Origin of the sequence: Neoroseomonas terrae, from assembly GCF_018129025.1 — a bacterium.
Taxonomy (GTDB): Bacteria; Pseudomonadota; Alphaproteobacteria; order Acetobacterales; family Acetobacteraceae; genus Neoroseomonas; species Neoroseomonas terrae.
The window spans coordinates 1-111566 of sequence record NZ_JAAEDI010000019.1 but is presented as its reverse complement, the minus strand read 5'-3'; the positions used below and the strand labels follow the sequence as shown (position 1 = coordinate 111566).

The 111566-nt window shown below is 68.8% G+C and carries 109 protein-coding genes, 1 tRNA gene and 1 pseudogene (1 of these 111 running past the window's edge); 50 read left to right on the top strand and 61 right to left on the bottom strand.

The window, feature by feature from the left end; all coding sequences use genetic code 11:
- The 3 genes in view from GXW78_RS18185 to GXW78_RS18175 are tightly spaced (each overlapping or abutting the next) and all read left to right on the top strand, a layout consistent with a single transcriptional unit that may run on beyond the window.
- Window positions 1-148, top strand: partial view of a hypothetical protein gene (locus GXW78_RS18185; protein WP_211870261.1) — the 3' portion only. 449 nt of this gene lie to the left of the window's left edge; only the last 148 of its 597 coding nucleotides appear in the window; its start codon lies beyond the left edge, outside the window; the stop codon is at window positions 146-148.
- Complete coding sequence (locus GXW78_RS18180; RefSeq protein WP_211870260.1) at window positions 141-506, top strand: hypothetical protein; 366 nt, start codon at window positions 141-143, stop codon at window positions 504-506. The genes GXW78_RS18185 and GXW78_RS18180 overlap by 8 nt, the downstream gene beginning before the upstream one ends.
- Window positions 506-904 (top strand): hypothetical protein, encoded by a 399-nt coding sequence (locus GXW78_RS18175; protein ID WP_211870259.1) that lies wholly within the window; start codon window positions 506-508, stop codon window positions 902-904. Before GXW78_RS18180 ends, GXW78_RS18175 begins: the two co-directional genes overlap by 1 nt.
- Window positions 905-957: 53 nt before the next feature.
- Here GXW78_RS18175 and GXW78_RS18170 read toward each other — a convergent pair whose 3' ends face one another.
- From GXW78_RS18170 to GXW78_RS18160, 3 genes are read right to left on the bottom strand one after another with little or no spacing between them, the layout of a single operon-like run.
- On the bottom strand, window positions 958-2022 hold the full coding sequence (locus GXW78_RS18170; protein ID WP_338147780.1) for a serine/threonine-protein kinase: 1065 nt from the start codon (window positions 2020-2022) through the stop codon (window positions 958-960).
- Between the two features lie 5 nt (window positions 2023-2027).
- Window positions 2028-3098, bottom strand: coding sequence for a serine/threonine protein kinase (locus tag GXW78_RS18165; RefSeq protein ID WP_211870257.1), 1071 nt, complete (start codon window positions 3096-3098; stop codon window positions 2028-2030).
- Window positions 3095-4258, bottom strand: coding sequence for a PP2C family protein-serine/threonine phosphatase (locus GXW78_RS18160; protein ID WP_211870256.1), 1164 nt, complete (start codon window positions 4256-4258; stop codon window positions 3095-3097). Before GXW78_RS18160 ends, GXW78_RS18165 begins: the two co-directional genes overlap by 4 nt.
- Window positions 4259-4492: 234 nt before the next feature.
- Between GXW78_RS18160 and GXW78_RS18155 the strand changes: the two genes are divergently transcribed.
- Complete coding sequence (locus GXW78_RS18155) at window positions 4493-4678, top strand: hypothetical protein (RefSeq protein ID WP_211870255.1); 186 nt, start codon at window positions 4493-4495, stop codon at window positions 4676-4678.
- 191 nt (window positions 4679-4869) lie between these two features.
- Window positions 4870-5721, top strand: coding sequence for a GIY-YIG nuclease family protein (locus GXW78_RS18150; protein ID WP_211870254.1), 852 nt, complete (start codon window positions 4870-4872; stop codon window positions 5719-5721).
- Here GXW78_RS18150 and GXW78_RS18145 read toward each other — a convergent pair.
- The 7 genes from GXW78_RS18145 to gatC form a co-directional block, all read right to left on the bottom strand.
- Entirely contained in the window at window positions 5718-5978 is a 261-nt protein-coding gene (locus GXW78_RS18145; protein WP_211870253.1) for a hypothetical protein, read from the bottom strand. The genes GXW78_RS18150 and GXW78_RS18145 overlap by 4 nt on opposite strands.
- A gap of 157 nt (window positions 5979-6135) precedes the next feature.
- Window positions 6136-6228 (bottom strand) — tRNA-Ser (locus tag GXW78_RS18140).
- Window positions 6229-6321: 93 nt separating this feature from the next.
- On the bottom strand, window positions 6322-6966 hold the full coding sequence (locus tag GXW78_RS18135; protein WP_211870252.1) for a glutathione S-transferase family protein: 645 nt from the start codon (window positions 6964-6966) through the stop codon (window positions 6322-6324).
- Between the two features lie 60 nt (window positions 6967-7026).
- Window positions 7027-8139, bottom strand: coding sequence for an AI-2E family transporter (locus tag GXW78_RS18130; RefSeq protein WP_211870251.1), 1113 nt, complete (start codon window positions 8137-8139; stop codon window positions 7027-7029).
- A 63-nt stretch (window positions 8140-8202) separates the two neighbouring features.
- Window positions 8203-9654 (bottom strand): Asp-tRNA(Asn)/Glu-tRNA(Gln) amidotransferase subunit GatB, encoded by a 1452-nt coding sequence (gene gatB, locus GXW78_RS18125; RefSeq protein ID WP_211870250.1) that lies wholly within the window; start codon window positions 9652-9654, stop codon window positions 8203-8205.
- Complete coding sequence (gene gatA, locus GXW78_RS18120; protein ID WP_211870249.1) at window positions 9651-11138, bottom strand: Asp-tRNA(Asn)/Glu-tRNA(Gln) amidotransferase subunit GatA; 1488 nt, start codon at window positions 11136-11138, stop codon at window positions 9651-9653. The genes gatB and gatA overlap by 4 nt, the downstream gene beginning before the upstream one ends.
- Window positions 11138-11434, bottom strand: coding sequence for an Asp-tRNA(Asn)/Glu-tRNA(Gln) amidotransferase subunit GatC (gatC, locus tag GXW78_RS18115; protein WP_211870248.1), 297 nt, complete (start codon window positions 11432-11434; stop codon window positions 11138-11140). The genes gatA and gatC overlap by 1 nt, the downstream gene beginning before the upstream one ends.
- Before the next feature lie 44 nt (window positions 11435-11478).
- Here gatC and ruvX point away from each other — a divergent pair, with 44 nt between their 5' ends.
- Together ruvX and GXW78_RS18105 are read left to right on the top strand one after the other, a co-directional pair.
- Window positions 11479-11961 (top strand): Holliday junction resolvase RuvX, encoded by a 483-nt coding sequence (ruvX, locus tag GXW78_RS18110; protein WP_211870247.1) that lies wholly within the window; start codon window positions 11479-11481, stop codon window positions 11959-11961.
- Window positions 11958-12737, top strand: a complete 780-nt coding sequence (locus GXW78_RS18105) for an FkbM family methyltransferase (protein ID WP_211870246.1) — start codon at window positions 11958-11960, stop codon at window positions 12735-12737. The genes ruvX and GXW78_RS18105 overlap by 4 nt, the downstream gene beginning before the upstream one ends.
- A gap of 9 nt (window positions 12738-12746) precedes the next feature.
- On the opposite strand, the gene GXW78_RS18100 is transcribed toward GXW78_RS18105, so the two are convergent.
- The 4 genes from GXW78_RS18100 to phnF form a co-directional block, all read right to left on the bottom strand.
- Window positions 12747-13904, bottom strand: coding sequence for a glycosyltransferase family 4 protein (locus tag GXW78_RS18100; protein ID WP_211870245.1), 1158 nt, complete (start codon window positions 13902-13904; stop codon window positions 12747-12749).
- Window positions 13904-14761 (bottom strand): polyphosphate kinase 2, encoded by an 858-nt coding sequence (gene ppk2 / locus GXW78_RS18095; protein WP_246522359.1) that lies wholly within the window; start codon window positions 14759-14761, stop codon window positions 13904-13906. The genes GXW78_RS18100 and ppk2 overlap by 1 nt, the downstream gene beginning before the upstream one ends.
- A gap of 126 nt (window positions 14762-14887) precedes the next feature.
- Window positions 14888-16033 (bottom strand): alpha-D-ribose 1-methylphosphonate 5-triphosphate diphosphatase, encoded by a 1146-nt coding sequence (locus GXW78_RS18090; RefSeq protein WP_211870243.1) that lies wholly within the window; start codon window positions 16031-16033, stop codon window positions 14888-14890.
- A gap of 4 nt (window positions 16034-16037) precedes the next feature.
- Window positions 16038-16769 carry a phosphonate metabolism transcriptional regulator PhnF gene (phnF, locus tag GXW78_RS18085; protein WP_211870242.1) on the bottom strand — a complete coding sequence of 244 codons (732 nt, stop codon included), beginning with the start codon at window positions 16767-16769 and terminating at the stop codon, window positions 16038-16040.
- A gap of 101 nt (window positions 16770-16870) precedes the next feature.
- On the opposite strand from phnF, the gene phnG reads away from it, so the two are divergent.
- From phnG to GXW78_RS18045, 8 genes are read left to right on the top strand one after another with little or no spacing between them, the layout of a single operon-like run.
- Window positions 16871-17311, top strand: coding sequence for a phosphonate C-P lyase system protein PhnG (gene phnG, locus GXW78_RS18080; RefSeq protein WP_246522357.1), 441 nt, complete (start codon window positions 16871-16873; stop codon window positions 17309-17311).
- On the top strand, window positions 17308-17880 hold the full coding sequence (gene phnH / locus GXW78_RS18075) for a phosphonate C-P lyase system protein PhnH (protein ID WP_211870241.1): 573 nt from the start codon (window positions 17308-17310) through the stop codon (window positions 17878-17880). The genes phnG and phnH overlap by 4 nt, the downstream gene beginning before the upstream one ends.
- Window positions 17881-17883: 3 nt before the next feature.
- Entirely contained in the window at window positions 17884-18969 is a 1086-nt protein-coding gene (locus tag GXW78_RS18070) for a carbon-phosphorus lyase complex subunit PhnI (protein WP_211870240.1), read from the top strand.
- Entirely contained in the window at window positions 18966-19850 is an 885-nt protein-coding gene (locus GXW78_RS18065) for an alpha-D-ribose 1-methylphosphonate 5-phosphate C-P-lyase PhnJ (RefSeq protein WP_211870239.1), read from the top strand. Before GXW78_RS18070 ends, GXW78_RS18065 begins: the two co-directional genes overlap by 4 nt.
- Window positions 19847-20605 carry a phosphonate C-P lyase system protein PhnK gene (gene phnK / locus GXW78_RS18060; RefSeq protein WP_211870238.1) on the top strand — a complete coding sequence of 253 codons (759 nt, stop codon included), beginning with the start codon at window positions 19847-19849 and terminating at the stop codon, window positions 20603-20605. Before GXW78_RS18065 ends, phnK begins: the two co-directional genes overlap by 4 nt.
- Window positions 20602-21300, top strand: coding sequence for a phosphonate C-P lyase system protein PhnL (phnL, locus tag GXW78_RS18055; RefSeq protein ID WP_211870237.1), 699 nt, complete (start codon window positions 20602-20604; stop codon window positions 21298-21300). The genes phnK and phnL overlap by 4 nt, the downstream gene beginning before the upstream one ends.
- Window positions 21297-22439: an alpha-D-ribose 1-methylphosphonate 5-triphosphate diphosphatase gene (locus tag GXW78_RS18050; RefSeq protein WP_211870236.1), complete on the top strand. Its 1143-nt coding sequence runs from the start codon at window positions 21297-21299 to the stop codon at window positions 22437-22439. The genes phnL and GXW78_RS18050 overlap by 4 nt, the downstream gene beginning before the upstream one ends.
- Window positions 22436-23116 carry a DUF1045 domain-containing protein gene (locus GXW78_RS18045; protein ID WP_211870235.1) on the top strand — a complete coding sequence of 227 codons (681 nt, stop codon included), beginning with the start codon at window positions 22436-22438 and terminating at the stop codon, window positions 23114-23116. The genes GXW78_RS18050 and GXW78_RS18045 overlap by 4 nt, the downstream gene beginning before the upstream one ends.
- On the opposite strand, the gene phnN is transcribed toward GXW78_RS18045, so the two are convergent.
- Window positions 23082-23633: a phosphonate metabolism protein/1,5-bisphosphokinase (PRPP-forming) PhnN gene (gene phnN / locus GXW78_RS18040; protein ID WP_211870289.1), complete on the bottom strand. Its 552-nt coding sequence runs from the start codon at window positions 23631-23633 to the stop codon at window positions 23082-23084. The genes GXW78_RS18045 and phnN overlap by 35 nt on opposite strands.
- 81 nt (window positions 23634-23714) lie before the next feature.
- Between phnN and GXW78_RS18035 the strand changes: the two genes are divergently transcribed.
- Genes GXW78_RS18035 through GXW78_RS18025 form a run of 3 tightly spaced genes read left to right on the top strand, consistent with a single transcriptional unit; the run spans window position 23715 to window position 27270 of the window.
- Window positions 23715-25556 carry a gamma-glutamyltransferase family protein gene (locus GXW78_RS18035; protein ID WP_338147779.1) on the top strand — a complete coding sequence of 614 codons (1842 nt, stop codon included), beginning with the start codon at window positions 23715-23717 and terminating at the stop codon, window positions 25554-25556.
- Window positions 25556-26425, top strand: coding sequence for a hypothetical protein (locus GXW78_RS18030; protein WP_211870234.1), 870 nt, complete (start codon window positions 25556-25558; stop codon window positions 26423-26425). Before GXW78_RS18035 ends, GXW78_RS18030 begins: the two co-directional genes overlap by 1 nt.
- Window positions 26422-27270 (top strand): amidohydrolase family protein, encoded by an 849-nt coding sequence (locus tag GXW78_RS18025; protein WP_211870233.1) that lies wholly within the window; start codon window positions 26422-26424, stop codon window positions 27268-27270. Before GXW78_RS18030 ends, GXW78_RS18025 begins: the two co-directional genes overlap by 4 nt.
- A gap of 184 nt (window positions 27271-27454) precedes the next feature.
- On the opposite strand, the gene GXW78_RS18020 is transcribed toward GXW78_RS18025, so the two are convergent.
- Window positions 27455-27946, bottom strand: a complete 492-nt coding sequence (locus tag GXW78_RS18020; RefSeq protein ID WP_211870232.1) for an NAD(P)H-dependent oxidoreductase — start codon at window positions 27944-27946, stop codon at window positions 27455-27457.
- Between the two features lie 50 nt (window positions 27947-27996).
- On the opposite strand from GXW78_RS18020, the gene GXW78_RS18015 reads away from it, so the two are divergent.
- Window positions 27997-28395 carry a carboxymuconolactone decarboxylase family protein gene (locus tag GXW78_RS18015; RefSeq protein ID WP_211870231.1) on the top strand — a complete coding sequence of 133 codons (399 nt, stop codon included), beginning with the start codon at window positions 27997-27999 and terminating at the stop codon, window positions 28393-28395.
- A 4-nt stretch (window positions 28396-28399) separates the two neighbouring features.
- Here the strand turns inward: GXW78_RS18015 and GXW78_RS18010 are convergent, their stop codons facing one another.
- From GXW78_RS18010 to GXW78_RS18000, 3 genes are all read right to left on the bottom strand, one after another.
- Entirely contained in the window at window positions 28400-30166 is a 1767-nt protein-coding gene (locus tag GXW78_RS18010; protein WP_211870230.1) for a thiamine pyrophosphate-dependent enzyme, read from the bottom strand.
- Window positions 30167-30231: 65 nt separating this feature from the next.
- On the bottom strand, window positions 30232-33375 hold the full coding sequence (locus tag GXW78_RS18005) for an efflux RND transporter permease subunit (protein WP_211870229.1): 3144 nt from the start codon (window positions 33373-33375) through the stop codon (window positions 30232-30234).
- 18 nt (window positions 33376-33393) lie between these two features.
- On the bottom strand, window positions 33394-34515 hold the full coding sequence (locus GXW78_RS18000) for an efflux RND transporter periplasmic adaptor subunit (RefSeq protein ID WP_211870228.1): 1122 nt from the start codon (window positions 34513-34515) through the stop codon (window positions 33394-33396).
- Window positions 34516-35121: 606 nt separating this feature from the next.
- Between GXW78_RS18000 and GXW78_RS17995 the strand changes: the two genes are divergently transcribed.
- The 3 genes from GXW78_RS17995 to GXW78_RS17985 all read left to right on the top strand — a co-directional run bounded on the left by GXW78_RS17995 (window position 35122) and on the right by GXW78_RS17985 (window position 35887).
- Window positions 35122-35376 (top strand): Lrp/AsnC ligand binding domain-containing protein, encoded by a 255-nt coding sequence (locus GXW78_RS17995; protein ID WP_211870227.1) that lies wholly within the window; start codon window positions 35122-35124, stop codon window positions 35374-35376.
- A complete protein-coding gene (locus GXW78_RS17990; RefSeq protein WP_211870226.1) occupies window positions 35373-35528 on the top strand; it encodes a hypothetical protein in 156 nt (51 codons plus the stop codon). Before GXW78_RS17995 ends, GXW78_RS17990 begins: the two co-directional genes overlap by 4 nt.
- A gap of 101 nt (window positions 35529-35629) precedes the next feature.
- Window positions 35630-35887: a hypothetical protein gene (locus tag GXW78_RS17985; RefSeq protein WP_211870225.1), complete on the top strand. Its 258-nt coding sequence runs from the start codon at window positions 35630-35632 to the stop codon at window positions 35885-35887.
- Between the two features lie 7 nt (window positions 35888-35894).
- On the opposite strand, the gene GXW78_RS17980 is transcribed toward GXW78_RS17985, so the two are convergent.
- Window positions 35895-37391, bottom strand: a complete 1497-nt coding sequence (locus tag GXW78_RS17980; RefSeq protein WP_211870224.1) for an amidase — start codon at window positions 37389-37391, stop codon at window positions 35895-35897.
- Between the two features lie 161 nt (window positions 37392-37552).
- Here GXW78_RS17980 and GXW78_RS17975 point away from each other — a divergent pair, with 161 nt between their 5' ends.
- On the top strand, window positions 37553-38011 hold the full coding sequence (locus GXW78_RS17975) for a hypothetical protein (RefSeq protein ID WP_211870223.1): 459 nt from the start codon (window positions 37553-37555) through the stop codon (window positions 38009-38011).
- 58 nt (window positions 38012-38069) lie between these two features.
- On the opposite strand, the gene GXW78_RS17970 is transcribed toward GXW78_RS17975, so the two are convergent.
- Together GXW78_RS17970 and ggt (GXW78_RS17965) are read right to left on the bottom strand one after the other, a co-directional pair.
- The gene (locus GXW78_RS17970) at window positions 38070-38834 is read right to left on the bottom strand and encodes a hypothetical protein (protein ID WP_211870222.1); all 765 of its coding nucleotides are present in this window, start codon (window positions 38832-38834) and stop codon (window positions 38070-38072) included.
- Between the two features lie 32 nt (window positions 38835-38866).
- The gene (gene ggt, locus GXW78_RS17965; protein WP_211870221.1) at window positions 38867-40477 is read right to left on the bottom strand and encodes a gamma-glutamyltransferase; all 1611 of its coding nucleotides are present in this window, start codon (window positions 40475-40477) and stop codon (window positions 38867-38869) included.
- Between the two features lie 140 nt (window positions 40478-40617).
- Here ggt (GXW78_RS17965) and GXW78_RS17960 point away from each other — a divergent pair, with 140 nt between their 5' ends.
- The 3 genes from GXW78_RS17960 to gpt all read left to right on the top strand — a co-directional run bounded on the left by GXW78_RS17960 (window position 40618) and on the right by gpt (window position 42762).
- A complete protein-coding gene (locus tag GXW78_RS17960) occupies window positions 40618-41700 on the top strand; it encodes an alpha/beta hydrolase (protein ID WP_211870220.1) in 1083 nt (360 codons plus the stop codon).
- A 242-nt stretch (window positions 41701-41942) separates the two neighbouring features.
- Window positions 41943-42284: a tRNA-binding protein gene (locus GXW78_RS17955; protein WP_211870219.1), complete on the top strand. Its 342-nt coding sequence runs from the start codon at window positions 41943-41945 to the stop codon at window positions 42282-42284.
- A 1-nt stretch (window position 42285) separates the two neighbouring features.
- On the top strand, window positions 42286-42762 hold the full coding sequence (gene gpt, locus GXW78_RS17950; protein ID WP_211870218.1) for a xanthine phosphoribosyltransferase: 477 nt from the start codon (window positions 42286-42288) through the stop codon (window positions 42760-42762).
- Here the strand turns inward: gpt and GXW78_RS17945 are convergent, their stop codons facing one another.
- On the bottom strand, window positions 42763-44058 hold the full coding sequence (locus GXW78_RS17945; protein WP_211870217.1) for a hemolysin family protein: 1296 nt from the start codon (window positions 44056-44058) through the stop codon (window positions 42763-42765).
- A gap of 339 nt (window positions 44059-44397) precedes the next feature.
- Between GXW78_RS17945 and GXW78_RS17940 the strand changes: the two genes are divergently transcribed.
- The 4 genes from GXW78_RS17940 to GXW78_RS17925 all read left to right on the top strand — a co-directional run bounded on the left by GXW78_RS17940 (window position 44398) and on the right by GXW78_RS17925 (window position 46755).
- Entirely contained in the window at window positions 44398-44697 is a 300-nt protein-coding gene (locus tag GXW78_RS17940) for a hypothetical protein (protein ID WP_211870216.1), read from the top strand.
- A 120-nt stretch (window positions 44698-44817) separates the two neighbouring features.
- Window positions 44818-45444 carry a bifunctional 4-hydroxy-2-oxoglutarate aldolase/2-dehydro-3-deoxy-phosphogluconate aldolase gene (locus GXW78_RS17935; RefSeq protein WP_211870215.1) on the top strand — a complete coding sequence of 209 codons (627 nt, stop codon included), beginning with the start codon at window positions 44818-44820 and terminating at the stop codon, window positions 45442-45444.
- Window position 45445: 1 nt separating this feature from the next.
- Window positions 45446-46369 (top strand): sugar kinase, encoded by a 924-nt coding sequence (locus GXW78_RS17930; RefSeq protein WP_338147777.1) that lies wholly within the window; start codon window positions 45446-45448, stop codon window positions 46367-46369.
- 11 nt (window positions 46370-46380) lie between these two features.
- Complete coding sequence (locus GXW78_RS17925) at window positions 46381-46755, top strand: hypothetical protein (RefSeq protein WP_211870214.1); 375 nt, start codon at window positions 46381-46383, stop codon at window positions 46753-46755.
- Window positions 46756-46765: 10 nt separating this feature from the next.
- Here GXW78_RS17925 and GXW78_RS17920 read toward each other — a convergent pair whose 3' ends face one another.
- The 8 genes from GXW78_RS17920 to GXW78_RS17885 all read right to left on the bottom strand — a co-directional run bounded on the left by GXW78_RS17920 (window position 46766) and on the right by GXW78_RS17885 (window position 58001).
- Window positions 46766-48721: an FG-GAP repeat domain-containing protein gene (locus tag GXW78_RS17920; RefSeq protein WP_211870213.1), complete on the bottom strand. Its 1956-nt coding sequence runs from the start codon at window positions 48719-48721 to the stop codon at window positions 46766-46768.
- A 188-nt stretch (window positions 48722-48909) separates the two neighbouring features.
- Complete coding sequence (locus GXW78_RS17915) at window positions 48910-50412, bottom strand: M81 family metallopeptidase (protein WP_211870212.1); 1503 nt, start codon at window positions 50410-50412, stop codon at window positions 48910-48912.
- A gap of 7 nt (window positions 50413-50419) precedes the next feature.
- The gene (locus GXW78_RS17910; protein WP_211870211.1) at window positions 50420-51673 is read right to left on the bottom strand and encodes a Zn-dependent hydrolase; all 1254 of its coding nucleotides are present in this window, start codon (window positions 51671-51673) and stop codon (window positions 50420-50422) included.
- Window positions 51670-52965, bottom strand: a complete 1296-nt coding sequence (locus GXW78_RS17905) for an ArgE/DapE family deacylase (protein ID WP_246522353.1) — start codon at window positions 52963-52965, stop codon at window positions 51670-51672. The genes GXW78_RS17910 and GXW78_RS17905 overlap by 4 nt, the downstream gene beginning before the upstream one ends.
- A gap of 10 nt (window positions 52966-52975) precedes the next feature.
- Window positions 52976-54583 carry an ABC transporter ATP-binding protein gene (locus tag GXW78_RS17900; RefSeq protein WP_211870210.1) on the bottom strand — a complete coding sequence of 536 codons (1608 nt, stop codon included), beginning with the start codon at window positions 54581-54583 and terminating at the stop codon, window positions 52976-52978.
- The gene (locus GXW78_RS17895; RefSeq protein WP_211870209.1) at window positions 54580-55425 is read right to left on the bottom strand and encodes an ABC transporter permease; all 846 of its coding nucleotides are present in this window, start codon (window positions 55423-55425) and stop codon (window positions 54580-54582) included. The genes GXW78_RS17900 and GXW78_RS17895 overlap by 4 nt, the downstream gene beginning before the upstream one ends.
- Window positions 55422-56408 carry an ABC transporter permease gene (locus GXW78_RS17890; protein WP_211870208.1) on the bottom strand — a complete coding sequence of 329 codons (987 nt, stop codon included), beginning with the start codon at window positions 56406-56408 and terminating at the stop codon, window positions 55422-55424. The genes GXW78_RS17895 and GXW78_RS17890 overlap by 4 nt, the downstream gene beginning before the upstream one ends.
- A 3-nt stretch (window positions 56409-56411) precedes the next feature.
- A complete protein-coding gene (locus GXW78_RS17885; protein ID WP_246522351.1) occupies window positions 56412-58001 on the bottom strand; it encodes an ABC transporter substrate-binding protein in 1590 nt (529 codons plus the stop codon).
- 117 nt (window positions 58002-58118) lie between these two features.
- Here GXW78_RS17885 and GXW78_RS17880 point away from each other — a divergent pair, with 117 nt between their 5' ends.
- The 4 genes from GXW78_RS17880 to GXW78_RS17865 are packed head-to-tail and all read left to right on the top strand — an operon-like array spanning window position 58119 to window position 62699.
- Window positions 58119-59153, top strand: coding sequence for a histone deacetylase family protein (locus GXW78_RS17880; protein ID WP_211870207.1), 1035 nt, complete (start codon window positions 58119-58121; stop codon window positions 59151-59153).
- Window positions 59150-60157: a dipeptidase gene (locus GXW78_RS17875; RefSeq protein WP_211870206.1), complete on the top strand. Its 1008-nt coding sequence runs from the start codon at window positions 59150-59152 to the stop codon at window positions 60155-60157. Before GXW78_RS17880 ends, GXW78_RS17875 begins: the two co-directional genes overlap by 4 nt.
- A gap of 3 nt (window positions 60158-60160) precedes the next feature.
- Window positions 60161-61129 carry an OmpA family protein gene (locus GXW78_RS17870; protein ID WP_211870205.1) on the top strand — a complete coding sequence of 323 codons (969 nt, stop codon included), beginning with the start codon at window positions 60161-60163 and terminating at the stop codon, window positions 61127-61129.
- 52 nt (window positions 61130-61181) lie between these two features.
- Window positions 61182-62699: a YifB family Mg chelatase-like AAA ATPase gene (locus tag GXW78_RS17865; RefSeq protein WP_211870204.1), complete on the top strand. Its 1518-nt coding sequence runs from the start codon at window positions 61182-61184 to the stop codon at window positions 62697-62699.
- 98 nt (window positions 62700-62797) lie between these two features.
- Here GXW78_RS17865 and GXW78_RS17860 read toward each other — a convergent pair whose 3' ends face one another.
- A complete protein-coding gene (locus tag GXW78_RS17860; protein WP_211870203.1) occupies window positions 62798-63190 on the bottom strand; it encodes a YraN family protein in 393 nt (130 codons plus the stop codon).
- 17 nt (window positions 63191-63207) lie between these two features.
- Here GXW78_RS17860 and ggt (GXW78_RS17855) point away from each other — a divergent pair, with 17 nt between their 5' ends.
- The 3 genes from ggt (GXW78_RS17855) to GXW78_RS17845 all read left to right on the top strand — a co-directional run bounded on the left by ggt (GXW78_RS17855) (window position 63208) and on the right by GXW78_RS17845 (window position 66033).
- Window positions 63208-64887, top strand: a complete 1680-nt coding sequence (ggt, locus tag GXW78_RS17855; protein ID WP_211870202.1) for a gamma-glutamyltransferase — start codon at window positions 63208-63210, stop codon at window positions 64885-64887.
- A gap of 43 nt (window positions 64888-64930) precedes the next feature.
- Window positions 64931-65401, top strand: a complete 471-nt coding sequence (locus tag GXW78_RS17850; RefSeq protein WP_211870201.1) for a CreA family protein — start codon at window positions 64931-64933, stop codon at window positions 65399-65401.
- Window positions 65402-65580: 179 nt separating this feature from the next.
- Window positions 65581-66033: an SRPBCC domain-containing protein gene (locus GXW78_RS17845; protein ID WP_211870200.1), complete on the top strand. Its 453-nt coding sequence runs from the start codon at window positions 65581-65583 to the stop codon at window positions 66031-66033.
- Window positions 66034-66065: 32 nt separating this feature from the next.
- On the opposite strand, the gene GXW78_RS17840 is transcribed toward GXW78_RS17845, so the two are convergent.
- The 6 genes from GXW78_RS17840 to GXW78_RS17815 form a co-directional block, all read right to left on the bottom strand.
- On the bottom strand, window positions 66066-67097 hold the full coding sequence (locus tag GXW78_RS17840) for an ABC transporter ATP-binding protein (RefSeq protein ID WP_211870199.1): 1032 nt from the start codon (window positions 67095-67097) through the stop codon (window positions 66066-66068).
- Window positions 67090-68076 carry an ABC transporter ATP-binding protein gene (locus tag GXW78_RS17835; RefSeq protein ID WP_211870198.1) on the bottom strand — a complete coding sequence of 329 codons (987 nt, stop codon included), beginning with the start codon at window positions 68074-68076 and terminating at the stop codon, window positions 67090-67092. Before GXW78_RS17835 ends, GXW78_RS17840 begins: the two co-directional genes overlap by 8 nt.
- Window positions 68076-68978 (bottom strand): ABC transporter permease, encoded by a 903-nt coding sequence (locus tag GXW78_RS17830; protein WP_338147776.1) that lies wholly within the window; start codon window positions 68976-68978, stop codon window positions 68076-68078. The genes GXW78_RS17835 and GXW78_RS17830 overlap by 1 nt, the downstream gene beginning before the upstream one ends.
- Before the next feature lie 13 nt (window positions 68979-68991).
- Complete coding sequence (locus tag GXW78_RS17825; RefSeq protein WP_211870196.1) at window positions 68992-69975, bottom strand: ABC transporter permease; 984 nt, start codon at window positions 69973-69975, stop codon at window positions 68992-68994.
- 50 nt (window positions 69976-70025) lie between these two features.
- Entirely contained in the window at window positions 70026-71612 is a 1587-nt protein-coding gene (locus tag GXW78_RS17820) for an ABC transporter substrate-binding protein (RefSeq protein ID WP_211870195.1), read from the bottom strand.
- A 64-nt stretch (window positions 71613-71676) separates the two neighbouring features.
- Complete coding sequence (locus GXW78_RS17815; protein WP_211870194.1) at window positions 71677-72765, bottom strand: AI-2E family transporter; 1089 nt, start codon at window positions 72763-72765, stop codon at window positions 71677-71679.
- 102 nt (window positions 72766-72867) lie between these two features.
- Here GXW78_RS17815 and otnI point away from each other — a divergent pair, with 102 nt between their 5' ends.
- Window positions 72868-73647 carry a 2-oxo-tetronate isomerase gene (otnI, locus tag GXW78_RS17810; RefSeq protein ID WP_211870193.1) on the top strand — a complete coding sequence of 260 codons (780 nt, stop codon included), beginning with the start codon at window positions 72868-72870 and terminating at the stop codon, window positions 73645-73647.
- 26 nt (window positions 73648-73673) lie between these two features.
- On the opposite strand, the gene GXW78_RS17805 is transcribed toward otnI, so the two are convergent.
- Window positions 73674-74075, bottom strand: coding sequence for a hypothetical protein (locus GXW78_RS17805; protein WP_211870192.1), 402 nt, complete (start codon window positions 74073-74075; stop codon window positions 73674-73676).
- Here GXW78_RS17805 and GXW78_RS17800 point away from each other — a divergent pair.
- The 6 genes from GXW78_RS17800 (at window position 74074) to GXW78_RS17775 (ending at window position 78137) form a co-directional block, all read left to right on the top strand.
- Entirely contained in the window at window positions 74074-75303 is a 1230-nt protein-coding gene (locus GXW78_RS17800) for a 2-hydroxy-3-oxopropionate reductase (RefSeq protein ID WP_338147775.1), read from the top strand. The genes GXW78_RS17805 and GXW78_RS17800 overlap by 2 nt on opposite strands.
- Before the next feature lie 104 nt (window positions 75304-75407).
- Entirely contained in the window at window positions 75408-75632 is a 225-nt protein-coding gene (locus tag GXW78_RS17795; RefSeq protein WP_211870191.1) for a hypothetical protein, read from the top strand.
- A gap of 44 nt (window positions 75633-75676) precedes the next feature.
- On the top strand, window positions 75677-75892 hold the full coding sequence (locus GXW78_RS17790) for a hypothetical protein (RefSeq protein WP_211870190.1): 216 nt from the start codon (window positions 75677-75679) through the stop codon (window positions 75890-75892).
- Between the two features lie 156 nt (window positions 75893-76048).
- Window positions 76049-76399, top strand: a complete 351-nt coding sequence (locus GXW78_RS17785; RefSeq protein WP_211870189.1) for a RidA family protein — start codon at window positions 76049-76051, stop codon at window positions 76397-76399.
- A 275-nt stretch (window positions 76400-76674) separates the two neighbouring features.
- A complete protein-coding gene (locus GXW78_RS17780; protein WP_211870188.1) occupies window positions 76675-77472 on the top strand; it encodes a CHAP domain-containing protein in 798 nt (265 codons plus the stop codon).
- Between the two features lie 161 nt (window positions 77473-77633).
- Window positions 77634-78137, top strand: coding sequence for a cupin domain-containing protein (locus GXW78_RS17775; RefSeq protein WP_211870187.1), 504 nt, complete (start codon window positions 77634-77636; stop codon window positions 78135-78137).
- 32 nt (window positions 78138-78169) lie between these two features.
- On the opposite strand, the gene GXW78_RS17770 is transcribed toward GXW78_RS17775, so the two are convergent.
- The 8 genes from GXW78_RS17770 to GXW78_RS17735 all read right to left on the bottom strand — a co-directional run bounded on the left by GXW78_RS17770 (window position 78170) and on the right by GXW78_RS17735 (window position 83414).
- On the bottom strand, window positions 78170-79240 hold the full coding sequence (locus GXW78_RS17770; protein WP_211870186.1) for an alcohol dehydrogenase: 1071 nt from the start codon (window positions 79238-79240) through the stop codon (window positions 78170-78172).
- 136 nt (window positions 79241-79376) lie between these two features.
- Entirely contained in the window at window positions 79377-79916 is a 540-nt protein-coding gene (locus GXW78_RS17765; RefSeq protein WP_211870185.1) for a hypothetical protein, read from the bottom strand.
- A gap of 55 nt (window positions 79917-79971) precedes the next feature.
- Complete coding sequence (locus tag GXW78_RS17760; RefSeq protein WP_211870184.1) at window positions 79972-80760, bottom strand: alpha/beta hydrolase; 789 nt, start codon at window positions 80758-80760, stop codon at window positions 79972-79974.
- A 16-nt stretch (window positions 80761-80776) separates the two neighbouring features.
- Window positions 80777-81025 carry a YMGG-like glycine zipper-containing protein gene (locus GXW78_RS17755; protein WP_211870293.1) on the bottom strand — a complete coding sequence of 83 codons (249 nt, stop codon included), beginning with the start codon at window positions 81023-81025 and terminating at the stop codon, window positions 80777-80779.
- A gap of 132 nt (window positions 81026-81157) precedes the next feature.
- Window positions 81158-81709, bottom strand: coding sequence for a hypothetical protein (locus tag GXW78_RS17750; protein WP_211870183.1), 552 nt, complete (start codon window positions 81707-81709; stop codon window positions 81158-81160).
- Window positions 81710-81940: 231 nt separating this feature from the next.
- Window positions 81941-82489, bottom strand: coding sequence for a hypothetical protein (locus GXW78_RS17745; RefSeq protein WP_211870182.1), 549 nt, complete (start codon window positions 82487-82489; stop codon window positions 81941-81943).
- A gap of 53 nt (window positions 82490-82542) precedes the next feature.
- Window positions 82543-83259 carry a hypothetical protein gene (locus tag GXW78_RS17740; RefSeq protein ID WP_211870181.1) on the bottom strand — a complete coding sequence of 239 codons (717 nt, stop codon included), beginning with the start codon at window positions 83257-83259 and terminating at the stop codon, window positions 82543-82545.
- On the bottom strand, window positions 83256-83414 hold the full coding sequence (locus GXW78_RS17735) for a hypothetical protein (protein WP_211870180.1): 159 nt from the start codon (window positions 83412-83414) through the stop codon (window positions 83256-83258). The genes GXW78_RS17740 and GXW78_RS17735 overlap by 4 nt, the downstream gene beginning before the upstream one ends.
- 61 nt (window positions 83415-83475) lie before the next feature.
- Here GXW78_RS17735 and GXW78_RS17730 point away from each other — a divergent pair, with 61 nt between their 5' ends.
- Window positions 83476-84405 carry a 3-hydroxyacyl-CoA dehydrogenase gene (locus tag GXW78_RS17730; protein WP_211870179.1) on the top strand — a complete coding sequence of 310 codons (930 nt, stop codon included), beginning with the start codon at window positions 83476-83478 and terminating at the stop codon, window positions 84403-84405.
- Window positions 84406-84541: 136 nt separating this feature from the next.
- On the opposite strand, the gene GXW78_RS17725 is transcribed toward GXW78_RS17730, so the two are convergent.
- From GXW78_RS17725 to GXW78_RS17690, 8 genes are all read right to left on the bottom strand, one after another.
- Window positions 84542-86143 (bottom strand): calcium-binding protein, encoded by a 1602-nt coding sequence (locus tag GXW78_RS17725; protein ID WP_211870178.1) that lies wholly within the window; start codon window positions 86141-86143, stop codon window positions 84542-84544.
- Between the two features lie 111 nt (window positions 86144-86254).
- Complete coding sequence (locus tag GXW78_RS17720) at window positions 86255-86968, bottom strand: metallophosphoesterase (protein ID WP_211870177.1); 714 nt, start codon at window positions 86966-86968, stop codon at window positions 86255-86257.
- A complete protein-coding gene (locus tag GXW78_RS17715; protein ID WP_211870176.1) occupies window positions 86965-87846 on the bottom strand; it encodes an ABC transporter permease in 882 nt (293 codons plus the stop codon). Before GXW78_RS17715 ends, GXW78_RS17720 begins: the two co-directional genes overlap by 4 nt.
- Entirely contained in the window at window positions 87843-88520 is a 678-nt protein-coding gene (locus tag GXW78_RS17710) for a hypothetical protein (RefSeq protein ID WP_211870175.1), read from the bottom strand. The genes GXW78_RS17715 and GXW78_RS17710 overlap by 4 nt, the downstream gene beginning before the upstream one ends.
- The gene (locus GXW78_RS17705; RefSeq protein WP_211870174.1) at window positions 88517-89464 is read right to left on the bottom strand and encodes an ABC transporter permease; all 948 of its coding nucleotides are present in this window, start codon (window positions 89462-89464) and stop codon (window positions 88517-88519) included. Before GXW78_RS17705 ends, GXW78_RS17710 begins: the two co-directional genes overlap by 4 nt.
- Window positions 89465-90973, bottom strand: a complete 1509-nt coding sequence (locus GXW78_RS17700) for an ABC transporter substrate-binding protein (protein WP_211870173.1) — start codon at window positions 90971-90973, stop codon at window positions 89465-89467.
- Window positions 90970-92025 carry an ABC transporter ATP-binding protein gene (locus GXW78_RS17695; RefSeq protein WP_211870172.1) on the bottom strand — a complete coding sequence of 352 codons (1056 nt, stop codon included), beginning with the start codon at window positions 92023-92025 and terminating at the stop codon, window positions 90970-90972. The genes GXW78_RS17700 and GXW78_RS17695 overlap by 4 nt, the downstream gene beginning before the upstream one ends.
- 80 nt (window positions 92026-92105) lie before the next feature.
- A complete protein-coding gene (locus GXW78_RS17690; RefSeq protein WP_338147774.1) occupies window positions 92106-93269 on the bottom strand; it encodes a GTP-binding protein in 1164 nt (387 codons plus the stop codon).
- Window positions 93270-93427: 158 nt separating this feature from the next.
- On the opposite strand from GXW78_RS17690, the gene GXW78_RS17685 reads away from it, so the two are divergent.
- The 4 genes from GXW78_RS17685 to GXW78_RS17670 all read left to right on the top strand — a co-directional run bounded on the left by GXW78_RS17685 (window position 93428) and on the right by GXW78_RS17670 (window position 103064).
- The gene (locus GXW78_RS17685; protein ID WP_211870170.1) at window positions 93428-95569 is read left to right on the top strand and encodes a peptidase domain-containing ABC transporter; all 2142 of its coding nucleotides are present in this window, start codon (window positions 93428-93430) and stop codon (window positions 95567-95569) included.
- A complete protein-coding gene (locus GXW78_RS17680) occupies window positions 95566-96936 on the top strand; it encodes an HlyD family type I secretion periplasmic adaptor subunit (RefSeq protein WP_211870169.1) in 1371 nt (456 codons plus the stop codon). The genes GXW78_RS17685 and GXW78_RS17680 overlap by 4 nt, the downstream gene beginning before the upstream one ends.
- A gap of 22 nt (window positions 96937-96958) precedes the next feature.
- Window positions 96959-102703: a DUF4082 domain-containing protein gene (locus GXW78_RS17675; protein ID WP_211870168.1), complete on the top strand. Its 5745-nt coding sequence runs from the start codon at window positions 96959-96961 to the stop codon at window positions 102701-102703.
- A 76-nt stretch (window positions 102704-102779) separates the two neighbouring features.
- Window positions 102780-103064 carry a hypothetical protein gene (locus GXW78_RS17670; protein ID WP_211870167.1) on the top strand — a complete coding sequence of 95 codons (285 nt, stop codon included), beginning with the start codon at window positions 102780-102782 and terminating at the stop codon, window positions 103062-103064.
- 22 nt (window positions 103065-103086) lie between these two features.
- On the opposite strand, the gene asnB is transcribed toward GXW78_RS17670, so the two are convergent.
- A complete protein-coding gene (gene asnB / locus GXW78_RS17665) occupies window positions 103087-105015 on the bottom strand; it encodes an asparagine synthase (glutamine-hydrolyzing) (RefSeq protein WP_211870166.1) in 1929 nt (642 codons plus the stop codon).
- Between asnB and GXW78_RS17660 the strand changes: the two genes are divergently transcribed.
- The gene (locus tag GXW78_RS17660) at window positions 104926-105366 is read left to right on the top strand and encodes a hypothetical protein (RefSeq protein ID WP_211870292.1); all 441 of its coding nucleotides are present in this window, start codon (window positions 104926-104928) and stop codon (window positions 105364-105366) included. The genes asnB and GXW78_RS17660 overlap by 90 nt on opposite strands.
- On the opposite strand, the gene GXW78_RS17655 is transcribed toward GXW78_RS17660, so the two are convergent.
- The 5 genes and pseudogenes from GXW78_RS17655 to GXW78_RS17635 all read right to left on the bottom strand — a co-directional run.
- The gene (locus GXW78_RS17655; RefSeq protein WP_211870165.1) at window positions 105346-106338 is read right to left on the bottom strand and encodes an NAD-dependent epimerase/dehydratase family protein; all 993 of its coding nucleotides are present in this window, start codon (window positions 106336-106338) and stop codon (window positions 105346-105348) included. The two genes, GXW78_RS17660 and GXW78_RS17655, sit on opposite strands and share 21 nt — an antisense overlap.
- A gap of 75 nt (window positions 106339-106413) precedes the next feature.
- Entirely contained in the window at window positions 106414-107133 is a 720-nt protein-coding gene (locus tag GXW78_RS17650) for a PEP-CTERM sorting domain-containing protein (RefSeq protein WP_211870164.1), read from the bottom strand.
- A gap of 216 nt (window positions 107134-107349) precedes the next feature.
- Complete coding sequence (locus GXW78_RS17645; protein ID WP_211870163.1) at window positions 107350-109446, bottom strand: hypothetical protein; 2097 nt, start codon at window positions 109444-109446, stop codon at window positions 107350-107352.
- Window positions 109443-110654 carry a glycosyltransferase gene (locus GXW78_RS17640; RefSeq protein ID WP_338147773.1) on the bottom strand — a complete coding sequence of 404 codons (1212 nt, stop codon included), beginning with the start codon at window positions 110652-110654 and terminating at the stop codon, window positions 109443-109445. Before GXW78_RS17640 ends, GXW78_RS17645 begins: the two co-directional genes overlap by 4 nt.
- Window positions 110655-110668: 14 nt before the next feature.
- Window positions 110669-111566: pseudogene (locus GXW78_RS17635) on the bottom strand (hypothetical protein); the annotation flags it as partial.

Genomic DNA, 111566 nt, shown 5'->3' with positions numbered 1-111566 from the left:
AGTGGAGCGTGTCTCCGCCCTCTTCCTTCGCGCCGCAACCGACCTCCGCGCGATCGCGGATGCCGTCGCCGTCGCGCGCGGCGTGAAGGATGGCGACCGCCTCCGCGCCCGCGTCCTCTCCACCTACGGGATGACCGACAATGGCTAACCTTGATGACCGCGACGCCGCCATCATCGGTGCCGTCCGCGACTTTTTCGGCGGGGAGATCACCGCGCTGGGGCGGAAACTCGAATCCTCCCTCGCGGTCCACGTCCGCGACATCAGCGCGAACATCGCGAGAGTCGAGCGCGACCTGAGCGCCGGCCTCGCCCGCGTGGAGGCGGAGAACGGCCTGGCCGTCCGCGAGGCCAAGACCGCAATCGGCGAAGTGCAGGGCTTCGCCCGCATCGTGGAGGAAGACCGCGCGGCGCGCATCGCGCGCACGGCGGCCGCCTTCGGCGAAGAGGTCCGGGCCCTGAGTCATTGGCTCGATCTGTGTATTGCGCAGGAAGGGGAGGCGGCGTGATGCCCTACGATCCCGCACCCATCGTCGCGACGATCCTCCGCCAGAAGCGTCTCCGCGAACTCCGGGCCCGCGCCGCGGCCGCCGTCGCCGCCTCGCGCGCCGTCGCGCCGGGGATCAGCTACCCGACCGCAGCAGCGAACGCAGCAGCCGCCCGGCTGCGCGCCGATCTGGCCGAACGGCTGACGCGCCGACTGGCCTGGGGCGCGACCGTCCTCCCGACCGCGTCGCATGACGGCAAGGGCGGCGTGCACGTCGCGATCGTCAAGGCGGAGCCGATCACCGGGAAGGACCCGCGCACGGTCCTCTTGTCCATCGACGCGCGCGGTGATCTTCGCTCCGGCGGTCGCGCGGTAACCCTCAGTATGGCCATCCGCGAGGTCGGGGGGTCGGTGCGGTGAGCGGCGCCACGACCAACAGCTAAACCTTCTGAAAACGCCGTAGCGTCGACCGTCTACACGGCCTTCACGATAGGAAAGGCTCGGCGGGAAGGAGAGCCCGGATATGTCGTCATCCAAATGCGTTCGCCAACGGCCAAGCTAGACGCCGCAAAGACTGATTTCACATGGCAAAAAACAGCGCCACTCGGCGCACCAGCGAAACCCCAGTTACTATTATCGAATCTTCTTATCGTTCCGAATTCGCGCGGAACTGTTGAGTAATATAAGCCCTCGCAGGTTGTGACGAGTTGGTCGGCAGTGGGGCGCGCCGCCGGATTCTTCTGCATGCACGCAGTGATAAGATCGAATACCGCTCTCGCAAACGGAGCGAATTGCGTGTTGCTTGTCAATGGACTAGGCAGCGGAGGTACCTTAGCTGCCTGAATGAGCGGAACGGCTCTGTACCCGAAGCCAAAGGGCCGATTGCCGGTTAGAACTTCAAAGGTTAGCGCGCCGATCGCCCAAACATCCGCCGGCTTGCCTGCATTCTGCATGTCGTCGATCGTCTCAGGCGCCATGTATGGAAGGGCTCCGAGCGCGGTCTGAGAACTGGTTAATCCTTCTTCATCACCGGCCACGGCTTCTCCAATCTCTTCCTGCGCCATCTTTGCGATGCCGAAGTCAGTGATCTTAAAGCCTGTGAAATTTTGACCACCCACAACCATGACGTTTGTCGGCTTCAGATCGCGATGAACAACGTTGACACGGTGGGAAGCGGCTAGCCCCTTAGCCAGATGATGCATCACTCGGCCAGCAGCGAAAGGATCCAGAATACTTACATAGTTCTTTAAAAAATATCCTAGATCGCAACCCTCAATGAGCTCCTCAATCAAGTAAAAGCGATCACCATCCTCAACGTAGTCAAGCGTTTTCGCCACGTTGTCGTGGTTGACGCGAGCGCTTAGGGTAGCACTTCTATTGAATCGCTTCTTCGCCGATGGATTTTTCGGAGACTTTAGGACAGCGTCCCGTTCAAGCAAACGATCGTGAACGCGGTATACTTCCTGCATACCGCCTTGGCCGATATAGGTCGTGACTTCGTAGCGATCGCCGACGATGTCGCCAGCCGTATGTAGCACTCCACTCAAAGTATCACCTCCGGATGCGTTACATCAAAAGTGATGTACTGCCGTTGAAAGCCGAGGCTTGGCGCGCCGAGAGTAATAACGGATGCGCCAGGCAATTTTTGCGGCGGTATGATTCCCATGTTGTTTATATAGACGTCGCCCGTGACGTTAGTCGCAATGAAATCGTAACCGTCATAACTAACATCCACTGATCCTAGCGATCCCGCACTGAGCTTCACGGACTGTCCGATCTTCTCAAGATAATGTATCTTGTCGCCAGCGATCATAGTCGCCTTATGCCGACCATGGAGCAGGTGACGGCCAATAATATTCCGGACTGTTTCCATACTGGGTCGCGTCATCGGCTTTTTTGAAAGGCATTGATTTAAAGTTGCTGCAATCGCGGGCGGAAGAGCAAGCGTTTGCTTGGTAAAGTCTGCATCGGTGGCTGGCAGATTCGGTGGGATCGCGCGGAGATCGCTAGGCAACCTGCCACGAACCAGCTTGAGCGCCGTAGCACCAAATGCAAAAACATCGACGGCCAATGTGAAGCTAACCTTTTGATTCGCCGGAGCACAGAGTTCTGGAGCGATGTAGCCCAGTGTTCCGATGGTCCCTATCGTCTCGCTGTTGACGCCGTCCGTGCGGGATAGCCCGAAATCAAATATTCGGAGACAGCCTTCTGCATCAATCTTCATATTATTAGGCTTTATATCGCGGTGTACAACTCCCACTGCATGAATATCGGCGAGACCGCAGGCAATCGCGTAAATATGACGCAGGAAAGTCGACGTGTCCGTTATCGGTAGTACATCATCTAGATCTTGGCCTGGAAGGAATTCCTCCACGAGTGCCGTGACCGCGCCGGAGCGGTCCTTAAGAACATCATAGATCTGAACAACATGCTTTGAGCGAATTGCGCTGAGTGCTTTGACTTCGTCGAGAATACGCTTCTGGTCGATACCTTCTTGCAGCACCTTCACGAGAACATGGCGGTCAAGATGCTTATCTTTGCATTTGAACGCCGTCGACATTCCCCCACCGGAAAACGGAGAACCGACTGCCTCGTAACGAGCGGGCAATTTCATTGCTGGTCCTCTTCCGATTGGTTGGCCGGAGTAGAAAACTTCACATCGACTTTATTGCCGGGCTCATCAAGCGGCAGGCGTTCGGCTGCGTCCGTCTTAGGGCGCGCTGCACTTCGCCTTGGCCTGCGCGCCTTCGTTGCCGTTCCTTTACTCTTCGGGGGGAGCACTTTGGGCTCAGGTTCACTTCGGTCGATACTTGCCGGAGCGCGTGCCTCTTCAAGGGGCCTGCTCGTCTCACGAACCGGATGATTCGGCGGCGAATGGCCCCTATTGTCCGACCGCTCCCAAGCATCGGGCCCGGCGATGTAAATCGCCATCGTATCATTGGGGAGGACGACGAGAAGCTCGTGCTCTCCGCTGTCTTCGTAAAACTCCGTCTCGGTTCCGATGGGAAGAAGAATAGCAGAAGCGTTGTCGCGGCCGCCCGTCATATCAGCCAGCGTAAGCAATTTGCGGATTAGATCACTTCCTCCCGCAGCGGCACTGACGACACGTTGGAATACAGAATGCGGAACATCATGCGCGCCGTCAGATGTCAGGAGAACGGAGCGGCAATGAACCGGAACGCCGGCGATTTGAGCCTCCATTTCGTCACCCATACCGACAAACTGTAGCAGCCGGGAATCCTTCGGGGCTCCAGCTTCCGCCTCTCGCCGTTTTAGTGCTGCGTTAATAGTGTCGTCGCGACTTAGTTGCTCTAGCGCACGGTCCGGCATAACACCGTAGATGCGACTGTCGCCGACATGACAGAACATCGCCCCACTATGGGATGAAATTACCGCAGAAAGCGTTGTGCCGCCGTCACCGCGGAGCTGCCCATAAACCTGCGTGTTCGCATAAGATATCGCGCGAGAAATGCTTGCCTCGCAGCTAGTGGCTGCGATGCAAAACAAGTGAGCGGTAAAGGCGCTCGCAGCAAGGATAGCGGCTTCCCGCCCCTGACTCATCCCGCCCAGGCCATCGCAAACCATCGCTATGGTGAAATTCGCGCGGCCACCATGTGGATAGGAGGCTCGCACGACCAGACAGCAGTCTTCATTGCGTTTTCGCACCAATCCGACACTTGATCCGATTGCTGCCCCGCTTTGCGTGCGGACGACTTTCGCTGAGCCTTGAGCCTCTAAGGCTTTCGCCAATCTGTTTTGTATCCGCTCGATCAAACGTCCGCCCCGTATTCATGAGATGATAGGTTACAGCGTCGATAGGAAGATGCGAGTCCTGGCACTCTGGCTCTATGCGGCGATGAAATTGAGCTTATCCGCACGCAGCCTGATCAACCAGTCGCAGCTCATTAGGATCACCGCGTAATTGAGTGAATAGGGTAAGCGGGAGCGGAATAGCCAGCACGCCATTCGGGCCTTGCGCGGACGTGCGACACCGGGATCGCCGAGGCGATGGGGAATGTCGGGCTCGATCCCGCGTTGCTCGGCTCGATGTTCGGGGACGGGATGGCAGCGACGGTCCGCGACCAGTTCCCCGGGCTCACCGAGGCGCGCCGGGCGAACGTCCTACGCGCTGTCGCGGCGCGTCTCGTGGCGATCGCGGACGGTGCGCCTGTCGATCCCGACATGGCCGGGTAGCCTGCGGGAGTCTCAACGCTCCCTTGATTTCTGAGTTTTGGCGATGTGCCCATACCTCCGCCAAGCCAAATCGCTGACACAGCCCTACGCGCATCCTTGATGTGTTTCTGCGCAAGTGCAGTTTCGCCGCCCGCATTGACGTTTTCCTTCCCTCCTTTCCGCGCGCCGGCTAGGCCGGAGAGGCGGCGCGAATGGGCGCGCCGGATGGAACGCAGCGCGTGTTTGGCCGTCAGATCAGCGAAGCGGACCCCGCCCCCGATGGGGCATACGTCTACTGCTACATCCTCGCTGGGGTCCCCCGATATGTCGGGAAGGGGAGCGGCCGGCGATGCTGGGACCACCTTCGCTACGCGCACGGCCTGAATGCCGCTCGCCAAGCGGGACGGTCACAAGTGGTGCCAGGGTATGTCAATCCAAAATGGCAGAGGACCGTCGCCAAGAGGCTTCGCGAAGGTGCGACGATCGAAGTCCGCATCCTCGTGGAGGGCCTGGCCGCTGCGGAGGCGAACGCGCGGGAGCGCCAGTGGATCAGACGCCTCGGGCGCGAAGACCTCGGGACGGGTTCGCTTCTCAACAGGTCGGACGGCGGGGACGGCGCCACGTCTGAGGATATGAAGCGCAACCACGCGCAGCCAGAGTTCAAGGCTCATCACCGGGCCGCAATTCAACGCCTTCATGCTGACCCGGAGTTTCGGGAGCGATATCTAACCGGGCTCAGGCTCGCTACGTTGCGGCCCGAGGCGCGCGCAAGGCGCAAAGCCGTAGCGCAGTCTCAGCACGCCGACCCCGCCTTCAAGTCTAAGAACTTCGTGGGCCATCGCCTTCCCGCCGCCGATCGCCCCCGAGGCGCCGCGCTGGTCCGGCTCGCGATCGAAGTCCGGGGATACGAAGCCGCCCGCGAGGCACTACGCGCAGCCGGAGCGCATGACCTCGACACCTTCCGCGCCGTCTTGGGCTCTGACCTGAAGGCCGCGCTCGCCGGTTTTGCTCGCAGGCGGGCGGACCTCCTTCGCCACATCGGGGCGCTGGGCTGCGCCGGCTAGTCCGGCTCCGCCTCCGGCGCCGGAAAGTTCAACGCGATCCCGCGCATCATCGACAGCGCCTCCGTGACCACGGTTTCATACAGGACGTTGTCCCCGATGTTGGTGCCGATCAGCCGGCTATCGGTCCCGCTAAACAGGTGTTCCGTGTCCGCGTCGGTGAGCATTCCTTTCGCGCGCATCAGGCCCACTAGGTTCGCGAGCAGGATGTTGGCCGCGAAGGAAACAGGGTGCTGTAGGGACGGTATGGACGCGGACATTGACGACTCCGGACGGGTTCAGGGTCCGGAACGGTAGCACGCGGGCTCGCCCCGATTAGGTCTCACCCGGTCTCACCGCATCGCGCCATCTGCGCGGGTAAAAACGCGGGTAAAGGGCTCTCAAATCGCCCGGAAAGCCAAGGAAAACCTAGGAAACTGGCGGAGGGGATGGGATTCGAACCCACGATAGGACTTGACATCCTATAACGGTTTAGCAAACCGCCGCCTTCGGCCACTCGGCCACCCCTCCGCAGGAGTGGAAAGTCACACGGCGTTGCAGGGCGCTGCTTCTACCGGCGGGGACGCGGCCCGTCAAACCTCCCCGCGCCCCGCCTCGCGCAAATCAGGACAATGCCACCTCGAAGCCTCGCTTCGTTGCAGGCCGCGCCATCATCGTGTCGTACCACCGCGCCACGTTCGGGTAGTCGGTGATAGCCTTCCCCTGCGTCGGCAGATGCCGCTCCGCCCGCCAGGCCCAGCCGAGAATCGCGAAATCCGCGACCGATGGTTCGCCATCCGTCGCCACGAAATCCCGCCCCGCCAGCCGCTTGTCGAGCACGCCGTACAGCCGCAGCGTCTCCTTCCCATATCGCTCCAGCCCGTATTCCTTCGCCGGCCCGTCGGGACGCATCATGAAATGGTGCACCTGGCCCGGCATCGGCCCGAAGCCGCCCATCTGCCACATCAGCCATTCGTAGACCGGCACGCGGTCACGCAAGGACGTCGGCAGGAATCGGCCCGTCTTCTCGGCGAGGTAGAGAAGGATCGCCCCGCTTTCAAAAACCGTGATCGGCTGGCCGTCCGGCCCGTCCGGATCCCTGATCGCCGGAATGCGGTTGTTCGGGCTGAAGGCCAGGAATTCCGGATTGAACTGCTCATCCTTCCCGATGTTCACGGTCTTGACCGTGTAGGGCAGCCCCATCTCCTCCAGCGCCACGCTGATTTTCCGGCCGTTCGGCGTGTTCCAGGTCCAAAGCTCGATCGCCATGCGTCGGCATCCTCGTCCGTTCCTGGCCCGAGGAGTCGCATGGCCCGCCGCGCCCGTCCACTACGTGCCGCGCGCCGGAACCCCCGCCTGCCGCCACGCCTGCAGCAGCCCATGCGCCACGGCCAGCAGCGCGGGCCCCACGAACAGACCCAGGAAGCCGAAGGCGATCATCCCGCCGAACACGCCGATGATGATCAACCCCAGCGGCATGGCGCTCCCGCGCTGGATCAGCAGCGGACGCACGATGTTGTCGCTGCCCGACACCGGGACCAGCCCCCACACCACCATGAAGATCGCCCAGCCCGTACTGCCCTGCGAATACAGCCACGCCGCCGCGGCCAGCCACATCACGACGATCAGCGGCCCCAGCACCTGGCTGATGGAAAAGATCATCGCCAGGAACCCCAGTACGACCGCACCCGGCACGCCGGCGATGGCAAGGCCCACACCCATCAGCACGCCCTGGATCAGCCCCGTACCCACGACGCCCCAGGCAACGCCCCGCACGGCGCCACCCGCGGCGTCGACGGCGTCGATCCCCGTCTGCCCGCCGAGCCGCCCCGCGATCTCGCGCAGTTGCGCCACGGTCCGGTCGCCGCCGGTCCAGCACATGGCCGCCACCAGCAGCGACAACAGAATTTGCATCAGGCTCGCTGCCGCCGCCTGTCCCAGCGACACCAGCATCGACGCGATCGCCCCGCTATAGGGCCGGATCACCTCGGTGAAGTTGCCCCGCGCGCCTTCCAGCTGCGCCCACAGCCGACCAGCGCCAGAACCGACAAGCGGCAGGTCGGTTACCCAGGCCGGGGGCGTTGGGGACAGGCGTTCCAGCGCATTCCGCGCCACCGTCACCGTCGCCACCACCTGGTCGCCGAGATCCGGCACGATCAGGGTCGCCGGCAACGCCACGGCCAGGATCAGCACCAGGAGCAGCACCATTGAGGCCAAGGCGGGCCGCACACCGCGCGATACCAGCGCCTCCCGGGCCGGCCAGGTGCCGATGGCGATGAAGGCGCCAAGCGCGATAGCGAGGGCAAAGGGTTCCAGCACCCGTCCCACGCCATACAGCAGCAACGCCAGCATCAGCAGGACGGCCGCCCGCTCTGCGATCAGCACTGTCCCCGCATGGCCGGCCTGCGGCGCGCCGCCCTGCCCGTCCGACTCGGCTGCCATGACCACCCCCACCCGTTGCGGGCGGAGCCAAGCACGCCGCCCGCCCTCCGGGGAAGCGGGCCGTCAGCCGAGCTTCTTCTTCAGCACCTCATTCACCAGGGCCGGGTTGCCCTTGCCCTGCATGGCCCGCATCGTCTGGCCGACGAAGAAGCCGAACAGCTTGTCCTTGCCCGACCTGTACTCGGCGACCTTGTCGGCGTTCTTCGCGAGCACCTCGTCGATCACCGTCTCGATCGCTCCGGTATCGGTCACCTGGCGCAGGCCACGTTCCTCGACGATCACCCCCGGGGCGCGGCCGGTCTCGACCATCACCTCGAACACTTCCTTGGCGAGTTTCCCCGACAGGGTGCTGTCAGCCATCAGGTCCAGCAGTGCCCCGAGATCGGCGGCCGACACTGGCGGCTCCGCAATGGACGTCTTGGTGCGGTTGATGGCGGCGAACAGGTCGCCCATCACCCAATTCGCCGCCTGCTTCGCATCGCGTCCCTTGGCGACGGCCTCGTAGTAGGCAGCCGTCTCCTTCTCGAGCGTCAGCACATGCGCGTCATACGGGGTGACGCCATAATCGGCGACATACCGCGCGCGCCGCTGATCGGGCAGTTCCGGCAGCGCGGCCTTCAACTCGTCCACCCAGGATTGCTCGAACACCAGCGGCGGCAGGTCGGGATCGGGGAAGTAGCGGTAGTCATGCGCATCCTCCTTGGACCGCATGGACCGCGTGATGCCGCGCCCGGTATCGAACAGGCGCGTCTCCTGCTCCACCGTGCCGCCCGACTCCCACACCTCGATCTGGCGCCATGCCTCGGCCTCGACCGCCTGCATGACGAACCTGATGGAGTTGACGTTCTTCACCTCGCAGCGCGTACGGAACCCCTCCCCCGCCTTGCGGACGGAGACGTTTACGTCGGCGCGCATGGACCCTTCCTCCATATTGCCGTCGCAGGTGCCGAGGTAGCGCAGGATCTGCCGCAGCTTCGTCAGATACGCACCGGCTTCTTCCGGGGACCGCATGTCGGGTTCCGACACGATCTCCATCAGCGCGATGCCCGACCGGTTCAGGTCGATGAAGGACTTGCTGGGATGCTGGTCATGCAGCGACTTGCCCGCATCCTGTTCCAGATGCAGCCGCGTGATGCCGATGACCTTGGTGGAGCCGTCCTGCAGCGCGATCTCGATCTCGCCCGTGCCGATGATCGGATGCGCGAACTGGCTGATCTGATAGCCCTGCGGCAGGTCGGCGTAGAAGTAGTTCTTGCGGTCGAAGCGCGACCACAAATTCACCTGCGCATTCAGTCCCAGCCCCGTGCGAACGGCCTGCGCCACGCATTCGCGGTTGATGACGGGCAGCATACCGGGGAAGCCGGCATCGATGAACGACACCTGGCTGTTCGGCTCAGCGCCGAATTCCGTCGCGGCACCCGAGAACAGCTTGGCGTTGGACACGACCTGGGCATGGACTTCCAGCCCGATGACCAGCTCCCAGGGGCCGGTTTCGCCGTCGATGGTGTAGCTCATGCTCCGGCCCTCATGCCCGGCAATGCCTTGAAGTCGGCTGCGCGTTCCAACGCCGCACCGACGGCGAACACCGTCTCCTCGTCGAAGGGCCGCCCCAGCACCTGCAGCCCCAGCGGCAGCCCCTGCGGGTCGAGCCCCGCCGGCACCGACAGCCCCGGCAGCCCGGCGAGGTTCGCCGTCACGGTGAACACGTCGTTCAGGTACATCTGCAACGGGTCGTCGCTGTTCTCGCCCTCCGCGAAGGCAGCGGACGGCGTCGCCGGCGTCACGATGGCATCGACCTTCGACCACGCTTCCCGGAAGTCGCGCGCGATCAGCGCTCGCACCTTCTGTGCCTTCAGATAGTAGGCGTCGTAGTATCCTGCCGACAGGACGTAGGTCCCGATCATGATGCGCCGCCGTACCTCCGGCCCGAAGCCGGCGGCCCGCGTCCGCTCATACAGGTCTCGCAGGTCGGAATTGCTCTCCGCCACGCGCTTGCCGAACCGCACCCCGTCATACCGCGCAAGGTTCGAGGACGCCTCGGCGGGTGCGACGATGTAGTAGGTCGGCAGCGCGTACTCCGCATGCGGCAGGGAGATCTCGACGATCTCGGCGCCGGCGTCGCGAAGCCATTCTAGCCCCTGCCGCCACAGCTTCTCGATCTCGGCCGGCATGCCGTCGATGTGATATTCCCGCGGCACGCCGATCCGCAGCCCCTTCACCGACTGCCCGCAGGAGGCGACGAAATCCGGCACCGGCTTGTCCGCGCTGGTCGAATCCTTCGGGTCATGCCCGGCCATGGACCGCAGCAGGACGGCGCAATCCTCCACCGTCCGAGCGAAGGGCCCCGCCTGGTCGAGCGAGGAGGCAAAGGCCACGATCCCGAAGCGCGAGCACCGTCCATAGGTCGGCTTGATACCGGCAATGCCGCAGAACGCCGCCGGCTGGCGGATCGACCCGCCGGTATCCGTACCCGTGGCCCCCAGCGCCATCCGCGCCGCTACCGCGGCCGCCGACCCGCCGGACGACCCGCCTGGCACGAGCCGCGCCTGCGGATCGTTCCGCCGGGACCATGGGTTCAGCACGCCGCCATAGGCCGAGGTGAGGTTGGACGATCCCATGGCGAACTCATCGAGATTCGCCTTGCCGACGAACACCGCCCCGTCGCGCTTCAGCCGGGTCGTGACCGTGCTCTCATAGGGCGGCACGAACCCCTCCAGGATCTTCGACCCGGCGGTCGTCGGCACGCCCTCGGTGCAGAACAGGTCCTTCACCGCCAGGGGAATCCCCTCCAGCGGCCCCGCCTCGCCCCGGGCGCGCCGGGTGTCGGAAGCCTTCGCCGCCTCGATGGCGTGCTCGGCCGTCACCGTGATCAGTGCATTGATCTTCGGGTTCAGCGCCTCGATCGCCGCGACATGGGCACGGGTCAGCTCTTCGGCCGAGATCACGCCCTCTTCCAACGCGGCGACGGCGCCGGCGATGGTGAAATCCGTCGGATGCATCACTCGACCACCTTCGGCACGCCGAAATACTCGCCCTCGCGATCCGGGGCGTTCGCCAGGACCTTCGCGGCCTGGCCGCCATCGGTCACCACATCGTCACGCAAGGGCATGGCCGCGATCCCTTCCGGGTTGCCGCCCGCCATGGGCTCCACGCCGTCCGTATTCACCGCCTGCAATTGCTCGATCCAGCCAAGGATTCCGTTGAGCTCGCCCTGGACGCGGGCGACCTCCTCCTCCTCCAGGCGGATCCGGGCAAGGGCGGCGACGCGCCGCACGGTGGCGGTATCGAGTGACATCAAGGCTCTTCCAGGGGAACGGGGCGCGGACCATAAGCCCCGCCATGGCCATCATCAACCTGAAGGACCTCCGGGCCGGGCTCGGGCGCCACCAGCGCCTGATCGGGCTCGACCCGGGCAGCAAGACCATCGGCGTCGCGCTGTCGGACGTTACGCTGATGCTGGCGAGTCCCTATGCCGCCCTCAAGCGCGGCAAGCTCGCCGCCAATGCCGCGGAGATCGCCGCCATCGCCCGCAAGGAGGACGCGGCCGGTCTGGTCGTCGGCCTGCCCCTGTCGATGGACGGCTCCATGGGCCCCGCCGCCCAGGCGGCCAAGGATTGGGCACGGGCGGTTTCGGACGTCACCGCCCTGCCCTGCGCCCTGTTCGATGAGCGCCTGTCCTCGGCCGCCGTGAATCGCATGCTGATCGCCGAGGCCGACCTGACGCGCGCCCGGCGCGCGGAGGCTGTCGATCGCGCCGCGGCGGCGTATATGCTGCAGGCCGCGCTGGATGCCTCGCGCGCAATGGAGCCCGAGGAACCATGACCAGTCGTCACACGCCGATGCCGAGCCCGGCAGGCTGGGTGCCGCCCTCCTCGATCGAGGAACGGCTACGCAGCGCCTGCATCCCGCCGCGCCTGGCGCTGCGCTGGGACCTGTTCCAGGCCCTGCGGCGCGGGGAACGCGAGCTGCATCTCGTTCCGTCGCTGGCGGACCGGAGCCGGACCTCGATCGATGTCGGGGCCAACCGCGGCGTCTGGACCGAGATGCTGCGGCGCCACTCCCGCTCCGTGCTGGCGTTCGAGCCGAATCCGAAGCTGTTCCGTGAGTTGTCCCGCCGCCTCGGCCGCGGCGCCTCCGCCCTGCCCTACGCCCTGTCGGATTGCACCGGGGAGGCGGAGCTGCGCGTGCCGCGCCGCCGCCGCGGCTACTCCAACCAGGGCGCGACGCTCGCGCATGACAGCCTTGGCGAAGGCGCCTATGGCGCCCTGACCGTTTCGACACGCAGGCTGGACGAGATCGACACCGGCGACGTGGGCTTCATCAAGATCGACGTCGAGGGCCACGAATTCGCGGTGCTGCGCGGCGCCGCCGGGCTGATCGCGCGCTGCCGCCCGGTGCTGGTGATCGAAATGGAGGAGAAGCACCTCCACCGCCCGATTGCCGGCGCCATCGCCGAGGTCGCGGCCTATGGCTACCGGCCGCATTATCTGCAGGCCGGCCAGCTGGTCGCGGTACAGGAGGCGGAGCTGCCGCGCCTGCACGGCCCCAACGTCCCGGCGGCGGACTACGTGTTCAACTGGATCTTCCTGCCCGCGTGACGGCCGCCGTCAGGCCATGCCGAGGATCGCCGGCATCAGCCGGTCGCAGACCGCGGCCCAGGAGAAACGCTCATGGACCAGCCGGCTGCCGGTCTCGCCGCCGGTCGCGCCCGGACTCGCCAACACTGCCTCGATGGCCTGGATCAGCGAATCGAAGTCCGGCTCCAGGCTGCGACCCTTGTCGTCCGGGACGACTCGGCTTTCGACCTGATGGCCCAGCAAGGGGTCGAAATAGTCGTCCGTGGCGCCGCCCCGCGTGACGATGATCGGCACGCCGCAGGCGGCGGCTTCGAGCGGCGGCATGTTGAAGCCCTCCGCGCGGTAGGGTGAGGCATAGCAATCCGCCGCGACGTACAGCGCCTGCATCTGCCGCATCGTCAGGTTGCGCGAGATGAAGCGGATCCCGCTGAGCGCAGCCTCGGTGAACAGGCGGCCATGCGGCCCGTCCATCAGGTTGCGCAGCACGGTCTGCGCCTGCCAGCCATAGAGGTCGGCGGAATCCTTCAATGCCAGGCGCAGCTGCGGATGCCGTGGCTTCAGCGTCGCATAGGCCCGCAGCAGCAGGTCGATGCCCTTGCCGCGCGCCATGCTGCCAACCGACAGCAGCACGAAATCGTCCGGCGCGAAGCGCAGCATGGCACGCAGTCGCGCCCGGTCGGCCGGACCGGCGGGGCGAAAGATGGCGGTATCGACGCCATGCGGAATCACCGCGACCTCCTCCTCCCTGAAGCCGTAGGCCAGGAAGCCCACGCGCGACCAGTTGGAGGGCGTCATGATACGAACGCGGTTGCGCCGCGCCGTCGCGACATCGGTCCCGTCGCGCACCATCCCGTCGATGAAACCGTCCTCGGACGTGCCGAAGACCAGCAGGCGTTCCGTCCTCGCGGGTGAGAAATCATAGGGGTAGGCGATGCGGAAGGTCGCCCCGATCGCCTCCCCCGACAATGGCGGGTGCAGCCCGGCGATCAGCGCGACCTGCTCCGCGTCGAAGCCGGCGGCGTTGTCGCGTTGATTCCAGCCGGGCTTGAAATAGGGAACGTCACGGAAGCGCAGCGCCACGCCGCGTCGCGCCAGTTCGAGCATCTGCCACTGGTTCACGACGGCGTAGGATTGGTTGATCCCGCGCCAGCCTTCGATCAGCAGCGTCAGCGCCGCCCCCTCCGTCATCAGGCGGCCTGCTCGCCCATCGTGTCCGGGATTGTCTTGTACTGATACTCCGGCGCGACGTACCCGCCCTTCTTCTGCCGCTCCGGCAGCGTGATCTTCTGCCGCTTCGGCGCCTCGTAAGGGATCTGGCGCAGCAGATGGCGGATGATGTTCAGCCGCGCGCGCCTCTTGTCGTCCGACTGCGCGACGAACCACGGCGCCCAGGCCATGTCGCTCGCCATGAACATCGCATCCCGCGCGCGTGAATACTCGTACCAGCGGCTGTACGACTTCAGGTCCATGGGCGAGAGCTTCCAAAGCTTCCGGCCATCCTCGATCCGGGCCTCAAGCCGTCGCGTCTGTTCCTCCGGGCTCACCTCCAGCCAGTATTTCAGCAGGATGATCCCGGAATCGACGAGCGCCTTCTCATAGGACGGGACGGTCTCGAGAAAGCGCTCGACCTGCTTCTCGGTGGCGAATCCCATCACGCGCTCGACACCGGCGCGATTGTACCAGGACCGGTCGAAGATCACGATCTCGCCGCCGGCCGGCAGGTGCTCGACGTAGCGCTGCATGTACATCTGCGACTTCTCGCGTTCCGTCGGCGCCGGCAGGGCAACCACGCGGAACACCCGCGGGCTGACCCGCTCGGTGATGGCCTTGATGGTGCCACCCTTGCCGGCGCCGTCGCGTCCTTCGAAGACGATGCAAACCTTCGCGCCGCTCTGCTGCACCCACATCTGCAGCTTCACCAGCTCCACATGCAGCTCGGCCAGCGCATGCTCGTATGCCTTGCGGCCCAGGCGACCGTCGCCGCGGAAGCCCGGATCGGGCGCGGCCGCCACCTCGTCCCGCTTCTCCTTGCCCTTCTTGCCCATCGCTCCAGCCTCCCCGTCACGCGTCACCCGGCGCGCCGGATGCTGCCACGGCGGTGCGGCCGCCGACATAGCCGGGTTACGGGGTGGCGTCGAAAGCCACGCCGCGGCACGGCGAGAGAGCACTCCCTACGCGCGTCGCAGCCGCCCCGCCGCCCCCGGGGCAAGCCAGGCGAGCCGGCCCGCGGCGAAGACCGCCGCCGGCGCCCGCCGATCCGGGTCCACCGCCACCACATCCCCGCGCAGACCCGGGTCGAGCCGCCCACGGTCCGTCAGGCCGCAGGCCTCGGCGGGATTGGCGGAGACCAGCGCCCAGGCCCGCGGCAGGTCGAGCACGCCGCGCGTCGCCATCGCGAACGCCGCCTCCATCATCGCCGGCCAGACGTAGTCGGAGGCGAGCACTGTGACGAGGCCGCGCTCGGCCAGCGGCGCCGCCGATGCCCAGCCGAGATGGCTGCCGCCGCGCACCACGTTCGGTGCGCCCATGACCACCGGTTCGCCCGCCTCGCGCGCGTCGGCGGCGACCGCCTCGGCCATCGGGAACTCACAGATCGTGGCGCCGACGCCCCGGAACAGCGCGCGATCGTCGAGGGTCGCGTCGTCATGGCTCAGCATCGGTATGCCCGCCGCGCGCGCCGCGTCGGCAAGCCGCATGCGCGCCGCAGGGATCTCGCCGCGGCGCGCCGCCGCGGATTCGGCCAGCGCACGGAAGGTCTCCGTCTTCACGCCCGCTCGGCCCGCGTATTTCGCCGTCTGCACGGCGTCATCCAGCTTCTTCACGATGGCCATCGTGTGGTCGTTGAAGCCGAGCAGATGCACGGATCCGTCAGCGATGCCGGCGAGGGCGTCGTCAAGCGCGTCGAAATTGTCGGCTTCGAAGCGAAGATGCACGCGGAGGTCGGTGGCGGAGTCTTCGCGTGCCGCCGGCAGTGCTGCCTTCAGCGCCCGCCACGCGGCAAGCGACCGCAACCCCGGCTCCCACGACAGCGTGACGCCGAGATAGGCGGTGGTGATGCCGCAGGCGATGAGCTGCGCCGCGGAATCGCGCAGCGCCAGGCTGACCGGCAGGTCGACGCCGGGGCGCGGCTGGAGCTGCCGCTCATGCGCATCGCCGTGGATGTCCACCAGGCCGGGCATGACGAGCAATCCCGTCGCATCGAAGCGCGACGCGGCGGGTGCGGCCGTCTCCGCCACCACGCCATCGCTGAGTGCAAGTACGCCTTCGGCCATTGCCCCGTCCCGCAGGACGGCGCCGCCGCTCAGAATCCAATCCATAAGCTCAGGGCTCCACCACCAACTGCACGCGGCCAGCCGCGTAGATCGCCATGGTCCAGTCCACCGGCTGGCCTTCCGGATCGACATTCAGCGATTCCGCGACGAGCACCGGGCGGGAGCGCGACTGCTGCAGCAGGTCGGCCTCCTCCGGCGTCGGCAGCCGCGCGGTGATGCGGGAGGATTGCCGGCGGTAGTCGGGAATGCCGCTCGCCTCGAGCGCCGCGGTGATCGACGAATTCGTCCCAAGCACCTCCGCCGCCGCGGCGCAGCGCGGCAGCGGCAGGTGGTGCACGCCGAGAACGACGGGCCTGCCATTGGCGAGACCCAGCCGGTCGATGCGCAGCACCAACCGGCCGCGCCGAATGCCGAGCGCCTCGGCGAGTTGCGTCTCGGCAGGCACTTCGCCGATCCGGAGGATGCGACCCGCCGGCTCGCGGTTCTCACGCCGCACCAGTTCGGAGAACCGGGTGCGCGGGCCGAGCCGGTAGTCCACCACGTCCTCCGCGACGAAGGCGCCGCGGCCCTGCTCGACACGGATCAGCCCGCGCGCCTCGAGGTCCTCCAGCGCACGGCGCACGGTATGGCGGTTCACGCCGAAACGCGCGGTCAGCGCGGCCTCGGTCGGCAATCGTTCGCCGGCAGCCTTGGCGCCCTGGGCGATCTCGCCCTCGATGGCCGCGGCGATCTGCCGCCAAAGCGCCACCCCCTGACCCCGGGCGAGCGGCGGACCTGTCATCGAAACTTCAACCATCACCGATCATGTCCGTGGGATATCCGTGTGGACTTTCTGACGGGTAGACGTCTAACTGTCTAGACAAATCAATGACCCGAAATGCCATGCCCCCTGATCCCGAGCGCCGCCACTGGATGGCCGTTCTCGCCCGCGCCGATGGGGAGGCGATCGCCGCCCTGCTCGCCCCGCTGCCGGCGTTGCCGCCACATGAGAAGCTACGGCCGCCCGAGACCGGACTGGTCATGGTGCGCGGCCGCGCCGGCGGCGACGGCGCGCCCTTCAACCTCGGCGAGATGACCGTGACCCGCTGCGCGGTGCGGCTCGGCGAGGCCGTTGGCCATGCCTATGTCGCCGGCCGCGACAAGCGTCAGGCCGAGCTCGCCGCGCTGCTCGACGCCGCGCTCCAGGACCCGGCACGTCGCGGCGCGCTGATGGACGGCATCATCGCCCCGCTCGCCGAGCGGCAACGGGCGCTGCGCGATGCGGATGCACGCCGCGCGGCGGCCACGCGGGTGGACTTCCTTGCCATGCAGACCACGCGATGACTGGCCTGACCCCCGGCTTTGCCGACCCCGCCCTCGACGCGCAGGCAAGCTTCCGCGCAGTGCTGGAGGCAATGAGCCGCCCCGGCCGCATCCAGCGCACCGGCAGCAGCTTGCATCTCCCCGCCCCGCTGGGGCAGGCGACGGCCGCCGTGCTGCTGGCCCTGGCCGATGCCGACACGGGCTTCGCCCATGATGCCGGCGCGGCCGCCGAAGCCTGGCTGCGCTTCCACTGTGGCATGCCGCTCGTGCCGGCCGGTGAGGCGACCTTCGTGCTCGCCACCGGCGCTCCGCCCGCGCTCGCCACGTTGTGCCAGGGCAGCGAGGAGGAACCGCAGGCCAGCGCCACGTTGGTGATCCAGGTGGCGGGCCTCGCGGAAGACGAGGGCTGGCACCTCACGGGGCCAGGGATCGAGACCGAGCACCGCCTGCGTGTCGATGGCGCGCCCGAAGGCTTCGTTGCTGCGTGGGCCGCGAACCGCGCTGGCTTCCCCTGCGGCGTCGATGTGGTGCTCTGTGCCGGGGACAGGCTCGCCGCCCTGCCCCGCACCGTCATGATCGCGGAGGGCTGAGCCATGTATGTCGCGGTCAAGGGCGGCGAGCGGGCGATCAGCGCCGCTCATGCCTGGCTGGACGAGACACGGCGTGGCGACCCGGCCGTGCCGGAGCTGACGGTCGCGCAGATCGAGCAGCAGATGGGCCTCGCGGTGGACCGGGTGATGGCAGAAGGGTCCTGTCATGACCGCTTCCTCGCGGCGCTCGCGATCAAGCAGGCCAAGGGCGATCTGATCGAGGCCGCTTTCCTGCTGCGCGCGTATCGCACCACCCTGCCTCGCTTCGGCGCCTCCGAGCCGCTTGAGACCACGGCGATGCGGCTGCGGCGGCGCATCAGCGCGACCTACAAGGACTTGCCGGGTGGGCAGGTGCTCGGGCCGACCTTCGACTACACGCATCGCCTGCTCGACTTCGCACTCGCGGCCGAGGGCAGCGAATGCCCGGCGGCGCCGGAAGCGGCCTCGCCTGTCGCCGACGTGCCGCGCGTGACGGAGCTGCTGGCGCGCGAAGGGCTGATGCAGCGGGAGGCGACGTCGGAAGCCGAACCTGGCGACCTGACGCGCCAGCCGCTCACCTTCCCGGCGGAACGGCCGGTGCGGCTGCAGAACCTCGCCCGTGGCGACGAGGGCTTCCTGCTCGCCCTCGGCTACTCCACGCAGCGCGGCTACGGCAACGCGCATCCCTTCGTCGGCGAGATCCGCGTCGGGCACATCGCCGTGGAGTTCACGCCGCCGGAACTGGGCTTCCCGATCGAACTCGGCGAGATCGGCATCACCGAATGCCAGATGGTGAACCAGTTCAAGGGCAGCCGCACCGAACCCGCGCAGTTCACCCGCGGCTACGGCCTGGTCTTCGGCCATGGCGAGCGGCGCGCGATGTCGATGGCGCTGGTGGACCGCGGGCTGCGGGCGCGGGAACTCGACGAGGACATCACCGCCCCGGCGCAGGACGAGGAGTTCGTCCTCTACCATTCCGACAACATCGAGGCGACGGGCTTCGTCGAGCATCTGAAGCTGCCGCACTACGTCGATTTCCAGTCGGAGCTGGAGAACCTCCGCACCATCCGCCGCACCGCCGAACAGGCGAGGCAGGAGGCCGCCGAATGACCATCACCGTGGTACCACCCGCCCCCAGCACGCTCGAAGGCTACAACTTCGCCTATCTGGACGAAGCGACGAAGCGGATGATCCGCCGCGCGCTGCTGAAGGCCGTTGCCATCCCGGGCCATCAGATCCCGTTCGGTGCGCGGGAGATGCCGCTGCCCTATGGTTGGGGCACCGGCGGCATCCAGGTGACGGCCTCCATCCTGGGGCCGACCGACACCCTGAAGGTGATCGACCAGGGCGCGGACGACACCACCAACGCTATCTCGATCCGCCGCTTCTTCACCCGCGTGGCCGGCGTCGCCACCACCGAGCACACGGCGGAAGCGACGGTCGTGCAGACCCGGCACCGCATCCCGGAACGCACGCTGCGCGAGGACCAGATCATCGTCTATCAGGTTCCGCAGCCGGAGCCGCTGTTCCGGCTGGAGCCGCGGCGCATGGAGACGAAGCGCCTGCACGCGCTCGCCGACTACGGGCTGATGCATGTACGGCTGTATGAGGACATCGCGCGGCTCGGCCATATCGCGAAAGCCTATGACTATCCGGTGATGGTGAACCGGCGATACCTGATGTCGCCTTCCCCGATCCCGGCCTTCGACAACCCGAAGATGCACCGCATGCCCGCGCTGCAGTTGTTCGGCGCGGGGCGCGAGAAGCGCATCTATGCCATCCCGCCCTACACGGAAGTGCGCAGCCTCGACTTCGAGGACCATCCCTTCCGCCCGATCCGCGCGCCCCATGCCTGCGCGCTCTGCGGCAGCCGCGACACCTATCTGGACGAGGTCATCACCGACGATGCCGGTGGGCGGCTCTTCGTCTGCTCCGACACCGATTTCTGCGCCGAACGCCAGGCGGACTCGGCGAAGGAGGCCGCCGAATGACCACGCCATTGCTGAAGGCCACCGGCCTGAACCTGCGGTTCGGCGCGATCCCGGCGCTGGTCGATGTCGCGATCGACGTCGCCGCCGGGGAGGTCGTCGCCATCGTCGGTGAATCAGGATCGGGGAAGACCACATTGCTGCGCGTGCTGTCGGGCATGATGGCACCCGACGCCGGTGACGTGCTGTGGCTCGGCCAGGACGTGCTCGCCATGGGCGAGGCCGCCCGCCGCCGTCTGATGCGAACCGAATGGGGCTATGTCCACCAGAACCCGCGCGACGGGCTGCGCCTCGGCGTCTCGGCCGGCGGCAATGTCGGCGAAAGGCTGATGGCCGTCGGCGCGCGCCACTACGGCAACATCCGGGCCGAGGCGCTGTCCTGGCTCGCCAAGGTCGAGATCGACGCGTCGCGCATCGACGACCTGCCGCGCACCTTCTCGGGTGGCATGCAGCAGCGCCTCCAGATCGCCCGCACGCTGGTGACGCATCCGAAGCTGGTCTTCATGGACGAACCCACGGGCGGGCTCGACGTGTCGGTGCAGGCGCGACTGCTCGACCTGATCCGCTCGCTCTCCCGCGAACTGGGGCTTTCGGTGCTGATCGTGACGCATGACATCGCGGCCGCAAGGCTGCTCGCCGACCGTATCCTGGTGATGCGGCGCGGCCAGGTGGTGGAACAGGGGCTGACCGACCGGGTGCTGGACGATCCGCAGCATCCCTACACGCAGCTCCTCGTCTCCTCGGTGCTCGCGGCATGAGCGCGGCGCTGCGCACGGAAGGCCTCGGCAAGGCCTTCACCCTGCATCTCCAGGGCGGGACGCATATCCCGGTCCTCGGCGGCGTCGACCTGGCGGTGCATGCCGGCGAATGCGTAGCCCTATGGGGCCCGTCGGGGGCGGGCAAGTCCACCCTCATGCGCTGCCTCTACGGCAATTACGGTGCCGGGGCGGGGCGCATCATGCTGCGCCATCGCGGCGCCGATCTCGACCTCGCCACCGCCGACCCGCGCCAGGTGATCGAGGTGCGGCGGGAGACGCTGGGCTACGTCTCCCAGTTCCTGCGCGTCATCCCGCGCGTCGCCACGCGCGACATCGTCGCCGAGCCGCTGATGGCCCGCGGCATGGCCCGTGATGAAGCCCTGGATCGCGCCAACGCCCTCCTCCGCCGGCTCAACCTGCCGGAGCGGCTGCACGGACTGCCGCCCGCCACCTTCTCGGGCGGCGAGCAGCAGCGGGTGAACCTTGCCCGCGGCTTCGCCCCGTTCTACCCGGTGCTGCTGCTGGATGAACCGACCGCCAGCCTCGACGCAGCCAACCGCGCCGTCGTGCTGGACCTGATCCGCGAGGCCAAGGCCGCCGGCGCCGCCATCATCGGGATCTTCCACGATGCCGAGGTGCGCGAGGCGGTCGCGGATCGCCTATTCGACGTGCTCCCCCAACAGGATGCCGCATGACCGACGAGACCATCATCACCAACGCCATCCTCGTCCTGCCGGATGAGGCGATCCCCGGCACGCTGGTCATCCGCGACGGCCGCATCGCGGAGGTGCAGCCCGGCCGCAGCCACGCCTCGACGGCACGCGACCTGGAAGGCGACTACCTGATCCCCGGCGCGGTTGACGTGCATACCGACAATCTCGAACGCCAGGTGCAGCCGCGGCAGAACGCCCGCTGGCCGTCACGGTCGGCGATGATCGCGCATGACGCGCAATGCGCGGCGGCCGGCGTCACCACGGTCTTCGACGCGCTCTGCCTCGGCGATCTCGGCTTCGACCAGGGGCGCGGGCAGACCTTCCTCGATGGCGTCGCCGATCTCGACGCGCTGGCCGACGCCGGCGTGTTGCGGGCCGAGCACTTCCTGCACCTGCGCTGCGAGCTTCCTGCCGCCGACATGGTCCCAGCGCTCGATCCGGTGGCCGACCATACGCTGGTGCGCATGATCAGCCTGATGGATCACTCGCCGGGCGTGGGCCAGTATCGCGACCTTGAACGCTACGTCGTCATGCGCCGCAAGCAGACGAGCATGACGCTTGAGGAAGTGCAGAACCGCATCGCCGACCTGCTCGCCCAGCGCGAACGCCTGCGCGAACCGCAGCGGACCTGGCTCCTCGACCGCATCCGCCACCGCGATCTGCCGATCGCCTCCCACGATGACGAATCAGCCGAGGAAGTCCGCCGCAACCTCGCCGATGGCATCGCCATCAGCGAGTTCCCGGTCGCGATGGAAGCCGCCGAGGCAGCGCGCGATGCCGGCGTCGCGGTCATCGCCGGCGCACCGAACATCGTCCGCGGCGGCAGCCATTCCGGCAACGTCGCCGCCGCCGACCTCGTGCGCGCCAAGGCGGCGGATGCCTTCGCCTCCGACTACGTCCCCGCCGCGATGATCGAGGCCGCCTGGCGTACCGTCGCCGAGACAGGCATCACCCTGCCCGCCGCCGTCGCGATGATCACCGACGCCCCCGCCCGCATGACCCGCCTGCCCGATCGGGGCCGGCTGGAAACGGGGCTGCGCGCGGATCTCGCGCAGGTGCGGCCGGTGGGGGAGATTCCGGTGGTGCGCCGCGTGTGGCGCGAGGGCAGCCGCGTCGCATGACCCCCTACCGGCTGGCGCTCTACTGGGCGCCGGAGCAGGACGATGCGCTGCATGTGCAAGGCTCGACCTGGCTTGGCCGCGATGCCGCGACGGGGGAGGCAATGGCGCAGCCCGCGGTGGATGGCGTGGATCTCGCGCAACTCACCGCCGATCCGCGCGGCTATGGGCTGCATGCGACACTGAAGCCGCCGTTCCGCCTCGCCCATGGCTACGCGGCGGCGAGGGAGGCCGCGGCGGCGCTTGCGGCGAGCACCGCGCCCTTCGAGCTGCCGCCACTATCCGTGCATGACCTCGACGGCTTCCTGGCGCTGCGGGAGGATGCCCCCTGCCCCGCGCTGCACGCCTTCGCGGACGCCTGCGTCACCAGGTTGGACGACCACCGCACCCCGGCCGACGCGGCCGAGATCGCCCGCCGCCGCCCGGAACGGCTGACGGAGGCGCAGCGTGAGCACCTGGCGCGCTGGGGCTACCCGTACGTCTTCGGCGAATGGCGCTTCCACGTCACGCTGACGCGCCGCCTGACGGCCGGGGAAAAGGCGATCGTGATGCCTGCCGTCACGGCCTATCTGGGCGACGTGCCGGGTGTGCCGCGCCGCGTCTCCGCCATCAGCCTGTTCGTCCAGCCCTCGCCGGGCGCGCCTTTCACGATCGCCGAGCGTCTGCCGCTGCGCGGGTGAGTTCGGCGGCGACGCGCGCCGCACCGTCTACCGGCGTCGCGTCGTTCATCACCGTCACCACGTCGAGGCCCGGCGCGAGCGTCATCTCGCGCGCAAGTCGCGCCTCGATGTCCTCCGCCGTCTCGCGCCCGCGCGCCGCGAGCCTCGCGGCCAGCACCGCTACCGGCGCGGTGATGACGAGCACGCGCAGCCGATAGCGCGCTGCGGCGTCCGCCAGCACCCCGCGCGACAGGTTCGCGACGGCCACGCGACCGGCGGACAGGTCGCCCTCGATGTCGCGCGGAATGCCGTAGAACAGCCCGTGCACATTCCACCACAAGGCGAAGCGGCCAGCGTCGCGCTCGGCCTCGAACCCCGCGACATCGAGCGCCCGATGCGCCTCCCCGCCCGCCGCAGCCGGCCGGGTGATGGCGCGCTGCACGAAGCGGAAACGCGCATCGCCCTGCAGCCGTGCCCGGGCGAGCGCCATCAGCGTATCCTTTCCGGCGCCCGAGGGACCCACCACCGCCACCAGCATCCGTCGCACGCGCCCCTGCAGGATTGACGTGCCCCGTCTGCCGCGCGACGAGTTTCGCTGCAAGACCGAGGAACCGGACACATGTCCACTGTGACGCCGGAGATGATCGGCTTCCCCGCTAAGGAGGCGCCCAGCATGTTCACCACCCGCCCCGAGATCATCGGCACCTTCGGCGCCGTCGCCTCGACGCATTGGATCGCCAGCCAGGTCGGCATGTCTGTGCTGGAACGTGGCGGCAACGCCTTCGATGCCGCGGCGGCGGCCGGCTTCGCGCTGCAGATCGTCGAGCCGCATCTGAATGGCCCGGGCGGCGACTGCCCGATCATCGTGCACAGCGCCGCGACCGGCGCGCAGCAGGTGATCTGCGGCCAAGGCCCGGCTCCCTCCGGCCTAACCGTCGCGCATGTGCGGGATGGCCTCGGCATGGACATCATGCCCGGCACCGGCTTGCTCGCCACACCCGTCCCCGGCGCGTTCGACGCCTGGATGGTGATGCTGCGCGACCACGGCACCTGGTCGGTGCGGGACGTGCTGTCCTACGCCATCGGCTATGCGCGCCACGGCGCACCGATGGTCCCGCGCATTCGCGCCACCATCGAAAGCGTCCGCCCGCTGTTCGAGGCCGAGTGGAAGACCTCCGCCGCGCTGTGGCTGCGCAATGGGGGACCGGAACCGGACGGCGTCTACGCCAACCCCGTGCTCGCCGACACGTATGAGCGCGTGGTGAAGGAAGCCGAGGCCGCCGGTGGCAGCCGGGAGAAGCAGGTCGATGCCGCCCGCGCCGCCTGGTATCGCGGCTTCGTGGCCGAGGCGATCGGCAAGTTCGTTGCCACGACGGAATCGATGGATACCTCCGGCCGCCGCAACAAGGGCGTGCTGACGGCCGACGACATGGCGCGTTGGTCCGCACCGATCGAGGCCCCGACCACGCTCGACTACCACGGCCACACCGTCCTGAAATGCGGACCGTGGAGCCAGGGCCCCGCCATGCTCCAGACCATGGCGCTGATGGCGGGCTTCGATGTCGCAGCGATGGACCCGGTCGGCGCCGACTTCATCCACCATGTCATCGAGGCACAGAAGCTCGCCTTCGCCGATCGCGAGGCGTTCTACGGCGATCCGAAATTCGCGGATGTGCCGGTCTCGACGCTGCTCTCGGCCGCCTACAACGATGCACGCCGTGCGCTGATCGGGAAGCAGGCGTCGATGGAGTTCCGCCCCGGCAGCCCGGACGGCCTGACGCCGCGGACCGACTACGCCGCGGCGATCCTGCGGTCGAAGCAGCTCGCCGCGGCGATGGGCTCGGGCGAGCCCACCGTCTCGCGCCTCGGCGCCTCGGGCGGCGACACCTGCCATGTCGATGTCATCGACAAGGACGGCAACATGGTCAGCGCCACGCCCTCCGCCGGCTGGCTGCAATCCTCCCCGGCCATCCCGGAGCTCGGCTTTTGCCTCGGCTCCCGCTGCCAGATGTTCTGGCTGGATGAGACGCTGCCCAACGGGCTGAAGCCCGGCAAGCGTCCGCGCACCACGCTCTCCCCGTCGATGGTGCTGCGGGACGGCAAGCCCTGGATGTCCTTCGGCACGCCGGGCGGCGAGCAGCAGGACCAGTGGCAGCCCATCATGCTGATGCGCATGATCCACCACGGCTTCAACATCCAGCAGGCGATCGACCTGCCATCCTTCCATTCCGAGCACTGGATCAGCAGCTTCTGGCCGCGAGGCGCGAAGCCCGGCAAGGCCGTCATCGAGGGCCGTTATCCCCCCGAGGTTCTGGAAGACCTGATCGCCCGCGGCCATGTCGCGGAGATGGGCGGCGAGTGGTCGGAAGGCCGGCTGACCGGCGTACGGAAGGAACCGGACGGCACCATCCGCGCCGGCGCCAATCCGCGCGGCATGCAGGGCTACGCGGTCGGCCGCTGATGCGCGTCCTCCTCGCCCTGGTCCACTACTTCAAGGCCGAGGAGGGCTCGACCCATTCGTCCACCGACGCGCATCGCCGCGACCAGCGCGCGGCGGTGCTGCGCCGCGCGGTGGATTCCTGGCGCGGCAATCTCGGCGCGACGACATCCCTGACCATCGAGACGAAGCGTTTCGACCGTGTGCGCGGCGCCGTCGATTCCCTCGACATCGTCGTCATCACCAACGGCAGCGACCATCTGCTGGATGAGGAGTTCATCCGAAGCCGAGGCGTCCGTCACGTGAAGGCGCAGGTGGACAATCCGCGGATGCTGGGCTTCGCCGCCCATCGCCTGTTCGCCGAGACGCGCAACGCCTACGACCTGTTCTGCTATTCCGAGGACGATCTGCGCATCGCCGACCCCGGCTTCGTGGACCGGCTGCGTGCCTTCCAGGACAGTTTCGGCTGGAAGCGGCTGCTGATGCCGAACCGCTTCGAATGGAACCCCAACGGCCCCACGCTGAAGACCTGGATCGATGGCGACCTCCGCCCAGGTGCAACGGAGCGCTGGCGGGACCCGCTGCCGGATGAGGAGTTCCTTCACCTGCCCCTGCCCGGCCGTGCACTGGTCGCCTTCCGCCGCGCGCTGAACCCGCATTCCGGCTTCTTCGCGCTGTCGGCGGCGCAACTGGCCCACTGGATGCGCCAGCCGACCTTCCTCGATCTCGACTGCTCCTTCATCTCGCCGCTGGAAAGCGCAGCGACGCTCGCCGTGCTGAAGGTGTTCCCGATCTACAAGGCTTTCGGACCCGATGCCGGCTTCCTCGAAATCGAGCATCTCGACAGCCGCTTCTCCGCGATGAAACTGCCGGGAGCGGGAGGAACGCCATGATCATCACCGACGCGCAGGTCCATATCTGGGCCAGCGGCAAGCCCGGCCACGACCACCGACAGGTCTCCGCTTTCACGGTCGAGGACCTGATCGCGGAGATGGACGAGGCCGGTGTCGACGCCGCCGTGATCCACCCGCCGGTCTCCTGGGACCCGGAGTCCAATGCCCTGGCCGAGGACGCCTCCGCACGCTTTCCCAACCGCTTCGCGGTGCTCGGCCAGGTGCCGCTGGATGCACAGCAGACCAGCCGCGAGCTTCTAAAGAACTGGCGCAAGCGGCCCGGCCAGTGCGGGCTCCGCTATCCGCTGGTGCGCGCGGACCAGCAGAACTGGCCGTTCGACGGCACGCTCGACTGGTTGTGGCCAGTTGCCGAGGCGGAAGGCCTGCCGATCGCCACCATGGCCTGGCGCTTCCTGCCCGAATTCGCGCGCATCGCCGAACGCCACCCGGCGTTGCGCTTGATCATCGACCATTGCGGGCTGATCCGGCAGGAGAAGGGTGCGGCGGCCTTCGCGAACATCGATGCCGTCACGGCGCTGGCGCGCTTTCCGAATGTCGCGCTGAAGGCAACGGGTGCGCCGGGCTACTCGCAGCAGGGCTATCCCTTCCGCGACATCCATGACGGGCTGCACCGGCTGTACGACGCCTTCGGCCCAGACCGTTTCTTCTGGGGCACCGACATCACGCGCATGCCGTGCTCCTGGAAGCAATGCATCACCCTGTTCACCGAGGAACTGCCTTGGCTGCAGGGCGATACCCTCACGCGGGTGATGGGCCCGGCCATCCGCGACTGGATCGGCTGGCACCCGATTGCGCAGCAATCGCCCGAAGGTGCAGGAAACTGAGTTTCCTGCCGGGGTGCTCGAGGGGCGGCGCCCCTCGATGCTTTTCTGTGCCTCGGACGCCGGCGCCGGCATTCCGCCGGCTTGGCTTTCGCGCCCTGCACTGCCGCTCTGACGACCACGGTCGGTCTGGGCGCGGTCGCGCTGTGCGCTCGCGGATCGCGGCGTGGCCGCGATCCGATGGGGCTCAGAACATCCCGATCGCCAATCCGGCGGCGATGGTCGCTCCCAGTTCTTCACAGCGAGCGATCTCATCCGGCGGGATCACCTTCGCCGCGAGGATCGCCTCCGGCGTCTGCGCGTGTGTGCATACGATGATCGGTTCCGCCGCCGCCCGCAGTCGCCACCCTATCGCGATGCGCGCCACCTGCCGCACAGCGTTGGTCCCGTCGCTGCCGGCGCAGACCATCAGCCCGTAGGCACGCCCTTCGATCCGTCCGAGCGCGGCGTAATAGGTCCGATCGAAGAAGTCCTTCATCATCCCCGCCATCGCGGCGAGATTCTCCGGCGTCGCGAAGATGAACGCATCGGCGCCGAGCACATCCGCGGGCCCGGCGTCGCACGCCTCCAACAGCCGCACGGCCACGCCCTCGCCTTCCGCCGCGCGCGCCGCGGCCTCGGCCATCTGCCGGGTTCCGCCGGTCATGGAATGGAAGACTACCAGCAGCGTCTTCGTCATCGGAACGGCCCGTGCCTATGCTCCCGCATCATCATGCAGGAGGAACCGCGATGACCGACACAGACGCGCATGGCGCGCTGCAATCCACGGGACGCCAGACGATGAAGGAGGTCCTGGGCGATGCCTACGTGGCAAAGCGCGACGCCAGCACCACGCCGCTGAACCAGGCGCTGCGCCATCTGTCGGAGGAATTCCCCTACGCCACGCTCTGGACGCGGGACGTCATCACCCGGCGGGAGCGCAGCATGGTCACCATCGGCATGCTGGTGGCGATGAGCCAGCATCACGAACTGCGCGGCCATCTCGTCGGCGCCCTGAACAATGGCTGCACGCCGGCCGAAATTGCCGAGGTCATCACCCACGCCTGCGCCTATGCGGGTTTCCCCGCCGCCATCGCGGCCATGCGCACGGCGGAGGAGGTGCTGCGCGAGGTCGGCGCAGCACCCTGAACCCTCAGCGCAGGCGCGGCCCGGTGCGCCGCGGCGCCGGCGTCGTGCGGGCGGCCTGCGCGGGTTGGGCCGCCTCGGTCGCACCGGCCGCCTTCGCCGCCTGCGCCCGCAGGTCGGCGATCGTCGCGCGGTTCGTCACCTGCTCGGGGTTCGTCCGCACCTCGACGATCGCGGGCTTCCCGGACGCCATGGCGCGCTTCACCGCGGGTACGAGTTCGTCCGTCGTCTCGACAATCTCGCCATGGCCGCCGAAGGCCTCGATGAACTTCGCGAAGTCGGGGTTGGTCAGCGCAGTGCCGGAGACGCGCGCCGGATAGACCCGCTCCTGGTACATGCGGATCGTGCCGTACATCTGATTGTTGAACACCAGGATGATGGGGTTCACCGAGTGATGGAACGCCGTCGCGATCTCCTGCCCGGTCATCAGGAACCCGCCGTCGCCGACGAAGGCGATCACGGTCCGGTCCGGATGCGTGATCTTCGCGCCGATCGCCGCCGGCACCGAATAGCCCATCGCGCCGTTGGTCGGGCCGAGGAAGTCCTGCTTCTCGCTGAAATGCATGAAGCGGTTCGGCCAGGTCGCGAAATTGCCGGCGTCGGTCGTGAAGATGGTGTCGGGCGGCAGCTCCTTCTCCAGCGCCTGCAAGGCGGTGGCGAGGTTCAGCGGGCCTTCGTAGTCCTGCGGCTTGGCCTGGGCGAGCCGCGCGGCGCGCAGTTCCTTCGTCCAGCCGCTCCAGGCCGGCTTCTTCACCGCGCCGGCAGCCTTCGCTGCGGCGGCGAATGCATTCACCTCGGACACGATCCCGAGCGCCGGCCGATACACCCGACCGATCTCCGCCTGGTCGGGATAGACATGGACGATGGGCGTCGCACCCGCCATGTCGAGCAGCGTGTAGCCTTGGCTCACCGGCTCCCCGATGCGGGTGCCTATGGCGAGGATCAGGTCCGATTCCTTCGCCTTCGCGACAAGTGCACCATCCGCGCCGACGCCAAGGTCGCCGACATAGTTCGCCGACGTCCCGTCGAACAGCCCCATGCGGCGGAAGGCGACCGACACCGGCAGGTCGTTCGCGAGCAGCCAGTCGCGGATGTCCGCCCGGCCCTGCTCCGTCCAGCGCGACCCACCCAACACCGCGAGGGGCTTCTTCGCCGCCCCCAGCATCTTCATCACGCGGTCCATCGCGTCGGGCGCGGGGTGCGGCGGCAACACCTCGGCCGGCCCGATGTCCGGCGCGGTCGAAAGACGCTTCTGCATCTCCTCGCTGATCGCGACGACCACAGGCCCCGGCCGACCGGAGGTCGCCACATCGAACGCGTGCGCCATAAGCTCGGGGATGCGCTTCTCGTCGTCGATCTGCGTGACCCACTTCGCGAGCGGGCCGAACATCTGTCGGTAGTCGACTTCCTGGAAGGTCTCGCGGTCGGTTTCCTCGACCGGGATCTGGCCCACCAGGAGCACCAGCGGCGTCGAATCCTGGAAGGCGACATGCACGCCGATCGAGGCGTGGCAGGCACCAGGCCCGCGCGTCACGATCGCAACCCCCGGCTTACCGGTCAGCTTGCCATAGGCTTCGGCCATGTGGACCGCGCCGGCCTCGAAACGGCAGGTGACCAGCTGCAGCCGGTTGCGCACCGAATACAGCCCGTCCAGCAGATCGAGATAGGATTCACCCGGCACGCAGAAGGCGTGCGTGACACCCTGCGCCACCAGCGCATCCGCCAGCAGCTTGCCCCCCGTGCGCCCCGCAGCCGCGCGCCGACCCTCAGTCATACGGACATCCTTCCCACGATTCACTCAACAGTGGGCGCGGAGGCTAGACCGTCGCGCCCCCCTCGTCACTCCGCCGGCTGGGGCCCGTGCCCATGGCCCTTGCCGCCACTGCGCCGCTGCTCGGCCTCGAGATCGGCGAGCTTCGCCGCGATCGCCCCGATCGGCTTGGTATAGGGCGCAAGCAGCAGATACAGCGCCGGCACGGCATAAAGGGTGACGAAGGTCGATAGCGTGATGCCACCGACGATCACCACACCCAGCGCCGAGCGGCTTTCCGCCCCCGCCCCCGTCGCCACGGCCAGCGGCACCGCGCCGAGCACAGTCGCGATCGAGGTCATCAGGATCGGCCGCAGCCGCACGACCGAGGCCTCGAGAATGGCATCGTGGATGGAGAGCCCGCGGTCGCGGAGCTGGTTCGCGAACTCGACGACGAGGATGCCGTTCTTCGCCATCAGCCCGATCAGCAGGATCATGCCGATCTGGCTGAAGATATTCAGCGACTGCCCCGTCAACCACAGCGCCAACAGCCCGCCGGTGATGGCGAGCGGCGTGGAAAGCAGGATGACGAAGGGATGGACGAAGCTCTCGAACTGCGCCGCCAGCACCAGGAACACGACGAGCAGCGCCATGGCGAAGGTGACATAGAGCGCGCCTGAGGATTCCTTGAACTCCAGCGACTGGCCACGATAGGAAATGCGGGCGTCGGACGGCAGCACCTCCCGCGCCACGCCATCCAGGTAGTTCAGCGCATCACCCAGCGAATAGCCCGGCGCAAGCGACGCCGTGATGGTGATGGCGCGCACCCGGTCCTCGCGCGACAATGTCTGGGCGCGGGCGCGCTCGGTGAGTTGCACCACGTTCGACAGCGGCACCAACCCGCCCGACCCGGTGCGCACGAAGACGTTCTGCAGGTCATAGGGCGAGATGCGCATCTCGGTCGGCGCCTGCAGCAGCACCTTGTATTCCTGCCCGCCGACGACATAGGTCGTGACCTCGCGCGAGCCCATCATCGTCTCGATGGTCCGGCCCACCGCAGCGATGGAAATGCCGAGATCGGCTGCCTTGCGGCGGTCGATCTCGACGCGGACCTCGGGCTTCGTCTCCTTGAAGTTGTGGTCGAGGTTCAGCAGCCGGGGATTCTCCCGCGCGCGAGCCAGGAAGCGGTCGCGCCAATCGACCAGCGTCTCATAATCCGGCCCGCCGATGACGAACTGCACCGGCGGCTGGAAGCCCCGGGCACCGAGCGAGGGCGGGTTCAAGGCGAAGCCCCGCACGCCCGGAATGGCGGCGATGTCGGGAAAGACCTCGGCGGCGATGGTCTGCTGGCTCCGCTGCCGGTCCGCCCAGGGCGACAGGCGGATGAAGATGTTGGCGACGTTGCCGATCGCCGGCCGCTGGAAGCCGCCCACCGTGGAGAAGACCGCGGCCGCCTCGCCATTGTCGACATAGCGCTGCAGCAGCCGCTCGATCTGCGTCACATGCTCCATCGTATAGCCGAAGGAGGCACCTTCCGGGCCAGTGGTCGGGATGATGACGACACCGCGATCCTCGGTCGGTGCGAATTCCTTGGGCAGCGCCCCATACAGGGCGACGCCGAACAGACAGAGCAGCGCCGAGGCCGCCAGGGTGATCAGCGGGGCGCGCAAGGCGCGCGACAGCGTCCAGCGCAGACCACCATTCATGCCGAGGAAGAACGGCTCCGTCGCCCGGATCAGCCAGGTCTCGCCCTGGTGCGGCTTGAGCAGCTTGGAGCACATCATCGGCGTCAGCGTCAGCGCGATCAGGCCGGAAAACAGCACCGAGGCGGCCAGCGCCAGTCCGAATTCAGTGAACAGACGCCCGGTGTTGCCGCCCATGAACGACAGCGGCACGAACACCGCGACCAACACCAACGTCGTCGCGATGACCGCGAAGGCGATCTCCCTCGCGCCATAGATCGAGGCGAGGAGCACCGGCTCGCCGCCCTCGATGCGGCGGTGGATGTTCTCCAGCACCACGATGGCATCATCCACGACGAGGCCGATCGCCAGCACCAACCCCAGCAGCGTCAGCACATTCACCGAGAAGCCGAGCGCCGCCATGGCGATGAAGGAGGCGATGATCGAGACGGGGATCGCCACCGCCGGGATGATCGTCGCCCGCACCGACCGCAGGAACAGGAAGATAACGCCGATGACGAGAGCGAGGGCGATCATCAGCGCGTGCTCGACCTCGTAGATCGATTGGCTGATGAACAGGCTCTCGTCGTAGCCGATGATGGTGTCCACGCCTTCGGGCAGGGACGGGCGGATGCGCTCCATTTCCGCCTTCACGCCATCGGCGACCGACAGCGTGTTCGCCGTGGACTGGCGCAGTATGCCGAGCCCGATCGCCGGCCTGCCGTTGATCCGGTAGCCGCCGCGCGTGTCCTCCGCGCCGATCTCGATGCGCGCCACCTCGCCCAGCAGCACCTGGGCGCCGCCTTCGCCGCGCCGAACGACCATCTCGCGGAACTGTTCCGGCCGGGACATGCGCGTATCGGTGCGCACGGTCAGTTCGCGCGCATTGCTCTCGATACGGCCGCCGGGCAGTTCGACATTCTCGCGCCGGATGGCGTCTTCGACGTCCTGCACCGTCAGGTTACGGGCGGCGAGCGCCTGGCGGTCCAGCCAGACCCGCATGGAGAAGCGACGCTCGCCCTGGATCAGTACCTGCGCCACCCCCTCGACGATGGCGAGGCGGTCGACGATGCGCCGTTGCGCGAGGTCGGTCAGGTCGAGCGGTGTCAGGCGGTCGGAAACCAGCGCGATCCACAGGATCGGTCGGCTGTCGCCATCGACCTTCTGTACGATCGGCGTCTCCGCCTGGTCCGGCAGGCGCGCGAGCGCGCGCGCCACCTTGTCGCGGACGTCGTTCGCCGCCGCATCCACATCGCGCGACAGGTGGAACTCAAGCGTGATGACGCTGCGCTCGTCGCGCGAGGTCGAGGTGATGGTCTTGATGCCCTCGATGCCCGCGACGGCCGATTCCAGCAACTCGGTGATCTGGCTATCCACCACCGGCGCCGAGGCGCCCGTATAGGTGGTGATGACCTGGATGATCGGCGGGTCGATCTTCGGATACTCGCGGATCGGCATGCGCATCAGCGCGAACAGGCCGAGCACGGTCAGCAGCAGGCTGATGACCATGGCAAAGACCGGTCGCTTGATCGAGACGTCGGAAAGCACCATCGCCGTCGACTCCCCGCCTCAGCTCGTCGGGCGGCTGACGGACTCCGTCACCCGAACCGGCAGATCGTTGCGCAACCGCTGGACGCCCCGCACCACCACTGGCTCGCCGGCATTCACGCCCTGGCGGATCTCAACCTCGCCGGGCAGGCGGAGACCCAGCCGCACCTCCTGCCGGCGTGCCCGCCCGTCCCGCACGACATAGACATAGGCGCGGTCGCCGACCGGATCGATCGCCTCCTCCGCGACCAGCAGGGCGCGCTCGCGTTCCTCGAGCACCATTTCCACGGTCAGGAACAGGCCCGGGCGCAGCGCCTCGTCCGCGTTGTCGAACTCGCTGATCACCCGCACTGACCGCGTCGCCGGGTCGATGCGGGTGTCGATCACCGCCACGGTGCCCTGGAAGCGGCGGCCTTCATAGGCGCTGCTGCGCGCGGTCACACTGCTGCCGACGCGGATGCGCGCGAGATGCACCTCAGGCACCGAGAACTCGACACGCACCTTCGCGGTGTCGTCCAGCGTGGTGATCACGGTGCCCGGCTGGATCAGCGCGCCGGGGCTTACCTGGCGCAGCCCGACGCGGCCGCTGAAGGGCGCGGTCACGCGCAACTCCTCAAGGCGCGCCTCAGCCTGGCGCACCCGGCCTTCCGCCTGACGGGCCAGAGCTTCCAATGTCTCGAGACGCTGGGCGGCGATGGTGGCACCGGCCTGGAGCTGGCGCCCGCGTTGAAGCTGGCTGCGTGCATCGTCGAGCAGCGCGCGTGCCTGGTCGAGTTCCGCGCGCAGCGCCGCGGCGTCGAGCTGCACCAGCGTTGCGCCCGCCTCCACGCGCTGCCCTTCGCTGAAGCGGATCGCTTCGACGATGCCGGCGACCTTGGTGGTGATGGTGACGGCCTCACGGGCGCGGACCGTGCCGACGCTCTCCACCCGGTCAACCACCTGCCCGACCCGGACGGGCTGCACGATCACGCTAACGGGGCCGGCAGCGCCGCCACCGCCGCCCGTCGCGGCCTGCGAGGTATTCGACCGAAGCCCGATCAACTCCATCGGCGGCGGCAGGCCGACCTGCTCACCGTAGTAGTGCCAGCCTGCACCCGCCGCACCGAGGACGGCGAGGACCGCCACCTGTGTAACCGTCTTCATCGTGAGCCTGCCCGCGAATATGGAATAGATGACGCTGTCGCGAGCGTTCGGCAAGCGCCTCGCAGCCCTGTATTACCCGTCAGTCGCGTTGACGGTCGAACATTCTTCCGCCCCGCCCGGCGCGCATCTCAAGCACCCCAGATGCGCTCCGCGGCCGAAGACGCGCCGCCCGGCACGGATTATGGCGGTTCGGGCAGCAATCGCCCGTGCCGCGGGGCAGTCATTGGCAGGTGAAACGCCGACTCTGCCTTGCTTTCCAGCAATGCCGACAGCCGCAGCGCCTGAGTCTGCATCATGGCACCGGCTATGGTCGTCGCTTGGTTCGCAGTCGAGCCAAGCCGCAATCAAGACGCGCCAATCAACCCTGCAAGACAACCCACGCGAGCGTCTAGCGAGCCATCATTTCGGCGACCCCACCCGAATTGCACAGTTGGCGCTTCCGCGCGGCGACTGGCGCAGTGCGTGCGGGCCGGGCGGCCGGAAGGCAGGCGAACCGGCTCGCCCGTTGCCGGCGGTTCGTTCAGGACGACGCCAGCGCCCGCCTGCTGTACAAACCGGCAACCGAGGCGCCGGCATCCACGCCGCGCCGCAGCGACGGAACCGGCGATGCGCGCGATTTTCGTGATGATCAAATGCGACATGGGCCAAGCCTATCGTGTGGCCCGCGACATGGCCGACACGATCCAGGAATTGTCGGAGATGCATTCCATTTCCGGCCAATATGACCTGCTCGGGAAATTCTATCTCGAGACCGACCGCGACATCGGCCAGTTCGTGGTCGAGACGGTGCAGACCGTCCCCGGCATCAAGGACACCTATACGCTGCAAACCTTCAACGCCTTCTCGGGCCAGCGCGGATGATCCGCGTCCTGCCCGCAATTCTGGTCGCCGCGGTCCTTTTGGCTGGCTGCCGCGACACCGCACCGGCCGACACGCTGCGGCCCGGCTCGCTCACCGTCGGCACCGGCGGCTATGTCGGCATGTCGGGCGGGTTCGTGTCGCAATCGCGCTGATTGTGGCGAAGCCGCCCCAAGGCGCCACACCCCCGCCCTGACTGCGCCGCGCGCCGGACATGACGCCCGGGCAATCTCCCCACCATAGGAGGTTGCTTGCCATGCGTGTACTTCCAGCTCTCGCCCTTTCCGCGTCCCTCGCCCTCGGCGCCTGCCAGTATCCGGACGGCACGACCGACTGGGGCAGCACGGCCGCGCTCGGCATCGGCGCGGCGGCGGTGACGGGCCTCGTCATCGCCGCGAGCAACAACAACAATAACAACCGGTACTACCGCAACGACGGCTACTACCGGCAGCCGCGCTACCATCGCGGCGGCCCGCGCTATGCTTATCGCGACGGGCCCTATCGCCGCTGGTAGGCCGGGCTCAATCCCAGCCGACGGCGCCCGGCATCGACGTCACCGCTTCCGCCGCCGCCAGGGCGGCGAGGTCGGGCACGGGACGGCGCAGCACCGGATCGGCCGCAAAGGCGTCCTCGATCGCCGCGGCCACGCGCAGCACCAGCGCGTCGCCCCCGCGCGGGCCGACGATCTGCAGCCCGAAGGGCATGCCGAGCTTGTCCACGCCCATTGGCAGCGAGATCGCGGGATGCCCGCACAGCGTCACGTAGTAGGCGCAGGCAAGCCAATGGAAATAGGTCCGCGTCGGTTTGCCGTCGATCTCCGCCGGATAGAGTTCCTTCCACCGCCGCGGTGACAGGGTGATCGCCGGGGTGATCAGCACGTCGTGGTGGAAGAAGAAATGCTGCCAGGCGCGGTACATGCGGGTCTGCGCGGCAGCCGCCTTGGCCGCGTCCTCCAGCGTGTAGCGCAGCCCTTCCTCGACATTCGCCCGCACATTCGGCCCGACATCCTGCGGCCGCTCCCGCACCTTCTGGAGGTGGGAGGTCAGGAAGCCGGTCGCGCGTAGGACCTCGAACGCCTCATCGCCGCCGCGGCAATCCGGGTCGGCCTCCTCGGCCGCGCCGAACAACGGCGCGATTGCCTTGGCACGGATGGCGAAGGCTTCGCGGATCAGCTTCTCGACTGGTGCCTGCCCGAAATCGGCGCTGATCGCGAGCCGCAGCGAGGCGAGATCAATGGGCTGCAACGGGAAGAAGGCTTCCGGCACGCCGCGCACAGGCCCTTCCGGCAGGGTGTAGGCCAGCGGGTCCATCGAATCGTCCGACGCCATGGCGGAAAGCATCAGCGCCGCATCCGGCACGTTGCGCGCCATCGGTCCGAGCACCGGCAGGCCGGACCAGCCATGCGCCCGCTTCTCGGACGGCACCAGCCCCGGTGACGGCCGGTAGCCGACGACGCCGTTGAAGGCTGCCGGGTTGCGCAGCGACCCGCCGGTGTCCGAGCCCGAGCAGATGGGCGCCATGCCGCAGGCCAGCGCCACGCCTGACCCGCCGGACGACCCCGCGGCCGACTTCGTCGTGTCGAACGGGTTGCCGGTGACCCCATAGACGGCGTTGCGCGTATTCGCCCCGGCGCCGAATTCCGGCGTGTTGGTCTTGCCGATCACCACCGCGCCGGCGTCGCGCAGGTTCGCGACCATGAGGCAATCCGCCTCCGGCACGAACTCCTTGAAGATCGGGCTGCCATAGGTGGTCCGCAGCCCCTTCGTCTCCTCCAGATCCTTGATGCCCACCGGCAGACCATGCAGCGGGCCGAGCGGCCCACCCTGCATCACCGCCGCCTCGGCCGCCCTCGCCCCGGCGCGCGCGGCGGGTTCGTCGATCGCGACCATGGCGTTCACGGCATGATTCACCGCCCCGATGCGCTTCAGGCAGGAGTCCATCAGCTCGACCGGCGAGAGCGCCTTCCGCCCGATCAACCGGCGCGCCTCCAAAGCCGTCAGATCGCAGGGTTCGGTCATGCGCCGCCTTCCTTCCACGTGTGCTGGTCGCGGCGCGAACCGCGCCGACCGCCGCACCATCCTCCGCCGTCGCCGCGCCGGCAATCGGTCACAGGATCGAGCGCCTCGCAACGGATACGGCGTTCATGCGTTCGCCAGTCATCACACCGAGGAGGCAGCCCATGCGACCATTCCCGCATCCCCGGATATTGGCGGCCGGCCTGGGTCTGGCAGCGCTGGTCCTGCCCGCGGTTGGCCAGGCCCAGAGTCTGGTGGCCATCCGCAGCCACATCGCGAGCGAGAACCCCGGATGCGAGGTGGCTCGCCTCGAAGAAGCCTATCGCGGCGCCCTGCCCGGCGCGGCCGGCCATGTCGTCATCGCCGTCTACACGGTGGAAGGCTGCGGCGGCGGCAACAACTGGGTGCGCCAGCTCGGGGTCTTCTCGGAGGAAGGCGGCCGCGTGGTCGAGTACGTCCAGCCCGACCCGCCGACCTTCGTGGTCGAGGAAGCCCGCGTGAACAACACGGTGATCGAGGTCAACGGATTGGGCTACGCGGCGACGGACGGCCGCTGCTGCCCCTCGGTCCGCAGCAGCACCCGGCTGCGGGTCGAAGGGCGGCGCGTGGTCGCGGCGAACTGACCGAGGCGACAAAGGCTTTCCCTCAGCGGAATTGCCCGATGATCGGACAACAGGTTGGTCAAGGTTGCTTCCGGCGATTTGGTATACTGGTCGCGCGTTCGGCTTCCGGTGAACCATAGCCGAGTGCAATCATGAGGCAGACCTTCTGCAGGGTATGGAAGAGCCACAGCGGCTGCTTCTCATAGGGAAAGCCCTCTTCTTCCCAAAATGCCACGAGCTTGGGGTGCACCTCGTAGACAACCCGGTCATCATCATCAGCGCCCCGCGCTGGATCGAGCATCGCCGCCGCCAGCTCCCGCATGAGGTCGGGCCGCCGTTCCACGAGAAGCTCGATCATCCGCAGAGCGGCGTCGTGTTTCGTCCTGGGATCAGGAGATGCGGTTGCCGGTGCTGCAAGCTGCGATCCCGACCTCTTCCTACGCCATGGCCCTGCAGCAACGACCTGGCGGAACGGCGGTGCGGGGATCGCACCGTGCCCCGAAACGAGCTTCAGCCTCAACCAAAGGCGGATCAGGCCGACGAGGACAATCGGCCAGAGAAGAAGAGCGAACGTCGGCGGATCGGGCCTGGCCGGCGGTATCAACCTCTCATCCAATCGGAGCGTCGCTGCGGCACGCAGATAGTCGCGGCGTATCCCCGTACCGACGCCCGGATCGCGCAGAGCATCGAGGAATGCCCAGAAGGGCACATAGCGCTCGAAAGCCTCTTCCATTGTCCGCGGTCGGGCGCGAACGAAGGCCGCATAGGCCTTCCTGCGATGCCGGCGCAGAAAGGCATCGACAACGCGATCAATGACGGGGCCAAGCGGCTCGGTGTCCGTCATCGGTTTCGCTGCGGTTTGGTGCGGCGGCGCGCTCAATACCCCAGCGCGCACCCATCCTTCCGCGGGTCCGATCCACCCACCAGGCAGCCCTTCTCCCGGTCGATGAAGATCGCCTGCCCGCCGCCATGCGGCTTGTCGATCAGCTCACACTCGTGGCCGAGCCGATTCAGCTGGTCGACCACGGAGCCGGGAATGCCGTTCTCGATCTGCACCTTGCCGTCCTGCGGCATCAGGCGGGGGAAATCGATCGCCTCCTGCACATCCATGCCGAACTCGAAGTGGTTGGTCAGGAACAGCGACTGCCCGGTAGGCTGGAAGCGCCCGCCCATGACGCCATACGGCATGATGGCCTGCCCGTCCTTCATCACCATGCCCGGGATGATGGTGTGCAGCGGCCGCTTGTTCGGCGCGATGCAGTTGACGTGGCCTTCCTGCAGCCGGAAGCCGAAGCCGCGGTTCTGCAGCATGACGCCCGCCTTCTCGGCCAGGATGCCTGACCCGAAGCCCTCGAACAGCGAGTTGATGAAGGAACAGGCATTGCCGTCCTTGTCCACCACGCAGAGGTACACGGTGTCCTTGTGCTTCTTCAGGTCGCTCTCGCCCGGCCCCGGCAGTTCCGCCTCAGTCATCGCCACGTCGTCGCGGATCGCGGCGGCCAGGCGCTTCAGGTAATCCGGGCTCAGCAGCTTCTCGACCGGCACATCCACCTGGGACGGATCGGCCAGGAAGGCGTCGCGGTCGCGATAGGCAAAGCGCGCTGCCTCGATATGGCGATGATAGCGCAGCGCGCTGCCCGGCCCGCCCGCCGGCGTCTCCAGATTGCCCAGGGTGCCGAGGATCTGCAGCACATGCATCCCGACGCCGTTCGGCGGGCACTGGAACACCTCCATGCCGCGCCACTTGATCGAGATCGGCTCGACGAACTCGGCCACATCGGCGCCGCGTGCGAAATCCTCCTCGGTGTGCAGGCCGCCGGCGGCGCGCAGCGTGGCGACGATGTCGGCCGCCACCTCGCCCTCATAGAACGCCTTCTTGCCCTTGGCCGCGATCGCCCGCAGCGTCTTCGCCAGCTCCGGCTGGGTGAAACGGGTGCCGAGCGCGGGCGCCTCGCCGTCGCGCAGGAAGCGCCGCGCCGAGGCCGGATGCTTCATCAGCTTGCCGACCGAGCCCTCCCAATCCGACGCCACGCGCGGGGAGATCGCGAAGCCTTCTTCGGCATAGGCGATCGCCGCCTGGACTATGCGGTCCAGCCCCAGCCTGCCATGCGCCTTGTTCAGCGCCTCCCAGGCGCTGACCGCGCCCGGCACGGTCACGGAATGGGCGGAAGTGTTGACCATCGCGGTCATACCGGCGGCGCGCAACGCTTCGGGCGTCGCCGCGGCCGGGGCACGGCCCGACCCGTTCATCGCGATGACCTTGGAAGACCCCGCCGGGACGTAAAGGCAGAAATTGTCGCCGCCGATGCCGGTCGAGGCCGGCTCGATCACACATTGCACGGCGCAGGCGGCGATGGCGGCATCCATCGCATTGCCCCCCGCCCGCAGGATGTCGAGCGCGGCGAGCGTCGCCTGCGGCATGGAGGTCGCCGCCATGCCATTGGTGCCATAGGCGGCGCTGCGGCCGGGCAGGTGGAAGTCGCGCATTGCGGTGTCCGTTTCCGTCCTGGGTGGATGTGACGCTTCCATGCAACGGGACGCCGGCGTTGGAAAGTCCGCACAGGGGGGCGACCCGCGGGCCGCGCGATGCTGGAATGCGTAGCCTCACCATCGGAAACCCCCGCCGCATGGCCCTGCATCGCCGCCTGGTCCTCACCGCCGCCCTGGCTGCCCCGACACTCGCCCGCGCCGAACCCGCGCAGGCACCCCGCCCCGCCACGCCACTACCCGCTCCGCTGGCTGAAGCCGCCCGCGCGCTCCCGGCCCGCCGCTTGCCCGTCCCGGACACGGTCAGCCCTGCGTTGCAGCGTCTGATCGCCGGCCCGTACCCGCCCGGCTGGAACGCCATCCCCGCTGATGCGGCCGGCTGGCGCGCGTTGCAGGCGGTCAGTGCCGCCGCCGTCGAGCCGCACCTGCCGGCGCTGCGTGCGGCCCTGCGCGTGCAGGTCGAGCGCAGCAGAATCGGCGGCGTGCCGGTCTTCACCGTCACGCCGGAAACCCTGCCGCCTGAGAACCGGGACCGCCTGCTGCTGCACCTTCATGGCGGCGGCTACGTCCTGTTTCCCGGCGAATCCGGCGCCGGCGAGGCGATGCTGATGGCCGCCCATGGTGGCTTCCGCTGCATCTCGGTCGATTACCGCATGCCCCCCGACCACCCCTTTCCGGCCGCGCTGGAGGACACCCTGGCGGTCTGGCGCACGCTCTGCGCCCAGCATGACCCCCGCCGGATGGCGATCTTCGGCAGCTCCGCCGGCGGCGGTCTTACGCTGGCCACGGTGTTGCGGGCGAGGGGCGAGCGCCTGCCCTTGCCCGCCGCCATAGCGCCCGGCACCCCCTGGGTCGATCTGCTCGGTGCCGGGGATACACGGCAGGCGAACGCCTATGTCGACAATGTCCTCGTCGCGGACACCGGCTGGGTGTCGGGCGCTGCGCGGCTCTACGCCGCCGGCCGAGACCCCGCGGAGCCGCTGCTCTCGCCGATCAACGGGGACTTCGCAGGTTTCCCGCCCGCCATCCTGACCTCCGGCACACGCGACCTGCTGCTCAGCGACACTGTGCGCACCCACCGCAAGCTGCGCCGCGCCGGCGTCGCTGCCGAGCTCCAGGTCTTCGAGGGCCAGAGCCACGCCCAGTTCATCACCCCCGGCGTGCCGGAGACCGCCGAAGCCTTCGAGGAGATCGGCCGGTTCCTGGCGCAGCATCTGCTGTAGGTTTCCGACGCAGTTCTCATGAGGGTCGGGACGCCAAGCGCGGTTTGCGCCCATTCACCCTGATGCGGAGCCGCGCAGAATGCGCGCAGCGCGGGTCCTGCCTCGACTGCCGTGCCCTGAGCCAGGGGTCTGCGGTTCTGGATGCCCAGCCTCCTGGCGGGGTGGTTCGGGGGGCAACGCCCCTCCGCCCATCGGCTGACGGACCCCTCGCGCGGCGGTCGTTTCCGGTCTAGAGCCCGCCCATGAGCACGCACGCCACCATCGAGGATTTCGACCGCCTCGACATCCGCGCCGGCACCGTCGTCGACGCCCAGCCCTTCCCGGAGGCGCGCAAGCCCTCCATCCGGCTCTGGGTGGATTTCGGCGGCGCAATCGGCGTGAAGCGTTCCGCCGCTCAGGTCACGGTCCATTATGCCCCGGACCGGCTGATCGGCCGCCAGGTCATGGCGGTTGTCAACTTCGCGCCCCGACGGATCGCGGGTTTCGAGAGCGAGGTGCTGGTGCTCGGCGTGCCCGACGAGAACGGCGCCGTCGTGCTGCTGAAGCCGGACCTCCAGGTGCCCAATGGCGGGAGGATGTTCTGAGATGGCGCCGCGCTACTACACCGTCACCTGGGACCAGTTGCACCGCGACAGCAAGGCGCTCGCCTGGCGCCTGCTGGAAAAGGGTCCGTGGCGGGGCATCGTCGCCATCACCCGCGGCGGGCTGATCCCGGCGGCGATCATCGCGCGGGAGCTCGACTGCCGACTGATCGAGAGCGTCTCGATCATCACCTATGAGGAGGAAAAGCGCGGCGACCCGCGCGTCGCCAAGCCGCCCTCCGCGGCCGGCGACGGCGAGGGTTGGCTGATCGTGGACGATCTGGTCGATACCGGCACCACGGCCCGGGTCGTCCGCAGCCTGCTGCCCAAGGCGCATTTCGCCACCGTCTATGCGAAGCCGGCCGGCAACCCGGTGGTGGACACGTTCGTCACGGAGGTGTCCCAGGACACCTGGATCCTGTTCCCCTGGGACACCGAGCCGCAATTCATCGCGCCGATCGCGAAATCGGTCGCGCAATAGTCAGACCAGCGTCTTCTCCTTGCTGGCCAGGATCTTGTCCACGCGCCGGCCGTCCATGTCGACCACCTCGAACCGCCAGCCGGCCCAGACGATGCGGTCACCCTCCTTGGGCACTCGCTTGAGCAGGGCAAGGATCAGCCCGCCGACCGTGTGATAGGTTCCGGCCCCGGGCAGTTCCGGCAGTTCCAGCCGGGCGCGCAGCTCGTCGGACGGCATCGAGCCATCCAGGAGCAGGGAGCCGTCGTGCCGCTGGACGGCAACACCGTCCGGCATGGGCTCCACAGGCCCCAGGTCGCCGACGATCGCCTCGAGCAGGTCGGAGGCCGTGACGACGCCCTCGAAGGACCCGTATTCGTCCATCACCAGCGCCATGCCGAGCGTGTCGCCGCGGAGCCGCTCCAGCGCATCGAGCGCCGAGAGCGTGTCGGGCAGTACCAGCGGATGCCGCAGCGCATCGGTGAGCGACATCGGCGTGCCTGCCAGGATCTGGTCCAGCAGGTCCTTGGCCACCACCACGCCGACCACATTGTCCACACGCCCCTCGCCCACGACGAAGCGCGTCACGTCGCTGGCGCGCAGCTGGGCCACGACCTCCTCCGTCGTGTCGGAGGTGTCGAGCCAGGAGAGGTCGTTGCGCGGCGTCATCAACGCGCGCACCGGCTTGTCGGCGAGCCGCAGCACGCGCTCGATCATGTGCTGCTCCTCGGTCTCGAGGGCGCCGGCCTGGGCGCCTTCGGCGACCACGGCCTTCACCTCCTCTTCCGTCACTGCCTGTTCCGGCGGAGGCGGGCCAAGCAACCGCAACACCGCGGCGGAGGACCGGCTGAGCACCCAGACGACCGGCGAGGAGAAGCGCGACAACGCAGTCATCGGCCGGGCGACGATGACGGCGACCCGTTCCGGATTACGCAGGGCAACCTGCTTCGGCACCAGTTCGCCCAGGATCAGGCTGAGGTAGGTGATGACGATGACCACCAGGGTGAACGCGATCTCGGAGGCATAGGGCGCGATGAGCGGAACGGCGCTCATCGCCTCGGCCAACGTGCCGGACAACCTGGCGCCGCCGAAGGCGCCGGCGAAGATACCAACCAGGGTGATGCCGACCTGGACGGTCGGAAGGAAGCGCTGCGGGTCGTCGGCCAGCGCGAGTGCCGCGTCCGCACCGGGGCTGCCGCGGCGCTGCAGCGAAGCCAGCCGCGACCGCCGGGACGAGACGATCGCCAGTTCGCTCATGGCGAAGGCGCCGTTCAGCAGGACAAGCAGGATGATGACGCCGATTTCGAGGGCGGTGCCCATGGGTGTGAATTACCTCCGCCGCGGCTTCTAGATGAAAAGCCGGAGAGGTGGAACGCGGGGCGCCTCCTGAGGAGGCGATCCTCGCGCTGTATGCAACCGACGGCGGCGGATTCGTCCAGCGATTGTGCTGATCACGACTTGCCACCGCTCAGATCATTGAATGGATCAGAATAGGCTCATAGTTATCTGATTTATAAGCCTTTATTTCAGGCTCCACCACGCAGCGAGCCTAGCCGTCGCCGAGTTTTGCGACTCAAGTCGAATTTCGAGACATTAGTTCTCGCGCCATCTGCAACTATCGGTTAAAGATCTACTAAGATCTCAGCGTGAGGCACCCCGATGGCTGGCTCGTCGAACGATGTGGAACCCGTAGCGTCGTCGTGTGTCACGGCGTTCCCGCACCGTCCCGAGGACCGTTTGCGTCTCGCGCTGCGCCGCCTCGACGAAGCGATCGGCGAGCAATCGGCTGCGACCGCAGCCCTGCGCAACGCTATCGGTGACCTTTCGCATACCATGTCGCGGCTGGGCGACAGCGTCGCGACCTATCGCGGAGCGCTCGACACCACCGCCGCGGAGGTCGACCGTGCGCTGGCCACCGCTCGTCGGCTCGAAGGAACGGTCGCCCGCATGGCCCCCTAGGGCCGCAGTCTGCAGGTTCCGTTCCTGCCAGCAGCTTCACACGATAGGATGGCGCCTAACGATCGGGATCCGATCTGCCGTCGGGCCTTGCCACCGCGCCCGTCACGAGGAGCCGAGGCCATGCACCCCCTGATCCCTCGCCTGAGGGAGGCGCGCATCATTCCGGTGGTGCGCACATCCACGGCGGCCCGCGCCGCCACTGCCGTCGCCTGGCTGCAGGAAGCGGGGCTGCGCATCTTCGAGATCACCATGACGGTGCCTGAGGCGCCCGCGCTGATCCGTGCGCTCGCCGCCGATCCCACCCTGCTGGTCGGTGCCGGCACGGTCGCCGACGCCGCGCAGGCCCAGGCCTGCCTCGACGCGGGCGCGCAATTCATCGTCGCGCCATGGGTGGATGCCGGCCTCGCGGCCCCGGCGCAGGCGGCCGGCGCCTGCCTGATGCTGGGCGCGCTTACGCCGACCGAGGTCCGCTCGGCCCTAAGCGCCGGTGCCGATGTTGTGAAGGTGTTCCCGGCGGGTTCCGTCGGTGGTCCCGCGCATGTGAGGGCGCTTCGCTCGGTGTTCCCAGATGTCGTCTTCTGCCCGACCGGCGGCGTCGATGCTCGCAACGTGCCGGACTACATCGCGGCTGGCGCCGCCTTCGTCGGCATCGGCGGCCGGCTGGTGGACGAAAAGCTGATAGCCGCCGGCGACCGCGACGCCGTGCAACGCGCAGCGGAAGACGCCCTCGGCATCGTGAGGACCTGACGTGCCCGACCTTCTCTGCATGGGCGAGCCGATGCTGGAGTTCAACCAGCAGGCGCCAGGGCCCGACGGGCGAGTGCTCTACCTGGAGGGCCATGGCGGCGACACCTCCAACGCCGCCATCGCTGCCGCGCGGTCGGGCGCCTCCGCCGGATATATCAGCGCAGTCGGCACCGACGCGGCCGGCGACAGCTTCATGACGCTGTGGGCAAGGGAGGGTGTCGATGCAAACACCGTCATCCGCCGCCCTGGCGTGCCGACCGGGATCTACTTCGTCACTCACGACGCCCGCGGGCACCACTTCTCCTTCTACCGCACCGGCAGCGCCGCCGCGTTGTACCGGCCGCAGGAGGTGCCCGAGGAAGCGATCCGCGCCTCGCGCATCCTGCATGTCTCGGGCATCAGCCAGGCGATTTCTGAGACCGCCTGCGACGCCGTCTTCCACGCCATCCACATCGCGCGGGATGCGCAGGTGAAGGTGTCCTACGACACCAACCTTCGGCTCCGCCTGTGGCCGGCCGCCCGCGCTGCCGCGGTGATCCACGCCGCGATCGGCATGGCGGACATCACCCTGCCTTCCCTGGACGACGCGACGGCGCTGACCGGGCTCACGGACCCCGACGCCATCGCCGATTTCTACCTTCGGCTCTGCCCGCTCGTATTGCTGAAATGCGGCGCCGATGGCTGCATCGTCGCGACCCGGGACAGCCGCACGCGCATCCCGGCGCATCGGGTAAAGGCGGTGGACGCGACAGGGGCTGGCGATACCTTCGCCGGCGCGCTGCTGGCGCGGCTGCTTGCCGGGGATGATCCGGTCACGGCTGCACGCTACGCCAATGCGGCGGCGGCGCTGTCCACCACCGGCTACGGCGCCGTCGCGCCCATTCCGCGGGAAGTGACGGTACGTGCGCTGATGGCCGCCGGATGAGAACGGCGCTGTTGCTGCTCGCGCTGCTCCTTGCGGCGGCCGAAGCGCCTGCGGATTCGATCACCCGTTACTGCGGCGGTGGTGCGACCGGCGGCGGCGGCGGCCTGCGCCTGGACGCCGACGGCAGCGCGACGACCTTGCGCCGCCCGCGCGCCGGCGCGCCGTTGGTACAGGTTCCGACCGAAAGCGGCACGACCTACGCGGAGGTCGCCCGCCTGCTCGAAGCCGCGCGTTTCGAGCGCCTGGCGCGCGGCGAACCGTCGAACATGACCTGCTCGATCACCTGGCAGCGCGGCGGTTGGTCGCACCAGGTGAGGTGGGGCATCGGACGCGTGCCGGCAGCGTTGCAACCGGCGTTCCGCGCACTGGAAATGCCGGCCCGCTGACCCGCCTTGCTCAGACGGGGATGATATCGTCGTTCGACGTCACGCGGATGAGGAGATCGTTGAAGTCGGCGTCGCCCTGCATGAGCAGCAGATCCTCGAACCCGATCATCAGGCTGCCATCGGCATCCACGCGCGATAGGGTCTGGATGAGACCGCCGGTATTGAGCGGATTCACCATATCGAAGGTGTTCGCATCGGCGGTGTGGAAGATCTCGCCTTCCACCGCCTGACCGGGTCGGTCCGCGCTCACCAATGTCGGGGCAACGGACCCCAGCCGTGCCGGCGCGCCCGTCGCCGCGTCGACGAAGCGGAATCCGCCGGTCAGGTCTTCGTTCAGCGCCGCGCCGTTGGAAACGAGAAAGAGTGCAAGCCTGCTGCCCGCGCCGAGCCCGGCGACGTCGAAAGTGCCGTCGGCGATATCGACGAACTGCGCATCTCCGAAGGTGCCGTCGGCGCGCAGTTCGAACCAGCCGAGCGCGTTGTCGTAGGCCGCCTGTCCACCGATGACCGACACGGTGAAGTCCGACCCCATCATACGATGGGCGGCGACGCCATTGACGGTGCCACGGACCGCCTCACCTTCCGTCAGCTCGACGGCGACATCGCTCCCGGAGATCTGGGTCAGGTTCACGTAGGCATAGATGTGGTTGTCGCCGTTGTAGCCCCCGGCCCAATCCATCTTGCCGTCCCCGTTGAAGTCGAGTGCAGCGGTGCTGAAGATGTCGGTTCCCAGCGTGATGCCGGTATGGCTCTGTGGGGCCGCCGGATCTCCTACTGACCAATTATATCCGGTAAGGATGGCGGAACTGTTGCCATCAACATACATCAGATCGACGAGGCCGTCGCCATCGTAGTCGTAGGCCGGACCGAATGGGCTGCGCGGTGTATTGTTGATCTCGTCATCACGGTAGACCGTTTTACTGTAATTGAACAGGGCGGCATAAGAATCGCCGTTCCGGGCGACGCCGAGGTTCCCAAGAACGGAAACGGGACCCTGAGCGGGACTTTGCCAGATGGCGATAACGTCCTGCGGATCGTTCCAGTCGTAGGTCGCATAGACGCTGCTGCTATCCGTCATGTTGATGGTCAGGCTTGGCGTGCCGGAACTCGAGTTCGCGTCGCCCCAGACGACATAGGCGCCAGCGACGTTGGACGGCAGTTCGTCATTGTCTTCCAAGTGATACGCGAAGGCGACGTCGACATAGCCGTCATCGTTCATGTCCATCGCCGCGACGCGGGCAAGAACGGGGTCGCTGTCGCGCTGTTCAATGACGGTCCCGGTCTTCTGCAGGGGCTGGAAATCGAAGCTGCCGCTACCGTTTCCGAGACCAATCGAATAGACGCCGTCCCAGTCATAGTCGAAGGACGACGGCGCCTCAGCCAGCGGCTTGGAAGCGGCAACGCCGGCCACGATGATGTCGAGGATGCCGTCGTGGTTGAAGTCAGCGAAATCGAAATCAGTGATCGCGACCTCGGCTCCAAGGCTACCGTCGGCGGGAATGCTGCTGTGGATGATGTCGCCTCCGTTGAAGGGCATCGAATCCCCAGGGCTAGCGATCAGCATGCCGAGTGTCAGCGTCGGCGGCGTCTCCGTCGTTTGGGTCCAGCGATCGAACAATGTGCCGAACTGGGAATTCAGCAGAACCAGATCCCCGAACCCATCGTTATTCAGGTCGGCCGTGCTGGCGTAGTTGTACTGGCCGGGTATCGTGGTCACTAGCGAACCGTTGAAGGTTCCAGACCCGGTGTCGAATGTCCGGAAATGGATATCGGTATCGCTGCTCGTGCCCTGATTGTACTGCAAGAACACCAGATCCTGCTGCGCTGTCCCGGACCGATACTGGCCGCCGGTGACACTCCTGATGGTGTAGCTCTCCTGCATCGATTGCTGCAGCCCGTAATCCAGGCCGCTGCTCGATGCGCGCACGCCGATCGTGAACGTGTCCGACAGCGTGTTCAGGCCCATCGCGCAATGCTTCCTTCCGTCTGCGGAGGGAACCCTATGCCACTGAATGGAGTTGCGACACCTCGCAGCCAAGACACTTCAATCAAATGACGATCAGTACTCCGTGATGTTTAGCTTTCAATGTGAGTCGACAAACAACCATTAGTTGTATGTCTCTATAAATGCCCCCATAGGTCGCAACAAAAACTCTAAACCGTGCGCTGGTTGTCTCCCGGCCGCAGCCGAAGCCCGGGGCGTAGATTGGTGAACGGCAGCACCGCCGGATCGGCGACCACCGGACCCGGCGCGGTGACCACGATGACCTCGGACGCGATAGGCTGGAAATGCGCGCGGAAATGCACCGAGGACTTCACCGCGACGATCTTCTGCTCGGCCGGCTCGATGCCGAGGAAGCGGAAGATCTCCTGGTCATGCGCCTGCATCTTGCGGCTGACGACGACGACGCGGACGCCCGGCGCCACGCGGATCAGCGCAGAAGGACCGAGATTGGCCGGATTGCCGCCACCCATCGGCCCGCTCAGCGTGAAGCGGCCGTCGGACAGCTTCTCAACCCGCGCGGTGACGCGCAGCGCCGCACCATCGCTCTTCCCGCCGAGGTCGAGCATGATCTCCGCCCCCTCCCCCGCCGCGTGGCAGGCCGCCGCGGCGTCGGCGTCGTTCATCGGCGCGAGCACCGCGCCCTGCGCGTCCTGGCGGATCAGTTCAGCCAGCAGGCCGGTCGTGTCGCCATGGCCGCCGCCACCGGGGTTGTCCTGCGTGTCGGCGAGGATGACGGGCCCCGTCCCGTCGCGCTTCGCCATGGCGCGCGTCACGCCTTCCGACGCGGTCGCGACGCCGAGGGCGAATTCCGTCTCCTTCGCCGCGATGAAGGCGGCAAGCGCCTCCGCCGCCTGGGCCGCCTGGTCCGGCGTGTCGGCATAGGACGCGATGGCCATGCCGCAGCCCGGGAAATCGGCATAGGGAAAGCCGAAGCAGAAGCCGAGCTCCCAGACGCCCGCTGCCTCGTTCAGCCGCGCGCGCTCGGCCATGACGTCCTGCATCGGCGCGACCATGGTGCATTGGCCGGGCAGCGGCGTCCAATAGTCGAGTTCGCGGAACACCTTGGCCGGCCGCGACCCGTCGCGCGCCATGCGCAGCAGCAGCCGCATCGCCTGCGCCCCCACCTGCTTCATGTCGACATGCGGATAGGTGCGGTACGGCACGAGCACATCCGAGAAAGCGACCATCGCCGCGGTCTTGTTCGCATGCGGGTCGAGGCTCGCCGCAATCGGCACGCCCGGGCCGACCACGGCGCGGACGCGGCGAAGGACTTCGCCTTCAGCATCGGGGAAATCGTCCGATACCATCGCCCCATGCAGTTCGAGATAGACGCCGTCGATCGGGCCATCGTCCAGCGCGTCCGACAGCGCCGCGACGATCAGCGCGGAGATGCGCTCGAAGGCCTCGCGCGTGACGGGGCCGGCAGGGTTGGCGAATGCCCAGGCGAGCGGGACGAGTTCGACGCCCTCGCCCTCCGCCGCCGCGATGGCGCCGGCAGACGGCACGCCGGTCGGGCGCAGCGTGTCGACCAGCGTCGCAGCATGCTGCACGGGCGGGAAGCCGCCCGGCTTGACGAACTCCGCCCAACCCGTCGGGCGCGGCGCGAAGGAATGGCTCTCGTGCTGGAAGCCGCCGATGGCGATGCGGGTCATCAGTCTGTCAATCCTTGGCAATGCCGGCGGTGGCGAGCACCGCATCGGCGAGCACGCGCATGCCCGCCTCCGCCCATTCGGGGGTGATGCTCTCCGCCTCGTTGTGGCTGATGCCGCCATGGCATGGGCAGAAGATCATCGTGGTGGGAACGCGCCGCGCGACGTAGACGGCGTCGTGGCCGATGCCTGTCGGCATGTCCATATGCGCGTAGCCCAGCCGCTCAGCGGCGTCGCGCACCCTGCCGACCAGCGCCGGATCGAAGGGCGTCATCGGTGAGTACCAGAAATCCTCGATACGGATCGTGACGCCGCGATGCGCGGCGATGGTTGCCGCACGCTCGCGGATCTCGGTCGCCATCCGCGACAGCAGCTCCGGATCGTGGTGGCGCGTGTCGATGGAGAACCAGATGCGCGATGGCGCGATGTTGCGGCTATCGGGATAGACGGTGAGCCGCCCGACGGTCGCGCGGCCCGGATCGCCCGCGGCGGTGACAGCGTCGAGCGCGATCTCCTCGATCGCTGCGATCAGCGGCGCGGCCGCCATCAGTGCATCGCGCCGCCCGGCCATGGGGGACCCGCCATGCGCCTCCTCCCCTTCCACCGTCACTTCCAGCCAGTTCTGCGCAAGTGCATGCGTGACGACGCCGACCTGCTTGCCAGCATCCTCCAGCAGCTTGCCCTGTTCGATATGCAGTTCGAGATAGGCGCCGATGTCGCGCAACGCGGCCGGGTCGGCGTCACCCCGCCAACCGATGCGCGCCAGTTCCTCGCCGAAGACCAGACCTTCCGGGTCCTGCTTCGCCAGCACCTCGGCCTCGGTGAAGATGCCCATCGCCGCCCCGCTGCCCATCATCGGCGGGGCGAAGCGCGCGCCTTCCTCGTTGGTCCAGTTGATGAGCATGAGCGGGGCCTCGGTCTCGATACCCGCCTCATGCACCGCCCGCAGGATCTCGAGCCCGGCCAGCACGCCGAGCACGCCGTCGAACTTCCCACCCGTCGGCTGGGTGTCGAGATGGCTGCCGAAGGCGACCGACTTGCGCGACGCGTCGCGTCCCGGGCGGGTCAGCGTCATGTTGCCGACGCGATCGACCGCCATGGTGCACCCCGCGGCCTCAGCCCAACGGCGCAGCAGATGACGGCCGTCGGAATCGAGGTCCGTCAGCGTCTGACGGTTGTTCCCGCCCTTCGCCGTGCCGCCGATCTGGGCCATCTCCATCAGGCTGTCCCAGAGGCGCTGGCCGGAGAGAGGAACGTTGCTCATGGGGTGTTCTCCACCCCGCACCATTCAGCCATGGTCAGGGCGATGGTGCGGGTGATGTCGTGCATGCTGTCGATCCCGACGCTCTCATCGATACCGTGGATCTCCTGCGCATCGGGACCGAAGCAGGCGACCGGCGTGTCCTGGTACAGGGTGAAGAAGCGCCCGTCGGTCAGCCCCGTCGCGGGATAGTCCCGCAAGGAGCCGCCGGAGACTTCGGCGAAGTTCCGCTTGGCCATCCGCACGATCGGCGCGGACATGTCGAAGACACAGGGATCGGCCATGAAGCCCTTGAACTCCAGCTTCACCGTCGCGCCCTTCAGTGCAGGGTCGTTGCTGGCGTCCGCGACGAGACGCTCGATGTCGGCCTTCGTCTGCGCTGCGGTGTAGCCCATCATCACCCCGACGCGCATGCCGATGCGCGCGCGCGTCGGGACCGAGGAATTCCACTCGCCGCCCTCGATCGTGCCGAAATTCACATTCACCGGGTGGTTCACGCCCCGGAAGCTCGCATGGATGCGCTCCGCCTTGTTCATCTCCGCCTGGTAGTCGTCGAAGCGGGCAGCGATGGCGTTGGCGGCCTTGATGGCGTTGATGCCCGCCTGCATGTCGCGCACATGCGCCGGCCGGCCGGAGACCGTCACCCAGGCCCAGACCACGCCGACCTCGGCCGAGTACATCGCCGGCAAGCCCGGGCCGGGCTCGGGGATGATGACCGCATCCGTACGCGGCAGCGCGAGCATCGCGGCGAGCGCACCGTTGCCGGTGCATTCCTCCTCGATCACCGACTGCATCTGCACCTCAGCGGCGGGTTGCAATCCGGCGAGGCGCAGCGCCCTGAATGCAGTGACATAGGAGACGATCCCCGCCTTCATGTCGCCCGCGCCGCGGCCGTACATACGGCCGTCGCGGATCGAGGGCTCATAGGGCGGGGTCACCCACATATCCGCGGCACCTTCCGGCACCACATCGACATGCCCTTGCAGTGCCAGGCTACGGCCCTTGCGTTCCCGCGGGGCATGGACCGCGACGACGTTGTCGCGCCCCGCATAGGACACCAGCGGCGGCGAGAATCCAGGATGCGAGGCCAGTGCCGCCGGATCGGTCGGCACACGGCGCGGGACGAGACCAAGACCATCGTAGATCCGCGCCATCTCCTCGAGCGCCGATGCCTCGTTGCCGAGCGTCGAAGGGCAGCGCACCAGCCGTTCGAGCGTCTGCACCGCGTCGTCGCGCAACGCGTCCACCGCATCCAGGATCGCGCGGCGCGCGCCGGCATCGAGGGTTTCGATCATGCTTCGTCCTTCAGGCGGCGATCACGGGCGGCGTCCAGGCCCGGCCCGGAATACTGTCAAGCAACTGCCGCGTATAGGCATGCTGCGGATTGCCGAAGACATCCACGGTCGGCCCCTGTTCCACGATCGCGCCGCGCTGCATCACCGCGATGCGGTCGCAGATCTGCGCCGCGACGCGCAGATCATGCGTGATGAACAGCATGGTCAGGCCAAGGCGCGCACGGATATCCGCCAGCAGCGCAAGCACCTGTGCCTGCACGGACACGTCCAGCGCCGAGACAGGCTCATCCGCAATCAGCAGCTCCGGTTCCATCGCAAGCGCCCGCGCGATGCCGATGCGCTGCCGTTGTCCGCCCGAGAACTCGTGCGGGTAGCGGTCGATCGCACCAGGATCGAGTTGCACCAGCCGCAACAGATCGCGCGCGCGCGCCAGCGCCTCGCCTCGTTCCGTGCCGTGCGTGACCGGTCCTTCGGCGATGATGTCGCCAACGCGCCGCCGCGGATTCAGCGAAGCGAAGGGGTCCTGGAACACCATCTGGATCTTCTTGCGAAAGGGCTTCCACGCGCCACGTGACAGCGGCCGCAGATCCTCGCCCTCGAAGATGATCTCGCCTTTCTCGGGCTGGACCAGCTTCACGACGCAGCGCGCCAGCGTCGACTTGCCCGAGCCGGACTCACCGACCAGTCCGAGGGTCTCGCCCTTGCGAAGGATGAAGTCGGCATCGTGCACGGCGCGGACCACCGGCGCCGGCCCGAACCAGCCGCCCGGGCGGCGATAGGTCTTCTCGACGCCACGCGCCTCCAGCACCATCGGCGCGGTCGAAGCCGCGGCCACGGAGGGCGAGCCATGCGGCACCGCCGCGATGAGCGCCCGCGTATAGGCGTGCTGCGGCCGATTCAGCACCTCATCGGCCGATCCCTGCTCGACGATGCGGCCCTTCTGCATGACGGCGACGCGGTCCGCTATCTCCGCCACCACGCCGAAATCATGCGTGATGAACATCACCCCCATGCCGCGGCGCGACTGGATCTCGCGGATCAGCCGCAGGATCTGCATCTGCGTCGTCACATCGAGCGCCGTCGTCGGCTCATCCGCGATCAGCAGCGACGGTTCCAGCGCAAGTGCCATCGCGATCATCACACGCTGGCGCTGCCCGCCGGAAAGGCGGAACGGATAGGATCGCGCGGTTGCCGCGGGGTCCGGCAGGTTCACCGCCGCGAGAAGCTCCGGTACGCGGCGCGCCGCGTCGCCGCCCGCTCCGTGCACGTGCATTGCCTCGGCGATCTGATCGCCGACGCGCATCACCGGGTTCAGCGCGGTCATCGGCTCCTGAAAAATCATCGCCAGCCGGTCACCACGCAGCCGCCGCATCGCCTCCGGGCCAAGGGCGAGCAACTCCTTTCCCTCGAACGCGATGCGCCCGGCCCGCGCGGGAAGGCCCTTCGGTAGCAGACCCATCACGGCATTGGCGGTGATCGATTTCCCCGACCCGGATTCACCGACGACGCAGACGATCTCACCGGGATTGACCGACAGTGAGATGTCCTCGACGGCGTGCGGCCGGTCCCCGCCGGGCGGCAGCGCGACGGTCAACCCTTCGACGGTCAGCAGCGTCATGCCGCCCCTCCCCGCTGCCGCGCGAGGCGCGGGTTCAGTGCGTCCGACAGCCCCTCCCCGACCAGGTTCAGCGCCAGCACGGTGATGAAGATCGCCAGCCCCGGGAACACGGACATCCACCAGGCGATCCGGATCACGCTGCGACCCGACCCGATCAGGAAGCCCCAGGTCATCAGATTGGGATCTCCGAGGCCGAGGAAAGACAGCGCGCTCTCAAGCAGGATCGCCGAGGCCACCATCAGCGAGGACAGCACGACGATCGGCGACAGCGCATTCGGCAGGATGTCCGTCACGACAATCGACAGCCGCGACTTACCCAGCACCTCAGCCGCCTGGACGAACTCGCGCGACCGCAGCGATAGGAACTCCGCCCGCACCACGCGCGCCACCGGCGGCCAGGACACCACCGCGATGGCAAAGACGACCGAGGTGATCGTCGGCGTGAAGATCGCGACGAGCAGGATCGCGAAGACGAAGGACGGGATGGTCTGGAAGAACTCGGTGAACCGCATCACCGCATCATCGACCCAGCCGCCGACATAGCCCGAGATGGCGCCGAGCGAGACGCCGATGCACAGCGTCGCCACCGTCGAAACGGCGCCAACCATCAGCGAAATACGCGACCCGTGCGCAATGCCCGCAGCGACGTCGCGGCCGAGACTGTCGGAGCCGAGCAACATTCCTTCCTCGCCCGGTGGAACGAAGGGCGCCGTGGCCATGTCCCACGGGCTACCGGGAAACAGCACGGAGGCGAAGGCAGCGACGGCGAAGACCAGCAGCAGGATAGCCAGCCCGACCACGGCGCCGCGATTGCGGCTGAAGCGCCGCCAGAAATCCATCATCCCTGCACCTCCACCCGTGGATCGACCACGGCGTAGAGGAGATCCGTGACGAGGTTGAACAGCACTACCATCACCGAGGTGCAGAAGAACACGCCGAGCAACACCGCATAGTCGCGCGCCAGGAGCGCATCGAAGGCAAGGCGCCCGATACCCGGCCATGCGAAGACCGTCTCGACCAGGATCGACCCGCCGATGAGCTGCCCGGCCTGGATACCTGCGAAGGTGATGACCGGCAGCAGCGCGTTGCGCAGCACGTGCCGCCGCACAACCTGCCCTTCCGGCACCCCCTTGGCGCGCGCGGTCTTCACGAAGTCCTGATCCGCGACTTCCAGCATCGTCGCCCGCGTCAACCGGGCATAGACGGCGAGGTAGAACAGCCCGAGCGTCGCCGCCGGCAGGATGAGGTGCTTGCCCACGTCTAGCACTGCATCGATGCCGTGCAGTTCGACGCCCACTGTGGCCATGCCAAAGCTCGGCAGCCATTCCAGCCAGACCGAGAAGAACAGCACCAGCATCAGCCCGACCCAGAACAGCGGCGTCGCATAGAAGGTCAGCGCTATCACGGTGATGATCGAATCGGCCCAGCTCCCGACACGCCGGGCCGCCAGCGTTCCGAGCGTGACGCCGGCGCCGACCGCGAGGACGAATGCCGCCCCCGTCAGCAGCAGCGTCGCCGGCAGCCGATCGGCGATCAGTGTCCAGACCGGTATCTGCTGCCGGTGGCTGAATCCGAGGTCGAGCGTCAGCACGCCCTTCAGGTAGATCCAGAGTTGAACATAGAGAGGCTTGTCCAGGCCGAACTGCTCGCGCAACTGCGCCAGGAACCGCTCATCCGCCGCGCCGGATTGCCCCGCGATGACGCTCGCCGGGTCGCCCGGTGCGGCATGGATCAGGAAGAAGTTGCAGACGACGATCGCGAGCACCACGATCGCCGCCTTGACCCCGCGCCGCAGAAGGAACCCGGGCAGCCGCGACAGTTCCATGCCTCAACCGGCGATGAAGACGTCGTCGAAGGACTTGCTCGGGCCGAGGCCGGTCGTGATGACGTTGCGCACCTTCTTGTCGTAGATGGTCGGGAAGGCGAGTTCCGTCAGCCAGATCTGCGGCACGTCCTCGACCAGGATCTTCTGCACCTCGCTGAAGGCGCGTTGCCGCTCCGCCGCGACGGCAGCGCTGCGCGCGGCCTGGAACAGGGCATCGACCTGCGGGTTGGAATACCCGCCGGTGTTGGTGAAGGTGACGCGCTGGATGTTGCTCGACACATAGGTCCGCTCAACGCCGAGCGTCGGGTCGCCGAACTGGTACACGAAATTGATCGTCGTCTCGTATTCCCAGTTCCCGACGCGACGCGCCCAGGACCCGGCATCGGTGCTTTCAAGGTCCAGCGCGACGCCGATCTGGCGCATCGCCTGGCGCAGATACTCCGACAGCCGCGTCCAGATCTCGCCATAGGGCAGCGGGATGTGCTTCAAGGTGAAGCGCACACCCTGGGCATTGCGGGGGAAGCCCGCCTGGTCCAGCAGCGCATTCGCCTGCTGTACGTTGAAGGCTGCGATCTTCGCATTCGCATCGTAAAAGCGCGTGGTGGACGCCACCGGCCCCGTCGCCGGCTTGCCGACGCCGAACCACAGCCGGTTGATGATGAAGTTGCGGTCGATCGCCATCGACATGGCGCGCCGCACCCGCGCGTCATCCAGCGGCTTCACGCGATGGTTCAGCTCGATCCAGGACAGCGGGGAGAAATACTCCCAGCCATTGGTGTTCACCTCGAGATTCGGCCGCTGACGAAGCTGCGGGATGTCGAAGGGCTCGATGTCCGAGGCCTGGCTCAGCAACACCTGCCCCGATTCCAGCGCGAGGCGCCGGCTCTGGCTGTCCGGAATGATGCGATAGATGACGGTGTCGAGATAGGGCTGGCCCTGCTTCCAATAGTCGTCGAAGCGGTCCATCCGCACGAAGTTGCCGCGCTGCCATTCGGTGAAGCGGAACGGCCCGGTCCCGACGGGCCGCTGCACGGCCGGCGCCGTGCGGTAATCCTGCCCATCGAACAGATGCTTCGCAACAATCGCCGCCGCCGTCGCGTCGAACATCAGCAGGAAGGGCTGGAAAGCCTGCTTCAGCACGATGCGGACGGTGTGCGGGTCGCGCGCCTCGCAGGTCTCGATCAGCGTGAAGATGGCACGCGCCCGCGGCGAGAGCTCCATGTGGAACTTCATGATCGAGAACACGACGTCATCCGCCGTGAAGGCGCGGCCGTCGTGCCACTTCACGTTCTCCTGCAGGGAGAAGACGTACTCCTTGCCGTCCTCGCTGATGGTCCAGGACTTGGCGAGCAGCGGCTGCGGCTCCAGCGTCGGCGAGAAGGTCAGCAGCCCCTGGAACATCTTCGGCGCGGCGGCGAGCGTCGGCCCCTGCTGGTTCACGCCGATCTGCAGCACCGGCGGCTCCGGCGTCAGCATCATCTGCAATGTGCCGCCGCGGCGCGGGGCAACGCCTTGCGCGAGCCCCTGCTGCACGGTCATCAGGACAGGGGCGGAAGCGGCTGCGGCCATGAAACCGCGTCGCGAGACGGTCATTGTTCGTGTCTCCCTGGATTATGCACGAAGGCTATCCCCCCGGCGGCGGCGGCGACAAGGTGCGCGTGGTCGCCACGCGTGGACAAGCTCGCCGTCGCTGCCTAGCCTCGCGCCACAATGAAGACCTTCGCGCATCCCGATCAGGCAGGCCACACCCCCGGCTTCTTCCTCCAGCGCGGCCAGGTGCGCCGCAATTTCGAGGTGCCGGCCCGCGCCGCATCGCTCGAAGCGGCGCTGCACCGGCTGGGCCTGGCGCCGCAGACGCCGCCGCCAATGCCGGCGCGCGCCATGGAGGCCGTGCATACACCGGACTATCTGGACTTTCTTGCCACGGCAGCAGCGGACTGGTCGAAGCTGACGGAACCGGGGCCCGAAGTCGTCGCGAACATCCACCCGGCCCCTGAGATGCTGGCGCAAGGCGGCCGGCCCGGCGCCAACATCATCGGCCGCGCCGGCTGGTACACCGCGGACACCGCCTGCCCGATCGGCGCCGGCTCCTGGGCGGCGATACAGGGCGCGGCGGCCTGCGCGCTCGCGGCGGCGCAGGAAGCGTCGCAGGGGCGCACCGCCTATGCGCTGTGCCGCCCACCCGGCCACCACGCCTATGCCGCGCGCGCCGGCGGGCATTGCTATGTGAACAACGCGGCGCTTGCGGCGCAGGCACTGCGCGACGCCGGCGCTACGCGCGTCGCGGTGCTCGATATCGACAGCCACCACGGCAACGGCACCCAGGGCATTTTCTGGGAACGTGGCGACGTGCTCACCATCTCGCTCCATGGCGATCCGGACAACTATTACCCATGGTATGTCGGCCGCACGGCGGAACGGGGCGCGGGCGCCGGTGACGGACGCAACATGAACATGCCGCTCGCCTTCGGCACGGACGATGCGGGCTGGCTTGATGCACTGCGCTACGCGCTCGCCGCCATCCGCGACTTCAAGCCCGATGCGCTGGTGGTGCCGCTCGGCTTCGATGCGTCGAAGGACGAACCGCTCGGCGCACTGGCTGTCACCGAGGACGGATTCGCCAGGGCCGGTGCCATGATCGGCGGGCTGAAGATCCCGACCGCCATCACGCAGGAGGGTGGCTACAATGTCGAGATGATCGGCACGCTGCTCGAACGCTTCCTGAACGGCTGGGCGCGGGCATGAGCGAGACGGTCCACGCAGCGACGCTGACGCTCGACACGCATATCGACATCCGCTGGCCCGACCCGCCGGATGCGACGACCGAGACCGACCGCCGCGTCGATTTCCCGAAGATGCGGCGCGGCGGGCTGAAGGCGGCGGTCTTCATCGCCTATACCCAGCAAGGTAAGCGCGATGCGGATAGCCTTGCGGCCGCCGCTGCGCGCGCTGAGGCCATGCTGCGCCACATCCGCACGCGCGCCGATGGCGTCACGCGGCACTTCTGCGCGGCGGCTGCGGAGATGGAGGCAGCGCATGCGGCCGGCGCGCTCGCGGTGCTCAGCGCCGTCGAGAATGGCAACGCCATGGCCCGCGACCTGTCGCGGCTGCGGCTGTGGCGCGATCTCGGCGCGATCTACCTCACGCTCACGCATGATGGGCACAACGATCTCGCGGACGCGGCACGGCCAAAGCCCGATCTCGGCGACGGCGCGGCGGAACATGGCGGGCTGTCGGCGCTCGGCCGGGACGCGGTCCGCGAGATGAACCGCATCGGCCTCCTCATCGATGTCTCGCACAGCGCGAAGTCCACGATGATGCAGGCGGCGGAACTCTCCCGCGTGCCGATCGTCGCGACGCATTCCTGCTGCCGCGCGCTGTGCGACCATCCGCGCAACCTGGATGACGAACAGCTCGACATGCTCCGCACGACGGGCGGCCTGGTGCAGATCACCGCCCTCGATGCCTTCCTGCGTGCCGCACCGCCCGGCGGCCGGTCACCGGCCACTGTGAAAGACCTCGTGGACCATGTGGATCATGCCGTGGCACGCATCGGCATCGACCATGTGGGCCTCTCCTCCGATTTCGACGGCGGCGGCGGCATTCCCGGCTGGAAGGACGCGTCCGAGACCATGAACCTCACCGCCGAACTCCACGCCCGCGGCTATGGCCCGCGCGAGATCGACCTGCTGTGGTCGGGCAACTTCCGGCGGCTAATGCGCATCGCCGCCTCCGCCGCGGAGGGCTGAGGGATGCGCTGGCTGGCGGTGTTCCTCCTGCTCGCCATGCCGGCGGCCGCGCAGCAGCGCCCCGCACCCGGCGGCGGCGCGGACCATCCGCTCGTGGGGCGCTATGATGGATCGGTGCAGCGGCTGCGCGAGCAGCGCGACTATGCGGAAATGCGGGTCGTCACCGCCCCGGTGCTCGGTGCCCATCGCGTGGGCGGCGGCCCGCGCGCGGTTGAGGCCAACAGCACGGCGGTCGCCGGCCGTACGCTGCGCCTGCGCTATGAGGGGCCGGCCGGGCGTTCGCCGCTGGAACTCGTGCGCAACTGGCAGCAGCGCATGGAGCGCGACGGCTTCCGCACCGTCTTCGCCTGCGAGGCCCGTGCCTGCGGCGGCACCGGTTCCGACCTGTGGTTCGCGGTGACGGAAGGCCTGCCGATCAACGCTGGCCTGCCTTCCAACTGGGACGGCCAGGCCTTTGCCGCCTTGCGCCTCGAACGGCCGCAGGGCGACGTATGGGTCTCCATCCTGTCGGTGCCCGGCGGCGGCAATCGCCCGCCGATGACGCTGATCGACGTGGTCGAGACGCGGCCGATGGAGACCGACCGCATCGTCTTTGTCGATGCCGCGGCGATGGAACGCGCCATCAGCACCACGGGCCGCGTCGCGCTCTACGGCATCCGCTTCGACACGGATCGTGCCGAGCCGCGGCCAGAGTCCCGCGCGACGCTCGAGGAGATCGCGAAGTATCTGCGGGCGAACCCGACCGTCTCGGTGATCGTCACGGGCCACACCGACAGCCAGGGCGCCTTCGACTACAATGTCGATCTGTCGCGCCGTCGCGCCTCGGCCGTCGCCACCGCCCTGACGCGGGATTTCGGGATCGCCGCGTTGCGTCTGACGGCCTTTGGCGCCGGGATGGCCGCGCCCACCGCCGCGAATGACAGCGACCAGGGCCGCGGGCAGAACCGTCGGGTAGAAATTGTCCGGCGCTAATCATCTCATAAGTTGATTTTCCATCGATGCCGCGCCACCCTGGCGCGGCATCATGACCATCGCCCGCATCGCCACCTTCGCCTTCTCCGGCATCGACCCCGTGCCGGTGGAAGTGCAGGTACAGATCGCAGCCGGGTTGCCCGCCTTCCTGCTGGTCGGGCTTCCGGACAAGGCGGTCGGCGAGAGCCGCGAACGGGTGCGCGCTGCGCTGACCGGCCTCGGGCTGTCGCTACCGCCCAAGCGTGTGCTGGTGAACCTCGCGCCGGCCGACATCCAGAAGGAAGGGTCGCATTTCGACCTGCCGATCGCGCTCGCGCTTCTCGCCGCGATGGAAATCATCCCCAAGGAGGATGCGGCGGGCTACGCGGCGCTCGGGGAATTGTCACTCGACGGCTCCATCATGCCGGTCGCCGGCGTTCTGCCCGCAGCGCTGGGCGCCAGCGCGCGCGACCTCGGGCTGATCTGCCCCGCCGCGCAAGGGGGCGAGGCCGCCTGGGCGGGGCAGATCGAAGTGCTGGCAGCGCCCGACATCCTCGCGCTGCTGAACCATTTCCGCGGCGTGCAGCTCCTGTCGCCACCGGCGCCGCCGGCGCTCGATGCCGCGCGGCCGGCCGGCCCGTGCCTGTCCGAAGTGCGCGGCCAGGAAAGCGCCAAGCGCGCGATCGAAATTGCCGCGGCAGGGTCGCACAACCTGCTGATGATCGGCCCGCCGGGCGCTGGCAAATCCATGCTGGCCGCGCGGATGCCGGCGCTGCTGCCGGACCTCTCGCCGGCGGAGGCGCTGGAGGTCTCCCTGGTGCATTCCATTGCCGGCGTGCTGGAGGGCGGCAAGCTGGTGATGCGCCCGCCCTTCCGCGAACCGCATCATTCGGCCTCGATGCCCGCGCTGATCGGCGGCGGCAATCGCGCCAAGCCGGGGGAGATCAGCCTGGCGCATCGCGGCGTGCTGTTCCTGGACGAGTGGCCCGAATTCCCGCGACCGGCGCTGGAAGCGCTGCGCCAGCCGATGGAGACCGGCCGAACCACCATCAGCCGCGCGCTGGCGCATGTGACCTATCCGGCGCGCTTCCAATGCATCGCGGCGATGAACCCGTGCCGCTGCGGTTATCTCGGCCAGGCGGGGCGCGAGTGCGGGCGCTCGCCCCGCTGCGGAGAGGACTACCAGGGCCGCCTATCCGGCCCGCTGCTCGACCGAATGGACCTGACGATCGAGGTCATGCCCATTCCCGCCGCCGAGCTAACGCGGGCACCGGCAGGCGAAACCAGTGCAACCGTCGCCGCGCGGGTGCAGGTGGCGCGGGACGCGCAGCGCACGCGGTGGGGCGAGGACGGCCCGCGCAACAATGCCGAGGCGGAGATCGGCCAACTCATACCGCTGCTGGATGCGGACGCCGAAGCGCTCGTCGAAACCGCAGCGACGCGGCTGCGGCTGTCCTCCCGCGCCCATGTGCGCACCCTACGGGTGGCGCGCAGCATCGCGGACCTGGCGGGCAATGCGACCATCCGCCGCGCCCATGTCGCGGAGGCGCTAGCTTTCCGGCATCGGATGCCCGGGCGGGCCGCAGCCTAGAGCATTCTTCGTTCGCCCTGGCTCACTGCGAATGCTCCAGTATGTTGTTTTTGCGAGCATCTTCACCCGATCAGGTGATTTCACCTGATCGGTCTGCTCTAGTCTCCGACGCGGAAGGCATCGGCGATCCGTCGCGCCGTACCGTCTGCAGCCACGATCACGACGTCGAACCGCATGCCGGCCGCGCCGTGGCCAGGGTGTACAGCCAGCCAGCACTCCGCCGCGGCGATCAGCCTCGCCCGCTGACGCGGGCCGAGGGCGAAGGCGGCTTCGGAAAGGGAGGGACGAGCCTTCACCTCGATGAAGGCAAGGAGCCCGTCTCGTTCGGCCACCAGGTCGATCTCCCCGGCCGGCGTGCGCGCGCGCTGCGCAAGAACCGCCCAGTCCTCGCGCCGCAGCGCCGCCGCGGCGATGCCTTCCGCGTCACGGCCTGCGGCCTCCGCTCGACGGCCCCGGATCAACCGGCGCGTCTGCTCACCTGCCTCGCTCATTAGGCTATCCTGCCGTGATGATCCTGCGCCGCGCCATCCTCATCCTGCTACTCTTCTCCAGCGCCGCCATTGCCGAGCCGGCACGGCGCTTCATGGTCTCCGTCGGCCATCCGCTTGCGGCCGCCGCGGGTGCGGAGGTGCTGCGGGAAGGCGGCAACGCCGTCGACGCCACAGTCGCGGCGCAGATGGTCCTGACGCTGGTCGAACCGCAATCCTCCGGCATCGGTGGCGGCGCGCTGCTGCTGCATTTCAGCGGCGGCAGCGGGCGGCTGACGGCGTGGGACGGCCGCGAGACCGCGCCCGCCGCGGCCGTCGGCGACCTGTTCCTGCGCGACGGCCGGCCCATGCCCTTCATGGAGGCCGTTGTCGGCGGGCGTGCCGTGGGCGTGCCCGGCACGGTCGCGATGCTCGAGGCCGCGCACAAGGAACTCGGCCACCTCCCGTGGGCGCGGCTGATCGCGCCGGCCATTCGTCTCGCCGAGGAAGGCTTCCCGATCAGCGAGCGCCTGGCGCAGGACATCGCGGCCGACAGGGCGAATCTTCGGCGTGATCCGGGGGCCGCGGCCTACTTCTTCTCCGCCGACGACGCGCCACTGCCGGCGGGGCACCAACTGCGCAACCCCGCGCTGGCCGAGACGCTGCGCGCCATCGCGGCGCAAGGGGCGCAGGCGATGGCGCAGGGCCCGATCGCGGACGCCATCCTCGCCGCCGTGACCGGGCATCCGACCAACCCCGGCGTGATGGCAGCGACCGACCTGTCCACCTATGCGCCGCAGCAGCGGCAGGTGATCTGCGGCGGCTACCGGCGGTATCGCATCTGCGGCTTCCCGCCACCCTCCTCAGGCGGGATTGCGGTGGCGCAGATCATGGGCCTGCTCGGGCATGCCGACATGGCGCGGCTGGACCCGCGCGGGGCCGAGGCCGCGCATCTGCTGGGCGATGCGGGGCGCCTCGCCTTCGCCGACCGCAACGCCTATGTCGCCGATCCTGATTTCGTCTCGGTGCCGACGCGGGGGCTGACGGACCCAGGGTATCTGACCGTGCGAGCGCAGATCCTGGATCGCGACCGCGCGGTCGCGTCGCCACGGGCGGGCAACCCACCGTGGCGCGAGACGCGGCTGGCACCGCAGATGCAGGAGTACGAGGCCGGGACGAGCCATCTCTCGATCGTCGACGCGCAGGGCGATGCGGTGTCCATGACCACGACGATCGAGGCGTTGTTCGGCGCCCGCGTCATGGTCGGCGGCTTCATGCTGAACAATGAGCTGACTGATTTCTCCTTCGTGCCGGAGCGGGATGGACGGCCGATCGCGAACCGCGTCGAGGGCGGCAAACGCCCGCGCAGTTCGATGTCCCCCACCATCGTGCTGAACGATGATGGGCGGCTGTATGCGGTGACGGGGTCGCCGGGCGGGGCGCGGATCATCCTCTATGTCGCGCAGTCGCTAGTGGCGCTGCTGGACTGGGGCATGACGCCGCAGGAGGCGGCGGCGCTGCCGCATGTGGGCACGCTGGGCGGCAGCATCGACCTGGAAGCCGACACGCCGGCTGCCGCCCTGGCCCCTGCCCTGCGGGCGCTGGGGCATGAGGTGCGGATAGTCGAGATGGATTCCGGCCTGCAGATCATCCGCGTCACCAGTGATGGGCTGGTCGGCGGGGCCGATCCGCGGCGGGAAGGCGTTTCGATCGGTGACTGATCGGCCCGTCGCGCGTTGCAGGCGCAGCATGAGGAAGACCGCCATGACCCGAAGGATGCTTGCAGCCCTGTTCGCCATCGCCCTCGCCGGCCCCGCCGCTGCCGAGGAGACGCGCGAGATCGGCTATGTGAACACTGCGCTGACCAATCTGGGCCTGACCCGCAGCCATCGCGTGGTGGTCGAGCGGTTCAACGATCCGGAGGTGGGCGGGGTGTCCTGCTACATCAGCCAGGCGCGGACCGGCGGGGTGTCCGGGATGGTGGGGCTGGCGGAGGATCCCGGGCGGTTCTCGCTGACCTGCGTGGCGACCGGCGAGGTTCGCGTGGCCGACGGGGCGCGCCGGGGCGAGCGCGGGGAGCAGGTGTACGAGAGCAACACGTCCCTGTTCTTCAAGGAGACGCGCGTGCACCGCTTCATCGACGAGGAGCAGCGGGCGGTCGTCTACCTCGCGTGGTCGACCCGGCTGGTGGACGGGTCGCCGTATAATGCGGTGGCGGTGGTGCCGTATCGGTAAGCGGCGCGGCGGACCAGCCCGCCGCCGCCTCGCTTGCCTGCGCGCAGCCGGGAATGACGCGATGTGGCTGATTGCGGCGTCCTGCCCAGCCGATACGCCATCTGAACATCAAACTGCTTGCAATCCGCAAGCAGAATAGTATCCCCTGGCCCGATCCAATTCGCGATCGGGAGCGTCCAATGACCGGCGTCAGCCATCGGACTTTCGTCTTCGAGCGGCAAACAGGTGCCGAGCCTGAGCGCGTTTTCGCCGCCTATGCCGATCCCGCCGAGCGCCAGGCCTGGAGCGCGCCATCGGATACGGCGATGTTCGCCTATGAGACTGCCGATTTCACGGAAGGCGGCGTCGACACCTTCCGCTGCGGATCGAAGGAGGCGCCGCAATACGCCGGTCGCACCACCTACCTCTCGATCGTCCCGTCCGAGCGGATCGTGACCGCCGAGGTCATTCATGCCGGGGGTCGCACCGTCATGACCTGCCTGAATACGGTGGAGCTCGTGGCTCAGGGGAGCGGGACGCGCATCCTTGCCACCGTCCAGGTGGCGTCATTCATCGGCGACGCCATGCTGGATGGAGTTCGTGAGGGCAACGAGGCGTCGCTGAACAACCTCGTCCGCCATCTGGCTGGCTGAGTTCGTTTGGCGGCGCGAAAACGACGCCGGACCTACGCCGCCGCCCGTGCAATCGCCGGCATCGGCATCGCGTCGTCGCGGCCTTCCTCCACCGCATGGCACGCCACCAACGCATCCCCGGCCACTTTCAGCTCCGGCCGTTCGCGCTTGCAGCGGTCGTTCGCCAGCGGGCAGCGCGGGTGGAAGGAGCAGCCCGGCGGCGGGGTGATGGGCGACGGAACTTCGCCGCCGACGGGGATGCGTTCGCGCCCGGTCATGTCGAGGTCCGGGATCGCTTCCATCAGGGCGCGCGTATAGGGGTGCCGCGGGGTGCGGAACAGCGCCTCGGCCGGGGCCAGTTCCGCGAGGCGGCCGAGATACATCACCCCGATGCGGTCGCTGACCTGCCGCACGACGGCGAGATTGTGGCTGATGAACAGGTAGGTCAGCCCGAGGCGCTGCTGCAGCTCCTTCATCAGGTTCAGGATCTGCGCCTGGACGGAGACGTCCAGCGCCGAGGTCGGCTCGTCGCAGACCAGGAATTCCGGGTTGGAGGACAGCGCGCGGGCGATCGAGATACGCTGCCGCTGGCCGCCGGAGAATTCATGGGGGAACTTCTGGCCGTCGAGTGGCGAGAGCCCGACCTGGGTCAGCAGCTCGGCGACGCGGTTCTCCTGCTCGGCGCGGGTCTTCATCAGGCCGAAGGCGCGGATCGGTTCGGCGATGATGTCCGCCACGCGCCACCGCGGGTTTAGCGAGGCGTAGGGATCCTGGAAGATCATCTGCATGCGCCGGCGCTGGTCGGCCATGGCGCGGGCCTCGGCGAGGTCACGGCCATCGAAGGTCACGGAACCGGCGGAAGGTCCGTACAGGCCGACGGAGAGCCGGGCGACGGTCGATTTGCCGCAGCCGGATTCACCAACGAGCGAGAGTGTCGTGCCCTTCGGGATGGCGAAGGACACGCCGTCGACGGCGCGCAGGATGCGCCGGCCCTCGCGGGCGACCAGGCGTTGCAGCAGTGGGCGGGAGACGTCGAAATGGCGGGCGAGGTCGCGTGCCTCGAACATCGGGGTGGCGTCAGCCATCGGCCAGCTCCGTGTCGAACAGCCAGCAGGCGGCGCGAGTGGTGCCGGCATTGATCAGGTCGGGCCTGAGCACGCGGCATTTGTCGAAGACCTGCGGGCAGCGCGGGTTGTAGGCGCAGCCCTGCGGGATGGCGGAAAGACGCGGCATGGCGCCGTCGATCTGCGCGAGGCGTTCGACGCGACGGTCCAGGGGCGGGATCGAAGCCATCAGGCCGACTGAATACGGATGGTTCGCGTGCTTCACCACCTCACGCACCGGGCCGATCTCCGCGACACGGCCGGCATACATCACCGCGACGCGGTCGGCCGTCTCGGCGATCACACCCATGTCGTGCGTGACGAGCATCATCGCCGTGCCCTTCTCCCGCGCCAGCGTCTTCAGCAGCGCGATCACCTGCGCCTGGATCGAGACGTCGAGCGCGGTGGTGGGTTCGTCGGCGACGATCAGCCGCGGCTCGGCGCAGAGGGCGAGTGCGATGACGACGCGCTGGCGCATGCCGCCCGAGAATTCATGCGGGTAGCTGTCGATGCGCTGCGCGGCCGCCGGGATGCCGACCATCTCGAGCCAACCGATGGCGCGCTTGCGGGCCTCACCGGGGCCGATCGGCAGGTGGGTCGTCATGGTTTCAACGAGCTGGCGGCCGACCGTGTAGAGCGGGTTCAACGTCGTCAGCGGGTCCTGGAAGATCGCGCCGATGTCCTTGCCACGGATGCGGCGCATCTGCTCGTAGCGGAGATTGTCGATCCGCTTGCCGTCGAACAGGATCTCGCCCTTCGCGATGCGGCCGGGGGGTTCGAGCAGGCCGATGATCGCCGCGCCGGTCATCGACTTGCCGGCACCGGATTCACCAACGACGCCGAGCACCTCGCCAGGCGAAATGTCGAAGGAGACATCGTCGAGCGCGACCAGCGTGCCGCGGCGGGTGGGAAATTCGACGCGCAGGTTCCGCACCTGCAGCAGGGGAGCGGTATTCGACATCAGCGCAGCTTCGGATTGAGGGCGTCGCGCAGCCAGTCGCCCAGGAGATTGACGGAAAGCACCATGGCGATCAGCGCGATGCCGGGGAAGATCGTGATCCACCATTCGCCGGAGAACAGGAAGTCGTTGCCGATCCTGATGAGCGTGCCGAGCGAGGGCTGGGTCGGCGGCACGCCGACGCCAAGGAAGGACAGCGTCGCCTCCGACAGGATCGCCAGCCCCAGGTTCAGCGTGGCGACGACGAGGACCGGCCCGATCACGTTGGGCAGTACGTGGCTCGCCATGATGCGGACCTTCGGCACGCCGATGACGCGCGCGGCCTGGACGTATTCCTTGTTGCGCTCGACCAGCGTCGAGCCGCGCACGGTCCGGGCGAATTTAGGCCATTCGCTGATGCCGATGGCGAAGATGACGACGAACAGCGCGATCTGATCGTGCACCTCGCGCGGCACGGCGGCGCGGACGACGCCATCGACCAGCAGGGCAACCAGGATCGAGGGGAGGGTGAGCTGGATATCGCAGATTCGCATCAGCAGGCTGTCCACGGCGCCGCCGACATAGCCTGCGATCAGCCCGAGGGTGACGCCGAGCAGCGTCGCGAAGATCGTCGCCGACAGGCCGACCAGCAGCGAGACGCGCGCGCCATACATGATGGCCGAGAGCACGTCGCGACCCTGGTCGTCGGTGCCGAGCAGATATTCGGGTGCGCCCTCCTCGGTCCAGATCGGCGGCTTGAAGGCGTCGATCAGGTTGAGGCTGGCGAGGTCGAAGGGGTTGTGCGGCGCGATCAGCGGGGCCAGCACCGCCCCGATGATGCAGATGGCCGCGACGATGGCCGAGGCGACAGTCACCGGCGACCGGCGGAACGACCACCAGAGGTCGGAATCCAAGAAGCGCTTCACGGCGGCGGCCATGTCAGTGCCCCCCCTTCCCGCGCCCGATGCGCAGCCGCGGATCGACGGCGTAGTAAAGCAGGTCGACGATCAGGTTGATCGTCACGAAGACCAGGGCGATGAGCATGAGATAGGCGCTCATCACCGGAATGTCGGCAACGCCGACCGACTGGATGAACAGCAGACCCATGCCGGGCCATTGGAATACGGTCTCGGTCACGATGGCGAAGGCGATGATGGCGCCGAGCTGCAGACCAACGATGGTGATCACCGGCACCAGCGTGTTCTTCAGCGCATGGCCGAAATGCACGGCGCGGTTCGGCAGGCCGCGCGCGCGGGCGAATTTGATGTAGTCGGTGCGCAGCACCTCCAGCATCTCGGCGCGCACCAGCCGCATGATCAGCGTCAGCTGGAACAGGCCGAGGGTGATCGAGGGCAGGATCAGCGCCTTGATCCCTGACCAGGTCAGGAAGCCCGTCGACCACCAGCCGAGCTGCACTGTGTCTCCCCGCCCGAAGGACGGCAGCCAGCCGAGCCACACCGCGAAGCACAGGATCAGCAGGATGCCGATCAGGAAGGTCGGCAGCGACACGCCGATCAGCGAGAAGGTCAGGAAGAATCGCGACAGCCAGGAGTTGCGATACAGGCCCGTATAGACCCCCATCGGGACGCCGATCAGCAGAGCGAGTGTCGCGGCGCAGAAGGCCAGTTCCAGCGTGGCGGGCGCGCGTTCGGCGATGAGTTCGGCGACCGGGCGCGACAGGCGGTACGACAGGCCGAACTGCCCCTGGACAGCATTCGCCACGAACTCCGCGAACTGCACCCAGAAGGGCTGGTCGAGGCCGAGATCGCGCACCAGCGCCGCCCGCTGCGCTTCGGTGAAGTCCTGCCCCAGCATGATCGCCACCGGGTCGCCGACATAGGCGAACATCGCGAAGGAGATGAGGGCCACCGTGAGCATCACGGGGATGGCCTGCAGGATTCTGTTGACGATGAAGGCGAACATTCAATCACTCCAGGGGCGCGGCGGCAGGTCCGCCGCGCCCGCCTTGCCGTTCAGTTCAGTCGCGCCCAGCGGAAATAGGGCTGGTTGTTGGCCATGTGCGGGATGGTGAAGTTGGACCGCATCGCCCAGGGGATCATCTGGTGGTGCAGCGGGATATGGGGCACATCTTCGCGATAGATGCGCAGCGCCTCGCGGATCGCTTCCTGCCGCGGCGCGCCCGACTGGTTGGTCATGACCTCGATCAGCTCATCCATCCGGGCGTTCGAATACCGCCCATAGTTCCAGATGCCGTTGCCCTGCCCGCCATCACGGGACCGCAGCAGCGACTGGAAGGAATAGAGCGCATCGAGCGTCGGCACGCCCCAGCCGAGCAGGTAGATCGAGGTGTCGTCGCGCTGGATCTTCGCGAAGAACGGCGCCAGCGGCATGGAGTTCAGCCGCGCGCGCACGCCGACGCGCGCCCACATGGCGACGACCGCCTGGCAGATCTGCTCGTCGTTGATGTAGCGGTTGTTCGGGCAGTCGAGCGTGATTTCGAAGCCGTTCGGATACCCCGCCTCGGCGAGCAGAGCGCGGGCGCGGGCCTGGTCGTAGGGCAGCCGGACGTCTTCCTCCTGCACGTAGCCGTTCACCTGCGGCGGGAAGAAGGTGCCGGTCACGACCGACTGGCCGCGCATGGTCGTGCGGTGGATCGCCTGGATGTCGATCGCCTGGTACAGCGCGCGACGCACCCGGATATCCTTGAGCGGGTTGCGGCCGCGCACGTCGGAATACAGCAGCTCATCCCGATGCACGTCCATCGCGAGGAAGATGGTGCGGACCTCGGGGCCTTCCGTCACCTTGATGTTCGGCGCGGCGCGCAGGCGGTTGAGATCCTGCAGCGGCGGGTCGAGCACGAAATCCACCTCGCCCGACAGCAGCGCGGCGACGCGCGTCGCGTCCGAGGCGATCGGACGATAGATGATCTCGGTGATGTTCGCGTCGCGGCTCGCCGGCTCGCGCCAGCCCCACCAATCGTTGCTGCGGACCATGACGGTGCGCACGTCCGGCTCCCGCACCGTCAGGCGGTAGGCGCCGGTGCCGTTGGTGTTGCGGGTGGTGTACATCTCCTCCCGCGCTCGGGTGTTCTGCGGGCGGGTGGCGTTGTGCTGCTCGGACCAGGATTGCGACATGATCAGCAGCGACGCGATCTTGTTGGGCAGGATCGGGTCGGCCACGCGGGTGATGACGTCGACGACCAGCGGTTCGACCTGCACGGCGCGGTCGATGGTGTCGACATAGATGGCGAAGTTCGATGTCGGCTGCTGCGCGCGGGTGATGCTGAACACCACGTCAGCGGCGGTGAAGGGCTGGCCCTCATGGAACTTCACGCCGTCGCGCAGCCAGAAGCGCCAGCGGGTGGGCTCCACCTGTTCCCAGCGTGTGGCGAGGCCCGGGGCGAGGCCGAGCTCCTGGTCGCGGGCGATCAGCGGATCATAGATCTGTTGCAGCACCATCGTGACGGTGCCGACATTCTGGCTGTGCGGATCCATGGTGTTGGGATCGCCCGAGGCGGCCCAGCGCACCGTCCGCGCCTCTGTCGTTGCTGCGGCGCACAGACCCATGGCCAGCGCGGCCGCCATCAGCAGCTTACGCATCCCTCCGTACTCCCTCGCTCCCAGCGCCGGCGCCTTCTGGACCGGCTTTCGACGAAGCCCGCGGCTATAGGGCCGGCGGGGTCGGGGCGGAAGGGGATTGCGGTCCCTCCTCCACCCCGGCAGCGAATTCAAGCAGAAGCGTGTAGCCCACCGCCAGCACCACGGGGCCGAGGAACAGGCCAAGGAAGCCGAAAGCGAAGACACCGCCCAGCGCGCCCATCAGCGTGAGCAGCAGCGGCAGGTCCGCGCCGCGGGCGATGGCCCAGGGACGGATGATGTTGTCGACCGAGGAAATGACCAGGGCGCCGTACAGGGCCATGAAGATCCCCCAGCCCGTCTGGCCCTGGGTCAGCAGCCACAGGGCGGAGGGGATCCAGATCAGCGGGGCGCCGACCGGCAGGATCGAGATGACGCCCGCGATCACGGCGAGCAGCACCGCCTGCGGTACGCCGGCGATCCATAGTCCGATGCCGGTCAGGATGCCCTGCGCGATCGCCGTGCCGACCAGGCCCCAGACCACGCCGCGCGTGACATCGGCCGCCAGCGTCATCATGCGGACGCCGGTCGCGCCGGCGAGCCGGAGCGCGAGCGCCTCGACCCGCTTCGCCATGGCCGGCCCGTCGCGATAGAAGAAGAAGGCAAGCACGATGGCGAGCAGCAACTCGGCAATGCCGGACAGCACGGCGAGCAGGATCGACACGGCCTGCGACGTCAGCGTGCCGGCATAGGGACGCAACAGGCCCGCAAGCCCGAGCAGGTCGAACTCCGCGTCACCGATCCAGCTATGGATCGAGGGGCCGACCACCGGCAGGCCGGACAGCCAGCGGCCGAGGCCGGGGAGGCCGTCGGTGATCAGGCCCTCAAGGCTGTTGCGAAGGCCATCGATCTCCTCGCGGCTCGTCGGCGTGGCGAGGATGATCGGCAGGCCGACCACCAGGAACAGCGCCACGACCATCAGCGCCGCCCCGAAACCGGGCGACAGGCGCAGGCGCTGCCGGACCAGGGTGAAGACCGGCCAGGTGGAGAAGGCCAGGATGACGGCCCAGAGCAGCGCGGAGACGAAAGGGCGCAGCACCAGCAGGCAGGCCGCGGCGAGCCCGGCCAGCGCAACGATCCCGATGAGGCGCGCCGTGCGCGGGGTGTCCAGGGGCATGACAGCATCCTGCCCGAAGCCCGTCCGCCGCGCGAGCCCGGGACTGGCCCGGGGAAAGGGGCGGCGTTAGCCTGCCGTACCACCTTTGGGGGAAATGCCGGGATGCCTCGCTTCGCCGCCAACCTGTCGATGATGTTCAACGAGGTGCCCTTCCTCGACCGCTTCGCGCTGGCCGCCGGGGCCGGCTTCAAGGCGGTGGAGTTCCTGTTCCCCTACGACTTCCCGGCGGCCGATATCGCCGGGCGGCTGAAGGACAACGGACTGTCGCAGGTGCTGTTCAATGCGCCGCCCGGCGACTGGACGAAGGGCGAGCGCGGCATGGCCGCCCTGCCCGGCCGCCAGGGCGAGTTCCGCGATGCCATCGCGAAGGCGCTGGAATACTGCACGGCCCTTGGCTGCCCCCGGCTGCATGTGATGGCGGGGCTGAAGCCGGACGGGGTCTCGCACGATACCCTGACGGCGGTGTATGGCGCGAACCTGGCCTGGGCGGCGGAGGAGTGCGCCAAGGCCGGCGTGAAGCCGGTGATCGAGCCGATCAACCACCGGGACATCCCCGGCTTCTTCCTGAACACCACCGACCAGGCGGCGGCGATCATCAACGCCGTGGGCCCTGACCGGCTCGGCATGCAGTTCGACCTGTATCACTGCCAGATCACCGAAGGCGACGTGGTGAAGCGCGTCGAGAAGCACCTGCCGCTGATCGCGCACATGCAGGTGGCGGACAATCCCGGCCGCAACGAGCCCGGTACCGGCGAGGTGAACTGGCCCTTTGTGTTCGACCGGATCGACGCGCTCGGCTTCCGCGGCTGGATCGGCTGCGAGTACCGGCCGGCGGGAGAGACCGCGGCCGGGCTGGGGTGGTTCGCGCCCTACAGGGAGTAGGAAGGGGCCGGAGGTCCCCTCCCCGATCACCGCCGCGCAGTCGCCGTTCGCCGGTGCGGCTCGCAGTCGCCCATGAACGCCGTCATCTCCCGCGCCATCGCCTCGCGGCCGATCGACAGGCCGGCGATGCCGCCGAGCAGGATCCGAAGGTCGCTGCCGTCGGCATCGGGATATTCGCCCTGCGCCTGGGCCAGCGCCCGGGCGAAGACGCTGCGACTGATCGTGAAGCGCAGCCGGTCAGGCGCGAATTCCAGTGGAATCGCGGGCACCGGGATGAAGGTGCCACGCGAATCCCCGAAACCGACATCGAGCCGGATGCCCGGCTGGACGCGGATACCCGTGAGGTCCAGCGTCCAGACCCCACCGTCCGGGCAGGTCATTTCCAGCGCCATGGCGGCATAGGACGGTCCAAGGCCGGTGCCGAGCATGGAGACGGCCGGCCCGTTCGACGCCGATGTATCCAAGCGGATGAAGCTGTCTTGCGCTTGCGCGGACGCAGCGAGCGAAGCCAGCATCGCCAGGCATGCAGCGAAGCAGAGCGTGCAGCGGCACATCCGCTTTCCGGGACAATGGCGCATCATTCTGTTCGCCGACGAGACAAGTCGTTCTCATAGAACGCTCGCGACTCGATATCATGTCTTATTTTTTGTTCAATGCCTCGTTTTTCGGCCCGATGGCGGCCCCGTGTTCGCGAGGCGGCAAACCCGTTATTGCTGCAACCGCAGGGGCGTTACGCCCGACCAACTCGACGCGCTTTATCGGAGTGAACGCATGAAGATCGCCTTCATCGGCCTCGGCATCATGGGCCGCCCCATGGCCGGCCACCTCAAGGCCGCGGGCCACGACATCACGGTGGTCGAGCGCAAGAGCTTGACGGCCGAGGATCGCGCGGCGTTCTCCGTTGCCGCCGACATCGCCGCCGCGACCGCCGCGGCCGAGATCGTCATCCTGATGGTCCCCGACACCCCCGATGTGGAGGCCGTGCTGTTCGGCGCGAAGGGCGTGGCCGAGGGGCTCAAGCCCGGCACCCTCGTCATCGACATGTCCTCGATCAGCCCGACCTCCACCAAGGCGTTCGCCGAGAAGATCGCGGCCAAGGGCGGCGACTACCTGGATGCGCCGGTCTCGGGTGGCGAGGTCGGCGCCAAGCAGGCGACGCTGACGATCATGGTCGGCGGCTCGGATGCGGCCTTCGACCGGGCCAAGCCGCTGTTCGACGTGATGGGCAAGAACGTCACGCTGGTCGGCCCGATCGGCGCGGGCCAAACCTGCAAGGTCGCGAACCAGATCATCGTCGCGCTGACCATCGAAGCGGTGGCCGAGGCGCTCACCTTCGCCTCAAAGGCAGGCGCGGACCCGGCGAAGGTGCGGCAGGCGCTGATGGGCGGGCTCGCCACCTCGCGCATCCTGGAACTGCATGGCGAACGGATGATCAAGCGGACCTTCAACCCGGGCTTCCGCATCCGGCTGCACCAGAAGGATCTCAATCTGGCCCTCGCGGCCGGGCGGGACCTCGGTGTGGCCCTGCCCAACACCGCGTCCACCCAGCAGCTGTTCGCGGCCGTCGCGGCGGCGGGCGGCGCGGAACTCGATCATTCCGGGCTGGTGAAGGCGCTCGAGACGCTGGCGGCGCACAAGGTCGCCGAGGACGCCTGACAGGCGCCCCGGGGCGAGGCAGCCTCGCCTGCCCGCCCCGGCCGCATCTGTCGCGTGACGCGAATAGCATGATAGGTTTCGCGCGTGCATCGAGGACCCTTCCCATGGTCACGCGCCGCCTGCTGCCGCTGACGATCATGCCGATGATGGGGCTCCCGCGGGACGCCGGGGTGGCCGCCGCGGTCACGGCGCCACCGCCCGACCGCCGTCACTGCGGCGATCCGGGTGGCAGCTTCATTGCCTGTGAGGCTCTGCAGGACGCGCTGCCGCTTGCGACAGGCGGGCGCTGCCCGCTGTGCGGCGGTCCGCGCCGCGCCTTCGGCCGCTGAAGCATTTCCTTCGTCCGCCGCAACATCGGCCTGACACTGGCGGCATGAGCACGACCCGCCGCGGCCTCGCCGCTACCACGCTGCCGATGCTGTTCCTCGCCAGCGCCGCCTTGCGCAACGCACAGGCCAAGACGGCCGCGCCGCTCGAGGCCGCCGCGTGTTCGCCCGAAGGCGGGCCAAAGGGCTGCGCGACCGGCAAGGGGCTGGGCGGCGGATGCCCGCACTGCGCAGCGGCCGCCAAAAGCGCGGGCCGGCCCTGATTGCGCGCGGCCGTCCCGCCAATCGCAGCAAGGCTTGGCGCCCAGACATGCCCGGGGGTCATTCCCGGTCCGCGAATCCTGTTCTAGAACCGGGCCGCGCCCCAGAGGCGCGTCATCGCAGCTGCGCTGCGGCGCAGACCTCAAGGAGCGGCCGGCATGAGCAAGATCACCCGTCAGGGCACCAACAAGATCCTTTCGTCCTCGGTCGAGTATCACAATTTCGTTTATCTGGCGGGCATGACCGCCAATGACCTGTCCAAGGACATCAAGGGCCAGACGGAGGAAGTGCTGGCGAAGATCGACGCCGCGCTCGAGGCTAACGGCACCGACAAGACCCGCCTGCTGACGGCCACGATCTGGGTGAAGAACATCGCCGAGCGCGGCGCGATGAACGAGGTGTGGACCCCGTGGCTGGCCGAGGGCCAGGCCCCGGCCCGCGCCTGCGTCGAGGCGAACATGGCCGATCCGCGGATCCTCGTTGAGATCATGGTCACCGCCTGCCGCTGAGGGGCCGCGCCGGCAAGTGCCGGCAGGAAATGTTTCAGCGACTCTTGCTTCAACGCCCGGCTTAATCGCCGGGCGTTGTTGTTTTTGGGCCGCCACACTGTAGCCCGGCCCCATTCTCGCCGCATTCCTAAGACTGCTGTCTTCTTCTGCGGCCCGCGAGCGGGCGGCAGAACGGAAATCACCTTAGATGATACGCATCACGCACCCCGCGGGTTGCAGCGTCACCACCCCATTGTTACCCCAGATTTCAGAAAGCAGGGGGCCGCAGGGGGCACATGAAGGTAACGGGGGCTGCGATCGCCTTGGCGATCCTGTTGAGTGGACTGGGCTTCGGCGCGCCGAGCGCAGAAGCCAGGGCGCCGGAGGCCCGGCAGAACAAACCGGCCCGCACCGCCGCAGCCAGCCCCGCCCGTACGAACGCCGCCCCGGCCCGCCAGCGTACCGCCAACGCAACCCAGCGCGGCACCGCACAGCGCCGCGGCGCGGCGGTCGCATCCCGCACGGCCGTCGCCGCACGGGGCAGCACGGCGCGCCGCGGTGGCGGGCGCTATGCCGCTGGCGGTGGTGCCGGCATCTCCTGTGTGCCCTATGCCCGCCAGGCAACCGGCATGGCGATCACGGGCAATGGTGGCCAGTGGTGGCACAATGCGGCCGGCCTCTATGCCCGCAGCAGCCGCCCGGAAGTTGGTTCCATCATGGCGTTCCCGGGATCGGGCGGCATGCGCGCCGGCCATGTTGCGGTCGTCGAGCGCATCATCTCCTCCCGCGAGGTGATGATCCATCACGCCAATTGGGGCGGGCCGGGCATCCGCCGTGGGTCCATCATGCGCGGCGTGTCGGTGGTTGATGCCTCCCCGAGCAATGACTGGTCGCAGGTGCGGGTGCAGGTCGGCCATAGCGCCGAGAACTACGGCCGCACCTACCCGCTGCAGGGCTTCATCCACAATCGGCCGGACACGACCGGAGGCGCCATGTTCGCCGGCACCCGGCTGCAGGGCGGCGCGGCGCAGGCCGCCGCGCTGGGCCTGGAGGAAGTGGCCCAGGCCCCGGCCGGGCGCAGCGCGCGCCGCTGATCCGCCAGGACCTGCCTGATCCCTGCAAAGGCCGTCCCGAGAGGGGCGGCCTTTTTGCTGTCCGGGACCACCCCGGCCCACCGCCAACCGTCATTTGATGAAGGCCACGCGTCAGGCGAGGCATGATGGCTCAGATCCTGGAGCGCGGGAGCGGGCGTGGCATGCACGAACACCGATTGGACGGCGCGGAGCTGATCTTCCTACCGGATGGCGTCACCATCCCCAACAACCCGCGCCTGCCGGTGCTGCTGCACCGCGGTGCCGTAGCACCGGGCGATCCGGACGGGGCGGAGGCGCTGTTTCGCCGTCATGGCTGGCTGCCCGCTTGGCGCAACGGGATCTTCGACTGGCACCACTACCACTCGAACGCGCATGAGGCGCTGGCCATCGTGACCGGCACGGTGCAGGTGCAGCTTGGCGGCGAGGCCGGGGTGCGGGTGGAGCTGGCGGCGGGGGACGTGGTCGTGCTGCCGGCGGGAACCGGGCACCGCAACCTCGGGGCGGAGGGGCCGCTATTGGTGGTCGGGGCCTACCCGCAGGGGTCGGCGCCGCCCAACCAGATGAATGAAGGTTCCGAAGGCGGGGATCGGGTGCGCCGGACCATCGCCGGCACGCCCGATCCGGGCCGCGATCCCGTGAGCGGCGAGGCCTATCCGCTGAGATAGCCGAAGAGGAGCATGCCCCTCCCCGGCGCGGCCTACGCTGCGCTGGCGGTCAGCACGATCCGTCCGACCACCTTGCCATCCTTGAGCCGGTTCAGCGCCGCATCGGCCTGGTTCAGCGGCATGTTGGTGATCGGAATGGCCGGCAAGGCGCCGGACTGCGCGATCGAGACCAGTTCCCGCAGCTCCTTCACATTCCCGACGTAGCTGCCCTGGATCGTCAGGGCACGGATCGGCATGAGGGGCAGCGGTATGTTCATCTCACCGCCGAACAGCCCGACCTGCACCAGCTTGCCGCCCTTGCGCAGCGCATCGAAGGCGAAGCGGGCCGTGTCGGTGCCGTTCACCAGATCGACGATCGCGCCGACCTGGCCGCCGACCGCCTCCACGATGCGCTTCGCGGTGTCTTCACCATCCGCCAGCACCGTGTCGCTCGCGCCTTCCTTCTTCGCCGCGTCGAGCTTCGCTTGCGAGACATCGACGACGACGATGCGCTTGTGCCCCTTCGCCTTCAGCACGGCGATGGCGTTCAGGCCGAGGCCGCCGGCGCCGACCAGCACGATCGGGTCGTCGGGCGGCATCGGCATCACCTTGTTGATGGCGCTGAACACGGTGATGCCGGAACAGGCGTAGGTGGCCGCGAGCGACGGGTCGAGGCCGCCCAGCGGCACGAGGTGCCGCGGCTCCGGCGCCACGACATGGGTGGCGTAGCCGCCGTTCTGGTAGACGCCGAGGGAGGCCGGCTTCACGCGGCACATGTTGTCCTCGTCGGCCAGGCATTCGGCACATTTCCCACAGCCGACCCAGGGGAAGACGATCATCTGGTCGCCGACCTTGAGGCCGGCACCGTTGGCCTCGGGCCCCCACTTCACCACCTTGCCGACGATCTCGTGGCCCATGGCGAGAGGCAGCACCACGCCGCGGTCGGTCAGGCGCATCTTGCCGCGGGAGCCGAGGTCGTACTCCCCTTCCCAGATGTGCAGGTCGGAGTGGCAAACGCCGGCATGGGTGATCTCGAGCAGCACCTGCTTGCCGGTGGGCTCAGGCGTGGGCAGTTCGATTTCCTTGAGCGGCTTGCCCGTTTCGACGACGGCCCAGGCGCGCATGGCGGTTCCTCCGGTTGACGTTTCCCGTCGAGTCATCGGACCAGCGGGCAGCACCCCGGTCAAGGCGCCACCCATTGGCCAGAATGGCCCGGTCATCGTCGCTTCCCCGCGCGTTGCGCGGGCAGCGCCCGTCCCCTTAGTGCGTCGCGCCCATCACCGGCACGGTGATCAGCGCCTCATACGCGCCCATGACGTCACGCACCTGTGGCGGTGCGGAAAGCCGGCGCACGGTCTCCTGCGCGCCCAGCGGGAAGGTGCCGCGCGGCAGGGCGCGGGCGAGTGCCGCCTGGTCGTTGGCATCGATGGCACGGGCGGCGCCGGCGAGGCCGTTGATCACCGCCTGGCCGGGCGCGCGCTCGGGAATACCGAGGGCGCGGCGGGCTTCCCAGCGCGACTGCTGGATGCCGTTCAGGCCCACGGCGCTGGCGTTCTGCCAGCGCGGATTGTTCGGCAGGTTGTCAGCGAGCCATTCGAGCTCGGCGATGGCGCGGGCGGCGGCGGCAGGCTGGTTGGGCTGCGGGTTGCGGAAGAAGCTGGTCACCTCGCGCCCCACGCCGAGCACGGGCCGGTTGGTGGCGCCGGGGGCGGCGACGCCCTGCGGCAGGGTCGGCGATGTCCCCTGCGGCGTACAGGCGGCGGCGAGAAGAAGCAGAGCGAGGGCGGGGTGGGAGCGCATGGGTTCCTCCGGCGTGAGCCCGGGAAGGATAACATGCGTTGCGGAGGTGCAACCCTCACTCGAAGCGGGCGAGAAACTCCATCGCGGCGCGCAGGCCCGCACCTGTCGGGTCGTTCAGGATCGCCGGATGCGCGGCCCCGGGCAGGATGATGAGGCGGGCGTCCGGCGCGGCCTCGGCAAGGCGGCGGGCATGGTCGGGCGGCGTCAGGCGGTCGCCGGCGCTCGCCACCACGAGCACCGGCGCGGCGATAGCCGGCATGCGGGGCAGGTTCTCGAAGCGGTGGCGCAGCAGAAGGCCGGTGGGCAACCAGGGATAGGTCGCGGCGGCGAGGTCGGCGACCGAGGTGAAGGGACTTTCGAGGATGATACCGGCGACGTCGTCCTGCCCGGCCGCCAAGCGCGTCACGACGGCGGTGCCGAGGCTCTCGCCCCATAGCAGCAGCCGCGCGCCGGGGAAGGATTGTCGGACCCATGCGAGCATCGCCGCCGCGTCGGCGGCGAAGGCGGCCTCCCCCGGCTGACCGGGATTACCCGCGTAACCGCGATATTCTCCAAGAACAATACTTAAGCCAGCGTTCTTCAGAGCATTCCCGAGGTCCGCGCGGTCTTCGGCATTGCCGCCATTGCCGTGGAAGTGCAGCACGACCGGGCGGCCGGGCGGCCCGCGTGCGACGAGAAGGGCGAGATCCGTACCGTCCGCGCTGCGCAGGCTGGCCTTCTCCCAGCCCGGCGGGGCGGCGATCGGGCGGGCGTCGGGGAGGAAGATCAGCCGCTCCTGCCCCAGCCACAGCATGCAGCCGAGCAGCATCGGCAACGCCGCCAGCAACGCGAGGATGGTCAGCATGCGGCGGCGCATCAACTCACTGCGGGCAGGGCTGAGAACCGGCGGCGAGCCCCGCAATGGCCCCCACCCCTGCCCCAATCGCCGCGCCCTGCCCCGCATCCGCGCTGAAGGAGCCGGCCGCCGCACCGAAGCCGGCGCCGATAGCGGCACCATAGGCGGCGCCGGCGACCAGATCCTCGCAGACCGGATTGACCGGCACAGGTACGGGGACCGGCTGCACCACGACGCAGCCTGCGAGCGGGATCAGGAGGAACAGTCGGAACATGTGTCCCATCCTCCCGTCCCAATCAGGCAGCACGAAGGCCACCCCTTGGGTCCGTTCGCAGTCGCTCCGGCACACGGCAGTCGCTCCAGGCCATCGATCTGGCGAGAATGCCTCGCCAAACCGGGGCCTGCCTTACAGCACGCCGCCGCGCCGCGGGTTCGGGCCGTTGGCGAGCGCCCAATAGGCCTGCATCACATCCGGCACCGAGGGCGGCTGCGACAGGCGCTGCACGATCGCCTGAGGACCCAGCGGGAAGACGCTGCGCGGCAGGGCGCGGGCGAGCGCCGCCTGGTCATTGGCATCGATGGCCCGGGCGGCGGCGGCCAGGCCGTTGATCACCGCCTGGGCCGGCGCGCGCTGCGGGATGCCGAGCGCGCGGCGGGCCTCCCAGCGCGATTCCTGCAGGCTGTTGATGCCGGCGTCGCTCGCCGTCATCCAGCGCGGGTTGTTGGGCAGCGTATCGGCGAGCCATTCGAGCTCGGCGATCGCACGCGCCGCCGCGGCCGGCTGGTTGGCCTGCGGGTCGCGGAAGAAGCCGACGACCTCCTGCCCCACCACGACGATCGGGTCACGGCCGACCATGGCGTCGGAGCCACCGAGGCTCGCCGGCAGGTTGGGAGGCGGGCCGACCGGCGCGCAGGCAGCAGAAGCCAGCGCCAGCAGCAAGGCGGAAGCACGGATCATGAATGTCCCTCCAAGGATCAGGCGGTGCAGCGTAATGCCGACAATCGAGTTCTTCGACCGTCGGCATCGTCATTTCATGTTCACAGAAGCCGGGCTCAGGTCTCCGCCCGGCGCAGCGTCTCGCCGAAGGCAGGCGTCCGGCGAGGCGCTGGTCCAACACCGGCGCGCCATCGTGGCCGCGGCATGAGGCGAAGCCTCACGCCGCCCACATTCAGGCGCCCGCGCCGCGGTTCAGCGCATCCGCGCGGAGCCGGACGGCCCGCCCGACAGCGCGAAGGCCGCCTGCATCGCCGAGGGCACCGAGGGCGGAGCCGACAGGCGCTGCACCACCGCCTGCGGGCCGACCGGGAAAACATTGCGCGGCAGCGCACTGGCAAGCGCGGCCTGGTTGTTGGCAGCGATGGCCGTCGACGCAGCGGAGAGGCCGTTGATGACGCTCTGCGCCGGCGCGTTCTGCGGAATGCCGAGCGCGCTGCGCGCCTCGTAACGGGCCTGCTGCAGCGCGGTCAGGCCGGTGGCGTTCGCCGTCTGCCAGCGCGGGTTGCGCGGCAGGGTGTCGGCCAGCCATTCCAGTTCGGCTACGGCGCGCGCCGCCTCGGCGGGCTGGTTGGCCTGCGGGTTGCGGAAGAAGCCAACGACCTCCTGCCCGACCAACACCATCGGATCGCGGCCGACGGCGGCCGGGCCGCCGCCCAGGCTCTGCGGCAGCGTTGGGGGCGGGCCCTCAGGGGCGCAGGCCGCGACGGCGAGCGCCAGAAGCAGAGTTGCACGATGAATCATGGCTTCATCCTCCGGACTTCCCGCCCAACCTAGCACACGGCGGGGTTGCCGGATCAGCCGTAACCCGCCTCGCGCAACTTGTCGCCGAGTACTTTCACCTGAACCGCGAGTGCCGCGCTTTCCTGTTCGCGCAAGCGGGTGCGGAGAACACGGGCCGCCTCCTCCATTTCCCGAAGCAGGGTGGACAGGCTGGGTGGCGCCTCGGCGCCGGCCGACAGGCGCGCGGCGATGCGTTCCAGCCCGTCGAGGTTGAGGCCGAGGAAGCGGCGCGCCTCGTCGAGCCGTTCGGGCCGGCGCTCGAATTCGTCCAGCACGGCACCGATCGCGACGGCAACGGGGATCACGCGTGGCTCGGACGCCGCGCGAGCGGTCTCGATGATCCGCACGAGGCGTGCGCGGGCGTCGTCGAGCGGGCCGGGCGGGGCCGGTTCGGGCGGCGGCAACGGGGCCGCGATCTCGGTGACGCCGCTGTAGAGCAGGCGCGTGCCGCCCCAGGCGCCGGCGCCCAGCAGCAGCGCTGCGACCGGCCCGGCATCGGCGCCGAGGAAGCCGACCAGCGCGGCGGCCAGACCCATGGCGGCGGCGGCGAATTGCGCATCCCCTGCCCGGCCGCGGCGCATCAGCCAGGTCGCGGCCATCGGCAGCGCAATGCCGGCGACGCAGCCGAGCAGCGCCCATTCCCGCCCGGCGAACAGGTTCACGAGCGTCGCCGGCAGCAGCGGCAGGACGGTGAAGGGCAGCAGCCAGCGCCGCCAGAACGCCGAGATCACGAGGATGGCACCAGGGCGAAGATCGCGCGGAACAGCGCGAGCAGCCCGGCAATCCACATCGTCCCGCCAAGCAGGAAGAAGCCGAGCATGCGCGTGCCGAACGGCGGCGGCGTGGTCGGCGGGGCGCGATAGGGCGCGTTGCGGAGGTCGTTCACGCGGCCTTAGATCGCCCGAAGGGCGTGGCGCTTCAAGCGGGCATCGCCGGGAGGGGAATGAATGGAACGGATTGCGGTGGTGGGCGCGGGGCTGATCGGCAGCGCCTGGGCGATGGTGTTCGCCCGGGCCGGGCATGCGGTGCGGATATGGGACCCGGCGACGGGCGCGAGCGACGCGGCGATGCAGGTCGTCGCGGCGCGCCTCACCGACCTTCATGCCGCCGGGCTGATCGCCGAGGCGCCGGACGCCGTGGCGGCGCGGGTGCAGGTGGCGCAGACGCTGGAGCAGTGCCTCGACGGCGCGGAGCATGTGCAGGAGAACGGGCCCGAGCGCGTCGAGGTGAAACGGGCGACCTTCGCGCGGCTGGATGCGCTGTGCGGGCCGTCGGCGGTGCTCGCCTCATCGACCTCCGGCATACCCGCGAGCGCGTTCACCGAGGGCTTGGCCGGACGCGCGCGGTGCCTCGTCGCGCATCCGGTCAACCCGCCCTACCTCGTGCCGCTGGTGGAGCTGGTCGGCGCGCCCTGGACCGATCCGGGCGTGGTGTCGCGCACGCGGGGCCTGATGGCACGCGTCGGCCAGGTGCCGGTGACCGCGATGAAGGAGACGCGCGGCTTCGTGCTGAACCGCCTGCAGGCGGCGTTGGTCGCGGAGGCGTTCCGACTGGTTCGTGACGGGGTCATGTCGGTCGAGGATGTCGATGCCTGCGTGAAGGACGGGCTCGGCCTCCGCTGGTCCTTCATGGGGCCGTTCGAGACGATCGACCTGAATGCGCCCGGCGGTGTCGCAGACTACGTCGCGCGCTTCGGGCCGCTGATGGGCGGCATTACCGAGGAACAGGCGCCATATCTCTATGATGCGCCGACGGTTACGCAGGTGAGCGAGGCTCGGCGGGGGGCGCTGGCGCCGGACCGTATTGCGGAGCGGTCGGCCTGGCGGGACCGGCGGCTGATGGCGCTCGCCGCACACAAGAAGGGCCAGGCGACGTGACAGGCGCGCGCCGACGACGAATGCGACGCGCGGTACTAGGAGCGCCAGTCATCGCGATGCGGGCCGGGAGTGAAGCGGCCGGTTGCACGGTTTCTCTCGCGGCGAGGCCGCGTCGCCGCCCCCCGCCTTTTGCTGGCTACAGGATGAAGTCCGCGGCGATCGGCGTGTAGCCCGGGACGGCAATGACGATGCGGAACTCCATGTCGGCATCGGCGTCGGTCGAGCCCTCGATAATCGTCTCCGTCGCGCCGACCATGTAGCGCAGACTGCCAGCGCCAACCGGCGTCGGGCTGCCGGCGGCGAGCGGCGCCGAGAAGGCCTGGTCGCCGAGCATCCCGGTACTGGCGTCGACGGCGCTGAGGTCGACGCGGTCACCCTGCGCGCGGTTGAAGTCGAGAATGGTGTCGTAGGCGACGAGCTGGCCCGCCTTGATCACCCCGCTGTCGCCATCGTCGTACACGAAGCGATCGGCGCCGGGGCCGCCCGACAGCGTATCCCCGCCGCTGCCGCCGATGATGCTGTCGTTGCCGGCGCCGCCCAGGATGGAATCGCCCCCTATGCCGCCGAGGATCGTGTCGGCGCCGCCCTCCGCGACGATGGTGTCTTCCCCGGCGCCGCCGAGGATGGAATCGCCGGCCTCGCTTGCGGAGATGCGGTCGTTGCCGGCACCGCCGTCGATGGTGCTGCTGCCATCCGTGACCGACGGGGTCTGACCGACCAGCGAGATCCTATCATTGCCGTCACCGCCCAGGATGCGGCTGAGGCCGTGTTCGGAGAACCAAATGCGGTCATCGCCTGCGCCGCCGTCGACGGTGGAAGCGATGCCGGTGGCGGTAATGGTGTCGCTGCCGCCGAAGGTCGCGATGTTGGAGAAATCGCCCATGACGAAGACCTCGTCATTGGCGAAGCTCATGGAGCTGTCGCGGCCGATCACCGTGTGCGGGACGCCGCCCTCGGCGAAGACCTCGAGCCGCTGTCCCGCCGCGAAATCATAGGTGATCGCGCTGAGATCGATGACGCCGCCGCTCTCGACGCGAAGCTCGGCCCGGTTCGCGGGGCCCTGGATGACGAAGGTGTCGAACTGCGCGATTTGCGCGGCCGTTAGGGAGACGGAGCCGTATGAGTTGTGCCAGGCGAGCGCCTCGAAGCCGGTGACGGTCCAGCCGGTGATGCTCACGGCCTGAAGCGTGTCCTCCCCCGCGCCGCCATCGACGTATTGCGCGTCGTTGGAAACGCCCATCCGGATGAAGTCGTTCCCGCCCTCCCCGCGCACGTCGTTGGCACCGGTGCTGCCGCCATCGACCAGCGTGTCGTTGCCGTCGCCGCCGAGCAGCGTGTCGGCGCCCGTTCCGCCGACGAGGGAGTCGTTCCCACCATAGCCAAGGAGCCGGTCGGCGCCCGAGCCGCCGATGACCGTGTCCGAACCGCCGTAGAGGAGATCATAGAGGGTGGCGGCATTGGCGCGGAAGGAAGCCGCGGCGACGTTCAGGCCCGAGGCGGTCCAGGACAGGGTCGAGCCGTCATGGCGGTACTGGACGGAGGCAAGGGTGCCGCCGGAAGGCAGGGACTGGCCATCATAGGTGAAGCCGACGCCGGTCAGGGTGATCGTCGCGCTGCTCCCGATGACCTGGTAGGTCGCGCTGGTGGAGGTTGCCCCGGGAAGCCGGATCACGGAGGGCATCGCCGCGAAGGGCACGGCGATGGCGCTGACGGATGTGGAAACGGTGATCGTGGCCATGCGGCAGCCTCCTGCGGTTGCCGCCACCCCGGCAGCCGCGCCGAGACTGGCTGTGCCGGAACGTTCCGTCCAGGCAATTTCAAGTGTCGCGGTGGCGCGGCGTGCGCCGCGTCACGCCTGGAGAAAGCCGACCCGGTCGCCTTCGAACACGCCGCAGGTCAGCGGCCCGCCGGACCATGCCGCGGTATCCAGGCAGATGCGGTTGTCGCGGACCACGGGCTGGAAGCCGGCGGTGTGCCCATGCACCACCACCATGCCGTGGTCGCGTTCCGAACCCAGGAAGTCGTGGCGGATGCGCAGCATGTCCTCGCGCGACTGGTCTTCCAGCGCGATGCCGGGGCGGATGCCGGCATGGACGAAGAGATACCCGCCTTCCTGGTGATGCAAATGCAGCCGGCGGAAGAAGCGCATCTGCGGCGCGGTGAAGTGGTCGGGCCAGGTCGCCTGCGTCGCGTCTCCGGCGATGCCCCAGGAATCGAGCGTGGCGCGCCCGCCGCCCCAAAGCCAGTCGGCCGCGGCCGCGCCGTCGCCGTCGAGCGCGGCGAGCATGGTCTCCTCGTGGTTGCCCGTGAGGTTCAGCATCTCGACGCCCGGTACCGGGTCCTCGTCGAGCAGGTAGTCCACCACGGCGCGGCTGTCGCCGCCCTTGTCCACGTAGTCCCCGAGATGCAGCAGCAGCGCCGAGCCGACCGGGCGGGCGCGCAGGTCGGCCGCGATCTGCCCATGCAGGTCCCGCAGCTTGGCGATGGAACCGTGGATGTCGCCGATGACGTAGAGACGTCGGCCGCGCGGCAGGGCGGCGGGAGCTTGCCGGAGTTCGATCATGATTTCTCGGAGCGGGGGTCGAGCGCGTCGCGCAACCCGTCGCCCATCAGGTTGAAGGCCAGGACAACGACCATGATGGTAACCCCGGGAAAGATCGACAGCCAGGGTGCCTGGGTGAGGAAACGCTGGGACGAGTTCAGCATCGACCCCCAGGACGGGTCGGGCGGCTGCTGGCCGAGGCCGAGGAAGGAGAGCGCGGCCTCGGCGATGATCGCCTCGGCGATGGCCAGCGTCGCCTGCACCAGCAGCGGGGGAATGATATTGGGGAGGACATGCACGAAGGCGGTGCGCCAGGGCGGGTTGCCGAGGGCGCGGGAGGCCTCGATCCAGTCGGTGGATTTCGCGTCGAGCGTCATGCCACGCGAGAGGCGCACGAAGACGGGACTCGCAGTGATTGCGATGGCGAGCATCGCGTTCTCGAGCGCCGGGCCGAGGAAGGCGGCGAGCGCGATGGCGAGAATCAGGAACGGCACGGACAGCATCGCATCCGCGATGCGGGAGATGATGGCGTCCACCCATCCGCCGGCGAGTCCGGCCAGCAGGCCGAGCGGCACGCCAATCACCAGCGCACCGAGTACCGAGACGACGCCGGCCATGAGCGACGCCCGCGCACCCCAGATGACACGGGAGAGGACGTCCCGACCGTTCTCGTCCGTGCCCATCCAGAACTCCCAGGACGGCGGCCGACGGATGCGCGACCAGGAGGTCTGGAGCGGGTCATAGGGCGCGATCACCGGGGCGAGGATCGCGACCAGGATGAAGGCGACGACGATGACCAGGCCGAAGACGGCCAGGCGGTGGCGCAGGAAGCGGCGAAGGGCGCGACGGCCTGGGCTCTCCCCGGCTGCGGTCGCGACGGCGGGGGATGTGGCGCTCATGGCCGCGGCAGCCCGCGTTCGAGGTCGGCCATCCGGCGGATGCGCCGCGGCCAATGCGCTGCCCACCAGCGGAAGGCGAGCCAGCTTAGCCAGATCGCCAGGCCCCCCGTGACCAGGGGCGCGATCCAGCGATCGCCCCCCTGCTCCGGCGATAGCATGGTGACGAGGCAGACCGTGATCATGGTGGCGGCCATGCCCCCGGCTACGGCACAGGAGAGGATTGCCCACCCCCAGCCCGATCCCGTCGCGATGCCGTCCTGCCGGCCGCATGCTGCGAGCCGGGCGGCCAGCCCCCGCACGAAGCCGGCATAGCCGAACCCCTTCGCCACCGCGTCGGAAGCGTCGGGCAACGGGCGCAGCAGGAAGGTCTCGGCGGGATCGCGGAGGAACAGCCGCAGCTGGGGTTCGTCGCGGCGCTGCACATGGAGCACGCCGACCCGAAGCCCCACCACACGGGCGAGCGGAATCATGCTGTCGCGGCCCTCATTGCCCAACAGACCGATCGCATCCTTCAGCAGCACGACGACGACGCGCTCGCCGCGCACCCCGTGCCGACGTAGCGCCATCGTGGTGTCCAGCGCGAAGCTCGGGCAGGAGCCGGGCGGCACCCGCCAGGTGATGAGATCCTCTTCCGTCCCCTCCCCCGGTGCGAGATGGCCCATCGCTGAGCTCATGCCTGCCTCAGACGCGGGTTGATGGCCATGTACAGCATGTCCGTCAGCAGGGAGAGCAGGACGAAGATCAGCGCCGTCGCCATCACCACCCCCTGCACGACCGGATAGTCGCGGTTGAACACCGCATCGACGATCAGCTTGCCGAAGCCCGGGATGGTGAAGATCTGTTCCGTCAGCACCGCGCCGGCGAGCAGCCGGCCGAATTCGATGGCGCCTAGCGTGACGACGGGGATCAGCGCGTTGCGCAGCGCGTGCTTCCAGACGACGACGCGCTCCGCCAGACCCTTGGCGCGCGCGGTGCGGACATAGTCCTGAGAGAGTGCGGTCAGCATCGCCGCGCGGGTATGGCGCATCAGCACGCCCGCGACGTTCGTGCCGAGCACGAAGGCCGGCATGATGGTGGTGGCGAGGGACTGCACCGGGTCCTCGAAGAACGGCACGTAGCCCGAGGGCGGCAGCCAGCCGAGCTCCACGCTGAACAGCAGGATCATCATGATGCCAAGCCAGAAATTCGGCGTGGAGATGCCGAACAGCGCAGTGCCGTTCGCCGCCCAGTCGGCCGGCGTGTCCTTGCGGATCGCCGAGACGATGCCGAGCGGTACGCCGATCAGGATGGCGATGATGAAGGCCATGGTGGCGAGCTGAAATGTGACCGGCAGCTTCGTCAGGATCAGTTCCGACACCGGCACGCGGATGCGCCAGGAGAAGCCGAAGTCGCCGGTCAGCACCTTGCCGATCCAGATCAGGTATTGCTGCCAGACCGGGCGGTCGAGCCCGAGTTCGGCGCGGATCTGGGCGAGCACGGCCGGGTCGCCGCGTTCCTCCCCGGCCAGGATGATAGCCGGGTCGCCGGGCATCAGCTGCTGCAGCCCGAAGATCAGGAAGGACAGGATCAGCAGGGTGGGGACGATCTGCCCCACCCTGCGCAGCAGCCAGATGCCCACTTACTGCAGCCGCATGCCCTGCAGCCGGATCATGCCGTCCGAAATCGGCCGGTAGCCGGACAGCCGCGCGGTGTGCGCCATGATGTTCTTCCGGTGCCACAGGTAGATGCGGCCGATGTCCTGCCCGAAGGCGAGGCGCAGGGCCTGGGCGTACAACTCCTTCCGCTCGTCGACGTCCAGTTCGACGCGCGCGGCATCGAGCAGGCGATCGACCTCCGGGTTGGAGTATCGGCCGTCATTCTGCCCGCCGCCGGTGCGGGTGAAGGTGTAGATGTTGCCGTCCGGATCGACGCGGCCGGACCAGCCGACGAGGTAGGTCTGGAACTCCCCGCGCGTCGCGGCCTGGAGGGAGGAGGCGAACTCCATGGCCCGCAGGGTGATCTGGAAGCCGGCCTCGGCGGCCATGGCCTGGATCACCTCCCCGACCTGGCGCAGGTCCGGGTTATTCGGCACCGTCAGCTCCACCGGGAAGGGCGTCGTCACCCCGGCCTCCCGCAGCAGGGCGCGGGCGCGGTCGACGTTGCGTTCGGTGGGTGCGAAGGCGCGGACGTGGAAGGGGTTGGCCGGCGGGAAAGGCTGCCGGGTCGGCGTGTACATCCCCTCATAGACCACCTGGTTGATGGCGGCGCGGTCGATCGCAAGTTCCAGCGCCTGGCGCACCCGCGGATCGCGGCCGAGCGGCGTGTTCGCGCGTTCGCCGTTGCCGACGTTGATCGCGAGCGACTGGTAGCCGAGCTCATCCACCGCAACGGCCCGCAGGTTGCGGTTGCGGCTGATGGTGGTCATGTCGTCGGGCTCCATCCGCTCGACGAACTCCACCGCGCCGGATTGCAGGTTGGCGAGGCGCACCGTGTTGTCCGGGATCGGCAGGTAGGTGACGCGGTTGAAGTGGATGTTCGCCGCGTCCCAGTATTCGGGGAACCGTTCGACGACGATGCGTTCCTGCGCGACGCGCTCGACGAAGCGGAACGGGCCGGCGCAGACCGGGCGGGCGCCGAAGTCGCGGCCGGCGGCCTCCGCGGCGCGAGGGCTGACGATCATGCCCGCGCGGTCGGTCAGCGCTGAGATGAAGGAGGCCGAAGGCGTCTTCAGCACGAAGCGCACGGTCAGCGGATCGACGACCTCGACGCGATCCACCTCGGAGATCTCGCTGCGGCGGAAGCTGCCCTGCATGGTCAGGTGGCGGTTGATGGAGTATCGGACCGCCTCGGCGTCCATCGCTTCCCCGTCATGGAAGCGCACATTGGGCCGCAGGGTGACGATCAGCGTCGTCGGGTTCTCCCAGCGGAAGCCGGTGGCGAGCTGGGGAACGGGTTCGAGCCGCTCGTTGATGTCGAACAGCTTGTCGCACAGCGCCATGTAGACGATGCGCCCGACATAGGTGCGCGACAGGGTCGGATCGAGGATGTCGGGGTCCTCGCGCAGGCCGATGCGCAGGTTCTGGGCCTGCACGACAGCGGGAACCAGCAACGCGGCGGCGGCCAGCGCGGCGCGGATCGTGTTCTTCATTGAGGCACTCCCGGTTGTGGGCTCGGGGCCCGGAAGAAGGATTGCAGGCGACGCAGCCTTTCGCCACCCGCAAGGCGGCCGGGGCGCGGCGCCGGCGGCGGCAGGCGGCCATCGAGGTGACAGGCGACGGCGTGCGGCGCTGCGGATAGCAACGGCACAGTCACGCGGCAGCGATCCTCGACGAAGGGGCAGCGCGTGTGGAAACGGCAGCCGGGCGGCGGGGAGATCGGCGACGGCACGTCCCCCTCGATCGGCGGTGCCTTGGTCCCGTGGCCCGGCACGGCGGCAAGCAGCGCGCGGGTGTAGGGGTGCCGGGGATCGGTCAGCACGTCCTCGGCCGGCCCCTGTTCGACGATGCGGCCGAGATACATCACGGCGACGCGGTCGGCGACATGGCGCACGACGCCCAGGTCGTGGCTGATCAGCACGAAGGTCAGGCCGAGGTCGCGGATCAGGTCCGACAGCAGGTTCACCACCTGGGCCTGCACGCTGACGTCGAGCGCGCTGACAGGCTCATCCCCCACGATCAGCTTCGGCTGGGAGGCGAGCGCGCGCGCGATGGCGATGCGCTGGCGCTGACCGCCGGAGAACTCATGCGGCCAGCGGCGCGCGAGTTCCGGCCGCAGCCCGACGCGGGACAGCAGGTCCGCCACGCGCGCGCGTTCCTGGCTGCGCGGGACGATGCCGTGGAGGCGGAGCGGCTCCGCCACCGCCTGTTCGACCGTCATGCGCGGATCGAGGCTGGCGAAGGGGTCCTGGAAGATGAGTTGCATGTGGCGCCGCCGGGCGCGAAGCGCGCCGGCCGAGAGCCGCGCCAGATCCTCCCCGCCGAAACGGACGGTGCCGCTGTCCGGGCTGATCAGGTTGAGCATCAGGCGGCCCAGGGTGGACTTGCCGCAGCCGGACTCCCCAACGATGGCGAGGGTCTCGCCTTCCTCAACGGCGAGGGAGACGCCGTCCACCGCATGCACGGCGCCGGCGCGGCGGCCCAGCGTGTCGCGGACCGGGAATCGCTTCACCACCTCGTCGAGTTGCAACAACGCCTGGCTCATCGGCCATCGGCCCCCGGGTCATCTCATCTCCCGGGTCAAGCAAGGCACGGACCAGCGATGGCGTCCACCCGCCGCGGGGCTCACGCCAGGAACGGATCGGGGAGGTCGCGCCAACCTGCCGGGCCTGTGACCATCTCGTGGTCGGTCATCAGGCAGCGGTCGAGGGCGGCGACGATCTCCGCCCGCGGCATGGCCTGGCCGATGAAGACCATCTCCTGTCGCCGGTCGCCCCACGGCTCCTGCCACTGACCGCCGAACCATCGGCGCCAGGCGTCGCCTTGGGGCCAGGTTGCGCGGGGCCGCGCGGCCCACCAGGGGCCGGCGGGGGTCAGGCGACGCTGGCCGCCGGCCAGATGCCACTGCGCCGCCCAATCGTGGCGGTTCGCCAGCCACAGCACGCCCTTGGCGCGGAGCACGCCGGGCAGCGGCGCGCGCAGCACCGCGGCGATGCGGGCCGGATGCAACGGCCGGCGAGCACGCCAGACGAAGGAGGCGATCGCGAATTCCTCGCTCTCCGGCGGGTGCTCGCCGGCCAGCGCGCGCTGCCAGCCGGCCGCGGCGCGGGCGCGCGCGGCGTCGAAGCGGCCGGTGCCGATCAGGGATGCCGGCGGCACCGCCCCGCCGACGCAGGGGATGATCATGGCGGGCGGGTTCAGCGCGGCGATCAGCGCGGCAAGGCGGCGCAGCGCCTCCGGCGGGATGAGGTCCGCCTTGTTCAGCAGGATGACGTCCGCGAACTCCACCTGGTCGGTCAGCAGATCGACAAGATGGCGCCCATCCGCCGCGCCGTTGCCCAGCCTGCGATCGGCGAGGCTGTCGCGGCTGCAATAGTCGCGCAGGAACGCGTCCGCATCGACGACAGTGACCATGGTGTCGAGCCGCGCGATATCCGCCAGCGCGTCGCCGGACGGCAGCGGCAATTCGAAGCCTGCGGCGACGGGCATCGGTTCGCTGATGCCGGTGCTCTCGATCACCAGCGCATCGAAGCGGCCGGAGCGGGCGAGTGCCGCGACCTCGGCAATCAGCTCCTCGCGCAGGGTGCAGCAGATGCAGCCATTGGTCAGCTCGACCATGTCGCCACTGCCGCGCCCCGCGGCCCCGCCGGCATCGAGCAGCGCCGCATCGATGTTGGTCTCCGCCATGTCATTGACCAGGACGGCGAGGCGCCGACCGCCGGCGTTGTCGAGCAGATGGCGCAGCACCGTCGTCTTCCCCGCGCCGAGGAAGCCGGACAGCACGGTCACCGGGAGGCGGCGGGGGGCATATTCGTTTCTATACACGTAACGATATCACTTCTCGCACACGCGCCTATGATTCGGTTTGCAGTCACGAACCGTTTCAAGCAATACATATCCATTACCGTGAAACGCAACAGAAGAAGTGTAAAGAATCGCATAATACCATGCCGGACCCGCCACGCATCACGTCACTGGAATCCCTCGCCGATGTCGCACGCCATCACGGCATGCATCTTTCGGTTGAACGGCTGCGCCGTGATTACACGCTTGGCGAGGGAGAAACCCCGGCTGCTATGATGATCCGCGTGGGCGGCGAGATCGGGCTTCGCCTCGAACACACGACCCTGTCATGGGCGGATTTGCGGGCGTTGCCGCCGACCCATCCGGTGCTCGGCCGGCTCGACAACGACAATTGGGTGGTGGTGCTCGGCGTCGCGGCGGAGGAGGACGAGGAGGCCGCGCTGGTGCGCGACCCGCTGGCCGGCGAGACGGTGCTGCGCGTGCCGCGATCCCGCTTCGAGGAGCGCTTCACCGGCGAGGCGCTGCTCGTCACGCCCGCCGCGCTGGCGGAGGAGGCACCGCGCTTCGGCCTCGCCTGGTTCGTGCCGGAGCTGTTCCGGGAACGCCGGCTGTTTGGGGAGGTCGCGCTGGCCGCGCTGTTCCTCTGCCTGCTCGGCCTGTCGGTGCCGATCTTCTTCCAGATCGTGATCGACAAGGTGCTGGTGCACCAGAGCTACGCCACCCTTCAGGTCCTGCTGGTCGGCGTGCTGCTCGCGCTGGTGTTCGACGCGGTGTTCGGCTTCCTGCGGCGCTACCTGCTGATCTACGCGACGAACCGCGTCGATATCCGCATTACGACGCGCACCTTCGCGCATTTGCTGCGGCTGCCGATCGACTTCTTCGAGCGCATGCCCGCCGGCGTCGTGGTGCGGCACCTGCAACAGGCCGGGCGGGTGCGGGAATTCCTGACGGGGCGGATGTTCCTCACCCTGCTCGACAGCATGACATTGCTCGTCTTCCTGCCGATCCTGTTCCTTTACAGCGCGCGGCTGGCACTGGTGGTGCTCGGCTTCGCGCTGGTGGCTGCACTGGTGATCGGCGCGGTCTCGGGGCCGTTCCGGCGACGCCTCGCCGCCCTGCACCGGGCGGAGGGCGAGCGACAGGCCCTGCTGGTCGAGAGCGTGCACGGCATGCGCACGCTGAAGTCGCTCGCCATGGAGCCACGGCAGCGGCAGGTGTGGGATGCGCGGTCCGCCGGCGCGGTACGCATGCGGCATGAGGTCGAGAAGGTCTCGGCGCTCGCTCAATCCGCGACCGGGTTGCTCGAGAAGTCGATGATGGTCGCCATCGTCGGCTTGGGTGCGCTGCTCGTCTTCGACGGTCAGATGACCATCGGCGCGTTGGTGGCGTTCAACATGCTGGCCGGGCGCGTCTCCGGGCCGCTGCTGCAGCTCGTCGGCATGGCGCATGAGTACCAGGACGTCGCCATGTCCGTGCGCATGCTCGGAGAGGTGATGGGGGCGGAGCCGGAACGCGCCGGCCGTGGCCAGGGGATCACCCCGCCGATCGACGGCGCCCTGGCCTTCGAGGGCGTCAGCTTCCGCTACCCGAACACCGCGGCGCCGGCGCTGGACGATGTCAGCTTCCAGATCGCGGCCGGCGGCGTGCTTGGCATCGTCGGGCGCAGCGGGTCGGGCAAGTCTACCCTGACCAAGCTGCTCCAGGGCCTGCACACGGCCCAGGAGGGCGTGTTGCGGATCGACGGGCACGACATCCGCGAATTCGACCTCGCGCATCTGCGCCATGCGACCGGCGTGGTGCTGCAGGAGAACTTCCTGTTCCGCGGCACGGTGCGCCAGAACATCGCGGCCCCCCGACCGGACGCGCGGCCGGAGGAGATCGCCGAGGCCGCGCGGCTGGCCGGCGCCGACGAGTTCATCGAACGCCTGCCACGCGGCTTCGACACCGAGATCGAGGAAGGCGGGCAGAATCTTTCGGGCGGGCAGCGCCAGCGCCTGGCGATCGCGCGCGCCCTGATCACGCGGCCGCGACTGCTGATCCTGGACGAGGCGACGAGCGCGCTCGACCCGGAGAGCGAAGCCATCGTCCGGCGCAACCTGCGCCGCATCGCGGAAGGGCGGACGGTTCTCATCGTGTCCCACCGGCTTGCCACCCTGGTCGATGCCCACGCCATCCTCGTGATGGATCGCGGCCGGGTGGTCGATGTCGGGCGGCACGGGGAACTGCTGCAGCGCTGCACGGACTACCGCGCGCTGTGGAACCAGCAGATGCGGGTGGCGGCATGACCCCCCCGGAACTCCGCACCGTCGATGGCGGCAAGGGGCGGGACCCCTCCCCTCCCCCGCCGCCGCGCATGGCGGCCTTCCAGCCGGACGCCTCCGCGCTGGTCCAGCAGCAGCCGCGTTCCCCGGCGCGGCTCGTGCTCTACGCCGCGGCGGGGCTGATCGTGACGGCGGTGGCCTGGGCAGCGCTGTCCCAGGTGGATCGCGTGGTGGTGGCGACCGGACGGCTGACGGCGACGACGCCGAATCTTGTCGTCCAGCCCCTCGAGACCTCCGTCATCCGCGGCCTGAATGTCGCACCGGGCGACGTGGTGCGCGCCGGGCAGACCCTCGCCACGCTGGACCCGACCTTCGCGGCGGCCGACCTCGCGCAGCTTCGCGGGCGGCTGTCGGCGCGCGGGGCGCTCGCCGCCCGCCTGGAAGCGGAACTGGACGGGCGCGACTACGCCCCGGGGCCCGGGGCCGATGCCGAGGAACGGTTGCAGGCTGCCGCCTTCGCGCAGCGCAGCGCCTTCCGCCGTGCGCGGCTCGCCGAATTCGACGCGCGCATCGCTTCCACCCAGGCCTCCATCCAGACCAGCCAGCGTGACCAGGAGGTGATGGCCGTACGGCTGGATGTGCTGCGTGAGCTGGAAGGCATCCGCACACAGTTGCTCGCGACCCAGACCGGCTCGCGCGTCACGCTGCTGGAGACACGGAGCAGCCGGCTGGACCTGGAGGGGCGGCTGGAACGGCAGCGGGCCAACCTGGACGAGCTGGCCCACGACGTGCTGCGCATCCAGGCCGAGCGCCGCGCCTTCCTCGAGGATCTCCGCCAGCAGATGTTCGAGGAACTGGTGCGCGTCCGCGCCGAGCGCGACGCGAGCCAGGAAGAGCTCGCGAAGGCGGAGCTGCGCCGCAGCATGGTGGTGCTGACCGCGCCAACCGATGCGGTGGTGCTGGAAGTCGCTGCCCGCTCGGTCGGCTCGGTGGTGCGGGAGGCCGAGGCGCTGTTCACGCTGGTGCCCACGGACGCGGTGCTCGAGGCCGAGCTGACCATCGCGCCGGCCGATGTCGGGCGGCTCGCCGTCGGGCAGCGCGTGCGGCTGAAGCTCGACGCCTTTCCCTATCAGGAACATGGCAGCACGGACGGCCACCTGCGGACGATCAGCGAGGGCGCCTTCCCGCGCGACCGCGAGAATGGCGGCGAGACCGCCTATCGCGGCCGCGTCGCATTCGAGGACGTCGCGTTGCGCGGCGTGCCTGCGCCGGTCCGCCTGATGCCGGGCATGACGCTGGTGGGCGAGGTGCAGGTCGGGCGCCGCAACCTGCTCGCCTATTTCGCCTACCCCCTCCTGCGCGGGCTCGACGAGAGCCTGCGCGAGCCGTGACCCCTGTCGCCGGAGACCGAGCATGTCCACGACCACGACGACACCCGGTTCCAGCCTGATCCCCCCGCTCTACGATCCGGGTCTGGAACCGCTTGGCAGTCCGCAGGGCGAGATGTTCATCCGCGGGGTGAGCGACGTTGTGCGCTTCAGCTCGCCGGCGGCGTCCATCACGGGGACGTTCCAGCCAATGACGGCCGCCGCAGCATCAGAGGCGCCACCGGCTGCCGGCGACCTCCAGGCGGCATCGACGATGTCGAGCTTCTCGGTTCAGGCGCCGACGATGTCGAGCTCGTCGATTCAGGCCGCCGCGGTCGGTCCGAACGCCATCGTGCTCGAGAACATGAAGCAGGGCACGCCGCAGAGCGTATGGGACCTACAGGGGCCCGCCTCGAACAACATCGAGGGCTTCACCACCGACATCAGCTACAATCTCGGGCAGACGGTCAGCTTCAAGATCAACACGAATACCAGCGACTACCGGATCGAGATCTATCGCCTCGGCTACTACGGCGGCGATGGCGCGCGGCTGATGGGCACGTTCGACCACCAGGGTGGCGTCGTGCTTCAGCCGGGGGCGCTGTACGACGCCGCGACGGGGATGGTGGATGCCGGCAACTGGTCGGTGACCGATACCTGGCAGGTCCCGATGGATGCGGTCTCGGGCATCTACATCGCGAAGCTCGTGCGGGAGGACGGCACCTTCGGGGAGAATCACGTCCCCTTCATCGTCCGCAATGATGCCGCGCCGAGCGACATCGTCTTCCAGACCGCAGACAGCACCTGGCACGCCTACAATGGCTGGGGCGGAGCGAATGTCTATGGCGGCAACGGGCCGGGCGGGGATACCGCGCCCGGCCGCGCCTTCGCCGTCAGCTACAACCGCCCGATCGTCACGCGGGACAGCATCGGCACCTATTCCGGGCCGCAGGACTTCATCTTCGGTGCGGAGTATTCGGCCGTCCGCTGGCTGGAGGCGAATGGCTACGACGTCTCCTACATCTCGGGCATCGATGCGGCGCGCAACGGCGCTGGCCTGCTCGACCACAAGATCTACCTGACGGTCGGCCATGACGAATACTGGTCCGGCCAGCAGCGCGCCAATGTCGAGGCCGCGCGGGATGCCGGCGTCAGCCTGGCCTTCCTCAGCGGCAACTCGGTCTACTGGAAGACGCGCTGGGAAGCGTCGATCGACGGCAGCGAGACCGACTACCGCACCATGGTCGTCTACAAGGAGACACGGGCGGGATCGAAAATCGACCCTAGCGACGAGTGGACCGGCACCTGGCGCGACCTGAGCTACGACCCCGCCCTTGGCGGGCACGGACCGGAAAACGCGCTGCAGGGCACGCAGTTCAGCGTCGACAGCTACCGGCTCGACACCATCCAGATCCCGTATTCGATGACCCAGCTCCGCTTCTGGCGGAACACCGAGGTGGCGGAGACACGGCCGGGCGAGACGGCCGAGCTCGTGCGGAACCTGCTCGGCTACGAGTGGGACAGCGCGCCGGACAATTCCTTCACGCCGGACGGGCTGATCCGGCTGTCGCATTCGGCCGTCGCGGTGAACCAGCTTCTTTACGACTACGGCACCTCGGTCGGCCCGGGCATCGCGACCCACAACCTGACGCTGTACCGGGCGGCGAGCGGCGCGCTCGTCTTCGGCGCGGGCACCGTCTACTGGTCCTGGGGCCTCGATTCCAACCATGACCTCGAGGTCACGCCGACCGACGCGAACGTCCAGCAGGCGATGGTGAACCTGTTCGCCGACATGGGCGTGCAGGCGCAGACGCTGCAGGCGGGGCTGGCGCCGGCGACGGCCTCGATCGACTTCACCGCGCCGACCTCGACGATGAATGCCATCGCGGGGCAGGTGATCGAAGGCCAGCGCGTCACGCTGACCGGCAACATGGCGGATATCGGCGGGCGCGTCGCAGCGGTCGAGGTCTCCACCGATGGCGGGACATCCTGGTGGGCGGCGACCTTCGATAGTGTGGCGGGCACCTGGTCCTACCAGTGGCGGGCACCGGAGGCTGGCAGCTACCAGCTTCTCGCCCGTTCGGTCGATGACAGCCTGAACATGGGCTTTGCCAGCGCAGCGCGGACCGTGACGGTCGGCGAGGCCAGCCAGGTCAGCCTTTTCGCGCCCGACGAGACGCCGCCGCCCCTGCCGGAGAACTGGGACCCGTCGCAGGTCGCGGTGTGCTGCAACGTCTGCGTCGTGCACGTCTTCGGCCCGACCGAGGTGGGCGTGAAGTTCGCCGCGGAGCGCAGCGGCACCATCTCCTCCATCCGCTTTTACAAGGATGAGCGCAACACCGGGCCGCATGTGGCCAAGCTGTGGTCGGCGGATGGTACGCTGCTCGCGACCGGGACCTTCACCAACGAGACCGGCAGCGGCTGGCAGCAGGTCAACTTCGCCCAGCCGGTCACCATTGCGGCGGGCACCGTCTATGTCGCCTCCTACAGCACGACGACGGGCATCTACCTCGCCGCCCATGGCAGCCATTTTGCCGAGGCGCATCAGAGCGGCCCGCTGACAGGGCTGCGCAGCGACTGGATGACCGGGCCGAACGGCGTGATCGGCGCCGCCGGCGCCTTCCCGGGCGGGCCGGTGCAGGCCGCGATGAACTACTGGGTCGACGTCGTGTTCAATCCGAACTCGGCGGTGGGCAACACGGCCCCGGTCGCCGCCGCCGACCCGACCCTGAGGACCGAGCGCGGCGCGCGCATGGCGATCGCGGCGGCGACGCTGCTCGGCAACGACAGCGACGCCAATGGCGACCCCCTGTCCATCCTGTCGGTATCCGGCGCGACGAACGGCACGGTAAGCTGGGACTACTACCGCCAGATCGTGACCTTCACGCCGGATCAGAGCTTCGTCGGCCAGGCGGGCTTCACCTACACGATGACGGACGGGCGCGGCGGCACCTCGCAGGCCGTCGTCACCGTCGCGGTCCAGGAACCGCCCTATCGCGTCGGCCTGTTCGGTGCGGCAGATGCGCCGCAATTCGTCACCACGGCCGACAGCAGCGCGGTGGAGCTGGGCGTGCGCTTCGTCGCCGCGACCGGCGGCACGGTCTCGGGCATCCGCTTCTACAAGGGCACGCAGAACACCGGGGTGCACACCGCGCATCTCTGGCGGGCGGACGGCACGCTGCTGGCGAGCGCGACCTTCAGCAGCGAGACGGCAACCGGCTGGCAACAGGTGACCTTCGCGACTCCGGTCACGCTGACGGTCGGCCAGACCTATGTCGCGAGCTATCACACGACGACGGGCTACTACGCCTCGACGCCGGGCTTCTTCCAGAACGGCCATGCCAGCGGGCCGCTCTCTGTCGCCGGCAGCGGTGGCGTCTATGCCTACGGCGCGTCGGGCAACTTCCCGACGCAGACCTACAACGCGACGAACTACTGGGTGGACGTGCTGTTCGAGCCGACGGTGACCGTCAACGTCGCGCCGATCGGCGTGGATGACAGCGGCTTCGTCGTGGCGCGCAACACGCCGCTGGTTCTCGGCGCGGCGAGTCTGCTCGGCAACGACACCGACCAGAACGGCGATACGCTGACCATCACGGGCGTCTCCGGCGCCGTCAACGGCACGGTGGCCTACGACGCAACGGCGCGGGCCGTCACTTTCACGCCGAACGCGGGCTTCGCCGGCACGGCGGGGTTCACCTACATCCTCTCCGACGGCCGCGGCGGGACATCCCAGGCGAATGTCGCGCTCGAGGTGCGTGACCTGCCTCCAATCACGACGCTGTTCCAGCCGAGTGCGACGCCCGCCGTGATGGCGGTGGAAGATAGCGGCGCCATCGAGCTCGGTATGCGCTTCAAGGTGACGCAGAACGGCAACGTCGCCGGCATCCGGTTCTACAAGGGCCTGCAGAACACGGGCGTGCATGTCGGCAAGCTGTGGTCGACCGACGGTACGCTGCTGGCCTCCGCGACCTTCGTGCAGGAAACGGGCAGCGGCTGGCAGCAGGTCTACTTCGCGCAGCCGGTCACGCTCGTCACCGGCGATACCTATGTCGTATCCTATCACACGACGGGACGGTACTCCGCGACGCCCGGCTTCTTCTCCGCCGACCACACGAACGGCGCCATCGTCGCGGAAGGCGGCGCCAACGGCGTGTACGCTTACAGCAGCGGCGGCAGCCTCCCGACGAACAGCTACAGCTCGACCAACTACTGGGTCGATGTCCTGTTCGCCGCCGGCAACACCGCACCGGTCGGCATGGACGACAGCGGTCTGATGACGCAGGGGAACACGCCGCTGGTGATCACCCTCGCCTCCCTGCTCGCCAATGACCGGGATCCGAATGGGGATGCGCTGTCGATCACGGGCATCTCGGGCGCGGTGGGCGGCACCGCCGTGCTCAACGCGCAGGCCGGCACCGTCACCTTCACGCCGGACGCCGGGTTCCTCGGGACGGCGACCTTCAGCTACACGCTCGCCGATGCCCACGGCGATGTGGGGGGGGCCTCGGTCGGCATCGATGTCGTCGATCCAGGCACCAACCTGCGCCTGTTCGATGCGCTCGACCGCCCCACGGTGGAAGCGGTGCAGGACAGCCGGGCCGTTCAGGTCGGCGTGCGCTTCACCGCCGAGCTGGGCGGAATGATCACCGGCATCCGCTTCTACAAGGGCGCGCAGAACACCGGCACGCATACCGGCAACCTGTGGACGGCAGACGGCACGCTGCTCGCCAGCGTCACCTTCACCACCGAGACGGGCAGCGGCTGGCAGCAGGCGAATTTCGCGCAGCCCGTCAGCATCACGGCCGGGCAAACCTATCTCGCATCCTATCACACGACGTCCGGCTACTACTCGGCGACCGCCGGCTACTTCAGCACACCGCACGACAACGGCGTGCTGGCGACCGCGGCGGGCGCCAACGGCGTCTTCGCCTACGGCAATGCCAGCACCTTCCCGGATGGGAGCTGGAACGCCACCAACTACTGGGTCGATGTCGTGATGGACGCCCGCAACCGCGCGCCGGTGGCCACGGACGACGCCGGTTTCTCGACGATGCACGGCGCGCCGCTCGTGCTGCCCGTCGCGGCCCTGCTCGGCAACGATCGGGATCCGGACGGGGATGCCTTCAGCCTCAGCAGCGTATCCGGTGCGAGCAACGGCAGCGTGGCCTACGATGCCCAGGCGGGCACCGTCACCTTCACGCCGCAGGCCGGCTTCACCGGAACCGCTGGCTTCTCCTACGGCATCACGGATGCGCGGGGCGGGACGGCCACGGCCTCCGTCGCCGTGGCGGTGGGGGCGCCGGCAGCTTCCGCCAGCCTGTTCGGTGCCGGCGACGTGCCAGCCATCGCCTCCGTGAACGATCCAAGCGCGCTCGAGCTCGGCATGCGCTTCCGGTCGAGCATGGACGGCTTCATCACCGGCATCCGTTTCTACAAGGGCGCGCAGAATACCGGGCCGCACACCGGCAGCCTGTGGACGGCCACGGGCACGCTGCTCGAGACCGCGACCTTCACCAATGAAACGGCCAGCGGCTGGCAGCAGGTGGAATTCGCCACGCCGGTCGCGATCACGGCCAATACCGACTACGTCGCGTCCTATCACACCCAGTCGGGCAACTACGCCGCGAATGGCGGCTACTTCAACCAGGCGCGCGAGAGCGGGCCGCTCACCGCGCCGGCCGGGAACAACGGACTGTTCGCCTATGGCGGCAGCCAGTTCCCGACCGGCTCGTGGAACTCGACCAACTACTGGGTGGACGTGGTCTTCCAGGGGCAGCTCGCGGCGTAAGCCGCGAGCCGCAAAACTGTTGCGGTGCCGATGTGTGCCGCGGAATCATGGCCGCGGGGCGAACAAGGAGCGCAGCATGCATCCCGAAATCTTTTCCGACGGCATCGGCGAGATCACCGTCAGCGGTTCGATCGTCCGGGTCGACCTGACGAGCCTGTCGCCGACGGAGCGGAACCCCGACAACACGCCGCGAGCCGTGCTGCGCCAGCGCGTGATCTTCTCGATCGAAGGCTTCGCGAATTCGGTCGATGTCATGCAGAAGGCGCTGCAGGGCCTGATCGACGCCGGGGTCGTCCGCCGCACCGATGCGGCGGCGAATGGCGCAGACCGGCGCGCGCCGGCCTCCCCCAACTTCCGATGAGGCCGCGCCCCGGCCCCGCGCGTCAGGATCGCGCGAGGGCCGGCGCGGGGTCGGCCGGGCGCGAAGCCTCGCGCTGATCCAGGAAGGCCGCGAACATCAGAAGCTGCCACAGCGGCTGCGCGTGGTCGGCCACGCCATCGGCGTGTTCCTCGGTGAGGCGCGCGATCGCCTCGCTGTCGAACAGCCCGCTGTCGAGCATCGGCGCGCTCAAAAGCTGCGCGCGCAGTTGCGGCATCCGGGTGCGGAGTTGACCGGCGATATCGGCGGCGAAACCGCGCTTGCGGCCCCACAACAATTCGCTTGGCAGCAGCGGCGCGAGCGCCTTGCGCAGAACCTGCTTGCCATGGCCGCCCTGCAGCTTCACGCGGGCCGGCAGCGCGAGGCCCCAGGCGACGAGCGAGGGATCGAGCAGCGGCGGCCGCACTTCGAGCGACGTCGCCATGCTCATCCGGTCGACCTTCACCAGGATGTCGCCGGGTAGATAGGTGTGGATGTCCGCGTACTGGGCCTGGAGCAGGCCGTCGCCGGGGTCGCACTCATCCATCAGCGCCGCGAAGCGCGCCGCCGGGTCGTGGCCGTCCAGTTCGGTTCGCAAGCGACGGGAGAGCACGCCGCGGCGGCGGTCCTCCTGCATCTTGCAGATCGTGCGGTAGTAGCCGATCGCGCTGTCGAGGCTCATCTCGGTGAGCGTCGACTTCGCGCGCAGCCAGCGCGGCGCGCCGGCCATGCGCGGATACGCGCGCGCGAGCCCGCCCAGCACGCGGCGCCGCGCGCCGGCCGGCAGATGGCGTCGCACGGCTTCCGCCAGGCTGTGCCAACGGTAGCGGCGATAGCCGGCGAACACCTCGTCCCCGCCATCCCCGGTCAGTGCCACCGTGACATGGCGGCGCGCCAGCCGCGCGACGGCAAGCGTCGGGACGGAGGAATGATCGCCGAAGGGCTCCCCGAACAGCGCGGCCTGCTCCGCAGCGGCGGCGACGTAGTCGGCCTGGCCGGGCTCGGCGGTGTGGGCAGTCCCGTAGCGGGCGGCGACCGATGCGGCGAGCGCTCGTTCGTCGCCTGCACCCTCGAAGCCGATGGTGAAGGTTGCGAGCGGCCCGGCGGCCGCACGCGCGGCCATGGCGGCAACGCCCGCGGAATCGACGCCGCCGGACAGGAAGGCGCCCAGCGGCACATCCGCCATCAGCCGCGCACGGACCGCGGCATCCAACCGCGCCGCGAGTTCGGCCGGCGCGTCATCCGGCGCGGGTCCGGCCGCGGTCGGCAGGGACCAGTATCGGCGGGGCGCGCTGTCGCCGCCGCCATCCCGACCCCGGTGAAGCAGCATGAAGTGCGCCGGCGGCAGGCGGCGGATCGCCGCATGGATCGTGGCCGGATCGGGCACGTAGCCCAGTGCCAGGAAATCATCGACCGCCGCCGGGTCGAGCCCCCGCGGCAGTTCGGGCAGCGTCAGCAGGGCCGCGGGTTCCGATGCGAAGGCCAGCGTGCCGTCGGGCAGCCAGGCGTAGTCGAGCGGCTTCTCGCCGAGCCGGTCGCGCGCCAGTAGCAGCGTGCCCCGTGCCGCATCCCACAACGCGAAGGCGAACATGCCGTCAAGCTGGTCGAGGCATCCGACGCCCCATGCCCGCCAGGCGAGCAGGATCGCTTCGGTATCCGAGCGCGTGCGGAAGCGGTGGCCGGCGGCCTCGAGCCGCGCGCGCAGCGCGTGATGGTTGTAGATCTCCCCGTTGAAGACGATGCACAGCCGCTCATCCTCGGTGAACATCGGCTGGGCGCCGCCGGCAAGATCCACGATCGCCAGCCGGCGGTGGCCAAGGCCGAGGCCCGGCGCAAGGTGAAGCCCGCTGCCATCGGGACCGCGATGCGCGATGGCATCAGTCATGCGGACCAGCCGGCGCGAGCCGGGTGGCGCACCGTCAAACGGATGGAAAAGGCCCGCGATGCCGCACATCAGGTGCCTCTTCCACAATGGATGCGGGATACTTGCCGCGGCATGTTGCTTCTCTGCATCACATTCCTCGGATACGCACAACCGGTGCTTGCGCATCCGGAATCTTCTTCCCACATCTCACGATGTGTGATTGAAATCGGAAGGATCACGCGGGAGCGACGAATCCTTTCGGGGAGGCAGGTGATCGTGAGTGGTGTTGATCGGACGAATGATCGCTTGGTAGGCGGAGCCGCAGGTTCTGTTCCTGTTGACCGCGTTGGGTGGCCGCTGGGTGCGGGGCTGATTATCGTCACGTCGGTCTTGCTCTGGGTGGTCATCATCCAGGCCGTCTCATGGCTGGGCATTCTCTAGGACGCGCAGCGGCCCGCTGCTGACCAGGCGCGGCTGACCCGCCCGGAACCAGTCGGACAGATCGATGAGGCCGCGGTCCAGCGGCATGGTGTCCGCCAGCCCGAGTTGCACGGCGGTATCGGTGCGCGATCCGACCGAGTGGCGGATCTCGCCAGCTCGCGGGGTGCCGAACCGTAGCGTCGGCGTTAGGCCCCAAGCATCTCCAAGCAGCATCGCGAGGTCACGAACGCTGGTCGCGCGGCCCGTGCAGACATTGAAGACGGGCGCGTCCGGCGCAGCGCGGCGAAGGGCGGCGACCAGTGCCGCGACGACATCGGCGACATGGACGAAGTCGCGTGTCTGCTCACCGTCGCCATGGATGTCGAGCGGTTCGCCGCGTGCCAGCCGGCCGCAGAAGATCGAGACGACGCCCGAATAGGGCGAGCGCGGATCCTGTCGTGGCCCGAACACGTTGAAGAAGCGCAGGCCGACACTGTGCAGCCCGTGCACCGCGCCGCCGGCACGCGCATGCAGCTCGCAACCCAGCTTGTCGGCGCCATAGGCCGATAGCGGGCGGGCCGGCGTCGTCTCGGCGGCGGGCAGGCTCGCCGGATCGCCATAGACGGCGGCGGAGGAGGCGTAGACGACCGGCACGGACACGCCGCGGGCCTCGCTCTCGCGCCGCGCCGCCTCGAACACGGCGACCGTACCGGACAGGTTGGTGCGATGCGTGCCCGTCCAGTCACGCACGCCACGCTCCACGGATGCGATGGCCGCCAGGTGGAAGCAGCCATCCACCCCCGCCATCGCCTCATGCAGCACATGGCAGTCGGCGATGTCGCCGACCATCAGCGCGGCACCCGGCGCGAGATTGTCGGGATGCCCGGTCGACAGGTCGTCGAGCACCAGGACGTCGTGGCCGCCGGCGAGAAGCGCGACGCAGAGATGGGAACCGATGAAACCGCAACCGCCGGTCACGAGATAGCTGGCCATGCCGCACTCCCAGACTATGGTCCGCCCCCGGATCCGATGTCGCTTCTGCTGTCGTGCCGGCCTTGCCGGCCGCGCCTATCCGGCCACCCGCCGGCCGCGCAGACGCATCGCGCAGCCGAACAGCAGGAGGGCCGTGCCGAAGACCAGCAGTGACGCGGGTTCCGGGACCGCCACGATCGGGCTCGAAACGCCGTTGATCGACGCCGTCGAGACCACCGAGGCTCCGCCGCCGCGGAACACCGCGGAGATCAGGATCGTCTCGGAGAACAGGCTGCCCGGCGGCAGGGAGATGTTCTTGGAGAAGCTCTGGCTGCCGTCACTTGTGAAGGTCTGGGACCCGATCAGCGTCGTCATGCCGAAGGCGCTGTTGCCGGCATCCATCCAGCTGCCCAGCGTCACGCTCTTCACCATATCGGTGAAGCCCAGAAAGGTCGTGCTGACGCTGCTGAGGAGCTGCGAGAGGAGCCCACCGCCGCCCGTGCTGCTCAGCCCGGTTTGCGAGAAGGCGAAAGTCAGCGTGTGCTCCCCGCTGAAGCCGAACAGGCTGCTCAGGCCGATCGAGGCCCCCGCTAGCGACGGTGAGTCGAGAACCGGCACGCCGCTGACGGCGGCACCATAGTAGAAGCGCCCGCTCGACGTGACGCCGCCGACCGCGTCAACACCCGCGGACGTCGAGGATGCGGCAACGAGCTGGTTGTCCTCGTAGACGCGGGTCAGGATCATCGGCCCCGCCGAGGCCGGCACGGCCTGGCCGGCACAGAACAGCCCCAATAGGGCAAGGGCAAGCCGCTTCATCGAATTCTCCCGTCCCCGTCCATGCAGCACCTCGGCCCCTCCGAAGCACCGACGAACCAGTCGCATCGTTCGTTACGCAAGCCGCGTGCCGCGATAGTAAGGTGTTTATTTTCCGATACTTACGGTGCTGCCGTCGTGGTCGCCGACGAAGACTGTAAAATCCGCCGACAGGACCATCCGGCTGCGCCCTGGAGCGTCCGGTGCAGGAACGGGGCCCTATCGCACACAGGCCGGTACGGCGCCTGGCACCCGCGGCCGGCCGCGCGGCACGATGCTGAGCGTGGGATCGGTGCGGTATGATTCGGGCCGCGTCGCCGGCGGCGCGGCCGCCTCAAGCCAGGCATAGGCGCGCCGCGCCTTTTCGCTGCCGAGCACATCGATCATCGCGGAGAGGCTCTGCAGGGCCCACGAGCCGTAATAGCCCGCGCTGCTGCCCCAGCCCCCACCGTTCGACCAGCCCCGGGCGACGGTGTCGGCGCCGATGCGCGCCCAGTTCCCGTGGGGGCGGCTGTTCCGTTGCGGGGGCGCGTAGGCGAGCGCATAGGCGCAGCCATCGCGCGGGTTGAAGCCCCGGTCGCCGGCGAGGAAGCGCCCGGCGATGAAGTTCTCCATCCAGGCGAGCACCGCGCGCGCGTCGGCATGACCGCGGCGTGCGGCCGCAGCGGCGGTGCTGGCCAGCATGTCCTGCTGCCAGGGGTAGAGGCGGCCGTCGTCATTGTCCGCCGGCGGGCACCAGCCATGCGCCTCGCCCTGCTCGGCGGTCCAGGCCGGGATGCGGGACCGCGCCCAGGCCCAGTTGCCGTCCTCGGCCGCCGCGACCCACGCAAGGTGCCGATCGCCCTCCGGCGTCGCCCAGCGGGAACCGCCGAGTTGCCGGAGGCTCCAGGCGGTGCCGCGCACCTGGTTGTCGCGGAACAGGTTGAAGCCTTCGCCCGGGCCCGGCCGGTCGGGAGAGCCCCGCTGCTCGGGCCAGTAGTCCATCACGCTGCGGGCAGCCTGGGCCTGCAGCCCGTCGAGGAAGGCGCGCCGGCCGGTCAGCAGGTAGGGCACGTAGGACAGGTCAGGCTGGTGGGCGAGGTCCGTGGACCATCCCGTATCGGTCGGCACCTGGATGAGCAGGCCCCGTGGCGGCGCGCGGCCCCGCGGGTCGGTCCACAGCATCGGCCAGCGCCTCGTGTCGAGCCAGCCATCGGCGGCCGGGTCCCAGAAATGCCAGGGGACGGATCCCGCCGCTTCCGCCTGGCCCATCGCATAGGCGGCGGCGCGGCGGTCACTCGAGATCAGCCAGGCGGCCTGGCTCAGCGTCGTCGGCCCGATATCCGGACGGCCGCCGGTCATCGGCATGTACTGGGTGATGCCGCGCGCCCCGAGCGGCACCGCCCAGGCCGGCGCGGCCACCGCCGCCCCGAATTCCTCCAGCACCCGGTCCGCAACCGGGATGGACCGGTCGTAGCGGGCTATCGCGCCGAGATCGGCGAGGCGTTCCGCATCGTGGCGGACATGGGGCGGGTCGGGCGCCGGCCCGCCACTAGGCCGAGCGGTCACGGCGCGCCCCCAGCCGGTGTAGAGCGGCTGGGAGACGCCTTCGGCCTTCAATGCGATGCGGTTGTCCAGCAGCAGACGCATGTCGTATTGCGCCCGCCCGCCGCCGCGCTGCATGGCAATGTCGTTGCGCAGCCAGGCATCGACGCGCAGTACGCCATCGGCCTGCAGCGTCACGTCCGCGACCAGGCGCATCGAGGTAATGCCGCCGAGCGCCGCCGGCGGTACGGCCTGCGTCACCCGCGACTGCACGGCGAGCGGACCAGCCTGCCACACGCCCTGCCCCGTCCCCGGGCTCCGCGATGCCAGGGCCAGCAGATCGCACCGCCACGGCTGCCCGCCCGGCGGCCCGACTTCCATGACCGCGTGGCGCGCCTGGAGCAGCGCCGGCGCGTCGAGCGGCGGCGGACGGGTCTGCGACGCCGTGAACAGGATGACGGCTGGCTCGCCCCGGCGCAGGCCCGGCGCCGCCAGGGCGACGACACCGAAGCGGGCGGAGCCGTCGCGATGCCGCGTCACGACGTCGAGCTGAGCAGGCAGCGGGCCCTGACCGGCCAGACGGGCGGCCAGACCCGCTCCGCGCGGCACCTGGCCCGGGGCGAAGGCGAGGCCGAAGGTGACGATGCTGCCCGCGGCCGCACCGCTGCCGTCGAGCACGATGCCGGCGACATCGCCGGGGCCGACACAGGGCGGACGCCCCTGGGCGCGGACCGGGGCGGGTATCGCCGCAGCCCCGAGGGTGCCCACCAGCAGCGCGCGTCGTCCGGTCATCGGCCGCATCCTGTCAAACGGCGGAACAGGTCGAGCTGGCCGCGCGTGGTCTCGTCCCAGCCAAAGCCCTCGGCATGGGCACGCGTCGTCGCGCGGTCGGGCGGCGCGGCCAGAAGGGCGCGCGCGGCATCGGCGATGGCGCCCGGTGTCAGGGCATCGAGCACCACGCCGGCGGCGGGCGTGCAGATCGCTTCCCGCGAGCCCCAGGCCGGGCCAGCGATGGCCGGGGTGCCGCACGCCATGGCTTCCAGCAGGACATTGGCCCAGCCCTCACGCTCCGAGGCCAGCACCAGCAGGTCCGCGGCACCGTATAGCGGCGGCAGCGCGGCGTGCGGCACCGCGCCCAGGAAGCGCACCCGGCCGCCAAGACCAAGGCGCTGCGCCTGGGCTTCCAGCGCCGCGCGGTCGGGGCCCTCCCCGGCGATGAGCAGCGTCGCCTCGGGCAAGTCGCGCAGCGCCTCGATGATGAGGTGATGGCCCTTGCGGGGGATCAGCAGGCCGACCGAGAGCAGCACCGGCCCCTGCACGCCAAGCGCGGCCCGGGCCGCCGCGCGATCCGCGGGCGGGTGGAACAGCGCCAGGTCCACGCCGTTGCGCAGTACCGTCACCTTGGCGGGATCCGCGCCGAGGGCGACGAGGCCCTCCTTCAGCCCGGCGCTGACGGCGATCAACGCGTCGGCCTTCGTGATCGCCTCGCGGATGAGCCGGCCGGGACGGCGGAAGCGCGGCAGCAGGCTGGTGTCGGAGCCGCGCGCCGTGATCGCCACCGGCAGGCCGAACTCCCGCCCCAGCCGCACCGCGACGACGCCGTCCGGGTAGAGATAGTGGGCGTCGATGGCGTCCAGGCATCGCCCTGCGGCGATCAGCCGCCGCAAGGCGATGCGGGCCGTCACCCACAGCGCGTCCGGCCCCGTGTGCATGCCGATGCGCGGCAGCGCCAGGTATCGTGGATGCAGGACCTCGATGCCGTGCCGCCGCTCCGTCCGGGGGGCAACGGCATAGCGCGCCCAGGCACCGAAGCGCGCCGCGCGGAAGGGAAACCAAGGCACGGGGGCAAGGACCGTGCTTTCGACAGGCGCGCCCGCCAGGAGATGGCGCAGCCGGGTCTCGACGAAGATGCCGTGGTTGGGCTGGCCGGCATTCGGATAGAGCGTGGTGAAGGTGAGCAGACGCAGCGTCCTGGCCGGCGCTGCCACCGGGGGCGTCACATGACCTTCCATCGTCAGCGCCCCGCGCCGAGTTGGGCGCGAAGCGCCTCGGCGATCAGCCGATCGCGGGGCGGCAGGGCGGCAACCGGCAAGGCCTCGAGCTGCCGAAGCGCTTCCAGCGGTTCGCGTCCGGCTTCCAGAGCGCGGGCGAGACGCAGCCTCGACGCCGGGTCGTCATCCGCGGCGGCGATCCGCAGCAGCGGCACGGCTCGGCGCGCATCGCCCCGGCGGAACAGGATCCAGCCGAGCGTGTCCGCCGTCTGCCGGTTCGGCATCAGGTAGTAGGCTCGCTCGGCCAGGGCCTCGGCGCGATCCTCGGGCGGCTGCGCCTCGTCGCGGGCGAGAAGCCAGGCGAGATTGTTCAGCGCGACGGCATCGAGCGGCGAGACGCGAACCGCGACGTCAAGCAGGCGGATCGCAAGCGCCCAGTCCTCCGCGGCGATAGCGAATTGCGCCCGCATGCTCAATGCCGCGGCGTCCTGCGGCTGCGCGTCCAGCCAGCGGTCGAGGACGCGCAGCGCGGCCGCGCTCTCGCCCGCAGCCTCGCGCGCCATGGCCTCGCGCAGCGCGAAGAGCGTCGCCGGCCAGCGTGCGCCGGCCTCGGCGTAAAGAGCGGCCGCCTCCTGCGGGCGGCGGGCCTGCAGCAGCAGGTCGCCATGAAGAAGCGCGACGGCGGCGGCTTCCTCCGCCTCGCCGGTGGGCAGGTCGGCGACGACCGCGAGCGCGGCCTCGATGCCGCGCTGCCGCTGCACCAGCCCGATGAGGGCACGCATCACCACCGGCTGCCGGAGCGCGGGCGGCGTGCGCAACAGGGCCTCGGCGGCCGGGGCCTGGCCGGCGGCTTCCAGCACGCGCGCCAGGCTGAGACGGGCGGGGATGGAGGCCGGATCGGCGTCGAGCGCGGCCCGGCCC

Bases quoted from the DNA above. Each gene is read 5' to 3' on its own strand.
- GXW78_RS18180 (WP_211870260.1), top strand. From the start codon at position 141: ATGGCTAACCTTGATGACCGCGACGCCGCCATCATCGGTGCCGTCCGC.
- GXW78_RS18175 (WP_211870259.1), top strand. From the start codon at position 506: ATGCCCTACGATCCCGCACCCATCGTCGCGACGATCCTCCGCCAGAAG.
- GXW78_RS18165 (WP_211870257.1), bottom strand. From the start codon at position 3,098: ATGAAATTGCCCGCTCGTTACGAGGCAGTCGGTTCTCCGTTTTCCGGT.
- GXW78_RS18155 (WP_211870255.1), top strand. From the start codon at position 4,493: ATGGGGAATGTCGGGCTCGATCCCGCGTTGCTCGGCTCGATGTTCGGG.
- GXW78_RS18150 (WP_211870254.1), top strand. From the start codon at position 4,870: ATGGGCGCGCCGGATGGAACGCAGCGCGTGTTTGGCCGTCAGATCAGC.
- GXW78_RS18145 (WP_211870253.1), bottom strand. From the start codon at position 5,978: ATGTCCGCGTCCATACCGTCCCTACAGCACCCTGTTTCCTTCGCGGCC.
- GXW78_RS18135 (WP_211870252.1), bottom strand. From the start codon at position 6,966: ATGGCGATCGAGCTTTGGACCTGGAACACGCCGAACGGCCGGAAAATC.
- GXW78_RS18130 (WP_211870251.1), bottom strand. From the start codon at position 8,139: ATGGCAGCCGAGTCGGACGGGCAGGGCGGCGCGCCGCAGGCCGGCCAT.
- gatB (WP_211870250.1), bottom strand. From the start codon at position 9,654: ATGAGCTACACCATCGACGGCGAAACCGGCCCCTGGGAGCTGGTCATC.
- gatA (WP_211870249.1), bottom strand. From the start codon at position 11,138: ATGCATCCGACGGATTTCACCATCGCCGGCGCCGTCGCCGCGTTGGAA.
- gatC (WP_211870248.1), bottom strand. From the start codon at position 11,434: ATGTCACTCGATACCGCCACCGTGCGGCGCGTCGCCGCCCTTGCCCGG.
- ruvX (WP_211870247.1), top strand. From the start codon at position 11,479: ATGGCCATCATCAACCTGAAGGACCTCCGGGCCGGGCTCGGGCGCCAC.
- GXW78_RS18105 (WP_211870246.1), top strand. From the start codon at position 11,958: ATGACCAGTCGTCACACGCCGATGCCGAGCCCGGCAGGCTGGGTGCCG.
- GXW78_RS18100 (WP_211870245.1), bottom strand. From the start codon at position 13,904: ATGACGGAGGGGGCGGCGCTGACGCTGCTGATCGAAGGCTGGCGCGGG.
- ppk2 (WP_246522359.1), bottom strand. From the start codon at position 14,761: ATGGGCAAGAAGGGCAAGGAGAAGCGGGACGAGGTGGCGGCCGCGCCC.
- GXW78_RS18090 (WP_211870243.1), bottom strand. From the start codon at position 16,033: ATGGATTGGATTCTGAGCGGCGGCGCCGTCCTGCGGGACGGGGCAATG.
- phnF (WP_211870242.1), bottom strand. From the start codon at position 16,769: ATGACAGGTCCGCCGCTCGCCCGGGGTCAGGGGGTGGCGCTTTGGCGG.
- phnG (WP_246522357.1), top strand. From the start codon at position 16,871: ATGCCCCCTGATCCCGAGCGCCGCCACTGGATGGCCGTTCTCGCCCGC.
- phnH (WP_211870241.1), top strand. From the start codon at position 17,308: ATGACTGGCCTGACCCCCGGCTTTGCCGACCCCGCCCTCGACGCGCAG.
- GXW78_RS18070 (WP_211870240.1), top strand. From the start codon at position 17,884: ATGTATGTCGCGGTCAAGGGCGGCGAGCGGGCGATCAGCGCCGCTCAT.
- GXW78_RS18065 (WP_211870239.1), top strand. From the start codon at position 18,966: ATGACCATCACCGTGGTACCACCCGCCCCCAGCACGCTCGAAGGCTAC.
- phnK (WP_211870238.1), top strand. From the start codon at position 19,847: ATGACCACGCCATTGCTGAAGGCCACCGGCCTGAACCTGCGGTTCGGC.
- phnL (WP_211870237.1), top strand. From the start codon at position 20,602: ATGAGCGCGGCGCTGCGCACGGAAGGCCTCGGCAAGGCCTTCACCCTG.
- GXW78_RS18050 (WP_211870236.1), top strand. From the start codon at position 21,297: ATGACCGACGAGACCATCATCACCAACGCCATCCTCGTCCTGCCGGAT.
- GXW78_RS18045 (WP_211870235.1), top strand. From the start codon at position 22,436: ATGACCCCCTACCGGCTGGCGCTCTACTGGGCGCCGGAGCAGGACGAT.
- phnN (WP_211870289.1), bottom strand. From the start codon at position 23,633: ATGCTGGTGGCGGTGGTGGGTCCCTCGGGCGCCGGAAAGGATACGCTG.
- GXW78_RS18035 (WP_338147779.1), top strand. From the start codon at position 23,715: ATGTCCACTGTGACGCCGGAGATGATCGGCTTCCCCGCTAAGGAGGCG.
- GXW78_RS18030 (WP_211870234.1), top strand. From the start codon at position 25,556: ATGCGCGTCCTCCTCGCCCTGGTCCACTACTTCAAGGCCGAGGAGGGC.
- GXW78_RS18025 (WP_211870233.1), top strand. From the start codon at position 26,422: ATGATCATCACCGACGCGCAGGTCCATATCTGGGCCAGCGGCAAGCCC.
- GXW78_RS18020 (WP_211870232.1), bottom strand. From the start codon at position 27,946: ATGACGAAGACGCTGCTGGTAGTCTTCCATTCCATGACCGGCGGAACC.
- GXW78_RS18015 (WP_211870231.1), top strand. From the start codon at position 27,997: ATGACCGACACAGACGCGCATGGCGCGCTGCAATCCACGGGACGCCAG.
- GXW78_RS18010 (WP_211870230.1), bottom strand. From the start codon at position 30,166: ATGACTGAGGGTCGGCGCGCGGCTGCGGGGCGCACGGGGGGCAAGCTG.
- GXW78_RS18005 (WP_211870229.1), bottom strand. From the start codon at position 33,375: ATGGTGCTTTCCGACGTCTCGATCAAGCGACCGGTCTTTGCCATGGTC.
- GXW78_RS18000 (WP_211870228.1), bottom strand. From the start codon at position 34,515: ATGAAGACGGTTACACAGGTGGCGGTCCTCGCCGTCCTCGGTGCGGCG.
- GXW78_RS17995 (WP_211870227.1), top strand. From the start codon at position 35,122: ATGCGCGCGATTTTCGTGATGATCAAATGCGACATGGGCCAAGCCTAT.
- GXW78_RS17990 (WP_211870226.1), top strand. From the start codon at position 35,373: ATGATCCGCGTCCTGCCCGCAATTCTGGTCGCCGCGGTCCTTTTGGCT.
- GXW78_RS17985 (WP_211870225.1), top strand. From the start codon at position 35,630: ATGCGTGTACTTCCAGCTCTCGCCCTTTCCGCGTCCCTCGCCCTCGGC.
- GXW78_RS17980 (WP_211870224.1), bottom strand. From the start codon at position 37,391: ATGACCGAACCCTGCGATCTGACGGCTTTGGAGGCGCGCCGGTTGATC.
- GXW78_RS17975 (WP_211870223.1), top strand. From the start codon at position 37,553: ATGCGACCATTCCCGCATCCCCGGATATTGGCGGCCGGCCTGGGTCTG.
- GXW78_RS17970 (WP_211870222.1), bottom strand. From the start codon at position 38,834: ATGACGGACACCGAGCCGCTTGGCCCCGTCATTGATCGCGTTGTCGAT.
- ggt (WP_211870221.1), bottom strand. From the start codon at position 40,477: ATGCGCGACTTCCACCTGCCCGGCCGCAGCGCCGCCTATGGCACCAAT.
- GXW78_RS17960 (WP_211870220.1), top strand. From the start codon at position 40,618: ATGGCCCTGCATCGCCGCCTGGTCCTCACCGCCGCCCTGGCTGCCCCG.
- GXW78_RS17955 (WP_211870219.1), top strand. From the start codon at position 41,943: ATGAGCACGCACGCCACCATCGAGGATTTCGACCGCCTCGACATCCGC.
- gpt (WP_211870218.1), top strand. From the start codon at position 42,286: ATGGCGCCGCGCTACTACACCGTCACCTGGGACCAGTTGCACCGCGAC.
- GXW78_RS17945 (WP_211870217.1), bottom strand. From the start codon at position 44,058: ATGGGCACCGCCCTCGAAATCGGCGTCATCATCCTGCTTGTCCTGCTG.
- GXW78_RS17940 (WP_211870216.1), top strand. From the start codon at position 44,398: ATGGCTGGCTCGTCGAACGATGTGGAACCCGTAGCGTCGTCGTGTGTC.
- GXW78_RS17935 (WP_211870215.1), top strand. From the start codon at position 44,818: ATGCACCCCCTGATCCCTCGCCTGAGGGAGGCGCGCATCATTCCGGTG.
- GXW78_RS17920 (WP_211870213.1), bottom strand. From the start codon at position 48,721: ATGGGCCTGAACACGCTGTCGGACACGTTCACGATCGGCGTGCGCGCA.
- GXW78_RS17915 (WP_211870212.1), bottom strand. From the start codon at position 50,412: ATGACCCGCATCGCCATCGGCGGCTTCCAGCACGAGAGCCATTCCTTC.
- GXW78_RS17910 (WP_211870211.1), bottom strand. From the start codon at position 51,673: ATGAGCAACGTTCCTCTCTCCGGCCAGCGCCTCTGGGACAGCCTGATG.
- GXW78_RS17905 (WP_246522353.1), bottom strand. From the start codon at position 52,965: ATGATCGAAACCCTCGATGCCGGCGCGCGCCGCGCGATCCTGGATGCG.
- GXW78_RS17900 (WP_211870210.1), bottom strand. From the start codon at position 54,583: ATGACGCTGCTGACCGTCGAAGGGTTGACCGTCGCGCTGCCGCCCGGC.
- GXW78_RS17895 (WP_211870209.1), bottom strand. From the start codon at position 55,425: ATGATGGATTTCTGGCGGCGCTTCAGCCGCAATCGCGGCGCCGTGGTC.
- GXW78_RS17890 (WP_211870208.1), bottom strand. From the start codon at position 56,408: ATGGAACTGTCGCGGCTGCCCGGGTTCCTTCTGCGGCGCGGGGTCAAG.
- GXW78_RS17885 (WP_246522351.1), bottom strand. From the start codon at position 58,001: ATGACCGTCTCGCGACGCGGTTTCATGGCCGCAGCCGCTTCCGCCCCT.
- GXW78_RS17880 (WP_211870207.1), top strand. From the start codon at position 58,119: ATGAAGACCTTCGCGCATCCCGATCAGGCAGGCCACACCCCCGGCTTC.
- GXW78_RS17875 (WP_211870206.1), top strand. From the start codon at position 59,150: ATGAGCGAGACGGTCCACGCAGCGACGCTGACGCTCGACACGCATATC.
- GXW78_RS17870 (WP_211870205.1), top strand. From the start codon at position 60,161: ATGCGCTGGCTGGCGGTGTTCCTCCTGCTCGCCATGCCGGCGGCCGCG.
- GXW78_RS17865 (WP_211870204.1), top strand. From the start codon at position 61,182: ATGACCATCGCCCGCATCGCCACCTTCGCCTTCTCCGGCATCGACCCC.
- GXW78_RS17860 (WP_211870203.1), bottom strand. From the start codon at position 63,190: ATGAGCGAGGCAGGTGAGCAGACGCGCCGGTTGATCCGGGGCCGTCGA.
- ggt (WP_211870202.1), top strand. From the start codon at position 63,208: ATGATCCTGCGCCGCGCCATCCTCATCCTGCTACTCTTCTCCAGCGCC.
- GXW78_RS17850 (WP_211870201.1), top strand. From the start codon at position 64,931: ATGACCCGAAGGATGCTTGCAGCCCTGTTCGCCATCGCCCTCGCCGGC.
- GXW78_RS17845 (WP_211870200.1), top strand. From the start codon at position 65,581: ATGACCGGCGTCAGCCATCGGACTTTCGTCTTCGAGCGGCAAACAGGT.
- GXW78_RS17840 (WP_211870199.1), bottom strand. From the start codon at position 67,097: ATGGCTGACGCCACCCCGATGTTCGAGGCACGCGACCTCGCCCGCCAT.
- GXW78_RS17835 (WP_211870198.1), bottom strand. From the start codon at position 68,076: ATGTCGAATACCGCTCCCCTGCTGCAGGTGCGGAACCTGCGCGTCGAA.
- GXW78_RS17825 (WP_211870196.1), bottom strand. From the start codon at position 69,975: ATGTTCGCCTTCATCGTCAACAGAATCCTGCAGGCCATCCCCGTGATG.
- GXW78_RS17820 (WP_211870195.1), bottom strand. From the start codon at position 71,612: ATGCGTAAGCTGCTGATGGCGGCCGCGCTGGCCATGGGTCTGTGCGCC.
- GXW78_RS17815 (WP_211870194.1), bottom strand. From the start codon at position 72,765: ATGCCCCTGGACACCCCGCGCACGGCGCGCCTCATCGGGATCGTTGCG.
- otnI (WP_211870193.1), top strand. From the start codon at position 72,868: ATGCCTCGCTTCGCCGCCAACCTGTCGATGATGTTCAACGAGGTGCCC.
- GXW78_RS17800 (WP_338147775.1), top strand. From the start codon at position 74,074: ATGGAGACGGCCGGCCCGTTCGACGCCGATGTATCCAAGCGGATGAAG.
- GXW78_RS17805 (WP_211870192.1), bottom strand. From the start codon at position 74,075: ATGCTCGGCACCGGCCTTGGACCGTCCTATGCCGCCATGGCGCTGGAA.
- GXW78_RS17795 (WP_211870191.1), top strand. From the start codon at position 75,408: ATGGTCACGCGCCGCCTGCTGCCGCTGACGATCATGCCGATGATGGGG.
- GXW78_RS17790 (WP_211870190.1), top strand. From the start codon at position 75,677: ATGAGCACGACCCGCCGCGGCCTCGCCGCTACCACGCTGCCGATGCTG.
- GXW78_RS17785 (WP_211870189.1), top strand. From the start codon at position 76,049: ATGAGCAAGATCACCCGTCAGGGCACCAACAAGATCCTTTCGTCCTCG.
- GXW78_RS17780 (WP_211870188.1), top strand. From the start codon at position 76,675: ATGAAGGTAACGGGGGCTGCGATCGCCTTGGCGATCCTGTTGAGTGGA.
- GXW78_RS17775 (WP_211870187.1), top strand. From the start codon at position 77,634: ATGCACGAACACCGATTGGACGGCGCGGAGCTGATCTTCCTACCGGAT.
- GXW78_RS17770 (WP_211870186.1), bottom strand. From the start codon at position 79,240: ATGCGCGCCTGGGCCGTCGTCGAAACGGGCAAGCCGCTCAAGGAAATC.
- GXW78_RS17765 (WP_211870185.1), bottom strand. From the start codon at position 79,916: ATGCGCTCCCACCCCGCCCTCGCTCTGCTTCTTCTCGCCGCCGCCTGT.
- GXW78_RS17760 (WP_211870184.1), bottom strand. From the start codon at position 80,760: ATGCTGACCATCCTCGCGTTGCTGGCGGCGTTGCCGATGCTGCTCGGC.
- GXW78_RS17755 (WP_211870293.1), bottom strand. From the start codon at position 81,025: ATGTTCCGACTGTTCCTCCTGATCCCGCTCGCAGGCTGCGTCGTGGTG.
- GXW78_RS17750 (WP_211870183.1), bottom strand. From the start codon at position 81,709: ATGATCCGTGCTTCCGCCTTGCTGCTGGCGCTGGCTTCTGCTGCCTGC.
- GXW78_RS17745 (WP_211870182.1), bottom strand. From the start codon at position 82,489: ATGATTCATCGTGCAACTCTGCTTCTGGCGCTCGCCGTCGCGGCCTGC.
- GXW78_RS17730 (WP_211870179.1), top strand. From the start codon at position 83,476: ATGGAACGGATTGCGGTGGTGGGCGCGGGGCTGATCGGCAGCGCCTGG.
- GXW78_RS17725 (WP_211870178.1), bottom strand. From the start codon at position 86,143: ATGGCCACGATCACCGTTTCCACATCCGTCAGCGCCATCGCCGTGCCC.
- GXW78_RS17720 (WP_211870177.1), bottom strand. From the start codon at position 86,968: ATGATCGAACTCCGGCAAGCTCCCGCCGCCCTGCCGCGCGGCCGACGT.
- GXW78_RS17715 (WP_211870176.1), bottom strand. From the start codon at position 87,846: ATGAGCGCCACATCCCCCGCCGTCGCGACCGCAGCCGGGGAGAGCCCA.
- GXW78_RS17710 (WP_211870175.1), bottom strand. From the start codon at position 88,520: ATGAGCTCAGCGATGGGCCATCTCGCACCGGGGGAGGGGACGGAAGAG.
- GXW78_RS17700 (WP_211870173.1), bottom strand. From the start codon at position 90,973: ATGAAGAACACGATCCGCGCCGCGCTGGCCGCCGCCGCGTTGCTGGTT.
- GXW78_RS17695 (WP_211870172.1), bottom strand. From the start codon at position 92,025: ATGAGCCAGGCGTTGTTGCAACTCGACGAGGTGGTGAAGCGATTCCCG.
- GXW78_RS17685 (WP_211870170.1), top strand. From the start codon at position 93,428: ATGCCGGACCCGCCACGCATCACGTCACTGGAATCCCTCGCCGATGTC.
- GXW78_RS17680 (WP_211870169.1), top strand. From the start codon at position 95,566: ATGACCCCCCCGGAACTCCGCACCGTCGATGGCGGCAAGGGGCGGGAC.
- GXW78_RS17675 (WP_211870168.1), top strand. From the start codon at position 96,959: ATGTCCACGACCACGACGACACCCGGTTCCAGCCTGATCCCCCCGCTC.
- GXW78_RS17670 (WP_211870167.1), top strand. From the start codon at position 102,780: ATGCATCCCGAAATCTTTTCCGACGGCATCGGCGAGATCACCGTCAGC.
- GXW78_RS17660 (WP_211870292.1), top strand. From the start codon at position 104,926: ATGCGCGATGGCATCAGTCATGCGGACCAGCCGGCGCGAGCCGGGTGG.
- asnB (WP_211870166.1), bottom strand. From the start codon at position 105,015: ATGTGCGGCATCGCGGGCCTTTTCCATCCGTTTGACGGTGCGCCACCC.
- GXW78_RS17655 (WP_211870165.1), bottom strand. From the start codon at position 106,338: ATGGCCAGCTATCTCGTGACCGGCGGTTGCGGTTTCATCGGTTCCCAT.
- GXW78_RS17650 (WP_211870164.1), bottom strand. From the start codon at position 107,133: ATGAAGCGGCTTGCCCTTGCCCTATTGGGGCTGTTCTGTGCCGGCCAG.
- GXW78_RS17645 (WP_211870163.1), bottom strand. From the start codon at position 109,446: ATGACCGGACGACGCGCGCTGCTGGTGGGCACCCTCGGGGCTGCGGCG.